Genomic DNA, 96,250 nt, shown 5'->3' with positions numbered 1-96,250 from the left:
ACAGCCCGCCCGGATTCGACCCGACCGCCGCCGCCGACGCCTTCGGCGCCGACGACGACGTGGACGCGGGTTTCGTGGAGACCGAGCAGTACTGACCGACCAGTACTGATCGGGAGCCACACCTCCGGGACCCTTCGGGGTCCCGGATCTCCGACGGGCGATCGCCCGCTCGGACACTGACTTCGGTACCTGATACGGCCGGGGCAGACACCAAGGAGAAAGACCATGCCGAAGCCTGCCAAGGGTGCCCGTCTGGGCGGCAGTGCCGCGCACGAGAAGCTGCTCCTCGCGAACCTCGCGAAGTCGCTCTTCGAGCACGGCAAGATCACGACCACCGAGGCGAAGGCCCGCCGTCTGCGGCCGTACGCCGAGCGTCTGGTCACGAAGGCGAAGAAGGGTGACCTTCACAACCGCCGTCAGGTGCTTTCGGTCATCACGGACAAGAGCATCGTGCACACGCTCTTCACCGAGATCGGCCCGCGGTACGAGAACCGTCCGGGTGGCTACACCCGTATCACCAAGATCGGTAACCGTCGTGGCGACAACGCGCCCATGGCTGTCATCGAGCTGGTGGAGGCCCTGACCGTGGCGCAGGCTGCCACCGGTGAGGCCGAGGCGGCGACCAAGCGTGCTGTCAAGGAAGACACCACCAAGAAGGACGCCCCGGTCGAGACCGAGGCTTCCGACGAGGTTGTCGAGGACGCGAAGCCGGCTGACGCCGCCGAGGGCGACAAGTCCGAGTCCAAGGACAAGGACGCCTGAGCTTCGGCTCGCGTGTGAGCGGGTCCGCCCCCTTCGGGGCGGGCCCGCTTTCGCTTTCCATCGGTGGGGTCGAGGGCCAGCCCTTGAGAGGATCTGTTTGTGAGTGATGACGTAGCGGCCGGGTTCGTGCGGGTGCGGCTGGATCTGAGTTATGACGGGCGCGAGTTCTCCGGGTGGGCCAAGCAGGCCAGTGGGCGCAGGACCGTGCAGGGGGAGATCGAGGACGCCCTGCGGACGGTGACGCGGTCGGGGGACGTCACCCATGAGCTGACCGTGGCCGGGCGGACCGACGCCGGGGTGCACGCGCGGGGGCAGGTGGCGCATGTCGACCTGCCCGGGGCGTTGTGGGACGAGCACCGGGAGAAGCTGCTGAAGCGGCTGGCGGGGCGGCTGCCGAAGGACGTGCGGGTGTGGTCGCTGGTGGAGGCGCCCAGCGGGTTCAACGCCCGTTTCTCGGCGGTCTGGCGGCGGTACGCGTACCGGGTGACCGACAACCCCGGCGGCGTCGACCCGCTGCTGCGGGGCCACGTCCTGTGGCACGACTGGCCGCTCGACGTCGACGCCATGAACGAGGCCGCCCAACTCCTCGTCGGGGAGCACGACTTCGCCGCCTACTGCAAGAAGCGGGAGGGGGCCACGACCATTCGTACGCTCCAGCGGCTGAGCCTGGTGCGCGGGGACGACGGGGTCATCACCGCGACCGTGCGCGCCGACGCCTTCTGCCACAACATGGTGCGGTCGCTGATCGGGGCGCTGCTGTTCGTGGGGGACGGGCACCGGGGCGTCGAGTGGCCCGGGAAGGTGCTGGGTGCCGGCGTACGGGACTCGGCGGTCCATGTCGTACGGCCGCACGGGCTGACGCTCGAGGAAGTCGGTTACCCCGCCGACGAGTTGCTGGCCGCGCGGAGCAGGGAGGCGCGGAACAAGCGGACGTTGCCGACGGCGGGGTGCTGCTGAGCGTCCAGGGGACCGCTGGGGGCCTCCGCGCGCGCCCGGCGGAGGTTCTGGTTACTCGTTGGCCGCGGTCGAGGCCTGGGACTCGCCGCGGCGGCGGATCTGGCGGAAGGCGAACTCGGCGAGGTCGTCTCCGGCCGTGAAGACCGCGGTGTCCTTCGTGGTCACGTCCTTGCCGCTGGTGTAACCGGCGAGGGTGAAGTAGGCGTAGCGGCCGTAGGAGTTGGTGGTCGAGCGGCAGACCGCCGAGTTGCAGAAGGCCTTGACGCCGTTGCCGGCGAGCGAGGAGATGATGCTCTTGGCGTCCGCCTCGACCTTGGCCTTGGCCGCCTGGGTCTCGGTGTCGAAGACGGCCACACCGACCGTCGCCGCGACGCCGCCCTTGCTGTAGGTGACGCGGAGCAGGCGCTTGCAGGAGTTCTTGGTGAGGACTGTGCCGAGCGTGCCCTTCACGGCCGAGGCGCAGTTCGTCGTGTCGGATTTCGCGCCCTTGAGGTAGACGCGGTCACCCATGGTCAGCGACGAACCGGGGAAGAGGATGTCCGGGCTGATCGGCGCTGTGTCCTTCTTCACGCTGGATATGAAGTCCTCGGGGTCCAGCGGGGGCGGCGCCGAGGTCGGCTCGAAGGACGGCGTCGGCCCGGTGGTGTCGCTCGGGATGTCCGCGGTGGCGGGCAGGTTGCTGGGCGTGTTCGAGGCCTGGTTGCTGCCGTTCGCGGACACGACGGCCACCGCGACGGCGACGCCGACCGCGACCGTGGCGAGCGCTCCGCCGCAGATCAGCAGCAGCCTGCGGCGCCTGTTGCGCGACTCGGAGGCGTCGGCGAGTGCCGCCCAGTCCGGAGTCCGGTCGTCCGTCTGGCTGCCCCACTGAGGCCGCTGGGACCCCGAATTCCAGGGATCCCACGGGGGCTGCCCCTGCCCACCCTGCCCATAGCTCATGCGCCGCATCTTAGACGGGCGTTGGGGGATGTCGTTCCGCTCCGCCGGGCACTTGAGATGTGGGCGTGACCTGAGCGCGTACACACAAAAGTGACAACTCCGGGTGGTTGGTGCGTCACGTCGCCCCGCGATCGGAGGGGGCGTGGATTTCATGCGTTCGTACGAGACGTGGTCGGGGGTGCGATGCCGGCTTCGGGGCGCGTTTTGACCCGTCCGGGGCGGCACGAGTAGTCTTGTGCTTCGTTATGCGTATCGGCTTGGTCGTTCTCACGCGAGAGGCCCTTACGTAGGTTCCCTGGAGCAGTTACCAGAGGGCGGCATACGGGCCAGCGTTTCCCGGCACTGTCGTCCCCAGCTGCACGATCGCTTCAGTGATGCCATGTGTCAGGACCCATCCACTGAAGAAGCGAAGGCTACGAAGTGCGTACGTTCAGCCCCAAGCCCGGCGACATCACTCGCCAGTGGTATGTCATCGATGCCCAGGATGTCGTCCTGGGTCGTCTGGCCACCACTGCCGCGACCATTCTGCGGGGCAAGCACAAGCCGATCTATGCGCCCCACGTCGATGCCGGTGACTTCGTCATCATCATCAACGCCGACAAGGTGCACCTCTCCGGCAACAAGAAGACCCAGAAGATGGCGTACCGCCACTCCGGTTACCCGGGTGGTCTGCGCTCCGTCCGTTACGACGAGCTGCTGGCGAAGAACCCCGAGAAGGCCGTCGAGAAGGCCATCAAGGGCATGATCCCCAAGAACACCCTGGGCCGTCAGTGCCTCTCGAAGCTGAAGGTCTACTCGGGCGACCAGCACCCGCACGCTGCGCAGCAGCCGGTGCCGTTCGAGATCACCCAGGTCGCGCAGTAGTTCCGGCCACCCCCTAAGACGAAAAAGAATCTGAGGACAATCGTGGCCGAGACCACCGCTGAGCAGCCGGTCGAAGAGACCGAGACCGAGCTCGTCGAGAACGCCGAGAACGTCGAGAGCTACACCACCGAGTCCGAGGTGCCGCCCGTCGAGGGCGAGTACACCTCGGAGTCGCTCGCGGGCCGCTTCGGCGACCCGCAGCCGGCCGCGGGCCTGGGCCGTCGCAAGAACGCCATCGCCCGTGTCCGGATCGTCCCGGGCTCCGGCAAGTGGAAGATCAACGGTCGCACCCTTGAGGACTACTTCCCCAACAAGGTGCACCAGCAGGAAGTCAACGAGCCCTTCAAGGTGCTCGAGCTCGACAACCGCTACGACGTTGTCGCCCGCATCACGGGTGGCGGCGTCTCCGGTCAGGCCGGTGCGCTCCGTCTCGGTGTCGCCCGCGCGCTGAACGAGGCCGACGTCGACAACAACCGCGGCGCCCTCAAGAAGGCCGGCTTCCTCAAGCGCGACGACCGTGCGGTCGAGCGCAAGAAGGCCGGTCTCAAGAAGGCCCGTAAGGCCCCGCAGTACAGCAAGCGTTAATCTTCGCTGCCTGCTCGTACGCGTAGCACGTGTGGTCAGTGGAACACGTGTAGTTACGCGTAGTACGTCCGAACGCCCCGGCGGCACGCCACAGTGCCGTCGGGGCGTTCGTTTATCACAGCCTTGGGCGTATAACGGCACAAGATGCTCAAAGGCTCGTGTGATCGGCTCATGTGATCGGATGACTTCCGAATTCTGAAGTTTCCTCAGGAGGACAAGTGGGACGACTCTTCGGCACGGACGGCGTGCGCGGTGTCGCCAACGCGGATCTGACGGCCGAGCTCGCGCTCGGTCTCTCGGTCGCGGCGGCACACGTACTGGCCGAGGCGGGCACGTTCGCGGGCCACCGGGCAGTCGCGGTGGTCGGGCGTGATCCGCGCGCGTCCGGGGAGTTCCTGGAGGCCGCGGTGGTCGCCGGTCTGGCCAGCGCGGGCGTGGACGTCCTGCGCGTCGGTGTGCTGCCCACCCCCGCGGTGGCGTACCTCACCGGCGCGCTGGGTGCCGACCTCGGCGTGATGCTCTCCGCCAGCCACAACGCCATGCCCGACAACGGCATCAAGTTCTTCGCCCGCGGCGGCCACAAGCTCGCCGACGAGCTGGAGGACCGGATCGAGGGCGTCTACGAGGAGCACCGCACCGGCGCTCCCTGGGACCGGCCGACCGGCTCGGGCGTGGGCCGCGTGCGCTCGTACGACCAGGGCTTCGACCAGTACGTCGCCCACCTCGTCGCCGTGCTCCCGAACCGCATCGACGGTCTGAAGGTCGTCCTCGACGAGGCGCACGGTGCCGCCGCCCGGGTGTCGCCCGAGGCCTTCGCGCGGGCCGGCGCGGAGATCATCACGATCGGTGCCGAGCCGGACGGGCTCAACATCAACGACGGCTGCGGCTCCACCCACATGGAGAAGCTCCAGGCGGCCGTCCTCGAACACGGTGCCGACCTCGGCATCGCGCACGACGGCGACGCCGACCGCTGCCTCGCCGTGGACCACACGGGTGCCGAGGTGGACGGCGACCAGATCCTGGCTGTACTCGCGCTGGCGATGCGGGAGCGTTCCGCACTGCGCTCCGACACCGTTGTCGCGACTGTCATGTCCAATCTGGGGTTCAAGCTGGCCATGGAGCGCGAGGGACTGTCCTTCGTACAGACGGCGGTCGGTGACCGTTACGTGCTGGAGGAGATGAAGAAGCACGGCTACGCGCTCGGCGGCGAGCAGTCCGGGCACGTCATCATCCTCGACCACGCCACCACCGGTGACGGCACGCTGACCGGGCTGCTCCTCGCGGCCCGGGTCGCCCAGTCCGGCCGTACGCTGCGGGACCTCGCGTCCGTCATGGAGCGGCTGCCGCAGGTGCTCATCAACGTGCCGGACGTCGACAGGTCGCGGGTGGGGACCTCTGCCGAGCTGGCCACCGCGGTCGCCGACGCCGAGCGTGAACTCGGCTCCACCGGGCGGGTGTTGCTCCGTCCCTCCGGCACCGAGCCGCTCGTACGGGTGATGGTCGAGGCCGCCGACATCGACCATGCCCGGTCGGTGGCCGGGCGGCTCGCGGACGCGGTGAAGTCCGCGCTCGGCTAAGTCGCGGAGGGCTCAGGCCACTTCGGGAGTACGCGCGCGCTGCCTCGCCCAGAACCACTTCTGGGCGAGCAGCGTGAGTGTGCCCGCCACGATGATGCCGCCGAGGTTGGCGAGGAGTTGCAGGCTGGAGCCCCATGTCTGGGAGTAGTCCGTGTAGCTGAACGCCACGGCGGCGTTGGCGGCCGCAGGGACCGTCGTCACCGAGATGGCGACGCCGATCAGCGCGCCGGACTTGGCCGAGGTGAGGGAGAGAGTCCCGGCGATACCGGCCAGGAACGCCACCACGAACGACATCCAGTCGGGCTTCCAGATGAAGGCCGTGTTCGGCCGGGCGCCCTCCACCATCGTCCGCTTGAAAAGTCCGACGAGGTCGAGCAGCCAACTGAAGCCCGCCGTCAGGACTATAGCGATCGCGAAACCGGCGAGCAGCGCCCACAGCGACCGCCACACCAGCTGCGGGGCCCGCCGCACCAGCGCGGTGGAGATTCCGGCGAGCGGTCCGAACTCCGGGCCTACGGCCATCGCGCCGACGATCAGGATCGCGTTGTCGAGCATCACACCGCAGGCCGCGAGCATCGTCGCGACGGCCAGGAGACCCACGTAGGTGACGGTGAGCGTCGACTCCTCGTTCGTCGCGTCCGCCAGTTGCTCCCACAGGACCGCGTCCACCCCCTCGCCCGGGGCCTCGTCCTCCGCCTCGTCGGCGCGCTCGGAGAGCGACAGGTCGATGTTCTCGACGGCGATCGAACCGGTTTTCTCGAGGTCCAACTCGCGCAGGGCGCCGATGAGTTCGTCACCCGCCTCGCGGGCCACGTCGACCATCACCACGTCTCCGGCCGGATCGCGGGCGGCACCCGGCATGACCACGAGGTGCGCGGTGCCGACCGTGTTGTCGATGAGCCGCAGGGCGTCGTCGGTCTTGTCGGCGGGGATGATCAGGCGGAGGTGCAGCATGGCAGGCAGGGTAGCCGTACGCGGTCACAGCTTGCGCAGGCTCAGCTTCCGCACCTTGTGGTCGGGGCCCTTGCGTACGACGAGGGTCGCGCGGCCCCGGGTCGGGGCGACGTTCTCCAGGAGGTTGACCTTGTTGATGGTGCGCCAGGTGGTGCGGGCGTAGTCGAGGGCCTCCTCCTCGGAGACCTGGGTGTACTTGCGGAAGTACGAGGACGGGTTCTGGAAGGCGGTGGCGCGCAGCTTGCGGAAGCGGTTGAGGTACCAGGCCTCGATGTCCTCGGCGCGGGCGTCGACGTACACGCTGAAGTCGAAGTAGTCGGCGAGGCCGACCCGGGTGCGGCCGTCCTTGCCGGGGAGGGCGGGCTGAAGGACGTTCAGCCCCTCGACGATCAGGATGTCGGGGCGGCGGACCGTGAGCTTCTGGCCGGGGACGATGTCGTAGATGAGGTGCGAGTAGACGGGCGCCGTCACCTCGTCCTTGCCCGCCTTGATGTCGGCGACGAACCGGGTGAGCGCGCGACGGTCGTACGACTCGGGGAAGCCCTTCCTCGACATCAGGCCGCGGGCCTCCAACTCCTGCGTGGGGAGCAGGAATCCGTCCGTGGTGACCAGTTCGACGTGCGGGTGCTCGGGCCAGCGGGAGAGCAGGGCCTGAAGGAGGCGGGCGACCGTGGACTTGCCCACCGCCACCGAGCCGGCGACACCTATCACGAACGGCGTGCCGGACTGTGAGCCCTGCTCGCCCAGAAAGGTGTTCAGGGCGCCACGCAGGCCGTCCGTCGCCCCGATGTAGAGGTTCAGGAGCCGGCTCAGCGGGAGGTAGATGTCCCGCACCTCGTCCAGGTCGATGACGTCGCCGAGGCCGCGCAGCTTCTCCACCTCATCGGCGTTCAGCGGGAGCGGCGTCTTCTCGCGCAGCGCGCTCCACTCGGCACGGGTGAGGTCGAGGTAGGGAGTCGCCTCCGGCCTGGGCCGGTGGGCGCTCCGGGGGGTCGAGGAGACCGGAGAGATCACAGTCCATTGTTACGGGAGTGTGGACGGGACGGTACGTGGGGTCCGTCACGCGGGTTACCCGACGGGGCGGGCAGAGGCAGACGGCAATTTCCGATTTCGGGCATGAAGTGTCGGGTTTGGGCAGGTTTTGCCGCTTAGGCTGCGGGTCATGTGCGGAATCGTGGGATACGTGGGCTCGCAGTCGGCGCTCGATGTGGTGATGGCCGGGCTGAAGCGGCTGGAGTACCGGGGGTACGACTCGGCGGGGGTCGCCGTGCTGGCGGACGGCGGGCTGGTCTCGGCGAAGCGGGCCGGGAAGCTCGTCAACCTGGAGAAGGAACTGGTGGAGCGGCCGCTGCCGGCCGGGCCGACGGGGATCGGGCACACACGCTGGGCCACGCACGGCGGGCCCACGGACGCCAACGCCCATCCGCATCTCGACAACGCGGGACGCGTCGCCGTCGTGCACAACGGGATCATCGAGAACTTCGCCGCGCTGCGGGCCGAGCTGGCCGGGCGCGGGCACGACCTGGTCTCCGAGACCGACACCGAGGTCGTCGCGCATCTGCTGGCCGAGGAGTACGCGTCCTGCGCCGACCTCGCGGAGTCGATGCGGCTGGTGTGCCGGCGGCTGGAGGGCGCGTTCACGCTGGTCGCGGTGCACGCCGACGAGCCGGACGTGGTCGTCGGGGCGCGCCGGAACTCGCCCCTCGTGGTGGGCGTCGGTGAGGGCGAGGCATTCCTCGCCTCGGACGTCGCCGCGTTCATCGCTCACACGCGCTCCGCGATCGAGCTGGGCCAGGACCAGGTGGTCGAACTGACCCTGGACGGCGTGACGGTCACCGGCTTCGACGGCCGGCCCGCCGACGTGCGCTCCTTCCACGTCGACTGGGACGCCTCTGCCGCCGAGAAGGGCGGCTACGACTACTTCATGCTCAAGGAGATCGCCGAGCAGCCCAAGGCGGTCGCCGACACGCTCCTCGGCCGCATCGACGCGGCCGGCTCACTGACCCTGGACGAGGTACGGATCTCCGCCGCCGAACTCCGCGAGGTCGACAAGGTCGTCATCATCGCCTGCGGTACGGCCTTCCACGCCGGGATGATCGCCAAGTACGCCATCGAGCACTGGACGCGGATCCCGTGCGAGGTGGAGCTCGCGAGCGAGTTCCGCTACCGGGACCCCATCCTGGACGTGCGGTCCCTGGTGATCGCGATCTCCCAGTCCGGCGAGACCATGGACACGCTGATGGCCCTGCGGCACGCCCGCGAGCAGGGCTCCAAGGTGCTGGCCATCTGCAACACCAACGGCTCCACGATTCCGCGTGAGTCCGACGCGGTGCTCTACACGCACGCCGGCCCGGAGGTCGCCGTCGCCTCCACGAAGGCCTTCCTCACCCAGCTCGTCGCCTGCTACCTGGTGGCCCTCTACATCGGCCAGGTGCGCGGCACCAAGTGGGGCGACGAGATCCAGGACGTGATCCGGGACCTGTCGCACATCTCGGCCTCCGTGGACCGGGTCCTGGAGACCATGGAGCCGGTACGGGAGCTTGCGCGCTCGCTCGCCGACAAGGACACCGTGCTGTTCCTCGGCCGGCACGTGGGCTATCCGGTCGCCCTCGAAGGCGCCCTGAAGCTCAAGGAGTTGGCCTACATGCACGCCGAGGGCTTCGCGGCGGGCGAGCTCAAGCACGGGCCCATCGCCCTCATCGAGGAGGACCTCCCCGTCGTCGTGGTCGTGCCGTCGCCCCGGGGCCGCTCCGTCCTCCACGACAAGATCGTGTCCAACATCCAGGAGATCCGCGCGCGGGGTGCCCGGACCATCGTGATCGCCGAGGAGGGCGACGAGGCGGTGGTCCCCTACGCCGACCATCTGATCCGGATCCCGGTGACCCCGACGCTGCTCCAGCCACTGGTGGCGACGGTCCCCTTGCAGGTCTTCGCCTGCGAGCTGGCGACCGCCCGCGGGAACGAGGTCGATCAGCCGCGGAACCTGGCGAAGTCGGTGACGGTGGAGTAGCCCTTCACCCCGTCGAGGAAGCCGGCGAAGGCTCCGGCCGGGAAGGTGAGGGTGCCTCCGGCCGGGGCCTTTGTGTCGCGGACGGCTGTGTGGGTGGGGGAGTTCGCGATCTCCACGCAGTCGTTGCCGTCATCGCCGTCGGAGTAGGACGACTTGCGCCAGTTGAGGGGGGTGGTCACCGGGTGCCTCACAGTTCCTTGGCCAGCCTGTGGATGAAGTCATGCGATCGGTGGGGGTCGAGTGCGACTTCCTCAATCTTACGGAAGCGCGTTCGAAAGACGCCGAGCATGGCTTCGGAATCGATGAAGGCCGAACCGTGGGGTACGTCGCGCACCACGGTGTCGAGTTTGGGGACACGGCCACCGACGTACGTCATGGTGCTTCCGGCCCTGGCGAAGCCTTCCAGGGCGAACGGGAGGACGCGGACAGTGATGTCATGGGCCTCCGAGAGGTCAAGGAGCCGCGAAAGTTGGGCCCTTGCGGCGGCACGGTCGCTGACCATGATGCGTAGCGCCGCCTCGTGGATCACGAGTTCGTACGGGATGTGGCTGGGACCTTCGATGATCACCCGGCGCGCCATACGGTGGCGGACGCGCAACTCCCGCTCTTCTGCGGGGAGTTCGGGGACCCGGTTGGAGAAAATCGCGCGGGCGTAGTCCTCGGTCTGAAGTGGCCCCGGCACGAACAGGACGGCCACGTCGCGCCGGAATCGGGCGTGGTGATCCAGCTCCGACAGGTCCAGGAACGATGTGGGCAACTGCCCCCGGTACTCCTCCCACCAACCGCGTGTCCGATCGGTGGCCACCGCGACGAGGGCGTCGATGAACTCCTCGTCCGTGCAGGCGTAATGGGATGCGAGGCGGCGGAGTCGCTTCTCGCTCACGCCCGCGAGGCCCGACTCGATGTGGGTGATCTGGGCCGGGCTCACCCCGAGCAGTGCCGCCGCCTGGCGGGCGTTGAGGTCTGCGGCCTCGCGGAGTCTGCGCAGCTCAGTCGCCAGACGCATCTGACGTGCCGTCGGTTCACGCCTCAAAGCTCTCGACTGCTCCTCGGTTCAACGCGCCCTCGGGCGCGACTCGTTCGGTGTCAGATTACGCGATCGGCTTGCCGCATCTCTATATTTAGATCTACCGTCGGTGACGCGACGCACACTCTGCGGAACGCCGGGGCCCCGGAAGCGCACCACTCCGTCCTGCCATGACGGGCGTGGCCATGCCACCGCCCGTCACCCGCAGGCCTCCGAAAACCCTCCACCGAACCGGAGTTCACGCATGCCCGAAAACGAGACCGCGCCCTGGGAGTACTACCTCTACGTCCCCAACGACCTCCGCGCCGTCACCGTCAGTCGCCGTACCCTCCGTCTGATCCTCACCATGCACGGCCTGATCCGCCTCGCCGACGTGGGCGAACTCCTCGCGACCGAGCTGGTCTCCAACGCCGTACGCCATACGAAGGGTCCCGCCGCCCTGCGGGTGTCGTGGTCCGCGGGCGTGCTGCGGATCGGGGCGTGGGACGCCGACCCCCGGCCACCGGAGCCGCCACGGCCGTTCGACGAGGGCATGGACCTGGAGGAGGGCCGCGGGCTCGCGCTGGTGCGGGCCTGCGCCGACCAGTGGAGCTGGCAGCCGCTGGCCAGGGACGGCAGACGGGGCAAGTACGTGTGGTGCGAGCTCGCCGCCGCTCAGGGCGGGAGCGGGCCGCCGTAGGGTCTCCGCATGAGCATCATCGGGGTCGGTATCGACGTGGCTGAGATCGATCGGTTCCGGGCTTCGCTGGAGCGGACGCCCGGACTGGCGGAACGGCTCTTTCTGGAGAGTGAGTTGCTGTTGCCCAGCGGTGAGCGGCGGGGTGCCGCATCGCTCGCGGCCCGCTTCGCGGCGAAGGAGGCCCTGGCGAAAGCGCTGGGCGCTCCGGCGGGCCTGCACTGGACCGACGCCGAGGTCTACGTCGAGGACAGTGGGCAGCCGCGGCTACGGGTGACGGGCACCGTCGCGGCCCGCGCGGCCGAGCTGGGCGTACGGTCCTGGCACCTGTCGCTGAGCCATGACGCGGGGGTGGCCTCGGCGGTGGTGGTGGCGGAGGGCTAGGGGGTGCCTCCGGGCTGGGGCTGTGGTTCGGGGCGCCGTACGGGAGACTCGACCGTATGCGTACTGCGTACAGCGTCGAGACGGTCCGGGCAGCCGAGCGGGAGCTGATGGCGCGGCTCCCGGAGGGTGCACTCATGCAGCGGGCGGTGGCCGGACTGGCCGTCGCCTGCGCTCAGTTGCTGGGGCGGGTGTACGGCAGCCGCATCGTGCTGCTGGTGGGAAGCGGGGACAACGGCGGGGACGCGCTGTATGCCGGGGCCCGCCTCGCGCGGCGCGGCGCCGGTGTCACCGCCGTCCTGCTCAGCCCCGAACGCACGCACCCGGGCGGACTCGCGGCCCTGCGCAGGGCGGGCGGCCGTACGATCGCCCCGGACGCCGCCGAGGACGTCGTCCGCCGGGCCGATCTCGTCGTCGACGGCATCGTCGGTATCGGTGGCACGGGCGGGCTGCGGCCGGCCGCGGTACAGCTCGCCGCGCTCGTCGCGCACTCCCGGGCCGCCGTCGTCGCCGTCGACCTGCCCAGCGGTATCGAGGCGGACACCGGAGAGGTGCGCGGCACGGCCGTCCGGGCCGACCTGACGGTGACCTTCGGGACGCACAAGCCAGGACTGCTGATCGATCCCGCGCGGGAGTACGCCGGGTCGGTGCGCCTCGTCGACATCGGGCTCGAACTGCCCGCGGAGCCCGACCTGGAGGCACTTCAGCACGCCGACGTGGCGGACCTGCTGCCGGTGCCGGGTGCGGAGAGCGACAAGTACCGGCGCGGTGTCGTCGGCATCGCGGCGGGATCCGCGCGCTATCCCGGGGCCGCCGTACTCGCCGTGGCCGGCGCGCTGCGGGGCGGCGCGGGAGCCGTACGGTACGTCGGGCCCGCGGCGGACGCGGTGCTCGCCCGGTTCCCCGAGACGCTCGTGACCGACAAGGGACCGGCGCAGGCCGGGCGGGTGCAGGCGTGGGTCGTGGGGCCGGGGGCCGGGGACGACGCGTCGGCGGTGGGCGAGGTGCTCGGATCGGACGTGCCCGTGCTGCTGGACGCCGACGGGCTGCGGCTCGCCGACGTCGGCGCCGTGCGGAACCGTACGGCGCCGACGCTGATGACCCCGCACGCCGGGGAGGCCGCCGCGCTGCTCGGGGTGAAGCGGGAGGAGGTCGAGAGGGCCCGGCTGGCCTCGGCGCGGGAGCTGGCGCGGCGGTACGGGGCGACGGTGCTGCTCAAGGGGTCGACGACGCTGGTCGCCGGCTCCGGGGGCGGGGCGGTGCGGGTGAATCCGACCGGGACCGGGTGGCTGGCCACCGCGGGGAGCGGGGACGTGCTGTCCGGGCTGGCGGGGTCCTTGCTCGCGGCCGGGTTGTCCGCGCTCGACGCGGGGAGTGTCGGGGCCTATCTGCATGGGCTCGCGGGGCGGTTCGCGGCGGACGGGGCGCCTGCGGGGGCGCACGATGTGGCTGCGGCCATTCCGGATGCGTGGCGGGACGTACGGGGGTGAGGTGAGGGGTTTTTCGCCCCCTCCGCCCCTTCCCGTCCCGTTTCCGGGGGCTGCGCCCCCAGGCCCCCCTTCGCCCGAAGGGCTCGTCCTCAAACGCCGGACGGGCTAAAGCACCGCGCGGCTCGATCGTGGCTCTCCCTCCACTGCGTAGAGCTGATCTCATGATCAGCAGACGAATGATGTGCCGGGGCGTCGCGGTGCTGCTCGCCGCGGTGAGTGTGCTGCCTGTCGGGGCGGCGTACGGGGAGCCCGCTCCGCCCGCTTCGGGGCCCGAGGCGGAGCTCGTGCCGGGGGTGCCGCCGGGGCCGTATCAGCCGTGGCAGATCGACACGCCGGACCAGGCGCTGGCGCCGAAGGTGTACACGCCGCCCGCCTCGGAGGACGCGGTCGAGCCGCGGGACGCGAGGGCGGGGACGTACGACCTCGTCGAGTACGTGCCGCTCGGGGACGCCGCCGCGAAGGTGGCGTGCAGCAAGCGGACCGGGCCCTACCAGCGGCAGGTCGAGCGGTGGCTGAGACTGAGGGTGGACGGGAAGCAGGCCGGCGCCGACTGTCTGGCCATCCGTACCTTCCAGACCAAGCACAGGATCAAGCCCAGCATCGGCTTCGCCGGGACCGTCACCTGGGCCCAGATGCGGCTGCTGTCGGCGCGGAAGAACCCGAACGCGGCCAAGAAGTGTCCCGTCCGGTCGTACCGCGTCGCCTGTGTGGATCTCGGCCGCCAGCTCACCTGGGTGCAGAAGGGCAAGAAGGTCGTCTACGGGCCGGTGCCGATGCGCAGCGGGCGGGCCGGCTACGGGACGCGGACCGGGTGGAAGAAGATCTACTGGAAGCACAAGAACCACTGGTCGACGCTCTACAACACCTCCATGCCGTACAGCCAGTTCTTCGACGGCGGGCAGGCCTTCCACGCCGTCTACGGCAGCATCCACACCGAGGTCGGCTCGTGGGGCTGCGTGAATCTGCTGCTCGCCGACGCCCGGAAGCTGTGGGGTGTGCTCAAGAAGGGCGACCGGGTCTACGTATGGGGCCGCAGGACCGGCGGCTGACAGGCACCGGTGCCCGGGTGCTGTCCGACCCCTCTGAGACACTGGGGGCGCTATGAACGAGACAGCTCCCCTGCGCGCCCGCGCCGAGATCGACCTGGCCGCCCTCCGTGCCAACGTGCGGGCCCTGCGCGCCCACGCGCCGTCCGCGGCCGTGATGGCCGTGGTCAAGTCCGACGCGTACGGCCACGGGGCGGTGCCGTGTGCCCGCGCGGCACGCGAGGCGGGCGCCGGCTGGCTCGGCACGGCCACCCCCGAGGAGGCGCTCGCCCTGCGCGAGGCCGGACTGCCGGGCCGGATCCTGTGCTGGCTCTGGACCCCCGGCGGCCCCTGGGCCCAGGCCATCGAGGCCGACATCGACGTGTCGGTCAGCGGCATGTGGGCCCTGCGTGAGGTCGTCGAAGCGGCGCGGGAGGTCGGCGGCCCCGCCCGCGTGCAGCTCAAGGCCGACACCGGCCTCGGGCGCAACGGCTGCCAGCCCGCCGACTGGCCCGAACTCGTCGCCGAGGCCCTGCGCGCCGAGGCCGAAGGACTGATCACCGTCACCGGCCTCTGGTCGCACCTCGCCTGCGCCGACGAACCGGGTCACCCCTCCATCGAGGCCCAACTCACCCTGTTCCGCGAGCTGGTGGCGTACGCCGAGGAGCGGGGCGTCCGCCCCGAGGTGCGGCACATCGCCAACTCGCCCGCCACGCTGACCCTTCCCGAGAGCCACTTCGACCTCGTCCGCACGGGGATCGCGGTCTACGGCATCTCGCCCAGCCCCGAGATCGGCACCCCGGCCGACTTCGGGCTGCGCCCGGTGATGACGCTGAGCGCGTCGATCGCGCTGGTGAAACACGTGGAAGGGGGGCACGGCGTCAGCTACGGGCATCACTACGTCACCCCCGGCGCCACCACCCTCGGCCTGGTGCCCGTGGGCTACGCGGACGGCATCCCTCGGCACGCCTCGGGCACCGGACCCGTGCTGGTCGGCGGCAAGCTGCGGACGGTCGCCGGACGGATCGCGATGGACCAGTTCGTCGTCGACCTCGGCGGGGACGAACCGGCGGTGGGCGAGGAGGCGGTGCTGTTCGGACCCGGCGACCGGGGCGAGCCGACCGCCGAGGACTGGGCACGCGCCGCGGGAACCATCGCGTACGAAATCGTCACCCGGATCGGAACCCGCGTACCCCGGGTCTACGTGAAGGTGAATAACGAACAGAGCGGGTAACAGCGAAGGGGTGTACAGCGAATCCGCGTGCGACGTGTGCGCGCCAGGACCTCGAACAGTGCGAATAACCGGCGAAGAGGAGCGGGAAGTGAGCGAGAGCAGCGCGGAGGCCGTCGCGGGTGCGGCCTCGGCGGTCGCCGCCTCCGCCGGGAACTGGCGCAAGGCAACCGGTATCGCGGGCGTCGCCATAGGCGTGGTCGCGGCGGGTGCCGCCGCCGGAGTGGCCATAGAGCGGCTCACGGTCGGCCGCGGTATGCGGCAGCGGGCCCGGCTCGCCCTCGACTCGGCGGGACCGTACGGCGCGCTGCGCGGCGCTCCCGGCAAGGCGTACGCGGACGACGGCACGGAGCTGTACTACGAGGTCGACGACGTCGAGACCGAGGTCCCGCTCAACGGCCGCCGCCGGCGACTCTTCGGCCGCAAGGCCCCGGCCCCCGTCACCGTCGTCTTCAGCCACGGCTACTGCCTCAACCAGGACTCCTGGCACTTCCAGCGGGCCGCGCTGCGCGGTGTGGTGCGGATGGTGCACTGGGACCAGCGCAGCCACGGGCGCTCCGGCCGGGGCGTCGCCCAGGTCGAGGAGCACAAGCCGGTCACCATCGACCAGCTCGGCCAGGACCTGAAGGCCGTCATCGACGCCGCCGTGCCCGAGGGGCCGATCGTGCTTGTCGGGCACTCCATGGGCGGCATGACGGTGATGGCGCTGGCCGACCAGTACCCCGAGCTCATCCGCGACCGGGTCGTCGCCGCCGCGCTCGTCGGTACGTCGTCGGGGCGGCTCGGGGAGGTCAACTTCGGGCTGCCCGTCGCGGGAGTCAACGCGGTGCGTTGGGTGCTGCCGGGCGTGCTGAGAGCGCTCGGGCAGCAGGCAGCCCTGGTGGAGCGGGGGCGGCGGGCCACCGCCGATCTGTTCGCCGGGATCATCAAGCGGTACTCGTTCGCCAGCCGGGACATCGACCCGGCCGTCGAGCGGTTCGCCGAGCGGATGATCGAGGGCACCCCGATCGACGTGGTCGCCGAGTTCTACCCGGCGTTCACCGAGCACGACAAGACCGCGGCGCTCGTGCACTTCGCGGCCATGCCGGTGCTCGTCCTGGCCGGAGTCAAGGACCTGGTAACCCCGAGCGAGCACAGCGAGGCGATCGCGGACCTGCTTCCGGACGCCGAGCTGGTGCTCGTCCCGGACGCCGGACACCTCGTGATGCTGGAGCACCCCGAGGTCGTCATAGACCGTCTCGCCGACCTCCTGATGCGCGTGGGCGCCGTCCCGGCAGGGGCTACGGTTGGTGGCTATGGAACGACCAGCAGCACCGCACAGCCCGGCTGAGCCCACCGCGGGAGGCACCGGCGTCCAGATCACCGTCAAATCCCCGGAGCAGATGCGGGAGTTGGGTCTCCGCCTGGCCGGGCTGCTGCGCGCGGGCGACCTGGTGATGCTGAACGGCGAGCTCGGCGCGGGCAAGACCACCCTGACCCGCGGCCTCGGAGAAGGGCTCGGCGTGCGCGGCGCGGTCACCTCGCCGACCTTCGTCATCGCCCGCGTGCACCCCTCCCTCGGCGAGGGTCCGCCGCTCGTCCACGTGGACGCGTACCGCCTCGGCGGCGGGCTCGACGAGATGGAGGACCTCGATCTCGACGTCTCGCTGTCCGACTCGGTGATCGTCGTGGAGTGGGGCGAGGGCAAGGTCGAGGAGCTGACCGACGATCGGCTGCACGTCGTGATCCACCGGGCCGTCGGCGACACCACGGACGAGGTACGGCACGTCACGCTGACCGGGCTCGGCGGGCGCTGGGCGAGCGCCGATCTGAGCGCGCTCTCGGCCTGAGCGTCCGCGTTCCGAGCCTGAACACGGGCGCCGCGCCGGACTCTTCGTACACGCGCCGGATTCTTCGTACATTCGAATAACGTTCCGACAAGACGTCGGCAAGATGTTGCGTTTCGCGTCCCGGGCGTGGTCACATGGACATCAGTCCTTGGTTAGGTCTACCTAACCACGGTGGCCCCCGAAGCTCCAGGAGGCGTCCATGCCGGCTTCAGAGCGATCCGCCGCAGAGCGTGCTGTGCCGGTGCGGCGGTCACCGGCGGTCGCCGGAGTCTCCATGCGGGAGCTGCTGGCGGCTTGCGCCGCGGCCGAGGCGGTTTCGCTGCCGCCTCGGGCGCCGTTGCCGCCCGCGCCTGTCGCGGACGCGGTGCCTCACAAGGCGGCGTAGGCGCTCCGCCGGCCCCGACGGGGCGCTGCTGGCGGAGACTTACTTGAGTACGACGATCTTCACGCCGACCGTTGCGAAGTTCCACAGGGCGGTGCCGTCCTCGCGGGACTCCCGGATGCCGCCGAGCTTCTTGGAGGCGTCGGGGGCGGTTGTCGTGCCGTCGACGGCGGCGCTGAAGCCGATCGCGACGCCGTCGACCGACGTGAAGCGGACGACGTGCTCGATCTGCACCCCGTCGGAGCCGGTGACCGCGTTGGCGCGGGTCGTGACGGCGTACGTGCCGACGGTCGGGTCAACCGTCCCGGGAGTGACCTCGAAGGTGCGCCGCACCTTGTTGTTCGCGGCGACCAGCCACACGCGGTCGGTCCCGGTCGCGTAGACGACGCGCTCACCGGTGCCGGAGGAGGCGGGCAGCGCCGCCGGGTCCGCCGACTTCCCGGGGGTCTTCGAGGCGGAGGCCTTGGGTGTCGCACTCGCGTTCGCTCTGCCCAGGTTGTCCGGCACGTTCGCGGACGCCTGGAAGGCGAGGAAGCCGACTGCGGCGACCGCCGCCACGGTGAGCCCGGCCACGATTCCCGAGCTGCTCCTAGCCACCTTGCACGCCTGCCTCTCGAACCACGTTCTTACCCTGTACGTCGCTTGTGGTGACGGTAGCAGGAGGGGTGCGGCAGACCGGGGCGGCAGTACGTCCGCCCCGGGCGCCGTACGCTGTTTGCGTGCTCTTGCTCGCTCTGGATACCGCCACCCCCGCCGTGACCGTCGCCCTGCACGACGGCACGTCCGTCATCGCCTCGTCGAGCCAGGTGGACGCGCGCCGGCACGGGGAGCTGCTGCTGCCGGCCGTCGACCGGGTGCTCGCCGAGGCGGATCTGCGCCTCGACGCCGTCACCGGCATCGTTGTCGGAGCCGGTCCCGGCCCCTACACCGGGCTGCGCGTCGGCCTCATGACCGCCGACACCTTCGGCCTCGCCCTCGGCGTGCCGGTGTACGGCCTGTGCACCCTCGACGGGCTCGCCTACGCGGCCGACATCGAGGGCCCCTTCGTCGTGGCGACCGACGCACGCCGCAAGGAGGTCTACTGGGCGCGCTACGCCGATCCGCGTACCCGCGTGTCGGAGCCCGCCGTGGACCGGCCCGCGGACCTCGACCTCGGTGGTCTGCCCGCCGTGGGAGCGGGCGCGCTGCTCTACCCCGACAGCTTTCCGGACGCCCGCGCGCCCGAGCACGTCTCGGCCGCCTCGCTCGCCTCGCTGGCGGCGGAGCGGCTCGCGGCGGGGGAGGAGCTGCCCGCCCCCCGGCCGCTCTACCTGCGCCGCCCGGACGCCCAGGTCCCCAAGAACTACAAGGTGGTCACCCCCAAGTGACCGCCGTGCTGCGCGAGATGCGCTGGTGGGACATCGATCCCGTACTGGGTCTTGAGAGGGACCTCTTCCCCGAGGACGCCTGGTCCCGGGGGATGTTCTGGTCGGAGCTCGCCCATGCGCGCGGGCCCGAGGCGACCCGGCGGTATGTCGTGGCCGAGGAGGACGGGCGGCTCGACGGGTACGCGGGACTCGCGGCCTCCGGCGACCTCGGCGACGTACAGACGATCGCCGTGCGCCGCGAGCAGTGGGGCACCGGGCTCGGCGCACGGCTGCTGACCGAACTGCTGCGGGCCGCGACCGCCTTCGAGTGCGCCGAGGTGCTGCTCGAGTGCCGGGTGGACAACATCCGCGCGCAGAAGCTGTACGAACGCTTCGGCTTCGAGGCCATCGGGTTCCGCCGCGGCTACTACCAACCGGGGAACGTCGACGCGCTCGTGATGCGCCTCCACGACCCCTCCACCTCAGTAAACGGCGTACAAGGAACCGAGAACAATGGCTGACGAACCGCTCGTCCTCGGCATCGAGACCTCCTGCGACGAGACCGGTGTCGGCATCGTGCGCGGCACCACGCTGCTGGCGGACGCCATCGCGTCGAGCGTCGACGAGCACGCGCGCTTCGGCGGGGTCGTGCCCGAGGTCGCCTCGCGAGCCCACCTCGAAGCGATGGTGCCGACCATCCAGCGCGCCCTGAAGGAGGCCGGAGTCGCCGCCTCGGACCTGGACGGGATCGCCGTGACCGCGGGCCCCGGGCTCGCCGGCGCGCTGCTCGTCGGGGTCTCCGCGGCGAAGGCGTACGCGTACGCGCTGGGCAAGCCGCTCTACGGCGTGAACCATCTCGCCTCGCACATCTGCGTCGACCAGCTGGAGCACGGGCCGCTGCCCGAGCCGACCATGGCGCTGCTCGTCTCCGGCGGCCACTCCTCGCTGCTGCTCTCGGCCGACATCACCTCCGACGTACGGCCGATGGGCGCGACCATCGACGACGCCGCGGGCGAGGCCTTCGACAAGATCGCGCGGGTGCTGAACCTCGGCTTCCCCGGCGGCCCCGTCATCGACCGGTACGCGAAGGAGGGCGACCCGAAGGCGATCGCCTTCCCTCGCGGGCTCACCGGGCCGCGCGACGCGGCGTACGACTTCTCCTTCTCCGGTCTGAAGACCGCCGTGGCCCGCTGGATCGAGGCCAAGCGGGCGGCCGGCGAGGAGGTGCCGGTGCGCGATGTGGCCGCGTCCTTCCAGGAGGCGGTCGTCGACGTGCTGACGCGCAAGGCCGTACGCGTCTGCAAGGACCAGGGCGTCGACCACCTCATGATCGGCGGCGGGGTGGCCGCCAACTCCCGGCTGCGGGTGCTCGCCCAGGAGCGCTGCGAGGCCGCCGGGATCCGGCTGCGGGTGCCGCGGCCGAAGCTGTGCACGGACAACGGGGCGATGGTGGCCGCGCTGGGCGCCGAGATGGTGGCGCGGAACCGGACCGCCTCCGACTGGGACCTGTCGGCGGACTCGTCGCTGCCGGTGACCGACACCCATGTGCCCGGGCGGGGGCACGCCGCCGCTTCGCACGACCATGTGCACGAGGTCTCGAAGGAGAACCTGTACTCGTGAGCGTGGTGCTGATGTGGGAGGCGCGGGCCGTCTCCGGGCGGGGCGGGGAACTGCTCGACTGGGTGCGGGAGCAGGAGCTGGGGGCGGAGCCGCTGCGCCGAGAGGTCTTCCGGGCGCCCCAGGACCGTGTGCTCGTGCTCACGTGGTGGGACGCGCCGTACGATGCCGAACTTCCCGAACTGCCTGAGCCTGACGGTGAGTTGGTCACGCGGGCGGTCCATCGGTGGCGGTTCGAGCCGGTGCCCTGACGGCGGTCCGGTCACCTCCGATTCCGGCTGGGCCTCACGTCGACCTCGCTTTTCCGGAAGACTCCTGCAAGGTTTCATGATTGTCGACGGAGGTGGGCGTGTGGCCCGGGAGAGCATCAAGAACAAGGTGACGATCACCGAGATCGCCCGGCAGGCCGGGGTCTCGGTGCCCACCGTGTCGCGGGTCGTCAACGGCCGTTCCGACGTGTCGCCGGAGACCCGGGCCCGCATCGAGGAGCTGCTGCGCCACCACGGATACCAGCGCAGGCCGTCCGCGCCGGGCGACCGGGCCGCCCTGGTCGACCTGGTCTTCAACGACCTCGACAGCCCCTGGGCCGTGGAGATCATCCGCGGGGTCGAGGAGGTCGCGCACGCCTCCGGGGTGGGCACGGTGGTGTCGGCCATCCACGGAGCGTCGGGCTCGGCCCGGCAGTGGATGACCAACCTGCGCGCCCGGGCCTCGGACGGCGTGATCCTGGTGACCTCCGTGCTGGAACCCCGGATGCACGAGGAGCTGCGGCGCCTCGGGGTGCCGCTCGTGGTCGTCGATCCGGCGGGGTCGCCGTTCCAGGACGTGCCGACCGTCGGTGCCACCAACTGGGCGGGCGGCATGGCGGCCACCGAGCATCTGCTCGGGCTCGGGCACCGCAGGATCGGCTTCGTCGCCGGGCCGGTGCGGCTGCTCTGCTCACGGGCCCGGCTCGACGGGTACCGGGCGGCACTTGAGGGGGCGGGGGTCGCGGTCGACGACGCCCTGGTCGTGCAGGGAGACTTCTACCACCAGTCCGGGTTCGAGGGGTGTGACCGGCTGCTCGATCTGGCGGAGCCGCCGACCGCGCTGTTCGCGGCGAGTGACCAGATGGCGCTCGGGGCGATCGAGGCGTTGCGGCGGCGGGGGCTTCGGGTGCCCGAGGACATGAGCGTGGTCGGGTTCGACGATCTGCCCGAGGTGCGGTGGTCTGCGCCGCCGCTGACGACCGTGCGGCAGCCGCTTGCCGACATGGGCAAGCTGGCCACTCGTACGGTGCTGCGGCTTGCGGCGGGGGAGGAGCCGGCGTCTCCTCGCGTGGAGCTCGCCACGGAGCTGGTGGTTCGGGCGAGTACGGCGCCGTTGCGTTGAGGGTGGGGTCCAGTGCGGCGCCGTTGCGTTGAGGGTGGGGTCCAGTACGGCGCCGCGGGGCTGAGGGATCGGTCCAGTGCGGCGCCGCTGGGCTGAGGTATCGGGGTTTCGCCCCCTCCGCCCCTTCCCTTCCCGTTTCTGGGGCTGCGCCCCCAGGCCCCCCTGTCGCGCTTCGCGCTCGTCCTCAAACGCCGGACGGGCTGAAAGGGTCCCGCCCGCCGATATTTGTCAGGGGCGTTGACTTACCTGTCGTACGCCCGTAACTTCCCGCGCACTCGACCGATAATTCTCGGCAGACTTCCGGAAGGTGCGCGATGCGAGCGTTGAGCAACACCTACCCCTCTCTCAATCGCCGGAGGTTCCTCGCGGCCTCCGCGGCGACCGGGCTGGGGGCGGCCGCCCTGAGCGCGTGCGGTTCCTCCGACGAGGGGAGTGGTTCGGGCAAGACCACCGTCGAGTGGTGGAACATCACGACGACCCAGCCCGCGAAGAAGCTGTGGGCCCAGCGGGCCAAGGAGTTCGAGGCCGCGAACCCCGACGTGCGGATCAAGATCGTCACGCTGGAGAACGAGGCGTACAAGTCGAAGATGACCGCGCTGACCACCTCGGGGAAACTGCCGGACATCTACCACACCTGGGGCGGCGGGGTCCTGAAGCAGCAGATCGACGCCGGTCTGGTCGAGGACCTGACGGACAAGGTGTCCTCCTGGACGAAGGACTTCGTGCCCGCCGCGCAGGCGGCCTACCAGTTCGAGGACAGGGCGTACGCGGTGCCCTTCGACATCGGCATGGTCGGCTTCTGGTACAACAAGGCGCTCTTCAAGAAGGCGAAGATCGCCTCGCCACCCACCACCTGGTCCGGCTATCTGGACGCCGTCCAGGCGCTCAAGGAAGCCGGGGTCACGCCGATCGCCCTGGCGGGCAAGGAGAAGTGGCCCGGCATGTACTTCTGGGCGTACCTCTCCATGCGGGTCGGCGGGCTCGAAGCGATGCAACAGGCCGCCACCGACGCCGACTTCACCGGTGACGGGTTCGTCACCGCGGGGCAGCACCTCAAGGACCTCGTCGCCCTTGAGCCGTTCCAGAAGGGGTTCCTCGGGGCGGCCTACTCCACGCCGAACGGCGAGGCGGCCACGATGGGCAACGGCAAGGCCGGCATGGAGCTGATGGGCCAGTGGGCGCCGGTCGTCCAGAACGACTCGGGCAAGGGCATCGGCGAGGACCTCGGCTTCTTCTCCTTCCCCGCCGTCGAGGGCGGAAAGGGCGCGCTCACCGAGGTGTTCGGCGGGGGCGGCGGGCACGCGGTGCGCAAGGGGGCGCCCGACGCGGCGGTGGAGTTCCTGAAGTTCTTCGCCGAGAAGGAGTTCGCGGAGAAGCTCGTCAAGGAGACCGGGCTGATACCGGTGTCCAAGGCCGCGCGCGGCGCGCTCACCGACCCCAACCTCACCGCCGTGTCGGACGCGTTGAGCACCGCCACCGGCTTCCAGCTCTACCTCGACCAGGCGTACGCCCCCGCCGTCGGCCAGGAGATCAACGACAGCGTCGCCGCGCTCATCGCGGGCTCCAAGTCCCCTGAACAGGTGACGCGTTCGGTCACCCAGGTCGCCAAGAGCGAGGGCTAGCCGCCGCCGATGACGCACTCGACGACACCGACGTACGTGCCCGAAGTCGGCAAGGAGCCCGGCCGGCCCGTGCCGCCGTCAGCGCCCGGTGTGAAAACCCGAGGGCCCGCCGCACGCCGACTGCGCGACTGGCTCGGGGCGTTCGTGTTCACGGTCCCGGCGCTCGTGCTGTTCGGGCTCCTGGTGCTGGTGCCGATGGGCTACGCGTTCTACATCAGCTTCTTCGACTGGGGCGGCTTCGGGCCGCTCTCGGACTTCGAGGGCCTCGGCAACTACACGCGGCTCCTCAAGGACCCGGTGTTCCTCGGGGACCTGTCGCGCGGCGGGCTGCTGATCGGGCTCTCGATCGTCCTCCAACTGCCGTTCGCGCTCGCCATGGCCGTGCTGCTCAACCAGAAGCTGCGCGGCCGGGCGGTGTACCGGATGCTGTTCTTCGCGCCGTACATCCTGTCCGAGGTCATCACCGGCGTGCTGTTCGGCATGATCTTCGCGCCGGGAGACGGGCTCGCCGACAAGGTCCTCGACGCGGTGGGGCTGAGCACGCTGGGCGGCGACTGGTTCGCCGGTCAGGACACGGTGCTGCCCACGCTCTTCCTCGTCATGACGTGGAAGTACTTCGGCTTCCACATGATGCTGTACCTGGCGGGGCTCCAGGGCATCCCGGCCGAACTGCACGAGGCGGCGCGCATCGACGGCGCCGGCACCTGGCAGCGGTTCCGCCACATCACGCTGCCGCTGCTGGCGCCGACCATCCGGATCAGCGCGTTCCTGTCCGTCATCTTCTCCGTCCAGCTCTTCGACCTGGTCTGGGTGATCACCAGCGGCGGTCCCGACCACGCCTCGGAGACGATGGCGATCTCCATGGTCCAGTACGGCTTCAAGCGCTACCAGATGGGCTACGCGAGCGCGATCAGCGTCGCGATGTTCCTGATCAGCCTCGTCTTCGCCCTCGCCTACCAGCGCTTCGTGCTGCGCCGTGACACCGAAGGAGCCATCACCACCATGCGAGCGAACCGATGAGCGCCGGGCACACCGGGGTACCGAAGGACGCGGTGCCGGGCGCGCGGACGGGCGCACCGAAGGACGCGGTGCCGGGCGCGCGGACGGGCCTGCCGAAGGGTGTGGCGCGGCGCCGGATGCTGCGCAAGGCGCCCCTGTACGTGATCCTCTGGCTGGTCGGGGTCTTCATGGTGACCCCGCTGCTGTACGCCCTCATCTCCGGCTTCAAGTCCACCGACCAGCTCTCCAGCAACCCTTTCGGGCTTCCCGACCCCTGGGTGACCTCGAACTACACGTCGCTGCTCGGCTCGGGCGCGTTCTGGCGGTCCGTCGGCAGCAGCACGCTGATAGCGGTGGGCGCGACCGTGCTCACGGTGGCCACGGCGGCGCTCGCCGCCTTCGCGCTCGCCCGGTTCGCCTTCCGTGGACGGGAGTTGATGTTCACCCTTTTCACGATGGGGCTGATGTTCCCGTTCGCGGTGGCGATCCTGCCGCTGTTCATCCTGCTGCGCACCTTCGGGCTGCTCGACAACCCGTGGGGCGTGATCCTTCCCGAGGCGGCCTTCGGCCTGCCGTTGACGATCGTCATCCTGCGCGGCTTCTTCCGGGAGATCCCCGGGGAGCTGGAGGAGGCGGCGACCATCGACGGCTGCTCACGCTTCGGCTTCTTCTGGCGCATCCTGCTGCCGCTGGCCCGGCCCGCCCTTGGCACGGTCTCCGTCCTCGCCATCGTGGGCAGCTGGAACCAGTTCCTGCTGCCCCTGCTGGTGTTCAGCGAGCCCACCTGGTGGACGATCCCGGTCGGCATCCAGCAGTTCCAGGGCCAGTACGCCTCCGACGTGGCCCGCATCTTCGCGTACCTGGTGCTCGCCATGGCGCCCGCCCTGGCCTTCTACGCGGTCGCCGAAAGGCAGTTGATCGGCGGCATCACGCTCGGCGCGACCAAGGGCTGACGCCCACTCACCGTATGGATGTGAGGAGTTACATGACCGACCCCTGGCAGGACCCCGCCCTCTCCGCAGGCGTCCGCGCCGCCGATCTGCTCTCCCGGATGACCCTCCGGGAGAAGACCGCCCAGCTCTACGGGATCTGGCCCGGCTCGGACCAGACGCCGGGCGGCGACATGGCGCCGCTCCAGCACGCGCTGTCCGGCGACGTCGATCTGACGGAGCTTCTCCCCGACGGCCTCGGGCAGTTGACGCGCCCCTTCGGCACCACACCCGTCGAGCCGGCCGAGGGTGCCGCCCGCCTCGCCGCCCTCCAGGAACGCGTCCGCTCGGCGAACCGCTTCCGGCTGCCCGCCCTCGCCCACGAGGAGTGCCTCACCGGCTTCACCGCCTGGCAGGCGACGATCTTCCCCACACCACTGGCCTGGGGCGCGAGCTTCGATCCGGCCCTGGTCAAGGAGATGGCGGCGGCGATCGGCGCCTCGATGCGGTCGGTCGGCGTGCACCAGGGCCTCGCACCCGTCCTCGACGTCGTACGAGATCCCCGCTGGGGCCGCACGGAGGAGTCGATCGGCGAGGACCCCTACCTGGTGGCGACCGTCGGCACCGCCTACGTCCAGGGGCTGGAGTCGGCCGGGATCATCGCCACGCTCAAGCACTTCGCCGGTTACTCGGCCTCACGCGGCGCACGCAACCACGCGCCGGCGTCGATCGGCCCGCGTGAACTGGCGGACGTCATCCTGCCGCCGTTCGAGATGGCGCTGCGGGAGGGCGGCGCGCGGTCGGTGATGGCGGCGTACAACGACGTCGACGGGCTGCCCGCGCACGCGCACGTGGAGCTGCTCACCCAACTCCTGCGGGAGAAGTGGAAGTTCGGGGGGACGGTCGTCTCCGACTACTTCGGTGTCTCCTTCCTGGAGTCGGCGCACGGGCTCACCGACTCGCCGGCCGGTGCGGCGGCGCTCACGCTCGCGGCGGGCGTGGACGTGGAGCTGCCCTCGGTGCGGTGCTTCGGGGCCGGGCCGCTGAATGAGGAGTTGGTGGACCGGGCGGCGCTGCGGGTGCTCACGCAGAAGTGCGAGCTGGGGCTGCTGGACCCGGACTGGGCGCCGCCGCCCCCGGCCGAGGCTCCGGCCGATCTCGACCCGCCCCATATGCGGCTGCTGGCCAGGCGGTTGGCGGAGGAGTCGGTCGTCCTGCTTTCCAACGCCGGTGTGCTGCCGCTCGGTTCGGGGACCCGGCGGGTCGCGGTCCTCGGCCCGCTCGCCGACGACGCGGCGGCCATGCTCGGCTGCTACACCTTCCCCCGCCATGTCCTCCTCGACCACCCCGAGCTGCCGATGGGCGTCGCCGTGCCGACGCTGCTCGAAGCGTTGCGGGCGGAGCTGCCCGACGCGGAGTTCACGGACGACCCGGCGGCGGCCGAGGTGTGTGTGGTCGCGGTCGGGGACCGCTCGGGGCTGTTCGGCCGGGGCACCTCGGGCGAGGGCTGCGATGTGGCAGACCTCGAACTGCCCGCCGGACAGGGTGAGTTGGTGGAGGCGGCACTCGCCTCCGGGACGCCGGTCGTGCTCGTGGTGCTCTCCGGGCGGCCCTACGCGCTCGGACGCTGGGCGGACCGCTGCGCGGCGATCGTGCAGGCGTTCTTCGCGGGCCAGGAAGGCGGCCCCGCGGTCGCCGGGGTCCTGTCGGGCCGGGTGAACCCCTCGGGCCGACTGCCGGTGAGCGTGCCGCGCGACCCCGCCGGGCAGCCGTGGACGTACCTCGCCCCGCCGCTCGGCCTGCGCGGCGAGGCGAGCAGCCTCGATCCGACACCGCTGTTCCCGTTCGGACACGGGCTCTCCTACACCACGTACGCCTGGCAGGGCCCCTCGGCCGACACCGACACGCTCCCCACGGACGGCGAGACGACGCTGCGCCTGACGGTCCGCAACACGGGGGAGCGGGCCGGGACGGAGATCGTGCAGCTCTACCTCCACGACCCCGTCGGCAAGGTGGCGCGGCCGGTGGCCCGACTGGTGGGCTACGCGCGGGTGCCGCTGGAGGCGGGGGCGTCGGCGGAGGTCCACTTCACGTTCCCGGCGGACCTCGCCGCGTACACCGGACCGGACGGCGACCGGATCGTCGAACCGGGCGAGCTGGAGTTGTGGTTGGGCGCGTCCAGTGACGGAGAGGGCGTACGGCACTCGGTGCTCGTGACGCTGACCGGGCCTGAGCGGGTGGTGGGGCGGGAGCGGCGGATGCGGTGCGAGGTGCGGGTGAAGTGAGCTGTGGCGAGCCCGGGAAGCGAGCTCGGCGGTGCACGGGTCGAATGTTTCGCGCCAGCCGCCGTTTTCCCGGGGAGGAGTGTGGCGTCAAAGGGGGTTAGACGGGTGAGCGGGCGGGGCTACGATCGCCGCCATGAACTCTGCCAATCCGGCGCAGCCTCTGGGGACCGGGACGGCACGGCGGTCGACCCAGACCGCCACGCTCGCCGAGATCGCCCGGGAGGCCGGCGTATCGGCTCCGACTGTTTCGAAGGTGCTCAACGGGCGGGCCGACGTGGCCCCGGCGACCCGTACCCGCGTGGAGGGGCTGCTGCGCGATTACGGCTACCGGCGCCGCCGGGCCGAGGCCACCCGGTCGCCCCTCATCGACCTGGTCTTCCACGAGCTGGAGAGCGCCTGGGCGATGGAGGTCATCCGGGGCGTCGAGAACGTCGCGCGGGACGAGGGGCTGAGCGTCGTGCTCTCCGAGAGCGCGGGCCGGCTGACCCCCGGCCGCACCTGGGCCGACCAGGTCGCCGCCCGCCGCCCGCACGGCGTGATCCTCGTCCTGTCCGGGCTCGACGCCTCCGGTCAGGCGCTGCTGACCAGCCGGGCCATCCCGTTCGTGGTGCTCGACCCGGCCGGTGACCCCGGCGACGACGTGCCCTCCATCGGCGCCACCAACTGGCAGGGCGGGCTCGCCGCGACCCGCCACCTCGTCGAGCTGGGCCACACCCGCATCGGCGCGATCAGCGGCCCCTCGCGCATGATGTGCAGCCGCGCCCGCGTCGACGGTTACCGTGCCGCCCTGGAGACGGCCGGGCTGCCGGTCGACCCGGAGCTGATCCGGCCCGGGAACTTCCACCACGAGTCCGGCTACCGCGCGGGCCTTGAACTGCTCAGGTCGCCCGACAGACCCACCGCCGTCTTCGCGGGCAACGACCTCCAGGCCCTCGGTCTGTACGAGGCCGCCCGTGAGCTGGGGCTGCGCGTTCCGGAGGACCTGAGCGTGGTGGGCTTCGACGATCTGCCGGTGGCGCGCTGGGTCGGGCCGCCGCTGACGACCGTACGGCAGCCGCTGACAGAGATGGCCGAGGCGGCGGCGCGGCTGGTACTGGAACTGGGGCGGCGCGCACAGCCCGCCGCGGCCACCCGGATGGAGCTGGCCACGAGCCTGGTGGTGCGCAGCAGCACGGGGGCGCCGCCGGCGTAGCCGTGTTTCGGCCTTGGCGGGACGGGGCGCAGTTCCTGTATTGACGAGTGGTGCGGCCCGCTCCACACTCTCCGAAGCCAATCGGTTGCACGACCGAAACTTTCGGAGGCACCCGCAATGAGATCTCTGAGATCAGGCTTGTCCCCGGCGTCACTGCTGACCGGCGCCGCCACCCTCGTCACCCTCGGCGCCCTGCTGGTGGCCGCCCCCGCCGCCCAGGCGGCCGACACCCCGCTGCGCGACCTGGCCGCCGCCAAGGGCAAGGCCATCGGCACCGCCGTCACCGGGTCCAAGCTCACCGGCACGTACGGCGACATCGCCGGCGCCCAGTTCAACTGGCTGACCCCCGGCAACGCCATGAAGTGGGAGACCGTCGAGCCGAGCCGCGGAACCTACAACTGGGCCGAGGCCGACCAGATCGTCGCGTTCGCGCAGGCCCACAACCAGCAGGTCCGCGGCCACACACTCGTCTGGCACAGCCAGAACCCGGGCTGGCTGGCGAACGGCACCTGGACCCCCGCCGAGCTGAGCACGCTGCTCCAGGACCACATCAGCACCGAAGTCACGCGCTACAAAGGCAGGTTGGCCGCCTGGGACGTGGTGAACGAGCCCTTCAACGAGGACGGCACCTACCGTTCGACGCTCTGGTACAACGGGCTCGGTGCCGACTACATCGCCCAGGCGCTGACCTGGGCGCGGGCGGCCGACCCGAGCGCCAAGCTCTACATCAACGACTACAACGTCGAGGGCGTCAACGCCAAGAGCACCGCCCTCTACAACCTGGTCAAGTCGCTGAAGGAGCGCGGCGTCCCGATCGACGGCGTCGGCCTCCAGGCCCACCTCATCCTCGGCCAGGTCCCGGCCACGTTCCAGCAGAACATCCAGCGGTTCGCCGACCTCGGGGTGGACGTCGCTATCACGGAGCTCGACATACGCATGCAACTTCCCTCCACCGAAGCGAAGTTGACGCAGCAGGCCGCCGACTACAAGGCCGTGCTCGACGCTTGTGTCGCGGTCGCCCGGTGCACCGGGGTCACCGTCTGGGGCTTCACGGACTCCGACTCCTGGATCCCGGACGTCTTCACGGGCTACGGGGCGGCAACCCCGTACGACGAGAACTACGTGCCGAAACCGGCGTACTACGCGATCGCGACGGCACTGGGCGGCACGACCACCCCGCCGACGGGCGCGTGCTCGGCGACGTACAGCGTCGCCAGTCAGTGGAACACCGGCTTCACCGGACAGGTGAGGATCGCCTGCTCGGGGGCGGCTCTGTCCGCGTGGCGGGTGAGCTGGAGCTTCGGCGCGGGCCAGCAGATCACGCAGGCCTGGAACGCGACCTGCGCGCAGACGGGCGCGGCGGTGAGCTGCGTCAACGCGTCCTACAACGGAACGGTACCGAACGGCGGTTCCGTGACGTTCGGGTTCAACGCGGCATGGAGCGGGAGCAATCCGGTACCCGTCGTGACAGTGGGCTGAGCGTTCCGGGGTCGGCTCTTAGCCATGGCTGAGAAGTCTGAGATTTTCCGAAGGAATGGGCAGAAGGGGTTCCTGCTCGTAATAATTCGGACTTATGTTCCTTCGTGTGACGGCTGAAAACGAGCACGGGGACCACAACGAGGGCGTCGAGAGTCACGGAGGGCGACGGCGGGGCCTGCTGAAAGCCGTCGGCATCGTGTTCGCCGGCGCCCTCGTACTCTCCGCCGCGGGGGCGGGCTGGGCCTACTGGCACCTGAACCAGAACATCAGGACCGTCGACATCAACAGCGCCCTCGGCGACGACCGCCCGCCGAAGACCGTGTCGACCCCGTCGGCGGCGGCCTCCGCCTCCGCGAGCCCGCTCCCCAGTGGCGCGCTCAACATCCTGGTGCTCGGCTCCGACTCCCGCAGCGGTGACGCGAACGCGGCGCTGGGCGGGGGTAGCAGCACGGGAGCCCGCTCGGACACGGCGATGGTCGTCCACATAGACGAGGGCCGTACGGCGGCGACGGTGGTCAGCATCCCGCGCGACACCCTGGTCACCCGCCCGTCGTGCCCCACCTCCTCCGGCGGGACGACCTCGGTGGCCTACAACTCGATGTTCAACAGCGCCTATTCGGTGGGCGGTCCGGTCTGCGCCGTGAAGACGGTCGAGTCGATCACCGACGTCCGCATGGACCACTTCATCGAGATCGACTTCTCCGGTTTCGCGAAGCTGGTCGACGCGCTCGGCGGGGTCACGGTCACGACGGACGAGGACATCGACGACGAGGACAGCCACCTGGTCCTGAAGGCGGGCGAACACCACCTCGACGGCACCCAGGCGCTGGCCCTCGCCCGCACCCGGCACGGCATCGGCGACGGCAGCGACCTGGGTCGCATCGGCCTCCAGCAGACCCTGGTGAAGGCCCTGTTGGAGCAGATGTCCACCACCAGCCTGCTCACCGACCCCGCCAAGCTCTACCAGGTCGCCGACGCGGTCACCGGCAGCCTCACGACCGACACCGGCCTCAACTCGCTGACCGAGCTGATGCGGCTGGGGCAGAGCCTGAAGTCGCTGCCCTCGGACGCGCTCAAGACCGTCACGATGCCGGTCCTGCCGGCGGCCTCGGACCCGAACCGGGTGGTGGCGGACGAGCCGGAGGCGAGCGAACTGTGGGCGTCGCTCAGGTGACCTGCCGTAACCTTGAATGACCAGTGATGCACACAGTGTGGTGTGCGCAGGTGGGGGGTGGGGTTGTGGCCGAGCAGTCGCCGACCGCGTGGAAGTACTGCGGGAACCAGTTCAAGATGTGGCGCCAGGAGGCGGGCGTCAGCCGCGAGCGGGTGGGCGACGAGACCAACTACTCGCCGGACACGATCACCGCGTTCGAGCGCGGGGTGCGCAGGCCGACGGCCCGGTTGCTCGCCGTGGGCGACGAACTGTTCGGCGCGCGGGGGAAGTTGAAGGCGGCGGCGCAGTATCTGGAGCCGGAGCGGTTTCCGCCGCGCACCCAGGACTTCATGGACTGCGAGGCCGACGCTATCGCCTTGCAGTCGTACGAGACGTTGCTGATCCCTGGCCTGTTGCAGACCGAGGCGTACGTGCGTGCACTGCTCGGCGCCCACTACCCGCCGCTGGACGACGAGACGATCGAGAGCAGGGTGGCTGCCAGGCTGGAGCGGCAGCAGTTGCTGGTCCGCAAGCCGACGGCGTACTACGGCTTCGTCTTCGAGGAGATCGCGCTACGGCGTCCCGTGGGCGGAGCGGCGGCGATGCGGGAGCAGTGCGGACGCCTGGTGGAACTGGGGCGGTTGCGCAACGTCTCCGTCCAGGTGCTGCCGACCGGTTAGGGCGCGCATGCCGGACTCAACGGCCCCATGGTGCTGATCGAGACGCACGAGCGCGAGCATTACGCCTACGAGGAAGGGCAGGCGGTCAGTGTGCTGCACTCCCGTTCGGAGGAACTGAGCAATCTGGCCCAGCGCTTTGGCATGATCCGGACGCAGGCCCTCAGTACGGAGGAGTCGGCACGGTTCATCGGAAAGGTGGCTGACGAGTGGTGAAGACCGAACTCGCCTGGTTCAAGTCGAGTTACAGCGGCACGGAAGGCGGCAACTGTGTCGAGGTCGCCCGCACCCCCCGTACCGTCCACATCCGGGACTCGAAGCTCAACCCTGTTGGTGACGGGCCCGAGTTGACGGTCCCCGCCTCCGCGTGGGCGGAGTTCATCACGCACGTCGGGACCTGAGCCGGGGCTTGAGCTTCGGGGGTCGGGATTCGAGACCCTTTTGCAAGGAATGGGTGGGTGGCTCAACCCACCCACCCTCCCTTGTCGGCGGCCGAAGTACCGCCCGGGCCAGGGGAGATGACTTTTCGTGACCAGGTCGCGCCGGAGCGTGGCGAACGTGTAGCGTGCGCCGGGAAAGCATCGACCCCCGTGGGTGTTAGCAGCACCACGCGGGGGTCTGACCACTAGATCGAATGAGGCTCGACCCCATGGCTGTCGCCCAGCTTAGTGCTGCCCTGCGCCCCTCCGCTCACCCTGCCGCCAATCCCGGGTACGGGAAGAGGTCCGCCCCCGACCAGGAGCCGCGCACCGGCCGGGACTTCGCACATCTGCCCGCCCGCGAGTCGTCGATCGCCACGTACCTCGACCGGCTCGACGACGAGGCCGACATGTCCATCAAGACGCTGGCCCGGCATCTCGACTACGGTCAGTGCGCCATCGGCACCGCCCTCAACAACCTCTCCGTGGCGGGGCATCTGCGCCGCGTACGACGTCCGGTCACCGTCGACGGCTGCCCCCGCTGGGTCTGGCACACCTTCTTCTCGCGCACCGCTCGCGACGACGCCTGGTGGGACGCCCTCCTCGCCGGGGCCGTACCGGTCACCGAGCGGCGCTCACCGGAAGCGGCGCGATCGGCGGCGTACGGCGTGCTGGCCGGGCTCGGGCGGATCGACGCGCGGCTCACGCTCTCGGCGGGGGAGTGCGGGGCGCTGGAGGAGCAAGCCGCCGAGTGGCTCGCCCGGGGCGCGGGCGAGGCGCAGCTCATGGCAGCGCTGACGGCAGGGCTCCCGGAGCGGGTGGCACACGCCCACGGCTTCGTGCGCGCCCGGCTGCTGGCCAAGCTGCCGCCCGCACCGCCGACGCCGTCGCCCTACGAGGTGGTCTGCACGGCCTGCGGCGAGCCGAGCGACAGCACGGCGCTGCGGGGAGGCCTGTGCGGGGGCTGCTGGGGTGACCGGCCGGGTCTCGCGGCCGACCGGGTGCACGCCCATGCGGGGCAGCTGCGCGCGGCCCTGCGCACAGGGACACGTACGGAGAAAGGAAGAGACGCATGACGACCTTGCAGCACGGGCCGCCCCTGACCGGGGCAGGATGGAGGGGAGGAGGCGACGCCATGACCCCCATGACATCCGACCGGCCCCAGATGCTCGTCGAGGAATTCGAGGAGCTCGCCCGTCACGCGCCCGAGTCGGCGCGGCTGGAGTTCCTGCACGGAAAGATCGGGGTCAAGCCCATGCCGGACGGCAATCACGGATCGATCGTCGCCTGGCTCCTCAAGCGGTGTATGCAGCACCGCCCTGAGCTGTTCCTTTTCCCGGAGCAGGGGCTCCAGGTCGAGTCCTACCGCAAGGGCCGGGCCAGACCGGACGGATCTCTGGCACCCGAGGAGTACTTCGTCGGGAAGGGCGAGTGGGCCGAACCGGACGGTGTCCTGATGGTCGTAGAGGTCACGTCCCACGACCGGGACGCCGACGCCCGTGACCGGACCGAGAAGCCCGACGCCTACGCGGCGGCGGGCATCCCGGTCTATCTCCTCGTCGACCGGGACACGGACAGCGTGACCGTGCACGCGGACCCCGAAGGCGGCGCCTACCGCTCTCTCACCACCCGGGCGTTCGGATCGGTGATCGAGTTGCCGGATCCGGTCGGCATCACGCTGGAGACGGAGAAGCTCAAGGACTTCGCCGACTGAACCGCCCGTCGCGCCCGAGACCTGCGGAAACGAACCCCGCGGAGGAAATTCCGAAGAAGTCCGGGGACAGTGTCGAGACAGGCGTCTCCCGTTCGACGCATGGGTGAGAGGCAGGGACAGTCCCCGCCCCGCTGCTGAAGGAGTCACCATGCCGCGCTACCTGTCTATGGTCCGGATCGACGAGAACAACGCCCCCGCCGAGGGCCCCAGTGACGAGCTGATGCAGCGGATGGGCGAGCTGATCGAGGAGATGACCAAGGCGGGCGTGATGCTGGACACCGCCGGCCTCGCACCCACCGCCCAGGGCACCCGGGTCCGCTGGGAGAAGGGCGAACTGACCGTCACCGACGGCCCGTTCACCGAGTCCAAGGAGGTCGTCGGCGGCTACGCGATCATCCAGGCCAAGGACAAGGCCGAGGCGGTCGAGTGGACCAAGCGGTTCCTGAAGATCCACGAGGAGCACTGGACGGTCACGTCCGAGGTGCGGGAGATCGTGGGCGGCTGAGCCGTTCCTTGGCCTGAGGCCATCCCTGGTGTCTGATGGGGGGCTGTGGACCAGCAGCCCTCCGTCACCGCCCCCGCGCCGTCGCCCCCGCCCGGCACCGACGCCGACGCCCTCGTGACCGTGGAGACGATCTTCCGCATCGAGTCCCCGCGCGTCATCGCCGGCGTCACCCGCGTCGTCCGCGACGTCGGCATCGCGGAGGAACTCGCTCAGGACGCCCTGGTCGCGGCCCTTGAGCAGTGGCCGCGCGACGGGGTGCCGGACAACCCGGGCGCCTGGCTGATGGCCACCGCCAAGCACCGCGCGATCGATCTCGTACGCCGCCGGGAACGCTACGCGCGCAAGCTGGCGGAGATCGGCCGTGACCTGGAGACGACCACCCCCTTCGAGGAACCCGCCGACCCGGAGGACATCGACGACGACCTGCTGCGGCTGGTCTTCACCACCTGTCACCCGGTCCTCTCCGCCGAGGCCCGCATCGCCCTCACCCTGCGGTTGCTCGGCGGCCTGACCACCGTCGAGATCGCCCGCGCCTTCCTCGCCCCGGAGGCGACGATCGCCCAGCGCATCGTGCGCGCCAAACGGAAACTCGCGACGAGCGGAGTGGCCTTCGAGGTCCCCTACGGGCCGGAGCGCGAGGCCCGTCTCGGATCGGTACTGGAGGTCATCTACCTGATCTACAACGAGGGTTACGCGGCCACCGCGGGCGAGGACTGGCTGCGCCCCTCCCTGTGCGAGGACGCCCTGCGACTCGCCCGCGTGCTCGCCGAGTTGATGCCCAAGGAACCCGAAGTGCACGGGCTGGTCTCGCTGTTGGAGCTCCAGACGTCACGGACGGCCGCCCGCTCCGGCCCGTCGGGCGAGCCGGTCCTGCTGAAGGACCAGAACCGCCGCCGCTGGAACCGCATGCTGATCCGCCGCGGCTTCGCCGCCCTGGGACGCGCGAACGCCGTCACCAGCACGGGCCCCGGCCCGTACGCCCTCCAGGCCGCCATCGCCGCGTGCCACGCGCAGGCGTACGCGTACGAGGACACGGACTGGGGCCAGATCGCCACCCTGTACGGCCTCCTGGCCGCCCGCTCCCCGTCCCCCGTCGTCGAACTGAACCGCGCGGTCGCCGTCTCGATGGCCGACGGCCCGGCGCCCGCCCTGGAAATCGTCGACACCCTCGTCGCCGAACCCGCCCTGCGCGACTACCACTTGCTCCCGAGCGTCCGCGGCGACCTGCTCGCCCGCCTCGGACGCACGGCCGAGGCGCGGGCGGAGTTCGAACGGGCGATCGCCCTGACGCGCAACGAGCAGGAGAGGGAGCTGCTGCGGGCGCGGGTGCGTGAACTGGACCCGCCGAAGTCCTGAGACGCCGAGGTCAGAACGTCAGCGGGTGCCCCAGCAGCATCGTCGGCGCCCCCGCGACCCGGGTCAGGAACACCGTCGCCGAGTTCGGGCCCTGCGACTTGGGCAGGACCTTCCGCCGCAACTCCTCCGGCTCCACGGCGGACCCCCGCTTCTTCACCGTCAGCACGCCGACCTCCCGCTCGCGCAGCAGCGCCTTCAACTTCTTCACACCGAAGGGGAGTTGGTCGGTGATCTCGTACCCGGAGGCGTACGGCGTGGGACGCGCCTCGTCCGCCGTGATGTAGGCGATCGTCTCGTCGACCAGCCCGCCGTCCAGCTCCTGGGCCACCTCCGCGACCAGATGGGCGCGGATGACGGCGCCGTCGGGCTCGTACAGATACCGCCCGACGGACCGTACCGCCGGATCAGGCAGCCCGCGCCCCCGTACCTCGCGCGGTCCCGGCAGCAGCGTGGCCCGCACAAGACCCGGCTCGGTGCCGAACCACAGCACCGCCTCCTTCACGTCGCCGCTGTCCGAGATCCACTCCGCCTCCGCCTCGGCGGGAACCGCCTCGTGCGGGATGCCGGGAGCGATCTTCAGCGCGGCGAGCGGAGCCTTCGAGGCGGTGCCGACCGCCCAGGAGAGCGGTGGTGAATAGGCCTCGGGGTCGAAAATGCGCCCCCTGCCGCCCCGGCGCCCCGGATCCACGAACACGGCCTCGTACGCGGACACGTCCACCTCCGTGACATCCGCCTCGCGCACCTCGATCAGGTCCGCGAGGCCGAGCGCGTCGGCGTTCGCGCGCGCCACCGCGACCGTCAGCGGGTCCCGGTCGACGGCGAGGACCCGGATCCCGGCGCGGGCCAGCGCGATCGCGTCGCCGCCTATGCCGGAGCAGAGGTCGGCGACCGAGCGGACACCGAGGGCCCGCAGCCGCTCCGCGCGGTGCGTCGCGACCGTCGTACGGGTCGACTGCTCGACCCCGTTGGGCGTGAAGAACATCCGCTCCGCGTCGTCGGCCCCGAACTTCGCCGCCGCCCGCTGCCGCAGCCGCGCCTGTCCGAGGGCCGCCGAGACCAGCCCGGCCGGGTGCTCGCGGCGCAGCCGGGTGGCGACGGCCAGCTCCCGCGCCGGATCGGTGCCGCGCACCTCGTCGAGCAGGGCCCGGCCCTCCGGGGTGAGAAGGGTGGCGAAGGAGGCGAGGGGGGACGGCGGATCGAGGTCGTTCACCGGGCCATTGTGGGCCAGTCGGTGGACGGCGCGCGTCCGGCCGAGGTGTCGTGCCCCCGCACCGGCCGTGGCCTGCGAGGATCCGGCGCCATGCGATCAGTACGACAAAACTATAAAAACAGTACGAAATTGACGGTTGCCCGTACCGGCATCGCCGCGCTCGCCCTCGCCGCCCTCGTGTCCGGCTGCGCCGCGGGCGCCGACTCCACCCCCGCGAAACCGGCGCCCGCTCCCGTACTCGACGCCGCCGCCAAGCTCCGGGTCGCACAGGCTGCCCGAGCCGCCGCCGCCAAGCGCTGGGGTCTGGCCAGTACACCGCTGGCGGCACCGTCCGCCCCGGCCAGGAAGCCGGTCATCGAGTTCCGCGACGGCTTCGAGGTCGAGGACGGGGAGGGACTGCCGCCGGTCTTCACCACCATCCCGACCAAGGACAAGGTCGTCTTCCTCACCATCGACGACGGCGCCGAGAAGGACCCGGCCTTCCTGCGGATGATGAGCGACCTGAAGATCCCGTACACCGCCTTCCTCAGCGACTACCTGGTCAAGGAGGACTACGGGTACTTCCGGAAGATGCGCGACCGCGGCGTCGTACTCAACAACCACACCCTCCACCACCCTTACCTGCCCGGACTCTCCTACGCGCGGCAGAAGCACGAGATCTGCGGCATGCAGGACGTGATCGAGAAGCAGTTCGGCAAGCGCCCGACGCTCTTCAGGCCGCCGTTCGGCAACTACAACGAGGACACCCTGCGTGCCGCCAAGTCCTGCGGCGTCAAGGCCGTCCCGCTGTGGAACGAGGAGATCTTCGTCGACCACTGGGAGTACCGCGAGTGGGACCGCGACCTGCACCCCGGCGACATCGTTCTCAGCCACTTCCGGGGCAAGGAGGACTGGAAGGGCTCGATGGCCGACATGGTCCGCCGCTTCATGAAGATGGTGACCGACAAGGGGTACGCGGTGGCCCGCCTGGAGGACTACCTGTGAGGTCACGGCCGTACGGGCTCGCCGCCGGACTGCTCGCCTGCGTGCTGCTGTCCGGCTGCGCCCAGTCCGTCGACCCGATCGAACGGCTGGGCATGAAGGCCGCGCACGAGGTGAGCAAGGCGCGGTCGCACGGGCCGACCCTCGGGACGTACCGCCACTGGGGGCTGTCCGCGCCGCTCGCCGCCGCGCCGAAACCGTCCGCCCGGGCCACCGCACGCACCGCGGGGCCGGGCCTCGCGCCGGTCGTGGACCGCGTGCCCACCCGCGACAAGGTCGTCTTCCTGACGTACGACGACGGCGCCGAGCGGGACCCGGGGTTCGTCGACATGGTCCGTGAACTGCGGCTGCCGGTAAGCATGTTCCTCACCGACAGCGTGGTCGGGCCGGGGTACGGGCACTTCGCCCGGCTGCGGGCGGTCGGCGCGACCGTGCAGAACCACACCCTGGACCACTCCGCCCTGCGCGGCCTGCCGTACGCCGGCCAGCGCGCCGAGATCTGCGGCCAGCAGGACAAGCTCAGACAGCGCTTCGGCATCCGCCCCCGTTTCCTGCGGCCCCCCTACGGCACGTACGACGCCACCACCCTGCGCGCCGCCGCCGACTGCGGGATCGCGGCCGTCGTACGGGGGCGGGACGCCGGGGAGGGCCCGCTGCGGCCGGGCGACATCCTGACGGGTTTCGACGACCCGAACCTCACGGAGGCGACCATCGGGCTGCTGCGCCGGATCCAGGCGGAGGGGTTCACGCCGGCGCGGCTCGAGGACTATCTCTAGCCGCGATTCCACGGGGTTCGGGGGCCGGGAACCCCCTGGTTCAAGCGTCCCGATTTCACCGGCATCCGGCGCCGCGTTGGCACTCCGCTTGACCGAGTGCTAATCGCGGTCATAGTCTCAGGTCTGGCACTCGCCACTGGAGAGTGCCAATGACGACAGGTAGATCCGGCTTCCCGCGACGACGGATTCACCTGGTCGCCACCTCAGACAGTTAACCCCGTGAGATCTCCGAAGGGGGAGGTCGGATCGTGACGACCACCAGCTCCAAGGTTGCCATCAAGCCGCTCGAGGACCGCATTGTGGTCCAGCCGCTCGAAGCCGAGCAGACCACGGCCTCTGGCCTGGTCATCCCGGACACCGCGAAGGAGAAGCCCCAGGAGGGCGTCGTCCTTGCCGTGGGTCCGGGCCGTTTCGAGGACGGTAACCGTCTTCCGCTCGACGTCGCTGTCGGCGACATCGTGCTGTACAGCAAGTACGGCGGCACCGAGGTGAAGTACAACGGCGAGGAATACCTCGTCCTCTCGGCTCGCGACGTGCTCGCGATCATCGAGAAGTAATTCACCCCGGTTCCCAACCGGTTTTGCAGTGAACTGCGCCCCTGGCCCCCCGCGACCGCAAGTAGCCGGGCGTCGGGGGCGCCGTTCGTTCTCCCAGATTTTCCAGAGTTTCGAGAGGGCTGAATCGCTCCCATGGCGAAGATCCTGAAGTTCGACGAGGACGCCCGTCGCGCCCTCGAGCGCGGCGTCAACAAGCTTGCCGACACGGTCAAGGTGACGATCGGCCCCAAGGGCCGCAACGTTGTCATCGACAAGAAGTTCGGCGCTCCCACCATCACCAACGACGGCGTCACCATCGCCCGCGAGGTCGAGCTCGACGACCCGTACGAGAACCTCGGTGCCCAGCTGGTGAAGGAGGTGGCGACCAAGACCAACGACATCGCGGGTGACGGTACGACCACCGCCACCGTGCTCGCCCAGGCGCTCGTCCGCGAGGGTCTGAAGAACGTCGCCGCGGGTGCTTCCCCGGCGCTGCTCAAGAAGGGCATCGACGCCGCGGTCAAGGCCGTGTCCGAGGAACTCCTCGCGACCGCCCGCCCGATCGACGAGAAGTCCGACATCGCCGCCGTCGCCGGTCTGTCCGCCCAGGACAGCCAGGTCGGCGAGCTCATCGCCGAGGCGATGGACAAGGTCGGCAAGGACGGTGTCATCACCGTCGAGGAGTCCAACACCTTCGGCCTCGAGCTGGACTTCACCGAGGGCATGGCCTTCGACAAGGGCTACCTGTCGCCGTACTTCGTGACGGACCAGGAGCGCATGGAGGCCGTCCTCGAGGACCCGTACATCCTGATCCACCAGGGCAAGATCTCCTCGATCCAGGACCTGCTGCCGCTCCTTGAGAAGGTCATCCAGGCCAACGCCTCGAGGCCGCTGCTGATCATCGCCGAGGACGTCGAGGGCGAGGCCCTGTCGACCCTGGTCGTGAACAAGATCCGCGGCACCTTCAACGCCGTCGCGGTGAAGGCCCCGGGCTTCGGCGACCGCCGCAAGGCGATGCTGGGCGACCTCGCCACCCTCACCGGCGCTCAGGTCATCGCCGAGGAGGTCGGCCTCAAGATCGACCAGGTCGGTCTCGACGTGCTGGGCACCGCCCGCCGTGTCACGGTCACCAAGGACGACACCACGGTCGTCGACGGTGGCGGCGACCACGAGGCCGTCGTCGGCCGCGTCAACCAGATCAAGGCCGAGATCGAGAACACCGACTCCGACTGGGACCGCGAGAAGCTCCAGGAGCGCCTCGCGAAGCTGGCCGGCGGCGTCTGCGTGATCAAGGTCGGTGCCGCCACCGAGGTGGAGCTCAAGGAGAAGAAGCACCGTCTGGAGGACGCCATCTCCGCGACCCGCGCCGCGGTCGAGGAAGGCATCGTCTCCGGTGGTGGCTCCGCGCTCGTCCACGCCGTCAAGGTCCTCGAGGGCAACCTCGGCAAGACCGGCGACGAGGCCACGGGTGTCGCGGTCGTCCGCAAGGCCGCCGTCGAGCCGCTGCGCTGGATCGCCGAGAACGCCGGCCTGGAGGGTTACGTCATCACCTCCAAGGTCGCCGAGCTCGACAAGGGCCAGGGCTTCAACGCCGCCACCGGCGAGTACGGCGACCTGGTCAAGGCCGGCGTCATCGACCCGGTGAAGGTCACCCGCTCCGCCCTGGAGAACGCGGCCTCCATCGCCTCCCTGCTCCTCACGACCGAGACCCTGGTCGTCGAGAAGCCGGCCGAGGACGAGGCCGACGCCGGTCACGGCGGCCACGGCCACTCGCACTGAGGCACCAGCTTCCGCGGAAGCCCCCGTTCCCACCGGGAACGGGGGCTTCTCCCGTGCCGTGCCCTGTCCGGCGGGGCGCCACCGGCGCCACCGGCCCTACTGAGGCCCGTACTTCCGCCCCGTCTTCGACGTGACCCCGCCCAGCAGCGCCCGCGGTGTCACCTTCACCAGGCCCATCAGCGCCTTGTAACGCGGGTCGGGAATCGACAGGGTCCTGCCGCGGGCCAGGTCACCGAGCGCGGCGGCGACCAGCTTGTCGGCGTCCAGCCACATCCAGTTGGGGATGTTGTCCGTGCCCATGCCGGCCCGCTCGTGGAACTCGGTGCGCACGAATCCGGGGCACAGCGCCATCAGCCGTACACCGCTGCCGGCCAGATCCCGCGCCGCGCCCTGCGTGAACTGCACGACCCACGACTTGGACGCCCCGTACGTCCCGCGCGGCACGAACGCGGCCACCGACGCGACGTTGACGACCCCGCCGCGGCCGCGCTCCCGCATGGCCTCGGCCGCCGCCGAGGTCAGCCGGAGCACCGCCTCGCAGTGCACCTTGATCATCTTCAGCTCGTCGGCCATCGACACGTCGAGGTAGCGGCCCTTGTTGGCGAAGCCGGCGTTGTTGATCAGCAGGTCGACCGGGTGCTTGCGGTCGCCGAGCCGCCTGGCCACCGACTCGATGCCGTCGTCCGTCGCCAGATCCGCCGTCAGCACCTCGGCCTCGATGCCGTGCCGGTCGTGCAGCTCGGTCGCCTGCTCACCGAGCCGCTTGGTGTCGCGCGCCACCAGCACCAGGTTGTGCCCGTCAGCCGCCAGCCGCCGCGCGAAGGCGGCGCCGATACCAGCGGTCGATCCCGTAATCAGAGCCGTTGTCATGGCGCAACATTAGTGACCCGACCTGTCCCCCCGGCCGCGGGCCGCCCAACGCCCGTACCCACTCCACGAGTTCCGCGCGTCGCGGTTCGCGATACGCGCATCCCCTGCTACCGGCTGTGACGCGAGCAAGGTCCGCCCGTGCCACGGACCGTGCGCCGGGTCGCCCGAACGCTGTACGTCCAGCCTCGCCGTCACGTCCGCCCGTGGGCCGTGGCCATGTACTTCTCCGCCGTCGCCCGCAGCTCCGGATGCAGCGCCCCGCCCGCCTCCAGCAGCCGCGGCAGCAGTTCACGCGCGGTCGTGACCGCCCGGAACTGGAGGGCTACCGTGATGTCGTGGTCCGGCCTGTGCGTGATCTCGATCGGATCGCCGGAGCGGATCTCGCCCGGCTCTATCACCCGCAGATACGCGCCCGGCGCCGCCTTCTCGGTGAAGCGCCGCACCCAGCCCTTCTCGCCGAGGTGTCCCTGGAAGGTCCGGCAGGGGATGCGTCCGGAGGTGACCTCGAGGAGCACCTCGGGACCGACCCGCCAGCGCTCGCCGATCCGGGCCCCGGACACGTCGAGGCCCAGCGTCGTGAGGTTCTCGCCGAAGGAGCCGTGGGCCAGCGTCCGGCCCAGCTCGCGTTCCCAGTCGTCGAGATCCTCTCGCGCGACCGCGTACACGGCCTGGTCGTCGCCGCCGTGGTGCCGCAGGTGGCATATCGCGTCCCCGGCGAGCCCGCTCCCGGCGACCCCCTTGGGCCCGGGCGCCGCGACCCGCACCGGCCCGCGCACCGGCTGCTTGTCGATGCCGGTCAGGCCCTCGGGGTGATCCGTGTAGTCGACGGTCCGCACACGGCCCACGTTCAGCGACAGAAGCTTCATGCGAGCACGCTAAGGGATTACGGGCCAAAGTCGCGACTCAATATTCGCCTCGATCCCCAAGGCACCCTTATGCTCAGGAGGTGATCGAGGCCCGTCATCTCCGCGTCCTGCGTGCCGTCGCCGCCACCGGCTCCTTCTCGGCGGCGGGGCGTGAGCTGGGCTGCACCCAGCCCGCCGTCAGCCAGCAGATGAAGGCGCTCGAAGCGTCCGTGGGCACCCCGCTGCTGATCCGCACGGGACGCGAGATGCGCCTGACGCAGGCGGGTGAGGCACTGGTCCGCCATGCGGCCGGCATCATCGCGGGGCTGACGGCCGCCGAGGAGGAGGTCGCCGCCATCGCGGGCCTGCGCGCGGGCCGCGTCCGGCTCGTCTCCTTTCCCAGCGGCAGTTCCACACTCGTCCCCGCGGCCCTTGCCGCCCTGCGCGCCGCGCATCCCGGCACCCGGGTCTCCCTGGAGGAGGCCGAACCGCCGCGCTCGGTCGAGATGCTCCGCGAGGGCGACTGCGACATCGCACTCGCGTTCCGCTACGAGGGGGCGGCGGGCGCCGAGGAGTGGGACGACCTGGTCGTACGTCCCCTGCTGCTCGACCGGCTGGTCGGGCTCGTCCCCGAGAACCACCGTCTCGCCCGGTCCGGGTCGGTCTCGATCGGCGAACTCGCCGGGGACCCGTGGATCGCGGGCTGCCCGCGCTGCCGCCGACAACTGGTCGAGGTCTGCCGCGGCGCGGGCTTCGAGCCCCGTATCGACTTCGCCACCGACGACTACCCGGCCGTGGTGGGCCTGGTGGCCGCCGGTCTCGGGGTCGCGGTTCTTCCGGAGCTCGCGATCGAGTCCGTACGGCCCAAGGGGGCGCGCACGGTGACGGTGGAGCCCCCGGTGCGGCGGGAGATCGTCGCGCTCACGCTGCCGGATCTTGCCCAGGTGCCCGCGGTGTCGGCGACCCTGGACCGGCTGGCGCGGGCCGCGCGGCGGTAGTCCCGCGCCGGGGGCGGAAGGCGCGTGAGCGCGGAAGCGGGCACACGTGTGCGCTTGCCCAGCTTCGGGAGAAACGTTCCTTCAGTTGTTCGAGGGAGGACTGCTTCCGGTGGCCGATGCCGAGACCAGTCGGTTGCGTGCCCGTCCCATGAGCTCTTCGCGCTCGTCCTCGGTCAGTCCGCCCCAGACGCCGTACGGCTCGCGCACCGCCAGTGCGTGCGCCGCGCACTCCGCGCGTACCGGGCAGCGCATGCAGACCTCTTTGGCCGAGTTCTCGCGAGCGCTCCGTGCCGCACCGCGCTCGCCCTCCGGGTGGAAGAAGAGCGAGCTGTCGACCCCACGGCAGGCCGCGAGGAGCTGCCAGTCCCAGAGGTCCGCGTTCGGACCGGGAAGGCGGGAGAAATCTGCCATTGCGTGTCCCCTTGTTGCCGTTCTGGGCTGCTATGTGCCCAAGACCGTACATCTACGATCTAAGGAGATGAAAATATGACTCATTGCGAATCTAGCCATAGACACCAGCAAAATGGAAGAAATCGGGCTGAATGGGGCATGGGTTGTGATGAAAGGTTGTGAGTCCGCCGCGCATGTCTGCAACGTGTCCGCACCCTCACGTACAGTGCCGAAGACGATCGGCTGCCCCGTAACTCTTTCGAGTGACCATCGTTGAGAGTGCTGAGGCGGTTGAAGGAACAAGCGCTCGGGCAGACGGCAGTTTCCGTCGGCGAGTGTCGACCGCACAGGTGACGATTCGTAACAGCCTGGAGGCACAAGGTGACGCGCATCAGCTGCGGAGGACGGCCATGACATCCGTCCTTGTCTGCGACGACTCCCCGCTTGCCCGAGAGGCGCTCCGCCGTGCGGTGGCGACAGTGCCCGGCGTCGAGCGCGTGACGACGGCGGCCAACGGCGAGGAAGTACTCCGCCGCTGGGGTGCCGACCGTTCGGACCTGATTCTGATGGACGTACGCATGCCCGGTCTGGGCGGCGTCGAGACTGTTCGGCGGCTGTTGTCCGCCGACCCCGGTGCGCGCATCATCATGCTCACCGTCGCCGAGGACCTGGACGGCGTGGCGCTCGCCGTCGCCGCCGGTGCCCGCGGCTATCTGCACAAGGACGCCTCGCGTGCCGAACTGCGCGCGACCGTCACCCAGGCGCTCGCCGACCCCACCTGGCGGCTCGCCCCGCGCAGACTTCGGTCGGCCGAGATGGGCGCCGCGCCCACGCTCACCGCGCGGGAGATCCAGGTCCTCGAGGGTATGAGCCACGGCCGCTCCAACGCGGAGATCGGCCGTGAGCTGTTCCTCTCCGAGGACACCGTGAAGACGCACGCCAGGCGGCTTTTCAAGAAGCTCGGCGCCTCGGACCGCGCGCACGCCGTGGCGCTCGGTTTCCGGTGGGGCCTGGTTCGCTGAGTGAGCCGCCGTGGGGGTACGACGGCAGTAGCCCCTGCCCGCCGTGCGGCGGGCGGGGCCGGTCCCTCGGAGAGATCCTCTTCGATGCCTGATCCCCGTTTCCCGGCGGATGCCGCATGCTTGAGGTGTGGAGTTCCTCGGGGACGATTCGGTCGAGCGGAAGGGGAGGGCGCAGGAGATGAGTTCCGGCGCACCTGCTCATAACGCTTCGGTGCACAACTACGGGCACGGTGCCACGGATCGAACGACGCCGAGGCACCATGGACCGATGCGCGACGACGGGACGACGGTGATCGGTGCGCTCGTCCATCGCGCTGTCGACGGCGACGAGCAGGCCACACACGACCTGCTCGCCCATGTCCACCCCCTCGCGCTGCGCTACTGCCGCACCCGTCTGTCCCGGCTTCCGGGGGACGCGCGGCACTTCGTGGAGGACCTGGCGCAGGAGGTCTGCGTAGCGGTACTTCTCGCGCTGCCGCGCTACAAGGACACCGGGCGTCCCTTCGAGGCGTTCGTCTTCGCCATCGCCGGTCACAAGGTCGCCGACCTCCAGCGCGCCGCGATGCGCCATCCCGGCTCCACCGCGGTCCCCTCGGACGAGATGCCCGAGCGCCCCGACGACTCCCTCGGCCCCGAAGAGCGCGCCCTGCTCAGCAGCGACGCCGAATGGGCCAAGAAACTCCTGGCCAACCTCCCCGAGAACCAGCGCGAGCTGCTCCTGCTGAGGATCGCCGTCGGCCTCACGGCCGAGGAGACGGGACAGATGTTGGGAATGTCACCGGGGGCGGTGCGGGTGGCTCAGCACAGGGCGTTGAGCCGGTTGCGGGCGTTGGCGGAGCAGTAGTCGGCCCCCATTGGGGGTCGGGTTCTCCGGGTGCTTTCGCCGCGTCGGCGGTTGTCCTCCGCGGGGATGGTGATCGTCCTGCGCCGTGTGGGGATCAGTGGTCGTCCTCCGCCGCGTCGGCGGGGAGCCGGGCGGCGGACACCCGCCCGTGCCGAAGGGAACCGACCCGTGGCCGACGGGCCGGAGCCACGGAGGCCGGGCTCGGCCCAGGACCGGGCTTCAGGCGCCGCCGCTGAACGGCGACGCCACCGGACCCGTACGAAAGTGCGAAGCCCCGGGCCGATCCAGGCCATGGAATGAGAGACCCCTGCTTCCCGTTAGCATGGACATCCGCACCGATCAAGGCCATTTGGGGAAGGTGTCATGACTGCGAACGTCGACGGAGTGCCCGCTAAATTCGCGACACTCGGGCTGACCTACGACGACGTGCTGTTGCTGCCGGGTGCATCGGAAGTGCTGCCCAACGCGGTCGACACCTCGTCCCGGATCTCCCGCAACGTACGTGTGAACATCCCGCTGCTCTCGGCGGCGATGGACAAGGTGACCGAGTCGCGCATGGCGATCGCCATGGCACGGCAGGGCGGCGTCGGCGTACTGCACCGCAACCTCTCCATCGAGGACCAGGTCAACCAGGTCGACCTCGTGAAGCGCTCCGAGTCCGGCATGGTCACCGACCCGATCACGGTGCACCCGGACGCCACGCTCGGCGAGGCCGACGCGCTGTGCGCCAAGTTCCGCATCAGCGGTGTCCCCGTCACCGACGGCAACGGCAAGCTGCTCGGCATCGTCACCAACCGCGACATGGCCTTCGAGACCGACCGCTCGCGCCAGGTGCGCGAGGTCATGACGCCGATGCCCCTGGTCACCGGCAAGGTCGGCATCTCCGGCACCGACGCCATGCAGCTGCTGCGCCGCCACAAGATCGAGAAGCTTCCGCTGGTCGACGACGCGGGCATCCTCAAGGGCCTCATCACGGTCAAGGACTTCGTGAAGGCCGAGAAGTACCCGAACGCCGCCAAGGACGCCGAGGGCCGCCTGCTGGTCGGCGCCGCCGTCGGCGCCAGCCCCGAGGCGCTGGAGCGGGCCCAGGCGCTCGCCGAGGCCGGGGTGGACTTCCTGATCGTCGACACCTCGCACGGACACAACAGCAACGCCCTCAACTGGATGGCGAAGATCAAGTCGAGCGTCGGCGTCGACGTGATCGGCGGCAACGTCGCCACCCGTGACGGCGCCCAGGCCCTGATCGACGCCGGTGTCGACGGCGTCAAGGTGGGCGTGGGCCCCGGCTCGATCTGTACCACCCGGGTGGTCGCCGGCATCGGCGTCCCCCAAGTCACCGCCATCTACGAAGCCGCCCTCGCGGCGCGTGCCGCGGGTGTCCCGGTGATCGGCGACGGCGGCCTCCAGTACTCCGGCGACATCGGCAAGGCCCTCGCGGCCGGCGCCGACACCGTGATGCTCGGAAGCCTGCTCGCCGGCTGCGAGGAGTCGCCCGGCGAGCTGCTCTTCATCAACGGCAAGCAGTTCAAGTCGTACCGCGGCATGGGCTCCCTGGGCGCCATGCAGTCCCGGGGTCAGGGCCGGTCGTACTCGAAGGACCGCTACTTCCAGGCCGAGGTGTCCTCCGACGACAAGCTCGTCCCCGAGGGCATCGAGGGCCAGGTGCCCTACCGCGGCCCGCTGGGCAACGTACTGCACCAGCTCGTCGGCGGCCTGCGCCAGACGATGGGCTATGTGGGCGCCGCCAGCATCGACGAGATGGAGTCCAAGGGCCGTTTCGTCCGCATCACCTCGGCGGGCCTCAAGGAGAGCCACCCGCACGACATCCAGATGACGGTCGAGGCACCGAACTACAGCCGTATCCAGTAGGTCGTCAGCAGCAGCCGTAACCAGTAGCCGTACGGCTTGAGGGCGGTCCCGGAGGCTCCGGGGCCGCCCTCGTCGTGGGCGTCGGCGATACTGGGAGACGCAGAAGCGAAGAGGGAAAGGCCACACACGTGACTGAGATCGAGATCGGGCGCGGCAAGCGCGGCCGCCGGGCGTACGCCTTCGACGACATCGCCGTCGTCCCGAGCCGCCGTACCCGGGACCCGAAGGAGGTCTCGATCGCCTGGCAGATCGACGCCTACCGCTTCGAGCTGCCCTTCCTGGCCGCCCCGATGGACTCGGTCGTCTCCCCGGCCACCGCGATCCGCATCGGCGAGCTCGGCGGCCTGGGCGTGCTCAACCTCGAAGGGCTGTGGACGCGGTACGAGGACCCGCAGCCGTTGCTCGACGAGATCGCGGAGATGGAGTCGGACACCGCGACCCGCCGCCTCCAGGAGATCTACGCGGCTCCCATCAAGGAGGAGCTGATCGGGCAGCGCATCAAGGAGGTGCGCGACTCCGGTGTCGTCACCGCCGCGGCCCTGTCCCCGCAGCGCACGGCCCAGTTCTCCAAGGCCGTCGTGGACGCGGGTGTGGACATCTTCGTCATCCGCGGTACGACGGTGTCGGCGGAGCACGTCTCCGGTGCCTCCGAGCCGCTGAACCTGAAGCAGTTCATCTACGAGCTCGACGTCCCGGTGATCGTCGGCGGCTGTGCCACGTACACCGCGGCCCTGCACCTGATGCGCACGGGCGCGGCCGGTGTCCTCGTCGGCTTCGGCGGCGGCGCCGCCCACACCACGCGCAACGTCCTGGGCATCCAGGTCCCGATGGCCACCGCGGTCGCCGATGTCGCGGCCGCCCGCCGTGACTACATGGACGAGTCCGGCGGGCGCTATGTGCACGTCATCGCCGACGGTGGTGTCGGCTGGTCCGGCGACCTTCCCAAGGCGATCGCCTGCGGCGCCGACGCCGTGATGATGGGCTCGCCGCTGGCCCGCGCCACCGACGCGCCCGGCAAGGGCCACCACTGGGGCATGGAGGCCGTCAACGAGGAGCTGCCGCGCGGCAAGAAGGTGGACCTCGGCACGGTGGGCACCATCGAGGAGATCCTCGCGGGCCCGTCGCACATCCCGGACGGCTCCATGAACATCTTCGGCGCCCTGCGCCGCGCCATGGCCACCACCGGCTACAGCGAGCTGAAGGAGTTCCAGCGCGTCGAGGTGACGGTGGCGGACGCGCAGCACAAGCGGTAGGCAGTAGTACGTGAAGTAGTACGTGAAGGGGGCCGGTCACCTGGTGGTGACGCGGCCCCTTCGCCGTACCTGGAGCTGGTTACGCGCCGGCCTTCTTGGCGCCCGAGAACGCCGCGAAGGCGCCGACACCGAAGAACACGAAGGTCATGAAGTCGGCCGACTCCTTCCAGGCCGCGGTCACCAGGTCGAAGTGGTCGGTGAGCAGCGTGGTCGCGGAGAGGCCGGACTCGTCGGAGCCGATCATCAGGATGCCGATGATCTGGCCCACGTAGACGGCGCCGAGGGCGATGACGGCGCTCACGACCGGCAGTACCGGGTTGCTGCCGCCGATCTTGCCCGCGGCCAGTCCTATGAGGAAGCCGACGCCGACCGCCGCGTAGCCGATCTCGTACTCCGAGGCGCCGATGATGGCGCCGTAGATGCCGGCGGTCACCAGGGCGACGACGACCGCGGCCACGATGCCCAGCGCGACGTTGCCCTGGCGCGGCGCGGCCGGAGCCACGAAGCCGGGCTGTTGGCCGCCCGCGAACGGGTTGCCACCGTCGGCGCCCGCCTGCGGCTGCCCTGCGTAGGGGTTGCCACCGCCTGCCTGCGGCCGGCCCGCGAACGGGTTGCCGCCCGTGGGCTGCTGCCCGGCGTAGGGATTGCCGGGGGCCGGCTGCTGACCGGCGTACGGGTTGCCCTCGGTGGGCTGGGAAGGCGGCGTGGGCTGGCTCATGGAGATCCCCCGGAGTGTCTGACTGGTGGACGCACGGTGTGCGTGGGCCGTCGGCGCACTCGTGTGCGACAACGGCCCCGGACACTAGCAGTCACCACTGACATACGGGAGGGTTAATGTCCGGGGTCAGAGCCGGTGGGCCGCCCCGGTCGGGGTCGCTCCCCTTGTGTCCAGGAGGAGTTGGGCCTTCACGGACAGTCCCTGGAGGTCGTACGTACGGTGCTGCTGGAGCAGGATCGTGAGGTCGGCGTCGGCCGCGGCCTCGTAGAGGGAGTCGGCGCGCGGGACGGGCCGGCCCAGGACGCGCCACGCCGGTACGAGGGGGTCGTGGTAGCTGACGGACGCGCCGAGTTCCATCAGGCGCAGGGCGATCTCGTGGGCGGGGGAGCCCTGTTGGTCGGCGAGGTCCGCCTTGTAGGTGACGCCGAGGAGGAGCACGCGCGCGGCGCGGGCCGATTTGCCGTGCTCGTTGAGGAGCGTGGCGGCGCGCTGGATGACGTACTGGGGCATGTGGTTGTTGACCTGCTGGGCGAGTTCGACCATCCGCAGGGTGCGTCCGGAGGGGCCGGTCAGGTCCTGGGCGATTCCGTGGCCGCCGACTCCGGGGCCCGGCCGGAACGCCTGGAAGCCGAACGGCTTGGTCTCGGCGCAGCGGATGACGTCCCACAGGTCGACGCCCAGGTCGTGGCAGAGCACGGCCATCTCGTTGACCAGGGCGATGTTGACGTGCCGGAAGTTGGTCTCCAGGAGCTGCACGGTCTCCGCTTCGCGTGGTCCACGCGCGCGTACCACCTTGTCGGTGAGGCGTCCGTAGAAGGCGGCGGCCGACTCGGTGCAGGCGGGTGTCAGGCCGCCGATGACCTTGGGGGTGTTGGCGGGGCAGAAGTCGCGGTTGCCGGGGTCGACCCGGCTGGGTGAGTAGGCGAGATGGAAGTCGCGCCCCGCGCGCAGCCCGGAGCCCTCTTCGAGGAGCGGACGGAGGATCTCCTCGGTGGTACCGGGGCGCACGGGCGATTCGAGGATCACCGTGGTGTGCGGGCGCAGCTGTGCCGCCAGGGTGCGGGCGGCCGCCTCCAGCTGGCTCAGGTCCAGTGCGCCGTCCGCGCCGCGCGAGGTCGGGGCGCAGATGACCGCGGTGCGGACGCGTCCGAGTTCCGCGGGGTCGGTGGCCGGCCGGAAGCCCCCCGAGAGCATCCGGCGCAGTTCGGCGGGGCTCAGGGAGCCGCCTTCCGGCCCGGTCTTGTAGCCGAGAGTGGGGATGCCGGCCGCGACGGCGGCCTGGGCCAGGGGCAGGCCGAGATGACCGAGTCCGATGACGGCGAGATCTGCGGGCATGGTGTTGGCCGTCCTTCCCAGTAGCCGAAGCGGGACAGGTGCGCAAGCCCTGTGGACAAGACGGGCGAGCGCAATGTCAGACTAGGAGTAAATATGACCGATTTATGGGATTGCGTGGCTGTGTTTTCCCGGGAGTTCCCGATTGATGTCCACAGGCTGACCGGTGCGTGGTGGCCGAAGGAGGGGAAGAAGGTCAGACTCTGGGCATGGGGGATGTGAGCACGGGCCCGCCCGACGGGTGAGGCCGGCGCGACCAAGAGCGGGAGGCAGCGGTGAGAACAGCGGCACTGGGGCCGGCGGAGCGCGCCGAGTCACTGGCGGAAATGGCCGAGCGTGAACTGGATGTGCTGGTCGTGGGCGCGGGTGTGGTCGGTGCGGGCACCGCGCTGGACTCCGTGACACGTGGCCTGTCCACCGGCCTGGTCGAGGCGCGTGACTGGGCGTCGGGCACGTCGAGCAGGTCCAGCAAGCTGATCCACGGCGGCCTGCGCTATCTGGAGATGCTCGACTTCACTCTCGTGCGCGAGGCGCTGAAGGAGCGCGGACTCCTCCTCGAACGGCTCGCGCCGCACCTCGTGAAACCCGTTCCGTTCCTCTACCCGCTCCAGCACAAGGGCTGGGAGCGGCTGTACGCGGGCTCGGGCGTCGCGCTCTACGACGCCATGTCGATGACGGGCGGCCATGGCCGCGGGCTGCCCACACACCGTCACCTGACCCGCGGCGGCGCCCTGCGCATCGCCCCCGCCCTGAAGAAGGACGCGCTGACCGGCGCCCTTCAGTACTACGACGCGCAGATGGACGACGCCCGCTATGTGACGACCCTGGTGCGCACGGCGGCGGCGTACGGCGCGAAGGTCGCCAATCGCGCGCGCGTGACCGGCTTCCTGCGTGAGGGCGAACGCGTTGTCGGTGCCAGGGTGCAGGATGTCGAAGGGGGCGGGGAGTACGAGGTCCGCGCCCGGCAGGTGGTGAACGCCACGGGCGTGTGGACCGACGACACCCAGGCGCTGGTGGGGGAGCGGGGGCAGTTCCACGTACGCGCGTCCAAGGGCATCCACCTGGTCGTGCCGAAGGACCGGATCAACTCGACGTCGGGGCTGATCCTGCGCACCGAGAAGTCCGTGCTCTTCGTCATCCCGTGGGGCCGCCACTGGATCATCGGCACCACCGACACCGACTGGGACCTCGACAAGGCCCATCCGGCGGCGTCCAGCGCGGACATCGACTATCTGCTGGAGCACGTGAACTCCGTACTCTCGGTGCCGCTCACCCGCGACGACGTCCAGGGTGTGTACGCGGGGCTGCGGCCGCTGCTCGCCGGTGAGTCGGACGCCACCAGCAAGCTGTCGCGCGAGCACACCGTGGCGCATCCGGTGCCGGGGCTCGTGGTCGTGGCGGGCGGCAAGTACACGACGTACCGGGTGATGGCCAAGGACGCGGTGGACGAGGCGGTGCACGGTCTCGACCAGCGCGTCGCCGAGTGCGTCACGGAGGACGTCCCACTGCTCGGCGCCGAGGGGTACCGCGCCATGTGGAACGCGCGAGCGCGGATCGCGGCGCGCACGGGACTCCATGTGGTGCGCGTGGAGCACCTGTTGAACCGGTACGGCGTGCTCGCCGAGGAAGTGCTCGACCTCATCGCCGGCAATCCCTCTCTGGGCGAGCCCCTGCCGGCCGCCGACGACTATCTGCGGGCCGAGATCGTCTACGCCGCCTCGCACGAGGGCGCCCGGCACCTGGACGACGTGCTGACCCGGCGCACCCGCATCTCGATCGAGACCTTCGACCGCGGAACGCGCAGCGCGCGGGAGGCGGCGGAGCTCATGGCGCCGGTGCTCGGCTGGGACAAGGACCAGATCGAACGGGAAGTGGAGCACTACGAGAAGCGGGTCGAGGCCGAGCGGGAGTCGCAGCGGCAGCCGGACGACCTGACGGCGGACGCGGCGCGGCTGGGGGCGCCGGACATCGTGCCGCTGTAGTTCGGCCGCTGTGGCTGGGCCGCTGTAGCTCGGGTGCTGTAGCCCGGTGGTTGTGGGGCCCTGCTGTGACTCGCCCGCCGTGGTCCGTCTCGGGTCGCGGGATCACTCGAACGAGTGTCGTGAGCTGGGATCTTTGTGCGGAACGCGGCCGTTCTACTCGGTGCGGGGGCAGAACTCGGCGGCGAGCAGGGCCGGTTCGAGGTCAGGGTCTGCGATCCCGTCCGTGTTCACCCGGAAGGTGAGGACACGGCGACCGTCGACGGTGGCCGCGGTGCGCACGTAGCTGCCGGATATGCGGCCGTTGTGCCCCCACACCGTGGTGCCGCACGGCAGCTTCACGGGGTAGAGACCCATGCCGTACGAGCCGTGTGCGGTGCGGGTGTCGAGCATCTCCCGCAGGTGGCCGGGCGGGAGCAGCTCGCCGGCGAGGAGGGCCGCGTAGAAGCGGTCCAGGTCGGTGAGCGTGGTCACCAGCTCGCCCGCCGCGCCGGCCACGCGGGGGTCGAGCTCGGTGACGTCGGAGCCGTCGGTGGCGTAGGCGCGGCCGTGCGGTGCGGGGAGAGCGGTGCGGGCGCCCGGGAAGGAGGTGCCGGTCAGGCGGAGAGGGGTGAGGATGCGGCGCTCGGCCTCGGTGGCGTACGAGTTGCCGGTGACCTGTTCGATGATCATGCCGAGCAGGACGTAGTTGGTGTTCGAGTAGGCGTACTGGCCGGGGACGGCGGCCGGGGGGTGGGTGAGCGCGATGTGTACGGCCTGAAGCGGAGTGACGGGGACGGTGCCCGAGGTGTCGGCGGTGAAGTCGTACAGACCGCTGGTGTGGGTGAGCAGGGCGCGCAGGGTCAGGCCGGCGCCGTCGTTGCCCGCGCCGCTCACCAGGCCCGGAAGGTGCGCGTCCACGGTGTCCGACAGGGACAGCCGGTGTTCGGCGGCCAGTTGCAGCACCACGGTCGCGATGAACGTCTTGGTGACGCTGCCCGCACGGAAGTGGTCGGAGCGGCCGATCCCGTGACCGGCGTCGGCGAAGCGTGAGCCGGAGTCGTCCTGGGCCAGCAGGGCAGCCGCGGGAGCCTTTCCACGGGCGACGAGGAGAGCGAGGGCGGCATCCGTGGCCCGCGCGGCGGGGTTTGACCCGCCCGGTGCTGGGGACGCAAAGGCTCTGGAGTCGGTCGTGGACGCGGATACGAGGGTGTGCGCGTCGGTTGGGGCCAAGGCTGACAAGCCGGTCGGGACCAGGCCGAGGAGCGCCAGGGAGGCGGGTATGGCCAGGAGTGTCCGAGGTGTCCGGCGGGGCGGCATCGGCGGTCCTTCCTTGTTGAGGGCCATGATGCGCGACGGCGTGGCACGGGACGCCGGGCGGTCCCTCCTTTAGGGGCCCCACGGCGTTGGCCACTTGTCGGGTGAGGGACAATGAAGGCTCTGTCAGGGCGGGTTGTTTGAGGGGACGCATGTCGGAGGCGGAGCGGGCGGGAGCATCCCGTCAAAAGAGCGAGCGTCTCCTCGCCGGGCGATACCGGTTGGGGGATGTTCTCGGCCGCGGTGGCATGGGCACGGTGTGGCGGGCCGAGGACGAGACCCTGGGCCGCACGGTCGCCGTCAAGGAGCTGCGGTTCCCGTCGAGCATCGACGAGGACGAGAAGCGGCGACTGATCACGCGCACGCTGCGTGAGGCCAAGGCGATCGCGCGGATCCGGAACAACAGCGCGGTGACGGTCTTCGACGTGGTCGACGAGGACAACCGGCCGTGGATCGTGATGGAGCTCGTCGAGGGCAAGTCGCTCGCCGAGGTCATCCGCGAGGACGGTGTGCTCACGCCGAAGCGGGCCGCCGAAGTCGGTCTCGCGATACTCGACGTGCTGCGTTCGGCGCACCGGGAGGGCATCCTTCACCGGGACGTGAAGCCGTCGAACGTGCTGATCGCCGACGACGGCCGGGTCGTGCTGACCGACTTCGGGATCGCGCAGGTCGAGGGCGATCCGTCCGTCACATCCACGGGCATGCTGGTCGGCGCGCCGTCGTACATCTCGCCGGAGCGGGCGCGCGGTCACAAGCCCGGGCCTGCCGCCGACCTGTGGTCGCTGGGCGGTCTGCTGTACGCGTCGGTGGAGGGTGTGCCGCCGTACGACAAGGGTTCCGCGATCGCGACGCTCACCGCGGTGATGACCGAGCCGGTGGAGCAGCCGAAGAACGCGGGCCCGCTGGAGAACGTGATCTACGGCCTGCTCGCCAAGGACCCCGAGCAGCGGCTCGACGTCGCGGGCGCGCGGGCGATGCTCACCAAGGTGCTGCACGCGCCCGAGGCCAAGGCGGTTGTGCCGGAGCAGTTGGACGCCACGAAGGTGGTGGCGATGCCGCCGTTGCCGGACGAGGGTCCGGGCAAGGGGAGTTCGGGGTCGGGTGACTCGGGCGATGCCGAGGCCGAGTCGGGCGATGCCGGGACCAAGCGGACCGAGGAACCCGGGGAGCGGTTGCGCGGGGCTATGCGTTCCGTGCGGAAGGCGGCCTCCGTGGCCGGGGCGGCCACGGCCGCGGCCGGCGCGGCGGCGGCGGCGCGGGCCAAGTCCGGGGGCGAAGGGGCGGCCGCGGGTTCGGGTACGGGTTCGGCTTCCGGTAAGGCTTCGTCGACGGGTTCGGGTTCGGACGGGGCTACGCGTGTGTCGCCCGCCGCGAGCGCGGCTGGTTCCCCGTCCGCTTCTCCGGATGTGTCGGGCAAGGGCGGTGCGGTTGTCGGTGCCGGTGCCGCTGCTGTCACTTCTGTCTCTCCGTCTGTGTCGGCTGATACGTCTGGCGGGTCTGATTCCGGGTCTGATTCTGGATCTGCCGGAAAGGCTTCCGGGTGGCCTGTGGCTCCGGAGCGGCCACCGCGGCCGGTGCCTCGGGCGCCGTTGACGGATGTGGTGCCGCGACGGACCTTGGTGATCATCGCGGTGGTCGTCGCGCTGGCGGTGATCGCGACCGTGCTGGCCCTGACCCTCGGGGGTGACGACAGCTCGGACGACTCCAAGAGCGGTGACAGCAAGTCCACGTCCGGCGGGGCGACCGCCGGAAATGGCGGCGAGAAGAGCAGCGACACCCGCACGGACAGCGGCGACGAGGCGGACGACTCCGCCACCGGTTCGTCCGGCGAGGCGGGCAGTTCGCCCAGTAACAGTTCCAGCGCCGAGGCCGGTGCGTCGAGCGGATCGGACAGCGACGACAAGGAGTCGGACTCCGACTCCGCGGGCGGAACGACGTACAACGGCACTCAGGGCTTCTCGATAGTGCTTCCGGACGGATGGAAGTACGCGTCCACGGACGCCGCGGGTGTCCGGGCCACCGGCCCCAACGGGCAGAAACTGCTGATCGCCTGGACCACCACGCCCAAGGACGACCCGGTGGCGGACTGGGAGAACCAGGAGCGGGGTATGACCCGCTCGAAGTACCAGCGGGTGCGAATAGAGTCGGTGGACTACCGCGGCTGGAACACGGCCGACTGGGAGTTCACCTATGAGGACGGCGGCACGAAGTACCGCTCGATAGACCGCGGGTTCGTCGTCAGCCCGCAACAGGGGTACGCGTTGATGTATACGGCGAAGGCGGCCGACTGGGACAGCGAGTTGCGCAAGGACACGTGGAAGAGACTGACCGAGACGTTCCAGCCGAAGTCGTGACGTACCGCTCGCCGAGGTGACGTTCCGCCATACGTGAGCACCCTGAGATATCGCATCCCTACTTTGCGAGTTGCCTCCGGCACGTATCGTGAGTGGTTGCGGACCGTACGAAGCCGTAACGGGGCGCAAGGCGAACGGAATTGACCAACCGGGCGGCTGGGGGAGGCACTGTGGAGGAGTACGCGGGACGAGTTCTCGCCGACCGCTACCGCTTGCCGCTGCCGCCGTCCGACGAGTACGAACTCGCCGAGAGCCGGGCGTGGGACACCTACAGCGGGCAGGAAGTCCTGGTCCGGCAGGTGCCGTTGCCGGAGGTCGTCGAGGCCGAGGTGCTCGACGCGGACGGGTTGCCCGAGGGGTTCGTGGCGCGGGACGGCGGGGTGCGCCGGGCGTCCGCGCGCACCACGCGCCGGCCCACCGAACCGGCCGTGCGGCGGGCGATCGAGGCCGCGCAGGCCGCCGCCCAGATCCCTGACCATCCCCGGCTTGACCAGGTCTTCGACGTGTTCGCCGAAGGCGGGTCACTGTGGGTGGTCAGCGAGTTGGTGGCGGCGAGGCCGCTGGCCGCGTTGCTCGCCGACAAGCCGCTCAGCCCGTATCGCGCGGCTGAGGTGGCCGCCGATGTCCTCACCGCGCTCCGGGTGCTGCACGCGCACGGCTGGGTGCACCGGAACATCACCGTGCGCACGGTGCTCGTCTGCGACGACGGCCGCGTGATGCTGACCGGCCTGGCGGCCGGGGCCGCGGAAGAGGCACTGTGCGGGTACGACCCGGTGCCGGTGCCCGACTCCGAGGGTGATGCGGGAGCCGGTGGGCCTGGTGGACCGGGCGTGGTCGGCCCCGGTGGCGCCGGGGCTGGGCGTTCGGGCGCTGCCGATGGGCCGTCCGCGGCGCCGGGTGCCGGGGCCGGTGGTGTGGTCGGCGTCGCGACGGGCGGCGATGCCGACGCCGCGCGGCGGGCCGCGATCGAGGCTCGGGCGAAGCGTGGGGGGCCCCTCGTGGAGGGGGCGCCCGGTGGTCGCGAGAACACGGGTCCGCGTGCGCTTGAAGCGCGCGGAGCCGGAGGATCTGACGCAGCGCCGAGCGCTCCGGGCCCGGGCGGCGACATTCGTGCGGCGCGGGCCGGGGCCATCGCCGCGTACCGTGCCGGAGCGCGCGCCGCTGCCCGGGTGCACGAGGGGCAACGGGGCGGCCCGGCCGCGCTGCCCGCGCCCCGGCCCGCACCGCAGGGCGATGCGTCGACGACTCAGGACCAGGGCCATGCTGAGGGCCAGGCACAGCTCAACGCCCAGACTCAAACTCCGATTCAGTCTCTGGGCCAGGCGCAGATCCAGGCCCAGACTCAAGTCCAGCCTCAGGCTCTTGGGCCGGGCGTGACGCCGATCCCCGGGCATGAGGTCGCCGGGTACGGCGGGTATCCGCAGACTTCGGGGCACGGCGGGCCGGCTCAGGGCCAGACTCAGGCCCAGGGCCAGCCCCAGGCCGCCTACGGGGCCGGTCCTGGGCAGGTCCCGGCTCAAGGGCTCGGCCACGGGCAGGGTTCGGCTCAGGGGTTCGGTCCTGCGCAGGGTGCGGGTCACGGGGTCGGCTACGGGCAGGTTCCGGCTCAGGGGCTCGGCCAGGGTCCGGCGCAGGGGCTAGGTCCTGTGCAAGGTCCGGGTTCAGGGGTTGGCCACGGGCCGGGTTCGGCGCAGGGGCTCGGCCACGGTCAAGATCCGGCGCAAGGGCCGGGCCACGGACAGGTTCCGGCTCAGGGGCTCGGCCAGGGTCCGGTGCAGGGGCTAGGTCCTGCTCAAGGTCCGGGTTCAGGGGTTGCCCACGGGCAGGGCTCGGCTGCGGGGCTTGGTCCTGCGCAAGGGCCGGGTCAGGGGCCTGGTCCCGCGCAAGGACCGGCTCAAGGGCTTGGGCCCGCGCAGGTTGCCGGGCATCGTCAGGCTCAGGTTTCGGCTCCGTATCAGGTGCCCGGTCACGGGGTGGAGAACCGTTCAAACCCCGCGCCCCCCGGCCAGATCGCCGACCCCTACGGTGTGGGCCGTACGAATGCCTGGCACGGCGCCCAGCCGCGCGCCGGGGCCCAGCCGGCGCCCGGAACGGGAACCGGCGTCGGCGGTGGCAGCGCCGGTGAAGGGCGCGCCGCGCTCCCGGGTGCCGCATCTCCGGGTGCCGCACTCCCCGGTGTCGCGAACCGCGGGACCGCTCCGTGGAGTGGGACTCCAGCGGGCACGTACGCGGGGGGCGGCACGTCCGTCGGTGCGCTCCCGGCCGGCGGCGGCGTCGGCAGCGCGCCCCCGGCGAGCGGTGACCCCATGCCGGTCCCCGGTGAGCACCCCACGGCCGCCATACCCGTCGGCAACACCCAGACCCAGGGCACCCGTTGGGACCAGATCGCGGCCGGTGCGCCCCCACGCCGGGGACCCGCCACCGCGCTCGCCGCGGAACGCGCCCGGCAGGCCCGGATGGCCGTGGTCGGTCCGGTGACCGAGCGCTGGGCGCCCGAGCAGGCCGGACCGGTGCACGAGAACTGGCAGTTGGCGGCGCCGATCGGGCCCGCGACCGACCTGTGGGCGCTGGGCGCGCTGCTCTTCCGCGCCGTTCAGGGGCACGCGCCCTACCCGGAGGAGAACACCGCCGAGCTGGTGCAGCTCGTATGCGCGGAGCCGCCCGCGTTCGCGGAGGAGTGCGGCCCACTCAGGCCCGTCGTGGAGTCGCTGCTGCGCCAGGACCCCACCGAACGGCTCGACTTCGAGGAACTGCGCGGCTGGCTGCGGTCCTTGGTGCGGTCGGCGCCGGAGGCCGAGGCAGGCGCCCATGTCGTCGCCGCACCCCCGGTCAACCCCAGTCGACTGCCGATCGTACGGCGCCGGGGCGAGCTCGTCCGCAGGCGCCGCGCCGGGCTGCCGGCGACCAGCCCGCACGCCCGCCACAAGCGGGCCAGACAGAACAAGCAGGTCAAGCCCCGAAGGCTCGGGCGGAACCTGGTCCTGCTGGTGCTGCTCCTGCTGGCCGCGGGAATCACGTACGCCATGGTGTTCATGCCGAAGGCGAAGCCGGAGAGCGGCACGGACGGCGAGCGGACCGGTTCCGCCGGAGATGTCAGCCCCGCTCCCGACCCCGGCGCGGGCGGGAGCGCGAGCAGCGAGCCCCGCCCCGATCAGACCTCTCCGGGCGGAGACAAGAGCCCCTCGGCATCGGCGAGTTCGACATCCCCAGGGGCCAACGACCCCGAAGTCGCCCAGGGTTTCACGCTGCGGGATGACGCCGAGGGCTTCCAGGTGGCCGTGGCCAACGGCTGGGACCGCGCGGCGAAGAACGGCAGCGGTCAAGTGGTCTACTCCCACGCGGACTTCGAGCTCATCCTCGTACCGGGCCGGGACAGCACGAGCACGTACGGCAGTGATCCGATGACGTACCAGCGGGAGAGGGAGGCCGAGTTGCAGCCGTTCCGCGACTCGACCTGGGCCACGTCCAGCGGGATGCGGCGGATCGACGTGGGCGGACGGGTCATGGCCGAGGGGCAGTTCACCTGGACCGACGGGGAGGGGCACGAGCTCTATGTGCGCAATCTCGCGATCATCATCGACGGGCGATACCACGTGGTGCAGCTCCGCGGCCCGGAGGCCGAACGGGACGAGGTGACGCGGCTGTATGAGCAGGCATCCGGGACTTACCAGGTCACGGGGTGACACTGTCACCCTCGTGCGAAAGGGATAACCGTCACAGTGCGGTTTCCGTACGGCCGAGCCGGTTCCCTGTGCGGGGGGCCGCTCTTTAGTCTGGCCCTGTCAAGACCATTGCGGGGAAACGTGAATCAGATGCAGGGCCTGCTCCTCGCGGGCCGCTACCGGCTTGTCGAATCCATCGGCAGCGGTGGGATGGGCCGGGTATGGCGTGCGCACGACGAGGTGCTGCACCGCGCGGTGGCGATCAAGGAGTTGACCGCCGCGCTCTATGTGGCCGAGAGCGAGCTGGCCACACTGCTCGCGCGGACGCATGCCGAGGCGCGGGCGGCCGCGCGGATCAACCACTCGGCGGTCGTCACCGTCCATGACGTCCTGGAGTACGACTACCGGCCGTGGATCGTCATGGAGTTGGTCGACGGCAAGTCGCTCGCCGACGAGATCAGGGACCGGGGACGCGTCGACCCGGCCGAGGCGGCGCGGATCGGGCTGTGGGTGCTGCGCGGACTGCGCGCCGCGCATACCGCCGGTGTGCTGCACCGCGATGTGAAGCCCGGGAACGTCCTCATCTCCAACGACCGGCGCGTACTGCTCACCGACTTCGGGATCGCGCAGGTCGAGGGTGCTACGACCATCACGCGCACCGGCGAGATCGTCGGCTCGGTCGACTATCTGGCCCCCGAGCGGGTGCGGGGCCACGAACCCGGTCCGGCCTCCGACCTGTGGGCGCTGGGCGCGACGCTCTACACGGCGGTGGAGGGCAAGTCGCCGTTCCGCCGCACGACGCCGCTGACCACCATGCAGGCCGTCGTGCGGGAGGAGCCCGAGCCGTCCCGGTACGCCGGTGCGCTCGGGCCCGTCCTCACCGCCCTGCTGCGCAAGGATCCCGCCCTGCGGCCCGACGCGACGGAGGCCGAGCAGATGCTCGCCGAGGCCGCGGAGGGGCGACGGCCGAGTGCCGCACAGGCGTATGTGCCGACTCAGCATGTGCCCGGCGAGACGGATCATTCCTCGCGAAATGACTTTGGCGACCTCGGGGACTTCGGGGACCTCGGTAGCAGTGGGGGCAGTGGGGGCGCCGGGGTTCATGGTGGCGATGGGGGCCACGGTGGCGGCGGGGCCCAGGGTGGTGGCGGGGCCGCGGGTACCGGTGGGGTGTCCCCAGGCGTCTTTCCACCCCATGTTCCGGCAGCCCACGCCTCGGGAGGTCACGCTGTTCCAGTGGCCCACGCGCCGGCGGGCCACGTTTCGGGTGCGCACGACTCGGCCGCCTACGCTTCGGGATCCCAGGGCACGGGTGGTCCCCAGTACGTGGTCCATCCGCCGCCCGTGCCCGTTCCGGCGACCCCCGGGAAGCGGCGCCGGGGCCGCACCATCGCCCTCGTCGTCGTACTGGCCGCGCTGGTCGGCGGCGGCGGTGCCGTGGCTCTGAGGTACGCAGACGGCTGGGGTACGGGCTCGGGCGCCGTCACCAGTTCCGAGGAGCCGGACGACAAGGGGCAGTCGGACGCTCCCACCAGCCCGCAGCCGAGTGCCAGTGCGAGCAGCCAGCAGTCGGCCGGTGCCGTGCCCGACAACTGGGTGCGTGTCGAGGACGCCGAGGGCTTCAGCCTCGCCCTCCCCAAGGACTGGAAGCGGCAGGCCAACGGCAGCCAGATCGACTACACGCCCGATGACGGCGATCACTTCGTACGCATAGCCGTGGACGACTCACCGGACTTCGACAACCCGTACATGCACCAGCTCGACCTGGAGCAGCAGTTGACGAAGCTGGTCGACTACCACCGGGTGAGTCTGGAGGCCAACAGCTTCCGCGACTGCGACGGCGCGCTGTGGGACTTCACCTGGACCGCGCTGGCGCAGCAGACGGAGTTCCCGGGGCCGCGCCGCGCCATCGAGCAGACGTATCTCGCGCGTGACGGCATCGAGTACACGATCTACATGTCCGCGCCGGCGGCGGACTGGGACACCGCGCGCGAGCAGTTCGACGCGATCCTGAGGAGCTGGCGCCCCAAAGCCGGCTAGCGGCGCGGCGCAGGTACCCGCGGTGCAGGTACCCGCGGTGCCGGACTTCGGCTCCGGACTTCGGCTTCGGGGTAGCACGGCCGGATAACAGCCCCGGCAGGTCGCTGTCCCGGAGCGCCGGGCTCCGTTGCGGCATGATGGGACGCATGGGGACCGAGGGGGACAACGCCCGGGTGATCGCCGGCCGGTACCGGCTGGAGGCCAGGATCGGGCGGGGCGGCATGGGCATCGTGTGGCGCGCGAACGACCAACTGCTCGGCCGCCAGGTCGCGGTCAAGGAGATCGCCCTCGACACCACACTCTCCGCCGAGGAGGCGCGCCAGCAGCGCGACCGCACCCTGCACGAGGCCCGCGCCGTCGCGCAGTTGCGGCACCCGCACATCATCGTCGTGCACGACGTGGTCGAGGACGACGAACGTCCGTACATCGTCATGGAGTTGATCGAGGGCGGGTCGCTCGCCGAGCGGATCTCCGAGCACGGTCCCGTCGACGCGCGCGAGGCCGCCCGTATCGGCATCGGCCTCCTCGGCGCGCTGCGCCGCGCGCACGACGCCGGTGTCCTGCACCGGGACCTCAAGCCCGCGAACGTGCTGATCGCCGACGACGGCCGGGTCGTCCTCACCGACTTCGGTATCGCCCAGGTCGCGGGCGCGACGACGCTCACCGAGACCGGGGCGTTCGTTGGTTCGCCGGAGTACACCGCGCCCGAGCGGATGGCCGGGATGAGTACGGGTCCGGAGTCCGACCTGTGGTCGCTCGGCGTGCTGCTGTGCACCGTCCTGAGCGGCGAATCGCCTTTCCGCCGCGACTCGTTGAGCGGCATCCTGCACGCGGTCGTGGTCGGTGAGATCCGGCCGCCGGCCCAGGCCGCGCCGCTGCTTCCCGTCGTGCGGGGGCTGTTGGAGCGCGATCCCGAGCGTCGGCTCGACGCGGCGCAGGCCGAGCGGATGCTGAGCGCTTTCCTCGACACGGGCCGTACGCCGCGGCTCGCGGGCGGGTACACGCCCACGCAGCGGGACGTACCGGTGTCGAGGCCCGCGTCTGCCCCGCCGGCTTCGCCTCCCGCGCCGCCGCGCTCCACGCGGAGCATCCTCGTCGCCGCGGCGCTGGTCGCGGCGATGGCCGGGGCGGGGGTCTCGGCGGCGGCGCTGCTGATGAACGAGGGCAGGGGCGGGGGCGGCGGCACACCGGCTCCGTCGAGTACGTCGAGCGTGTCGAACACGGCGAGTTCGGCGGGCACGGGCAGTTCGGCGAGTACGGGCAGCCCGGCAGGTACGTCGAAGACCGGGGCGCCAGGGACGTCCGCGAGCGCGTCGGCATCCGACTCGCCCGCGAGCCCCGTCGTCCGCAAGGTGCCCGCGGGGTACCGCATCGCACCGGATCCGAACGGGTTCTCGCTCGGCGTGCCCGACGACTTCACCCGGGAGCCCCAGGGGGAGCGGGTCTTCTACATGTCGCCGGGGCAGACCTTCCGTCTCGGCATCAAAGTGGCCAAACCCGAACCGGGCGGCCCGCTCGCGGTGATGAGCCGTGCGGACGCCAAGGGGCCTGCCACGAACCCGGGTTACCGCGATGCCGTCGTCGCTCCCGCCGCGCACGGCGGAAGGCCCGCCGCTTTCTGGGAGTTCAGCTGGAACGGCTTCACCGGGACGGAGGGCGTGCGGCACACGTACGACCTGTGCTGGGAGGAGGGCGGCCGGATGTACGACGTATGGGTGTCGGCGCCGGTCGGCAGGGCGACGGAGGCGAAGGAGTACCTCGACATGGCGGTGGACACGTTCGTCGTGTCGTAGGCGTCGTAGGCGTCGTAGGCGTCGTAGGCGTCGTAAAGGGGAGATAAAGGGTGTCTCGCGTCACGGGTCTGTGACTGGAAAGCGACGGGGCTGGATGCCGAAGCGCTTGTCGCGATATGGATGGACTCATGAGCGATAACGGGGGAGTCCCATACGGGGCCGATGAGCCAACGAGTTTCGGTCTGCAACCGCCGCGTCCGGGTGTGCCGTACCCGGGCAACCCGTACGCCACGCCGACCCGGATCGTCCCGGAGCAGCAGGCGCGGGAGGTGGAGCAGACCCGGCAGGTCGAGCAGGCGCGGCAAGGGCATCACGCGGAGCGGGCGCACCACGCCGAGGCGGGGCACCAGGCTGAGGCGGGGCGCCAGGCTGAGCAGCCGAAGCCGGAACCGGGTGTGGGGCGTCTCATCGCGGGTCGTTACCGCCTCCTCGCCAAGCTCGGTCACGGCGGCATGGGCACCGTCTGGCGGGCCAAGGACGAGACGGTGGACCGTGAGGTCGCCGTCAAGGAGCCCCGGGTTCCGGACCATCTTCCCGAGCGCGAACGTGCCAACGCGTACGAGCGGATGCGCCGGGAGGCACGCGCGGCGGCGCGGCTTGACCATCCGTCGGTGGTGAGCGTCCATGATGTCGCGGTTGTGGACGGACAGCCCTGGATCGTCATGGAGCTGGTGCGGGGGCGTTCGCTCGGCGACGCTCTTCAGGAGGGCACGCTCGGTGTCCGCGAGGCGGCGCGGGTCGGCCTCGAGGTTCTCGGCGCACTGGAGGCCGCCCATGCGGCGGGCATCCTGCACCGGGACGTGAAGCCGGACAACGTCCTGCTCGGCCGCCACGACCGGGTCGTCCTCACCGACTTCGGCATCGCCCAGATCGAGGGCGAGACCAACCTGACGGACACCGGCGGTTTCGTCGGATCGCCCGAATACATCGCTCCGGAGCGGGTGTTGGGGCAGCGCCCGGGCCCGGCGAGTGATCTCTGGTCCCTCGGTGTCGTGCTGTACGCGGCCACGGAGGGCGTCTCGCCCTTCCGTCGCAGCAACACCCCGGCGACGCTTCAGTCCGTCCTCAACTCCACTCCCGCGGCGCCCGCTTCGGCAGGTGGCCCGCTCGCCGAGGCGATCAACGGCCTGCTCGACAAGGAGCCCTCGCGCCGCCCGGACGCGGCCCGGGTCCGCCATCTCCTGGAGGAGGCCGTGCGGCCGCCCGCTCCGGCGCCGACCCAGGTCGTACGGATCGCCGGACCGGCGGAAGGCAAGGGGATCCGGGTCGGCCGCAAGACCCTGGTCGGCCTCGGCGCGGTGATCGTCGCCGCCGCGGTGGCCGCGTACCTGGTGGTCGCGGATCCCTTCGCGGGGTCCTTCCCGGACGGCTGGAAGAAGCGTGAACAGAAGGCGCTGGGAGCGACGTTGGCGGTGCCGGCGGACTACCAGGTGGGCAGGCCGGACGCCGACGACACGGACAAGAACTGGGTCACGTACTCCGACTTCAGCGGCAGCATCTGGATCGGGCTGAACCTCGCCAAGAAGTCCGAGGACACCAGCGGTCAGATCAGCGGGCGGGTCGCCGCCGAAATGTACGACGACGACACCGACTTCAAGGAGAGCGGCGCGTACGAGCTCAGCATGCCCGAGGGTCCGGCGACGACGCCGAAGGAGACCACCTACCGGGGCGAGCAGTCTGCCGAGAACACGGTGGTCTACAAGACCACCGACAGCCAGAACCCCCGCCCCCGCGAAGTGAAGATCTTCTACTACAGGACGCATGGGGGCGACATGTACAAGCTCACGATCAGCTATCCCGGCAAGGGTGACTTCACGGAACGCGGCCGGGAGGTCGCGAGGGCGGCGATCGCGAACCTGGACATCCACAAGCTGTGAGGGGCCCGGGGGAGCCCGAGCCGGCCAGGGATCCAACGGAGCCTGGCCGGCCGGGACTTCGACGGGGGCAGAGGCGCCGGGACTTCAGCTGAGCTTGGCGGCCTGGGCCTTCACGAGCTCGGCCGGGATCTCGTAGTCGGTGGTGCCCGCCCCCGGCTCGCCGGAGAATGCGGCCAGGCTTATCGAGTAGTACGTGGCGACGGTGCTGCCATGCCGTACGACCTCGCCCTTCACGACGGCCTCGGTGCCCTCGGCGTCGACGGTCACCGCGAACGCGACCGACTCGTCGCCGCTTCCCGAGGTCTTCCCGGCGGCGACCTTCGTGAACTTCTGGGTGTCGCCGCCCGCCGTAGCCGTGAACCCGCCGGCGCAGCCCTCGACCGCGTCGGAGACGGAGGCAAGGGTCTCCTGGGCGCCCTCACCCTCGTACGAGGAGAGCGAGACGATCGTCATGGTGCTGCCGAGGGCGTCGGTGAGCGCGTCCGAGGCGTCCTGGAGCTCCTCTTCCGTGAGGTCTTCCAGGCTCTTCGTGGAGGACGCGCTGGGCTCGACCTCCGAGGGGGTGGGCAGAACCTGGCGGTTGACGTACGCGGTCGAGTCGCCGGGCGCGAAACCGGTGAGGACGTACGAGATCGGCGCGCACTTCTCGTCGACGACCTTGATCTCCTCCTTTGAGGAGGCGAACGCGTCGGACTCCGTGGCCGAGGTGACGTCGTAACCGTCCACGTCACCCGTGGCGAGGATCAGCTTCTCCAACTCCACGCCGCTCAGCGTCTTCGCCGCAGCCGTCGTCTCCTTCGCGTCCGCGGTCTTGTCACCGTCCGCGGAGTCCGACCCGCCGTCGGAGCAGCCGGTGGCCAGGGCGAGCGAAAGCACGGACACGGCCGCTGCGACGCCGGTACGGGGCAGCGCGAATCTCTTCATTCGAGGGTGTTCCTTAAATGTGTAACGGATGTGTTTGAAGTGACGCTAGGGGCGAAAGCCGAACTCTGTGGCCTGAGTCAAGGAATCGTCAAGTGACCAATGCCGCCCTGCCGTCCAGCGGCGGCACGGCCGTATAGGCTCGCGGCTTCCGTCGGGCGATCGTCGGACGATGTCCGCTCTTAATCCGTCTGTGATCGTCACGCCCACAACGCCCTGATCAGCGCATTCGTTGCCAGCGATCACTGGCGTCATGTGAGCGCTCGGTGAAAGCGCGTTACTCACGGGTACCCAAAGGGCTCGGGCAGGCATACTCTGCCGCTCATGACGGACTCGCAGGCCGCGGAGCAGGCCATGAACACCACCGGCACCGACGAAGCGGCCGGGACGGGTACGGCAGGCGCTGCCACCAAGGTCGCCACCAAGGTCGGCACCAACCCCCTCGCCCCCGCCCCCGCGGGCGCCCGCACCGCCGCCGATGTCGTCACGCCGGAGCTGATTGCGCAGCTCACGAAGGGTGTCGTCGGATCCGGCCGGACCGCGAATCACACCCCGTTCACGGGTGAGAAGCTGGCCGATCTGCCCGAGTCCACCCCCGAGGACGTGGCGACCGCCTTCGAGCGGGCCCGCGTCGCGCAGGTCGCGTGGGGCGCCACCCCCGTACGGCAGCGCGCCGCCGTGCTGCTCCGCTTCCATGATCTCGTGCTCGCCCGCCAGGCCGAGGTCCTCGACCTGATCCAGCTGGAGACGGGCAAGGCCCGGCTGCACGCGCACGAGGAAGTCCAGGCCGTGGTCGTGGCCGCGCGGCACTACGGACGCAAGGCCCCCTCCTACCTCCGGCCCAGGGGACACACCGGCGCCGTCCCGACCCTCACCAAAGTCACCGAACTGCGCCACCCGCGCGGAGTCGTCGGCCAGATCGCGCCCTGGAACTACCCCCTGGAGCTGTCCGTCGGCGACGCGCTCCCCGCCTTCGTCGCGGGCAACGCCGTCGTCATGAAGCCCGACACCGAGACCTGCCTCACCGCCCTCTGGGCGCGCGACCTGCTCGTCGAGGCCGGGCTGCCCGCCGAGGTGTTCCAGGTCGTCATCGGCGACGGACCGGTCGTCGGGCCCGAGATCGTCAGGCACGCCGACTACGTCTCCTTCACCGGCTCCACCCGGACCGGGCGCGAGGTCGCACAGGGCGCCGCCGCCCGTCTCATCGGCGTCTCGCTCGAACTCGGCGGCAAGAACGCCATGGTGGTACTGGAAGACGCGGACATCGACAAGGCCGCCGCCGGCGCCGTGCGCGCCTGCTTCTCCTCCGCCGGTCAACTCTGCATCTCCATCGAGCGGTTGTACGTCCATGAGGCCATCGCCGACGCGTTCGCGCAGCGGTTCACGGCACGCACCAAGGCGATGCGGCTCGGCACGTCCCTCGCGTACGGCGCCGACATGGGCTCGCTGGTCGGCGAGCGCCAGCTCGAAACCGTGACCCGGCATGTGGACGAGGCCGTCGCCAAGGGGGCGAAGGTGCTGGCCGGCGGTGTCGCCCGCCCCGACATCGGGCCCTACTTCTACGAGCCCACCGTCCTCGACGGCGTCGAGGCGCCCATGGCCGTCTGCGCCGAGGAGACCTTCGGACCCGTCGTCTCCCTCTACCGCTTCAAGACCGAGGACGAGGTCGTCGAACTCGCCAACTCCACGTCGTACGGCCTCAATTCGTCCGTCTGGACCAAGGACGGACGGCGTGGTCGCGCGGTCGCGGCCCGGCTGCGCACCGGAACCGTCAACGTCAACGAGGGGTACGCGCCCGCGTACGGCAGCGTCCAGTCGCCCATGGGCGGCATGAAGGACTCCGGCCTCGGCCGCCGCCACGGCTCCGAGGGCATCCTCAAGTACACCGAGGCGCAGACCGTCGCCCACCAGCGGCTGCTGCCGATGGCGCCGTCACTGGGCATGGACGACGAGAAGTACGCGGCGTTCATGAGCCGGAGCCTCAGGGTCATGAAGGCGCTGCGCCTACGGTAGGCGCCGCCCCCAACTACCGGTTCTCAAAGGTTCTCAACGAGGAGAGCGGCACGTGTCACAGGAGAACTCTGCCCAGAATCCTGCTCACCAGCAGGAAGAGTCCGCGCAGGACAACGTCGACGAGTCCGCGTACGACTACGACGTCATCGTCGTCGGCTCCGGCTTCGGCGGGTCGGTCACGGCGCTGCGGCTCACCGAGAAGGGCTACCGCGTAGGCGTGTTGGAGGCGGGCCGCCGTTTCACCCGGGACTCGCTGCCCAAGAACTCCTGGGACCTCAAGAACTACCTGTGGGCACCCAGGCTCGGCATGTACGGCATCCAGCGCATCCATCTCCTGGGCAACGTCATGGTGTTGGCCGGGGCCGGCGTCGGCGGCGGCTCCCTGAACTACGCCAACACCCTCTACGTACCGCCGAAGCCGTTCTTCGAGGACCCGCAGTGGGCGGACATCACCGATTGGGAAGGGGAGTTGCAGCCGTACTACGACCAGGCCCGGCGGATGCTCGGCGTGCGGCTCAACCCGACCATGACCCCGTCCGACGTGCATCTCAAGGCGGCGGCCCAGCGGATGGGCGTCGGCGACACCTTCCACATGGCGCCGGTCGGCGTCTTCTTCGGTGACGGGCAGGACGCGGAGGGGACGGCGAAGGCCAAGCCCGGCGGCGTGGTGGACGACCCCTACTTCGGGGGTGCCGGACCCGCCCGCAAGGCCTGCGTCGAGTGCGGCGAGTGCATGACCGGGTGCCGGCACGGCGCGAAGAACACCCTCAACGAGAACTATCTCCACCTCGCCGAGAAGGCGGGTGCCGTCGTCCACCCCATGACGACGGTCGTGTCCGTCACCGACGACTCGCAGGGCGGGTACGCCGTCAACACCCTGCCCACGGACGAGAGGCGCCAGGGCGACGGGCGGACCTACAGGGCCCGCCGGGTCGTGGTCGCCGCCGGTACCTACGGCACGCAGACCCTGCTGCACCGCATGAAGTCGGGCGGCCAACTGCCGTACATCTCCGCCAGGCTGGGCGAGCTGACCCGCACCAACTCCGAGGCGCTGGTGGGCGCGCAGACGATCGACCGCCGGTACCGCAAGGCGCACGGCACGCCCAAGGCGGACTTCACCCAGGGCGTCGCGATCACCTCCTCGATCCACCCCGACGAGAACACCCACATCGAGCCCGTCCGCTACGGCAAGGGCTCGAACGCGATGGGCGGCATGTCCATCCTCCAAGTCCCCTACGCCGAGGGCTCCTCACTGTTCCTGAAGTGGCTGGCCAACGCCGCGAAGCACCCCGTCCTCGTGCTCCGCTCACTCTCCAACCGCCGCTGGTCCGAGCGGACCATCATCGGGCTGGTGATGCAGTCGGTGGACAACTCCCTGACCACGCACCTGAAGCCGAAGGGCGCGGGCAAGGGTCTGCTGACGGCCCGTCAGGGGCACGGCGCTCCCAACCCCCGCCAGATCAGGGCGGCTTCGGAGGGCGCGTCCGCGATCGCCGCCGAGATCAACGGATTCGCCGGCAGCAACGTGGGCGAGCTGATGGGTACACCGCTCACCGCGCACTTCCTGGGCGGCTGCCCGATCGGCGACTCCCCGGCCTCGGGGGTCATCGACCCGTACCACCGGCTGTACGGCCACCCCGGCATCTCCGTCGTCGACGGCGCCGCGGTCTCCGCGAACCTCGGCGTCAACCCGTCCCTCACCATCACCGCCCAGGCCGAGCGCGCGATGTCGTACTGGCCCAACAAGGGCGAGGCCGACCCGCGTCCGGCGCAGGGAGCGGCCTACGAGCGTCTCAAGGCGGTCGCGCCGCTGAGTCCCGCGGTCCCGGCGGACGCGTTCGGTGCGCTGCGGCTGCCGTTCCTGGGGATACCGACGGTGCCGCCGAAGCCGTAACCCCTGCCGGTGACAGAAAGAAGGACCTGCACCCCCCTCCGAGCGCAGGTCCTTCGTTCCGCTGTGGCTCGTGGGCCGAGCCGCCGCGTTACGCGGTCGCGTCACCCGACCTGCGGCGACGGACGACGTACACCGCGCCCGCGCCGGCCACGACGGCGGCGCCGCCGGTGAGGCCGAGCAGCGGCAGCGCGGACGGGGAACCGGTCTCGGCGAGCGAGCCGGAGGCGTCCACCGTCCTGGCGTCGCTGATCTCCTTCGCACCGCCGGTCTGCGGCCTGGCGTCCGACGGGTCGCCCGCGTCGGAGCCGGCGGCCAGGATGTCGAAGAAGTAGATCCAGCCGTTCGGGTCGTCGGCGACCCAGCAGCCCTCGTCGTCCGAGTACTGCGCGAAGCCGCCGGTCACCCCTATGGAGTCCGGGACCTCGCCGCTGACGCTCAGGCGCAGTTCGTACGAGGTCGACCGGCCGGCGCCGAGCGAGAACGGGGTGAAGGTGCCGCCCTCGCCCGCGGCGCCCGCGACCTCCCGCCAGGTGCCGGAGTCCTTGTCGAGGACCTGCACGCTGATCTCTCCGGAGTAGTCCTCCGCGTCCCAGCCGATAGCCGCGACGCCGATCAGCGGGGCGATCTTCGTGATGGTGTCGTCGCCGTGGTTGGAGACGTCGAACGAGAACTCCGTCCAGCCGCTGCCCGCGACGATCGTGTCGGGCAGCCCCGACAGACCGCTGGTCAGGTCGTCGCTGATCTCGGTGAGGTCGTTGCCGTCCTCGTCGACGCAGAGGTCGGGCTCGTCGCCCTCCGGCGGGGTGCTCTGTGTGGGCGTCGGCGTGCCGGCCGGGCTGCTGTCGCCGGCCGCCGGGGTGCTGCTCCGGTCCCCGGCCGGGGTGCTCCGGTCGTCCGCGGGGGTGCTCTGGTCCGCGGCGGGAGTCGTGTCCTCGGCCGCGGGGGTGCTGCCGTCCGCGACGGGCGTCGTGTCCTCAGCCGCCGGAGTGGTGTCCTCGGTCGCCGGGCTGCTCTCCGTCGTGGCCGGCGGAGTGGTGTCCGCGAACGCGACGGGCGCCGACAGCAGCGCCAGTGGGGAGAGTGCCGCCGTTGCGGCCGCAACGGCCATGGCACGACGAAGCTTCATGAGGACCTCGGAAAATCTGGCGCACCACGCGAACGCGGTGCTCAAGCGGGGTGACCGGCACGCCGGGGCGTGAACGCGGCCGTTGTTTCAGCAGGTGTGACACGAGAAACCCGCGAATGGTTGTGCCCGCCTTCACGAAATCTTTATGTGGCCTGAATCACAACGCTGAGCGTCGAGAGGGCATGCGAAGGGCCCCGCGGGACGGAATCCGCGGGGCCCTTCGGCGTCAGCACCGACGTCAGGGCAGCGCCGGTGCCGGGGAGCGGCGCCGGAGGGGGGGGTGCGCCGCTGGTCTCTGGTCCGCCAGGCGGCGCCCCGGCGCACTGGAGGCGCGCACGTGGTGTCGACCATTGGCGGTACTGAAGGAATTCTGTTGCCCGGTGGGGGACTTGGGCTGTTCTCGCATCGTGCGGGAGACGCGACGGCCTCCGCAACCGTCACGACATCCCTGAACAGATTCCGCCGGTCGGCCCCGGGCGTCCCCGGAGCCGGCCGTTCTCTTGGGTGACCGGGCTGCTGTCCCCTGCCGTCCGGTCACAACCCTGGAGCGAGGTCCCACGACGCACGGCACGATCCGTACGTCTCATCGCCCCAGCCGAGCCACGCGTGGTTCTTCGGGCCCGCCCCTGGCTGAGACGGACACCGGGACCAACGAAGGCCGCGCGGAGACGGTCACGCGCCGTACGGGTGAGAGGGCATGGGCACGTGCGTACGGCGTCGTACGTCACTCAGACACGCCCCCGGCACAGCTCCAGCAACGTCATCGCCAGCGACGTGCCCGGCTTGCCCAGGGCCTCCCGGTAGTGGCCGAGGATCTCCATCTCGCGGGAGAGATTCACCCGGCGGCCTCCGGAGGAGAGACGGGCCTCCTGGATCACCGCCGAGACGGCCATCCGTTCCTGGACGAGACCGATGATCCGGTCGTCCAGGGCGTCGATGCGCTCGCGGGCGCCGGTGATCGTGCCCGCGGCCTCGTCCGTGCGGGCACCGGTCCTGTCGAGTGTGTCGGCCGCGTCGGCCATGGTGGGGCTCCTCTGTGATGACGGGATGCCCCGGAGCGACTGGGTCCGGAAACGGCAGGCGCCCCGGGCCTTGTCGGCCCGGGGCGCCTGGTAAGTCGCTTGTCAGTTGCTCAAGCAGCACGACCATGGCAGCCGGTGGGCCGGTTGCCATAGGTAAAGACGAAGTTCGTCGGGTGCGTGAGCATGGCAGCAGTATGCAGGGGCGGCCTGTCCTGGCCAAGACGGTTCGGATGGTGAGACGGGGGAGCGCGTCCCCGTCTCCTCGGCCGGGGCGGGTTCCCCGGCCGAGGGGCGAGGAAACCGCCCCAGCAACCCCCCACCCGCACCCCCGGTAGACTCAGCCACACACACCCTTTGCTCACCGCCGGAAGGCAAACCGTGCCAGAAGTGTCCCCCGCCGCCCCCGACACCGTCCTGGTCGTCGACTTCGGTGCGCAGTACGCCCAGCTCATCGCCCGCCGCGTCCGCGAGGCCCGGGTCTACAGCGAGATCGTGCCGAGCACCATGCCCGTGGAGGAGATGCTCGCCAAGAAGCCGGCGGCGATCATCCTCTCCGGCGGCCCGTCGTCGGTGTACGCGGAGAACGCGCCCCGCCTCGACCGCGCGCTGTTCGAGGCGGGCGTCCCCGTCTTCGGCATGTGCTACGGCTTCCAGCTGATGGCGACGGCACTCGGCGGCACGGTCGACAACACCGGCGCCCGCGAGTACGGCCGTACGCCGCTGCACGTCTCGCTGTCCGGCTCCACCCTCTTCGAGGGCACCCCGGACGAGCAGTCGGTGTGGATGTCGCACGGCGACGCCTGCTCCGCCGCCCCCGAGGGCTTCACCGTGACCGCCTCCACCGAGGTCGTCCCGGTCGCGGCCTTCGAGAACGACGAGAAGAAGCTGTACGGGGTCCAGTACCACCCCGAGGTCATGCACACCACGCACGGTCAGCAGGTACTCGAACACTTCCTGTACCGGGGCGCGGGCCTCACCCCGTCCTGGACCACGGGCAACGTCATCGACGAGCAGGTCGCCCTCATCCGCGAGCAGGTCGGCGGCAAGCGCGCCATCTGCGGGCTGTCGGGCGGCGTGGACTCCGCCGTCGCCGCCGCCCTCGTCGCCAAGGCCATCGGCTCCCAGCTGACCTGCGTGTACGTCGACCACGGCCTGATGCGCAAGGGCGAGAGCGAGCAGGTCGAGAAGGACTTCGTGGCCGCGACCGGCGTACAGCTGAAGGTCGTGGACGCGGAGGAGCGCTTCCTCGCCGCGCTCGCCGGGGTGTCCGACCCCGAGGAGAAGCGGAAGATCATCGGACGCGAGTTCATCCGCGTCTTCGAGCGGGCGCAGGCCGAGATCGTCGCCGAGGCCGCGGCCGGCGAGGACGTCGCCTTCCTCGTGCAGGGCACGCTCTACCCGGACGTGGTCGAGTCCGGTGGCGGTACGGGCACGGCCAACATCAAGTCCCACCACAACGTCGGCGGCCTCCCCGAGGACCTCGAGTTCGAGCTCGTCGAGCCGCTGCGCAAGCTGTTCAAGGACGAGGTCCGGATGGTCGGCCAGCAGCTCGGCCTGCCGGACGAGATCGTCCAGCGCCAGCCCTTCCCGGGCCCCGGCCTCGGCATCCGCATCGTGGGCGAGGTGACCAAGGAGCGGCTCGACCTGCTGCGCGAGGCCGACGCCATCGCCCGCGAGGAGCTCACGGCCGCCGGCCTCGACCGTGACATCTGGCAGTGCCCGGTCGTGCTGCTCGCGGACGTCCGGTCCGTCGGAGTCCAGGGCGACGGCCGCACGTACGGCCACCCGATCGTGCTGCGCCCCGTCTCCTCCGAGGACGCCATGACCGCCGACTGGTCGCGGCTGCCGTACGACGTCCTCGCGAAGATCTCCACCCGCATCACGAACGAGGTCGCGGACGTCAACCGCGTGGTCCTCGACGTGACCTCGAAGCCGCCGGGCACCATCGAGTGGGAGTAGCCCCACGGGCCTTGAAGGTCACGTCCGCCTGAGAGCGCGCACCGGCTCTCCGGGCTTCCAGATCTCGACGACCAGATACGTGTCGTCCTCGACGTGGGTCCGTACGACCTCCGTCAGCTCGGTGCGGAAGAGGTGGAACGGCTGCGGCGGTTCCACCTCTTCCACGTACGCGGCCTTCGCCGCCGAGTCACCGGCCTCGTACGCCCGCCCGCTGATCCGGACATCGCCGCCCGCCATGGTGGTTCCGGGTCCCGGGTTCGCCTGGAGCGCGAAGCGCGGGTCGCGGCGCAGGTCGAGCGCCTTGAGCGAGTCCGGCATCATGCCGAGCCACAATTCGCCGTGCAGGAAACGGACTTCGAGTCCGGAGGTGCGCGGGGAACCGTCCCTGCGGAGGGTCGCCAGGGTGTGGTGCGTGAAGGCCGTGAAACGTTCCTCGACGGTGGCCGCCAGGTCCGGTTCCGCGGCGCCGAATGCCGCCCAGTTCGTCGTGGAGCCGGTCGCGCCGGTCGCGCCCGTCGTGTTCGCCTTGTTCGTGCGAGTCATGCGTCGAGTCTCGCGCGGATACCAGACATCTTCTGTCCGGTATCCGGGTGCTCTCGGCGACCGAAGGCCCCCGGCTCGTAACGGTTACGCACTCTCTTCACGGAACGGCCCTGTTCTCCTGGGCTGACCGAGGGTAACTTCCGCTCCGTACCGGACCCGCCCCTGCTGGAGGACAAATGCACGGGCCCACCCCGCCCCCACCCCTGCCTCTGCCCACCGACCGGCTGCGGTTCGCCATGCCGCCGATGCACGAGTCGATGGACGACGAGCGACGGCACCGCAAGGAGCGGCTGGCCGGGGCGCTGCGGATCTTCGGAAGGCTCGGATTCGAGGACGGGGTCTCCGGCCACATCACCGCGCGCGACCCGGAGTACAGCAACTGCTTCTGGGTGAACCCGTTCGGGATGCCGTTCAAGCACGTCACCGTCAGCGACCTCGTCATGGCCAACCAGGACGGGCAGGTCATCGACGGCAACTACCACGTGAACCAGGCGGCCTTCACCGTGCACGCCCAGGTGCACGCCGCCCGCCCCGACGTCGTCGCCGTCGCCCACTGCCACTCCGTGCACGGACGCGCCCTGTCCGCCCTCGGCGACCTGCTCGACCCGATCACCCAGGAAAGCTGCGCCTTCTACGAGGACCACGCGCTGTACGACACCTACACCGGCGTCGCCGTGGACGCCGAGGAGGGCCGCCGGATCGCCTCCGCGCTCGGCACCGGCAAGGCGCTCGTGCTGCGCAACCACGGGCTGCTGACCGTCGGGGACTCGGTGGACGCGGCGGCCTGGTGGTTCGTGTCCATGGAACGGTCGAGCCAGGTGCAGCTCACCGCGCGCGCCGCCGGCCGGCCCATCCTCATCGACCACAAACAGGCGGTCGCCACCCGGGAGCAGCTCGGCGGCGATCTGGTGGCGTGGTTCAACTACCAGCCGTTGTGGCAGGACATCAGCCGGAGTGAGCCCGATCTGTTGTCCTAGAAAATCCCCGGGTGGACGTGTGTGTGGACGTGTGCGTGGACGTGTGCGTGGGCGATCGGGTGGGAGATCGTCGGGGATCCCTCGGCGGTCAGAAGCCGCGGAGTACGGCCGCCTTCGTCGTCGCGAACTCCTCGTCCGTGAGCACGCCGTCCCGGTGCAGCTCGCCCAACTCCCGCAGGCGGCGCAGGAGTACGTCGTGATGGTCGGCCCGCGGCGGTACGGCGGACGTGGCCTGGGCGCGGTTCACGTACTCGCCCGTCCGAGTGGACGGGTGCGGCAGACGTGCCGTCACGGCGGTGGCGACGAGCGCCGTGAGGAGGTCCCGGCGCGTGCTGCCCCACAGATCGAGGGCGTACGGGTCCTTCTCGGGCGGCAGCTTGGAGAAGACCGCCTCGCCGGTCACGAAGCGCAGAAAGCCGTCCTCGTAACCGGAGTTGGGCAGCCACTCGACCTGTACGAGATCACTCACCGCGATGATCCGCGGCCCCGTCGCCCGTTTGACCCGGTCCGAGGTGTCCGCCCAGTCGATCCGCACCCGCGCGCCGTCGAACGACACCGTGCCGTCGCTGGAGCGGACCGAGACGGGAACCGGCGGGCCCGCGAGCAGATAGGCCTTCGTCGGCTCCTGGGGAACCTGGTCGAGGAGCAGCGCGCGGCGGATCTCCTCGGCGACGTACTCCGCCACCCCGGACTGGTCGACGTCCACCGTCAGCCGGTAGGGATCGGCCGGGCCGGGCAGCCTGCCACCGGTCGCCTGGAGGAGCGGGTCGGCGCCCTCGCGCAGACTCAGCCGCAGCCGGCCCCGCTTGCGTTCGGGTTCGTGGACGACGCCGGACACCGCCTCCAGCGGGACGGCGATCTCCCCGTACGTCTGCCGGAAGAGCGGCACGGAGCGGTGCGGTCCCGGTGTGATCCTGACCGTGCTGCCGTCGAAGGCCCAGGTCCCGTCGCGCTGGATGATCTCGGCCATACGTGAATTCTCGCAGCCGGGTCAACACGGGCGCCGCGGCTTCACCCGCGCTGACCAGACCTGCCGAATGCGGGCCGTGTTCCGTACGGCACAATTCGCTGTCATCGCGACGTAGTAGTAAGGCAGTTGTACGGCAGTCAGGCGTACGGATGGTCTGGCCGCACGGGAGTTCTTGGCGCGGGGAAGGCGGCAGCGGACGTGGCGGTGCAGGAGGCGAGACACGGCTCGGAGCGTGGTGCGGGGGGTGGCGTGGGGCGCGGTGACGGGCTCGGCGCCGGGCCGGGCTTCGGGCAGGGCGTCCACGGGGGCGGGTGCACCTGCGGGGACTGTCCGCACGGGGCGCGCGAGGGGCATCGGCGCGCTGTCGCCGCGTTCCTCGCCAAGCGCGACGAGTTGGCGTCCGGGCACGGGCTGCCCGTCGCCGTCGCCCACTCGGCGTCCGCGTCCCGGCAGTGGGTCTCGGACGAGCTGACCCAGTCCGCGGACGTCGTCGCCGAGCGCGGACGCGTCGACGGTGAGGCGTGGCTGGGGCGGCTGTGGGGGCGTACGGCCTTCGTGGTGTGGGGAGTTGTCGTCGCGCTGCTCCTCGTGCAGGCGCTCACCGCGATCGGGGCGGGGTGGTCGGCCGCGCGGACGGCCGGGCTGCTTGCGGCGGTTGTGGTGGGCGGGGTGCTGACCGGGGCGGGGTATCTCCACCGGGCGCGGGGTGGCGCCCTCGCTCCCGTCATCGGCGAGGACAATCGTCTCTCCACCTCGCGTGTGGTGGCCGCGGCTTGGGTTCTCCTCGTCGTGTACGCCGTCCTCGTGCTGGTCGGACAGTTGGCCGCCGCCTCCGCGCACGGGACGCGCGACGAGTTGATCGCCGGGCTCGAACTCGCCCGGGGTGCCGGTGTGGTGACCGTCGTCGCCGTGGTGTGCGGGATCGGTGTGCTCGTGCGGCGGGTGGTCGGGGTGCGGGTGCTCGGGCAGCGGCTGCAGAAGGTGCGGGCGGATCGGCCGCGGGCGGCGGATCTTCTCACCGACGACTCCGGACGGGGGTCCTTCGCGGACATCCAGTACGTGGTGATCGGGGCGGTGGCTCTGGCGTTCGCCGCGGTGCGGCTGGCGCGGCGGCCCTCGCAGTTGCCGGATCTGCCGTGGGGGCTGGCGTTGTTGGTGCTGGTGTCCGCGGCGACCTATGTCGCCGGGAAGTACGCCGAGGGTGGGCGGCCGGTGATCCTCTCCGTGGTCCGCTCCCGTGAGGCGGGCGACCTCGACGCGCCGATCCGTACCGGGGACGACATCGAGATCCGGGGGGCCGGGTTCGTGCCGCCCGGCGCGGGGACCGCGGACCGGCTGTCGCGGATGGTGGTGCGGATCGGGCCGGTGCATGTCCATGTGCCGCTGGTTCCCGTGGCCGGGGGGTTCAGCAATCCCACGGATGCGGTGCTGATCGTGCCTGTGCCGGTGGATGTGGAGCCGGGGCGGGTGGAGGTGCAGGTGGTTACCGCCGCGGGGGTGGAGACGAACCGGTGCGTGATTGATGTGACGGACTGAGAGTTGCTGGGAGCCCGGCGGGCTGGCTGACGCCGGTGGGTGGGTCGGGGCCGGGGGCCGGTACATCCGCCCGTCGCCGCCGGATCAGACGCCGGGCAAGAGGGGACGGGTCCGGTGACGCGAACGTACGCGACGGGCATGTGATGTACCGGCCCCCGGCCCCTCCCGCCGGTGGGCATCGACCGGGCCGCGACTCCCGCACGCTTGCACTCCGGGCCAGGGCATCTCAGCCCGTCCGGCGTTTGAGGACGAGCCCTTCGGGCGTTCGGGGGTCTGGGGGCGGAGCCCTCAGGTATGGGTTGGGTAGGGGCGGAGGGGGCGAAAAGAGGTGGGGCCGGTATTCGTGCCGGGGGAGGTATGAAGGGTCTCGCCGCTGGAGGGGCGGAAAACGGGTGGCGGGGAGTTGAGCCGGAGAGCGCTCTCGTGCGTATGGTCTGTTGAGGGGTCAACGGAACGGGTGAGAGGCGGCTGAGAGCGATGACTCACGGTATTCGGACGGACACCCCTAGCCCCTATCTCGATGGGGAGCGGGACTGGCGGGACACCGCCACCCGGTACGCCCTGCTTCCCCTGCGGGTGTTCCTCGGCGTCACTTTCATCTACGCCGGGCTGGACAAACTCACCGACAGCGCGTTCATGTCGGACTCCGGCGCGGGCTCGATCGGCGACATGATGCGCACGATCCGGGACTCCTCCGCGATCCCGGCCCTCGTGGACCTGTCGCTGAAGAACCCGGTCGGCTTCGGATACGCCATCGCCTTCGGTGAACTCGCCGTCGGCATCGGCACCCTGATCGGCCTGCTGGCCCGCCTCGCCGCGTTCGGCGGCGCCCTCATCTCGCTCAGCCTGTGGCTGACCGTGAGCTGGGCCTCCGACCCGTACTACTACGGCAACGACCTGATCTACCTGATGGCCTGGCTGCCCCTGGTGCTGGCGGGCGCCTCGGTCTTCTCGCTGGACGCGGCGATGAGAGGGAGGCGCAGGCAACGGGCGGGCGGCTATCGCTAGACGCCGGCCCGCCTATCCCGCCTCGCTTCGCGCCGTGACCGGGTCCCGGCGCGCCCTGCGGCGTCTCCGTACGGTGTGGGTCAGTAGGGCCACGGTGCCCGCGAGGCAGAGGCCGACGACGACCAGGGGGATCACCGCGAACCACGGTGTCTCCCACAGGCCGCCCGCGTCCCCGGCGTAGATGACGCCCGCGAGGGTGAGGAAGAGGCCAGCGACCAGCTTTCCCGGCTGGAACTCATGACGTTGCACGGGTTACCTCCGCCTGGCCCACGCCGACCTGGAGGTCGAGGTCGATGGTGCCGCCGGTCCTGTCGGTGGTCGTGGGTGAGAGTGTCACGCTCTGGTGCCTGCCCGGCTGCACGTCCAGGTCCTTCTGGTCGTCACCCGGCAACTGGATGTCGCCGACGCCCACATCGATGGTCAGAGTAACCGTCACGTCCCTCGGGACGATCACCTTGAGCTGGCCCGCGCCCACCTCCGCGTTCGTCGACACCGTCCGGCCCTCGGCGAGGTCGAGACGGCTCAGGTCCAGGGTGCCCACGCCCGTGCCGAGGTCGTACGAGTCCTGTACGTCGGCCACCGCGGCCGGCGCCCAGTCGGTGCGTACCCAGTGGGTGGTGATGTCCTTCGGCAGTGCGGCGGAGGCGGCGAGCAGGCCCGCCGTGATCACCGCGAGGAAGATCGCCCCCGCGCCCGTACGCCCCAGGAACGCGCTGACCGTGATGCCCAGGCCGAACACGATCAGCGCGCCGGCCAGGCCGGTCTGCAGGCTGGTGCCGAGTGTGTGCTCCTCCCAGGTCAGGCTGGTGCCGAGGCCGCCCGCCATGAGTGCGAACAGGAACACCCAGCCGCCGATCCAGCGGGGGCCGGACGGCTTCGGCTGCCGTGCCAGGCGTATGTCCGGGCGGCTTGTACCCCGGGCGATGTTGAGCGCGGCCGCCACGTCCCGGTCCCGGGCCTCGATTGGTCCCCACAGATAGCCGGTGCCGCCCACATGGGAGCCGTCCTTGATGATCGGGTCGCGCCACCAGGAGGGGTAGGAGGCGGGGACGGGCGGTGCCTGGGCCTCCGGCGGGGCGTCGGCGACGGCCTGGGCGGCGAGCGGGTCGGGGTCGGGGGTGCCGCGCTGCTGGGACCAGAACCCCGCGCCCGCCAGCAGCAGGGCGAGGACCACGGCGAAGGTCAGCACCCCGCCGTTGTTGAGCATCGAGAGGAACACTCCGCAGCCCACCAGGGCGAAGAGCACCGCTGTCAGCGCCTGGCCGTCCACGCGGCCGGTCAGGAGCTTGCGTACCTCGTTCTCCTCGTCCTCGTCGGACGGCACGAACAGCCAGGCGAAGCCGTAGAAGATGAGGCCGATGCCGCCGGTCGCGGCGAGCACCGCGAGCACGATCCGGAAGATCACCGGGTCCATGTCGCACTGCCGTCCCAGCCCGGCGCACACCCCGCCCAGCATCTTGTGGCGCCGGTCGCGACGGAACCTGCGGGGGGTGTCGAGTACGGTCGCCCCGGCCGCGAGCGGGCCGCTCTCGGCTGTGACCCGGCCCTCGTGCGCGCGCGGCTCCTCACCCGTGGGCGGTGGCACGGTGTCCCGCGGCCCGGGGCCCGGTGGCGGGGCGCCCGGGCCGCGGGCCGGGTCCGGCTCCGCCGCCGCGTGCTGGTGGTCTGTCATGTGTCCATGGTGACGGGCGGGGAGGCGTGGCGGCAGTCGGGATGACCCTGGCCGAACCCTGATTTCGGCCCTGAGGTGGTGGGGGGAAGTGTTCGAGCTGGGATTTCGTGCGGGATGGGGAGCGGGATTCCGAAGATCGGCCGCCGGTTTGTCGGAGATCAGCCGTCGGCTTCCCAGGGGCCGGCCGCCGGTCTGACGAAGATCAGGGGAGTCTCGGGGGTCGACCCTGATGCCCGGGGCCGCCGGGCGTGTGAACATCGATGGCATGCCGGAAGCCGCAGCCATCCCCCTGGACGTCCCGCGGCCCCCGCGCAAGCTCTACCGCAGCAGCGACGGACGCTGGCTCGGGGGCGTGGCGCGCGGGCTCGCCGGGCACCTCGGGCTGCCGGTGATCTGGGTGCGGCTCGTGTTCGTGGGGCTGTTCATGGCGGACGGGCTGGGGGCGCTGCTGTATGCCGCGTTCTGGTTCTTCGTACCACTCGGTGTGGGAGGGGTGGGAGGCGTCGGCGCGGCCGGTTCGGGGCGTACGCCCGGCATTTCCACCGAGACCGCGCCAGACGGCCGCAGACGGCTCGTGGCCCGCAAGCCGGACAAGGGGCAGATCGTCGCGCTGCTCCTCATGGTCGTCGTGGCCCTGGTCTTCGTCGGCAATGTGAACCTCGGCGGTGGAGCGAAGGCGTATCTCTGGCCGACCGTGCTCGTCGGCGCGGGCGTCGCCCTGGTCTGGCGCCAGGCGGACAACGCGCGGCGGGCACGCTGGGTGGAGGTCGGCCGCCGTCGGCGCACGCTCACGCTGCTGCGTTCCGCGGCGGGCGTCCTGCTCGTCACCGCCGGTGTGTCCGGGATATTCGTCCTCCAGGGCTCGGCCGCCCACCTCGGCTCCGTCCTCCAGGCGGCACTCGCCGTCCTGGTGGGCATAGCGCTGCTGGCCGGCCCCTACCTCGTACGCATGACACAGGACCTCTCCGAGGAGCGCCTGATGCGTATCCGCGCCCAGGAGCGGGCCGAAGTCGCCGCCCACGTCCATGACTCGGTGCTGCACACCCTGACCCTGATCCAGCGCAACGCGGACAACGGCAACGAGGTGCGACGCCTGGCCCGCGCCCAGGAGCGCGACCTCCGCACCTGGCTCTACAAACCGGAGGGCACGGGGAAGTCCGCGGAAGACGCTGCCGAGGAACCCGACACCCTCGCCGAGGCGGTCCGGCGCAACGCCGCGGAGGTCGAGGACAAGCACGGCGTCCCCATCGAGGTCGTGGTCGTGGGCGACTGCCCGCTCGACGACGGCATCTCGGCGCAGATGCAGGCCGCGCGGGAAGCGATGGTGAACGCGGCCAAGTACGGTGGCGAAGGCGGCGCGGTACAGGTCTTCGCCGAAGTCGAGGGCACGACGGTGTTCGTGTCCGTCCGCGACCGCGGCCCCGGCTTCGACTTCGACGCGATACCCGCCGACCGCATGGGCGTCAGAGAATCGATCATCGGCCGCATGGAGCGCAACGGCGGTACGGCGCGGCTGCGCGCGGTGCCGGACGGCGGCACGGAGGTCGAGCTGGAGATGGAGAGGGCGGAGAGGACGTCATGAGCGACGTAAGCGACGTGAGCGGCGCGGGCGACGACGCCAACGGGGCGACGACCGGCCCGACCGGGCAGGACGGTTCGGCCGGTGCCGGTGCCGGTGCCGGTGCCGGTGCCGGTGAGGGCCAGGCTTCTGTTTTCCCGGATGCCGCGGGCGGGCGCCGGGCGCGGGTCGTGCTGGTCGACGACCACCGCATGTTCCGTACGGGAGTTCAGGCCGAGATCGGGCAGACCGAGCGGACCGGCGTCGAGGTGGTCGGCGAGGCGGCGGACGTCGACCAGGCGGTCACGGTCATCACGGCCACGCGGCCCGAGGTCGTGCTGCTCGACGTCCACCTGCCGGGTGGCGGTGGTGTCGAAGTGCTGCGCCGTTGCGCCCCGTTGATGGTTGACGCCGAGCAGCCGGTCCGCTTCCTCGCGCTGTCCGTGTCCGACGCCGCCGAGGACGTCATCGGGGTGATCCGCGGCGGCGCACGGGGCTACGTCACCAAGACGATCACCGGTACGGATCTCGTGGACTCCATCTTCCGCGTCCAGGACGGCGACGCGGTCTTCTCGCCGCGCCTGGCGGGGTTCGTCCTCGACGCGTTCGCCTCGACCGACGCCCCGCCCGTCGACGAGGACCTCGACCGTCTCACCCAGCGCGAGCGCGAGGTCCTCCGCCTCATCGCCCGCGGCTACGCGTACAAGGAGATCGCCAAGCAGCTCTTCATCTCCGTCAAGACGGTCGAGTCCCATGTCTCCGCCGTGCTGCGGAAGTTGCAGCTCTCCAACCGGCACGAGCTGACCCGGTGGGCCACCGCGCGACGTCTCGTGTGAGCCGATGACGGTTCGCGGGGGTCGGGCGCCGTCCGGTGCGCGGCGGCCCTCACGCCACCCGAGTACCCCCCGCGAACGGCATCTGGTCGACCGGCGCCAGCCGTACCGGCGCGCTCGGGTTGGGGGCGTGGATCATCTGGCCGTTGCCCACGTAGATGCCCACGTGGCTGATGCCCGAGTAGAAGAACACCAGGTCGCCGGGTTGGAGTTCGGAGCGTGAGACGCGTCGGCCCGCGTTGATCTGGGCGTAGGTCGTACGGGGGAGCGCGATGCCCGCGGCGCGGTAGGCGGCCTGGGAGAGGCCGGAGCAGTCGAAGGCGTCGGGCCCCGTGGCTCCCCAGACGTAGGGGGCGCCGAGCTTGCCGTAGGCGTAGGAAACGGCCGCCGCGGCACGGGTGTTGGGGGCGGCGGCGGAGCCGGGCGCGGCGGTGGATCCGGCAGCCGTGGCGGAGCCCGCCGGGGCCGCCGATGCGGTCAGGTCGCGTGCCGAGGAGCGCGAGGCGCGGTCGCCCGGAGCGCCGGTCTCCCCGAACCGCGCGCGCTCCTCGTCGCTGAGCCGGCTCAACAGCTGCCGCGCCGAGTCGAGTTTCCCGTTGATCGTCTTCTTGTGCCGCTTCAGCTCCTCCTGCCGCGACTTGAGTGAGTCCAGCTCGACGTGCGCGGCCCCGCGCAACTGCTCGATCTCCCGCAACTGGTGGCGTACCCGCCGCACGGCCGCCGCCTGCCTGCTGCCCGCCCGCTCGGCGAACGCGGCCCCTTGCAGGTACTGGTCGGGGTCGTCGGAGAGCGCGAGTTGCAGCGCCGGGTCGAGGCCGCCGCTGCGGTACTGCGAGGCGGCGATCGAACCCAGCGCGTCGCGTGCCGAGTTGAGCCGTTCCTCCTTGCGTGCCGCCTCGTCCTGGAGTGTGCCCACCCGCTTGGCAGCCTTGTCGGCCCTCTCCTTGGCGCCGTTGTACTTCTCGGTGGCGGCCTCCGCCTCCTCGTACAACTTGTCGACCTTGGCCTTCACCTGTGCCGTCGACAGCTGCGGTTCGGCGTGTCCCGTCCCGTCGAAGACGGTGGCCGTCGCCGCGCCCGCGAGGGCGATCGTGGCGGCTGTGCGGACCTTGCCTGTGCCGAGTGAGCGCTGTCTGGGCTTCCGGTGCGCTGCCACGAGGGCCCACATCCTTCCGTACGGCCGCCTGGGCAGGAGCCCGGGCGGTCAGGCGGTTACGCGTCCGGCGACGGCCCGCACAGGGGGAGCGGGCCGCCGCCGGACCTTCTCGGCGGTGGTGTCCGGTTGCCGCCCCTGGCCAGGGCGGCGGTGGAGAGCCGGGCACCTGAGGGAGGACGCTAAACCTGAGCGTCATGGCTCGGTAACGCCATGTGTGCAATTGGCCTCACTGGATCGGTTAATGACCGCAAATGTCCATAATCCCGGTCCGGTGTCGCTGACTTCACATTGTGTGATGACCGATGCGGCGAATCCTGGGCACCCAGGTGTACGCCGGTGCTATGGGTTACTTGAGGTGGGCCGGTGACCAGAGGGACCGGAGTGCGGGAATAGGCTCCGGCCTCATGGACGTACTCATCCATCTCTTCGTCGGACTGCACATCATCGGCATCGCCTCGCTCCTCGGCGGCTTCCTCACCCAGCTCAAGGCGATGGGCCGGGGCACGGCCCGTTTCGTCCCCGTGATGCTGCACGGCGCGCTGACCATGCTGGTCACGGGTGTCGTCCTGGTCGGCCTCAACCAGGCGGACGATCAGCCGGTCGACAACATCAAGATCGGCGTGAAGCTGGCGCTGCTGATCGTGATCCTGGGGCTCGTCTACGTGAAGCGTGACGACGAGAAGGTGGAGAAGGGGCTCTTCGGGCTCGTCGGGCTGCTGACGACGGCGAACATCTTCATCGCGGTGCTGTGGACCTGACGGCCCCGGCCGCCACCACCAGCCAGACGGCCACCGCGATCCACAGCAGTACCTCTCCCAGCCCCTTGAGCCACGAGACGCCGAGGGCGGCCGAGACCGACAGGGTCGCCGCCGCCGTCATCCCCAGCGGGAACACGGTCGCCCAGCGCCGCACGTCGTAGCGAGGGCGCGGCCGGGCCAGCTCCGCGGCGGCCAGGACGCAGCACCAGGCGAGGTCGAGGACGAGCAGCGCGGTGGTGGCGGCGCGCAGGACGCCGTTGTCGTCGCCGTTCCACAGGAACGCGTCGGCGTTGTGCGCCGCGACGAGTTTGGCCCCGGCCAGCGCCGAGATGGCGAGCGCGCCGCCCGCGACCCAGTGGTCCCCGGCGCCCGTGACCACCTCCCTGATGTCGAAGTGCGTGAACGACACCCCGTAGAGCACGATTCCGAGCCAGAACAGCACCAGTGCGGCATGCGCGAGCCAGTCCGCGCCCACGGCCGCGGCGAGCGTGGCACCCAGCACCGACAGCCCCTGGGTGGCCACGCACACGAGGAACACCCCGCCCGGCATACGGCGGCTCCAGTGCCGTACGACGAGGAAGAGCAGCACCGGCCACAGCACGGCCGACAGCGCCAGCAGGGCCTCGGCGAGCTCCTGCCACCCCAGCAGCGACAGCCGCGTGCCGAGGACGGTGGTCGCCGCGACGGCGGTGAGCCCGGGCGGTGTGCCCGCCTCCGTCGCCCAGCGCGTGCGCTCCCGCACCAGCCTTACGGCGAAGTCCGCGGCGAGCGCGAGCCAGGCGACGGACGCCAGGACCAGTGCGACCCGGGACAGCGTCTCGTAGCCGGTCAGATGCAGGCCGACCGAGATGATGCCGGTCGCCATGACGGCGGCACCGGCGGCCGGCGGACGCTCGGCCCACCAGGCGCGGAGCTGGGAGATGGCTGGCATGGCCCGATGCTAAGGATCTTCGGACGGGTTGCCCGCGGGCCACGCGCGCGTGGGGCACGAAAACGCGGGGCACGCGCGCGTGGAGTACGAAGACGTGCTCCACGCGCGCGTGCCCCGCGGAAGGTGTCGCGAGGGCGGTGCGCTGTTATGCGGGCCGTACGACGCTGTAGATGGCCGACTCACCGTCGTAGAAGATCGACTCCTCGCGGACGTACGCACCCGGCTTCGGGGCGTGGATCATCATGCCGTTGCCGATGTAGAGGCCGACGTGGCTGATGTCGCCGTAGAAGAAGACCAGGTCACCGGGCTGTGCGTCGGAGACGGAGACGGTCGTGCCGGCGTTCACCTGCTCGTAGGTGACACGCGGGAGGGTGACACCGGCGGCCTTCCAGGCGGCCTGGGTGAGGCCCGAGCAGTCGTACGAACCGGGGCCGGTCGCACCCCAGACGTACGGCTTGCCGACCTGGGCGCGGGCGAAGGCGATGGCCTTGGCCGCCTTCGTCGCGTACGAGGCGTCGCCCGCGGGCGCCGAGCCCGAGGTGCCCGTCGTCGCGCTCGACGACGACTCCTGGGCCGCCTTCGCCGCGGCTTCGGCGGCCGCCTGCTGCTGCGCCAGCTCAGCCGCCTTGCGCTCGGCCTCCTTGCGCTGCTCCTCCTCCTTCGCCGCGAGCCGCGCCTTCTCCTCGGCGGTCAGCCGCGAGAGCAGCTCGCGCGCCTTGGCGAGCTTCTGCTGGACGTCGGTCTTGGACGCCTTGAGGGCGTCCTGCGACGTGGACAGCGTCTCCAGGCCCTGGGTGGCCTCCGCGCGCTTCTCGGTGGCGGCGGCCTGATCCGTGACGTAGTCGTCGACGGTCGCCTTCTGGCGGGTGGTCAGACGGTCCATCAGCTGGGTCTGGTCGAAGTAGTCCTGCGGGTTGTCGGCCAGCAGGAGGGAGGCGGTGTCGGGAGCGGCGGCCCCGGTGCGGTACTGCGCCGCGGCGTACGAACCCAGCTCCTCACGCGCGGTGTTGAGCTTCTCCGTGCGCTGGGCGACGTCGTCGAGAAGGGTGTCGACCTTCTTGCGCTGCTTGGAGGTCTTCTCCTTGACCGCGTTGTACTTGTCGGTGGCCGACTCCGCCTGCCGGTAGAGGTCGTCGACCTTCTTCTCGACCTCTTCGAGGCTGGGCTTCGGCTCGGCCGACGGCGCGGCGGCCGCCGTCTGGGAGAGCAGGGCGACGGAGGTGAGGGCCGCTGTGGCGAGAGCGGGGGCCGTACCCGCCACGCGCGAACCCGAGAACCATTTGCGTTGCGACGCCAAGGGAGGCGACTCCTTCCATCATCCGCCTACCGGGTTAGCTGTCGGGTTCGGGCGGGTGGTTCGGAAGGGTTGCCCTACGGTCCTGCCCGACAAGGCAGTTGGACCGATTCACCCCAAGTTCGGTGGGTCCCCGATTCCGGGCGCCGCGAAGGCGTGCCGAACTCAGCGGAGGCCGCCACGGCCCGGCGACGTTCGCCGGTGGGGGTCGGGCGGCCTGATCAGAACGCTAACCAACTCGTGTGGCTCCTGTGAAGGTTGATGTTCGAAATGCCCGATACGTTTTCGTGACCTTAGTCATGTGGTTCGGTTTTCGTGGTCAATCCGGAGGGGTATCAGGGGAGTTGTCCTGCGGGTGCTGCCGTGCGCCCGTACGCCGGAAGGTTTGGGGGCTCGCTGGTACGCCTCGGAGGCGTCCCGGCGCGCCTCGATCTGTCCGGTTGCTGACCGTGACGGTGCGGTTCTGGAGGGTATGGAGGTGTCGGACGGCCGGTTCCGGAAGCTCCTTGGCATCGAAGCGGCATCGAGGCGGGAAGATCGTCGGCCGCCGAGAAGCCGGTATGGCGCTATTACCGCCGCGGACTTCTCGGGGTGGCGGCGGGCTGTCAGTGGGGCCGCCTAGACTCGGAGAGCGATGAGCAGCCTCTTTGATGACAGCTTCCTGGCGGACCTCAAGCCCTCCGGGGCCCACGAGGAAGAGCCCTCGCCGCCGCCCGAGGACGGGACGGCCGAGCAGCTTCCGGACGACCTGTTCGGCGGCCGCTTCGACGTGCCGCCGAGCCGCGACGCGTATTACCGCGACGGTGCCCCGCGCCCCGCCGTGGACCCGGCCGCGCTCCTGGACGGGCTGAACGAGAACCAGCGGTCGGCCGTGACGCACTCCGGCGCCCCGCTGCTCATCGTGGCCGGCGCGGGCTCCGGCAAGACCCGCGTGCTCACGCACCGGATCGCGTACCTGCTGGGCGAGCGCCAGGTCCACCCCGGCCAGATCCTCGCGATCACCTTCACGAACAAGGCCGCGGGCGAGATGAAGGAGCGCGTCGAGCAGCTCGTCGGCCCGCGCGCCAACGCGATGTGGGTGATGACCTTCCACAGCGCGTGCGTACGGATTCTGCGCCGTGAGAGCAAGAGGCTCGGCTTCACGTCCTCGTTCTCGATCTACGACGCCGCCGACAGCAAGCGGCTGATGGCGCTGGTCTGCCGTGACCTGGACCTCGACCCGAAGCGCTTCCCGCCGAAGTCCTTCAGCGCCAAGATCTCGAACCTGAAGAACGAGCTGATCGACGAGGAGGACTTCGCCGCCCAGGCCGCCGACGGTTTCGAGAAGACCCTCGCCCAGGCCTACGCGATGTACCAGTCGCGGCTGCGCGAGGCCAACGCGCTCGACTTCGACGACCTGATCATGACCACGGTCAACCTGCTCCGCGCCTTCCCGGACGTCGCCGAGCACTACCGCCGCCGCTTCCGGCACGTTCTCGTCGACGAGTACCAGGACACCAACCACGCGCAGTACGCCCTCGTGCGCGAACTCGTCGGCACCTCCGAGCACCCGGTGGACATCCCGCCCAGCGAGCACGACCTGCCGCCCGCCGAGCTGTGCGTGGTGGGCGACGCCGACCAGTCGATCTACGCCTTCCGCGGCGCGACGATCCGCAACATCCTCCAGTTCGAGGAGGACTACCCGAACGCGACGACGATCCTCCTGGAGCAGAACTACCGCTCCACCCAGACGATCCTCAGCGCCGCCAACGCGGTCATCGAGCGCAACGAATCCCGCCGCCCCAAGAACCTGTGGACGAACGCGGGCGCGGGTTCCAGCATCACCGGCTACGTCGCCGACACCGAGCACGACGAGGCCCAGTTCGTCGCCGACGAGATAGACCGTCTCACCGACGCGGGCGACGCCAAGGCGGGCGACGTCGCGGTCTTCTACCGTACGAACGCGCAGTCCCGTGTCTTCGAAGAGGTCTTCATCCGCGTCGGCCTGCCCTACAAGGTCGTCGGCGGCGTCCGCTTCTACGAGCGCAAGGAGGTCCGGGACGTCCTCGCGTACCTGCGGGTGCTGTCCAACCCGGAGGACTCCGTTCCCATGCGCCGGATTCTCAACGTCCCCAAGCGCGGCATCGGCGACCGCGCCGAGGCGATGATCGACGCGCTCTCGCAGCGCGAGAAGATCAGCTTCCCGCAGGCCCTGCGACGGGTGGACGAGGCCTACGGCATGGCGGCCCGCTCCACGAACGCCGTCAAGCGGTTCAACACGCTGATGGAGGACCTGCGGACGATCGTGGAGTCGGGCGCGGGCCCGGCCACCGTCCTGGAGGCGGTACTCGAACGCACCGGCTATCTCGCGGAGTTGCAGGCGTCCACCGACCCGCAGGACGAGACCCGGATCGAGAACCTCCAGGAACTCGCCGCCGTGGCCCTGGAGTTCGAGCAGGAGACCGGCGAGGGTGAGACGCCGGCCGGGCTCGCCGCCTTCCTGGAGCGGGTCGCGCTCGTCGCCGACTCCGACCAGATCCCCGACGAGGAGGACGGCAACGGCGTCATCACCCTCATGACCCTGCACACCGCCAAGGGCCTTGAGTTCCCTGTGGTGTTCCTGACCGGCATGGAGGACGGCGTCTTCCCGCACATGCGCGCGCTGGGACAGGTCAAGGAGCTGGAGGAGGAGCGGCGCCTCGCGTACGTCGGCATCACGCGCGCGCGTGAACGGCTGTACCTGACACGGTCGTCCATGCGCAGTGCGTGGGGGCAGCCCTCGTACAACCCGCCGTCCCGCTTCCTGGAGGAGATCCCGGACGCGCACCTGGAGTGGAAGCGCACGGGCTCGATGGGTCCCGCCTCCTCGACCCCCGTCTCGGGCGTGGCGGCTTCGCTGTCGTCGTCACTCTCGTCCTCCCGCTCGCGGTCCGCGGCCTCGGGCGCCTCCGGGTTCGCGACGCGGCGCGGCATCGCGGAGAAGCCGGTGGTGTCGCTGGCCGTCGGCGACCGGGTCACGCACGACCAGTTCGGCCTGGGCACGGTCGTCGATGTGAAGGGAACGGGCGCGAACGCCGAGGCGACGGTCGACTTCGGGGAGCCGAAGCCGAAGCGATTGCTGCTGCGGTATGCGCCGGTGGAGAAGCTGTAGGTGCGCGGTGCGCGGGAGATAGGCAGGAGGTACGCAGGCGGGGCCCGGCGGTGACGTTTTTGCGTGCCGGGTCCGGGTGGGCCTGGTGGTTGCGTGCGGCGGTCGGGGCCGGGCGGGATCCGGTGGTGACGATCTGCGCGCAGGGGTCGGACGCGGATGCTGTGGTGATCGGGGCCGGGCGGGGATCCGGTGGTTACGTCGGGTCCAGGTCGTGGCTGCGCAGCCACGCCAGCGGGTCGATCGCCGAGCCGCCTGCCGGGCGGACCTCGAAGTGCAGGTGTGGGCCGGTGGAGTTCCCGGAGTTCCCGGAGTTCGCGATCGCGTCGCCGGCCTTCACAGTCGTGCCGGACGCGACCTGATAGCTGGAGAGGTGGCAGTACCACGTCTCCGTGCCGTCCATCGCGGTCACGATCATCATGTTGCCGTACGCGCTGTTCCACTGCGTCCGGACGGTCCCGTCGGTCGCGGCCATCACCGTCGTGCCGTACGACACCGGGAAGTCGATGCCCGTGTGGATGGACATCCAGTTGACGCCGGCCTGGCCGAAGTAGGCGCTCAGCCCCCTCTGCGCCACCGGCAGCGCGAACTTCGGGCGCAAACGCTCCTTGGTCGCGGCCGCCTCCGCCGCCTTCTTCCGCTGGGCCTCTTGCTGGGCCTTGAGGTCGATACGTTCCTGCGTGCGGCTGGCCCGGTCGGCGAAGTCGTCGGCGCCCGCGGAGAGACTCGCCAGCTGGGTGTCCAGTTTGTTGTTCGCGGCGGACGGCTGCACCGCGACCGCGTCCGGCGCGCTGGCCGTCGTGTTCTTGGTCTCGTCCCCGCCGACACTGACCACCGAGGCGGCGGCGATCCCCGTGACGCCCATCACGCAGACCGAGGGAACGGCCACGGTCAGCAGCGCGGAACGCTTCGCCGGGCTGCGGCGACGGGAGCGGCCGGCGGACCTCGACGCGGAGCGCGGGACCGGCGTCACTTCCTCCATGCCCTCGAGCAGCAGCGGTGCCTCGTGCTCGTCGTCCGAGTCCTGCCTGTCGGCCGGGGTCTCGAACTCGTCCTCCGCGGCGGCCGGTTGCTCGTACGAGCTCTGCTCGAAGGTCGCGGTCGCCTGCTGGTCGAGAGGTTCAGGAGCGGGCTGCTGCCGCTCGTATCCCTCGGGGCCGGCCTGATGCTGATGCTCATAGGACTCGGGACCAGCCTGATGCTGAGGCTCGTGGGCCTCGGGCTGCGGCTGTTCGTGTTCGTACGCGTCCTGGCCGCCGCCGGTGTTCCACTGTGTGGCGTCGTACGCGCCCGTGTCCTGGGTGGGCGCGCTCCACTGCTGGGTCTGGTCGGCCTGCTGCTCGGGGTGGAGCCAGGCGTTCGCGTCCCACTGGCCCGTGGCGTCCGGGTTCGGATGCTGCGCGGGCAGGTCGCTGAGCTGTTGGTAACCGGCGGCCCACGCGGTCGTTTCGTAACTGCCGGTGTCGTAGGCCGCTTGGTGCTGCGCCGCGTACGGGTCGTAGTTCAGCGTCTGGTGGCCACCCGTGTCCGGGGCCTGGTGGCCGCCGGTGTTCCACTGCGTGGCGTCGTACGATCCCGAGCCGTTGCCCGACATGTCGCCGAAGAGGGGGTCGGTCGCGAAGCTCGTCGTCTCGAAAGCCGAGGCGTCGAAGGCCGGTGTTTCGAAGTTTCCGGTCGCATACGGGGTGTTGGCACCCGTTTCAAAACCGGTGGCGGGGTAACCGTCAAACGTGGTGAAGTCGCCGTACTGGGCTTCTTGCCCACCGTGGGACGCGTAGTGCGTCGAGGCGGCATCGGAGGCCGGGGCCGGGGCAGTTGCTACCCCCGACGGAGGACGGTCGTTCACCAACTTCTCTTTCGCCTCGACAACAGGGGCTGGCAGAGCAGTGCGGCGACTGTACCCGGCAGTATGAGCGCGCGACAATCTTCGGCAGGTTTCCTCTTCGCAGGAAACGGGCATTCGGCCGTGTTTCGGGGGACTGCGGGCACGGCTTTGGCCTGGCGTTCGATCCGTGTTCGAGCACGGGTGGCTGTCCGGTCGCTGTTTCCGCGCTTCCGGCACGTTGTGCTGAGTCGCCGTCAACGCGCTTCCGGGTGCTTCCGGCGCGCTGTACGGGGTGACTCTCACGCCACCGTCAGGCCGCCCTCGGTGGGAGTGGCGGCATGCGCTCCCGGATCGCCGGTGTCGAGCGCCTGCCGTATACCGGTCGCGACGGCGGGATGCACGGGCAGGGCGAGGTGTCCGATGCCGCTCACCCGTACGTTCTGCGCGATCAGGTCCGGGTGGTCGACGCAGGCCGTCTCCAGCGGGTCCATCAACTGGTCGAGGTCGCTCCAGAAGCTCACGAAACGTGTCCGGCAGCCCGGGGTGGGCCTGCTCAGCTCCTCGATAAGCCCCGATTCCGGGCGCATCTGACGGACGATCGGGTGCGCGTTCATCAACGGGACCACGCGGGTGCCCGAGTGCGGGGTGCCGAGCGTGACGAGGGTGCGTACGCGCAGGTCGCCGCCGAGGCACTGGGCGTAGTAGCGCGCGATCAGTCCGCCGAGGCTGTGCCCGACGATGTCCACGCGGTCCTGGCCCGTGCGCTCGCAGATCTCCTCTATGTGCCGGCCGAGCAACTCCGCGGCGGTGCGGATGTCGCAGGTCAGCGGTGAGTAGTTGAGCGACTCGATGTGCTGTGTTCCGTGCTGGGCGAGGTTGCGGCGCAGCAGGACGAAGACCGAGCGGTTGTCTATGAACCCGTGCAGGAGGACGACCGGGGGCCTGGCCTCCGTGGGGAGCCGGGTGGCGTCCGGCGTGGGGGGTGTTGGGGTGGTGCGGCGCTCCTGGGCCATGCCCGACGGGTAGAGGAGGAGGTGCCCGGCGAGGATCGCGATCTCCAGGGCGGTCGCCTTCAGGAGGACCATCGAGAGTCCTGCCACTCTGCTCGGAAGCAGGCGCCGGCAGAGAGGAAGCAAGGGCGACGATGTCCCGGTGACCTTCATGGCCGACCTCCTGTCGGCACGCGGAGGGCGGCTCTGTCCCCCGTGTGCACTCGTGGAGCGTCGCGTATGCGGGTGGTGGCTCGGTCGACGTCGGCTCGAACCCGGCTCAATGCCGGCTAAATGCCGGGTCGAGGCCGGTTTCGCTCCGGGCCGGGGTCGGCTCGGCGGTTTACGGGTGTGTCTCCCCGCTGTCGTGCCATCGCCGATGTGCCCGCCACCGCGCTGTCCCGCGCCGTGGTGCGGCCACCTGATAGCGGCTCTCCTTGCGCAGGCTCCGGCCGTGGTCCATGCGCCGCGGGTTCGTGCGGTGTGGGTTCGTGCGGTGTGGGTTCGTGCGGTGTGTGTGCCGCGGGAATCCGGAGCGGTGCGCGGTGAACTTGTCCCACCGTGTGATTTCCCCCTCGGTATCCACCGCGAAACTGCCGGTTGCGGGATGCTGGGGATAACGTTCGTTCACTTCGGCGGGTCGGCGGGTCGGCGGGTCGGTTGGTGGTGCGGGCGGGCGGCCGCGCCGCGGATGCGTGCATGGTGCGGCGGAGTGTGCGATATCTGTCGGTGTGTGTTGTGTCCGTGCGGTTTGGTGTCGTTGGTTCGTAGTCCGTTCATGGAGGCAGTGATGGGTGTGGCAGCCGGTCCGATCCGCGTGGTCGTGGCCAAGCCGGGGCTCGACGGCCACGATCGTGGGGCCAAGGTGATCGCGCGGGCGCTGCGGGATGCGGGTATGGAGGTCATCTATACCGGGCTCCATCAGACGCCCGAGCAGATCGTCGACACCGCGATCCAGGAGGATGCCGACGCGATCGGGCTCTCGATTCTGTCCGGTGCGCACAACACGCTGTTCGCGGCGGTTATCGCGCTTCTCAAGGAGCGCGAGGTGGAGGACATCAAGGTGTTCGGCGGCGGGATCATTCCCGAGGCGGATATCGCTCCGTTGAAGGAGAAGGGGGTCGCGGAGATCTTTACGCCGGGGGCGACCACCGGGGCGATCGTGGACTGGGTGCGGGCGAATGTTCGTCAGCCGGCGGGGGCGTAGTTCGTTTCTGCGTCGGGTGGCTGACGGTGGCGGCTGGCTGCCGCCGGTGTCCGGGTTGTGGGTGGGTCGGGGCCGGGGGCCGGTACATCCGCCCGTCGCCGCCCCCGAAACCCAACGGCGCCGCAAGGGGGCGACCCCGGAACCGGGGCGAAGC

Annotated in this window: 82 protein-coding genes, 1 pseudogene and 1 riboswitch; of the genes and pseudogenes, 57 read left to right on the top strand and 26 right to left on the bottom strand. The window is 70.6% G+C overall.

Annotated features, from left to right (window positions below):
• Positions 1-225 precede the first annotated feature (225 nt).
• Together rplQ and truA are read left to right on the top strand one after the other, a co-directional pair.
• The gene (gene rplQ / locus ACIBLC_RS27610) at positions 226-762 is read left to right on the top strand and encodes a 50S ribosomal protein L17 (RefSeq protein WP_399213910.1); all 537 of its coding nucleotides are present in this window, start codon (positions 226-228) and stop codon (positions 760-762) included.
• Between the two features lie 99 nt (positions 763-861).
• Positions 862-1,719: a tRNA pseudouridine(38-40) synthase TruA gene (truA, locus tag ACIBLC_RS27605; RefSeq protein ID WP_399213909.1), complete on the top strand. Its 858-nt coding sequence runs from the start codon at positions 862-864 to the stop codon at positions 1,717-1,719.
• A gap of 51 nt (positions 1,720-1,770) precedes the next feature.
• Here truA and ACIBLC_RS27600 read toward each other — a convergent pair whose 3' ends face one another.
• Positions 1,771-2,658, bottom strand: coding sequence for a hypothetical protein (locus ACIBLC_RS27600; protein WP_399213908.1), 888 nt, complete (start codon positions 2,656-2,658; stop codon positions 1,771-1,773).
• A gap of 420 nt (positions 2,659-3,078) precedes the next feature.
• On the opposite strand from ACIBLC_RS27600, the gene rplM reads away from it, so the two are divergent.
• The 3 genes from rplM (at position 3,079) to glmM (ending at position 5,684) form a co-directional block, all read left to right on the top strand.
• Entirely contained in the window at positions 3,079-3,522 is a 444-nt protein-coding gene (gene rplM / locus ACIBLC_RS27595) for a 50S ribosomal protein L13 (protein ID WP_365436862.1), read from the top strand.
• A 42-nt stretch (positions 3,523-3,564) separates the two neighbouring features.
• Positions 3,565-4,107 carry a 30S ribosomal protein S9 gene (rpsI, locus tag ACIBLC_RS27590; RefSeq protein WP_399213906.1) on the top strand — a complete coding sequence of 181 codons (543 nt, stop codon included), beginning with the start codon at positions 3,565-3,567 and terminating at the stop codon, positions 4,105-4,107.
• A gap of 218 nt (positions 4,108-4,325) precedes the next feature.
• Positions 4,326-5,684, top strand: a complete 1,359-nt coding sequence (gene glmM, locus ACIBLC_RS27585) for a phosphoglucosamine mutase (RefSeq protein ID WP_399213905.1) — start codon at positions 4,326-4,328, stop codon at positions 5,682-5,684.
• A 12-nt stretch (positions 5,685-5,696) separates the two neighbouring features.
• On the opposite strand, the gene ACIBLC_RS27580 is transcribed toward glmM, so the two are convergent.
• Both ACIBLC_RS27580 and coaA read right to left on the bottom strand, forming a co-directional pair.
• A complete protein-coding gene (locus ACIBLC_RS27580; protein WP_399213904.1) occupies positions 5,697-6,638 on the bottom strand; it encodes a DUF389 domain-containing protein in 942 nt (313 codons plus the stop codon).
• A gap of 24 nt (positions 6,639-6,662) precedes the next feature.
• Positions 6,663-7,652, bottom strand: a complete 990-nt coding sequence (gene coaA / locus ACIBLC_RS27575; protein WP_399213903.1) for a type I pantothenate kinase — start codon at positions 7,650-7,652, stop codon at positions 6,663-6,665.
• A gap of 148 nt (positions 7,653-7,800) precedes the next feature.
• Between coaA and glmS the strand changes: the two genes are divergently transcribed.
• On the top strand, positions 7,801-9,648 hold the full coding sequence (gene glmS, locus ACIBLC_RS27570) for a glutamine--fructose-6-phosphate transaminase (isomerizing) (RefSeq protein ID WP_399213902.1): 1,848 nt from the start codon (positions 7,801-7,803) through the stop codon (positions 9,646-9,648).
• On the opposite strand, the gene ACIBLC_RS27565 is transcribed toward glmS, so the two are convergent.
• Together ACIBLC_RS27565 and ACIBLC_RS27560 are read right to left on the bottom strand one after the other, a co-directional pair.
• On the bottom strand, positions 9,609-9,827 hold the full coding sequence (locus ACIBLC_RS27565) for a DUF397 domain-containing protein (RefSeq protein WP_399213901.1): 219 nt from the start codon (positions 9,825-9,827) through the stop codon (positions 9,609-9,611). The genes glmS and ACIBLC_RS27565 overlap by 40 nt on opposite strands.
• Positions 9,828-9,835: 8 nt before the next feature.
• Positions 9,836-10,654: a helix-turn-helix domain-containing protein gene (locus ACIBLC_RS27560; RefSeq protein ID WP_399213900.1), complete on the bottom strand. Its 819-nt coding sequence runs from the start codon at positions 10,652-10,654 to the stop codon at positions 9,836-9,838.
• Between the two features lie 265 nt (positions 10,655-10,919).
• Between ACIBLC_RS27560 and ACIBLC_RS27555 the strand changes: the two genes are divergently transcribed.
• The 7 genes from ACIBLC_RS27555 (at position 10,920) to tsaE (ending at position 17,307) form a co-directional block, all read left to right on the top strand.
• On the top strand, positions 10,920-11,354 hold the full coding sequence (locus ACIBLC_RS27555) for an ATP-binding protein (RefSeq protein WP_399213899.1): 435 nt from the start codon (positions 10,920-10,922) through the stop codon (positions 11,352-11,354).
• A gap of 9 nt (positions 11,355-11,363) precedes the next feature.
• Entirely contained in the window at positions 11,364-11,735 is a 372-nt protein-coding gene (locus tag ACIBLC_RS27550) for a holo-ACP synthase (protein WP_399213898.1), read from the top strand.
• 56 nt (positions 11,736-11,791) lie between these two features.
• Complete coding sequence (locus tag ACIBLC_RS27545) at positions 11,792-13,222, top strand: NAD(P)H-hydrate dehydratase (protein ID WP_399213897.1); 1,431 nt, start codon at positions 11,792-11,794, stop codon at positions 13,220-13,222.
• A 161-nt stretch (positions 13,223-13,383) separates the two neighbouring features.
• Positions 13,384-14,271 carry a L,D-transpeptidase gene (locus tag ACIBLC_RS27540; protein WP_399213896.1) on the top strand — a complete coding sequence of 296 codons (888 nt, stop codon included), beginning with the start codon at positions 13,384-13,386 and terminating at the stop codon, positions 14,269-14,271.
• A gap of 52 nt (positions 14,272-14,323) precedes the next feature.
• The gene (gene alr, locus ACIBLC_RS27535; protein ID WP_399213895.1) at positions 14,324-15,481 is read left to right on the top strand and encodes an alanine racemase; all 1,158 of its coding nucleotides are present in this window, start codon (positions 14,324-14,326) and stop codon (positions 15,479-15,481) included.
• An 88-nt stretch (positions 15,482-15,569) separates the two neighbouring features.
• Positions 15,570-16,808, top strand: coding sequence for an alpha/beta fold hydrolase (locus tag ACIBLC_RS27530; RefSeq protein WP_399213894.1), 1,239 nt, complete (start codon positions 15,570-15,572; stop codon positions 16,806-16,808).
• Positions 16,774-17,307, top strand: a complete 534-nt coding sequence (gene tsaE, locus ACIBLC_RS27525) for a tRNA (adenosine(37)-N6)-threonylcarbamoyltransferase complex ATPase subunit type 1 TsaE (RefSeq protein WP_399213893.1) — start codon at positions 16,774-16,776, stop codon at positions 17,305-17,307. The genes ACIBLC_RS27530 and tsaE overlap by 35 nt, the downstream gene beginning before the upstream one ends.
• A gap of 424 nt (positions 17,308-17,731) precedes the next feature.
• On the opposite strand, the gene ACIBLC_RS27520 is transcribed toward tsaE, so the two are convergent.
• Positions 17,732-18,286 (bottom strand): hypothetical protein, encoded by a 555-nt coding sequence (locus tag ACIBLC_RS27520; RefSeq protein WP_399213892.1) that lies wholly within the window; start codon positions 18,284-18,286, stop codon positions 17,732-17,734.
• A 122-nt stretch (positions 18,287-18,408) separates the two neighbouring features.
• On the opposite strand from ACIBLC_RS27520, the gene tsaB reads away from it, so the two are divergent.
• The 18 genes and pseudogenes from tsaB (at position 18,409) to ACIBLC_RS27430 (ending at position 36,353) form a co-directional block, all read left to right on the top strand.
• Complete coding sequence (tsaB, locus tag ACIBLC_RS27515; protein ID WP_399213891.1) at positions 18,409-19,056, top strand: tRNA (adenosine(37)-N6)-threonylcarbamoyltransferase complex dimerization subunit type 1 TsaB; 648 nt, start codon at positions 18,409-18,411, stop codon at positions 19,054-19,056.
• Positions 19,057-19,073: 17 nt separating this feature from the next.
• Positions 19,074-19,556, top strand: a complete 483-nt coding sequence (gene rimI / locus ACIBLC_RS27510; protein WP_399213925.1) for a ribosomal protein S18-alanine N-acetyltransferase — start codon at positions 19,074-19,076, stop codon at positions 19,554-19,556.
• Entirely contained in the window at positions 19,549-20,655 is a 1,107-nt protein-coding gene (gene tsaD / locus ACIBLC_RS27505; protein WP_399213890.1) for a tRNA (adenosine(37)-N6)-threonylcarbamoyltransferase complex transferase subunit TsaD, read from the top strand. Before rimI ends, tsaD begins: the two co-directional genes overlap by 8 nt.
• The gene (locus ACIBLC_RS27500; protein ID WP_399213889.1) at positions 20,652-20,903 is read left to right on the top strand and encodes a hypothetical protein; all 252 of its coding nucleotides are present in this window, start codon (positions 20,652-20,654) and stop codon (positions 20,901-20,903) included. Before tsaD ends, ACIBLC_RS27500 begins: the two co-directional genes overlap by 4 nt.
• Before the next feature lie 76 nt (positions 20,904-20,979).
• Positions 20,980-22,023 (top strand): LacI family DNA-binding transcriptional regulator, encoded by a 1,044-nt coding sequence (locus tag ACIBLC_RS27495; RefSeq protein WP_399213888.1) that lies wholly within the window; start codon positions 20,980-20,982, stop codon positions 22,021-22,023.
• A gap of 314 nt (positions 22,024-22,337) precedes the next feature.
• Complete coding sequence (locus ACIBLC_RS27490) at positions 22,338-23,645, top strand: extracellular solute-binding protein (protein ID WP_399213887.1); 1,308 nt, start codon at positions 22,338-22,340, stop codon at positions 23,643-23,645.
• Between the two features lie 9 nt (positions 23,646-23,654).
• Positions 23,655-24,665, top strand: coding sequence for a carbohydrate ABC transporter permease (locus ACIBLC_RS27485; protein ID WP_399213886.1), 1,011 nt, complete (start codon positions 23,655-23,657; stop codon positions 24,663-24,665).
• A 116-nt stretch (positions 24,666-24,781) separates the two neighbouring features.
• Positions 24,782-25,597, top strand: a complete 816-nt coding sequence (locus tag ACIBLC_RS27480; RefSeq protein WP_399213924.1) for a carbohydrate ABC transporter permease — start codon at positions 24,782-24,784, stop codon at positions 25,595-25,597.
• A gap of 32 nt (positions 25,598-25,629) precedes the next feature.
• The gene (locus tag ACIBLC_RS27475) at positions 25,630-27,858 is read left to right on the top strand and encodes a glycoside hydrolase family 3 N-terminal domain-containing protein (protein ID WP_399213884.1); all 2,229 of its coding nucleotides are present in this window, start codon (positions 25,630-25,632) and stop codon (positions 27,856-27,858) included.
• Between the two features lie 133 nt (positions 27,859-27,991).
• Positions 27,992-29,050: a LacI family DNA-binding transcriptional regulator gene (locus ACIBLC_RS27470; protein ID WP_399213882.1), complete on the top strand. Its 1,059-nt coding sequence runs from the start codon at positions 27,992-27,994 to the stop codon at positions 29,048-29,050.
• Positions 29,051-29,167: 117 nt separating this feature from the next.
• Positions 29,168-30,529, top strand: a complete 1,362-nt coding sequence (locus tag ACIBLC_RS27465; RefSeq protein WP_399213881.1) for an endo-1,4-beta-xylanase — start codon at positions 29,168-29,170, stop codon at positions 30,527-30,529.
• Positions 30,530-30,623: 94 nt separating this feature from the next.
• Positions 30,624-31,703 (top strand): LCP family protein, encoded by a 1,080-nt coding sequence (locus tag ACIBLC_RS27460; protein ID WP_399213880.1) that lies wholly within the window; start codon positions 30,624-30,626, stop codon positions 31,701-31,703.
• A gap of 26 nt (positions 31,704-31,729) precedes the next feature.
• Positions 31,730-32,575 (top strand): annotated as a pseudogene (locus ACIBLC_RS27455) (helix-turn-helix domain-containing protein).
• A complete protein-coding gene (locus ACIBLC_RS27450) occupies positions 32,569-32,760 on the top strand; it encodes a DUF397 domain-containing protein (protein WP_399213879.1) in 192 nt (63 codons plus the stop codon). Before ACIBLC_RS27455 ends, ACIBLC_RS27450 begins: the two are co-directional and overlap by 7 nt.
• 248 nt (positions 32,761-33,008) lie before the next feature.
• Positions 33,009-33,854 (top strand): hypothetical protein, encoded by an 846-nt coding sequence (locus tag ACIBLC_RS27445; protein ID WP_399213877.1) that lies wholly within the window; start codon positions 33,009-33,011, stop codon positions 33,852-33,854.
• A 59-nt stretch (positions 33,855-33,913) separates the two neighbouring features.
• Positions 33,914-34,492 (top strand): Uma2 family endonuclease, encoded by a 579-nt coding sequence (locus ACIBLC_RS27440; protein WP_399213876.1) that lies wholly within the window; start codon positions 33,914-33,916, stop codon positions 34,490-34,492.
• 148 nt (positions 34,493-34,640) lie between these two features.
• Positions 34,641-34,997 carry a YciI family protein gene (locus ACIBLC_RS27435; RefSeq protein ID WP_399213875.1) on the top strand — a complete coding sequence of 119 codons (357 nt, stop codon included), beginning with the start codon at positions 34,641-34,643 and terminating at the stop codon, positions 34,995-34,997.
• A 45-nt stretch (positions 34,998-35,042) separates the two neighbouring features.
• Positions 35,043-36,353, top strand: coding sequence for an RNA polymerase sigma factor (locus tag ACIBLC_RS27430; protein ID WP_399213874.1), 1,311 nt, complete (start codon positions 35,043-35,045; stop codon positions 36,351-36,353).
• Positions 36,354-36,363: 10 nt separating this feature from the next.
• On the opposite strand, the gene ACIBLC_RS27425 is transcribed toward ACIBLC_RS27430, so the two are convergent.
• Positions 36,364-37,563 (bottom strand): SAM-dependent methyltransferase, encoded by a 1,200-nt coding sequence (locus ACIBLC_RS27425; protein WP_399213873.1) that lies wholly within the window; start codon positions 37,561-37,563, stop codon positions 36,364-36,366.
• A gap of 90 nt (positions 37,564-37,653) precedes the next feature.
• Here ACIBLC_RS27425 and ACIBLC_RS27420 point away from each other — a divergent pair, with 90 nt between their 5' ends.
• The 4 genes from ACIBLC_RS27420 to groL all read left to right on the top strand — a co-directional run bounded on the left by ACIBLC_RS27420 (position 37,654) and on the right by groL (position 41,635).
• Complete coding sequence (locus ACIBLC_RS27420; protein ID WP_399213872.1) at positions 37,654-38,547, top strand: polysaccharide deacetylase family protein; 894 nt, start codon at positions 37,654-37,656, stop codon at positions 38,545-38,547.
• A complete protein-coding gene (locus tag ACIBLC_RS27415; RefSeq protein ID WP_399213871.1) occupies positions 38,544-39,320 on the top strand; it encodes a polysaccharide deacetylase family protein in 777 nt (258 codons plus the stop codon). Before ACIBLC_RS27420 ends, ACIBLC_RS27415 begins: the two co-directional genes overlap by 4 nt.
• Before the next feature lie 248 nt (positions 39,321-39,568).
• Positions 39,569-39,877: a co-chaperone GroES gene (gene groES / locus ACIBLC_RS27410; protein ID WP_266455850.1), complete on the top strand. Its 309-nt coding sequence runs from the start codon at positions 39,569-39,571 to the stop codon at positions 39,875-39,877.
• 132 nt (positions 39,878-40,009) lie between these two features.
• Entirely contained in the window at positions 40,010-41,635 is a 1,626-nt protein-coding gene (groL, locus tag ACIBLC_RS27405; RefSeq protein WP_399213870.1) for a chaperonin GroEL, read from the top strand.
• Positions 41,636-41,731: 96 nt separating this feature from the next.
• Here groL and ACIBLC_RS27400 read toward each other — a convergent pair whose 3' ends face one another.
• On the bottom strand, positions 41,732-42,505 hold the full coding sequence (locus ACIBLC_RS27400; protein WP_399213869.1) for an SDR family NAD(P)-dependent oxidoreductase: 774 nt from the start codon (positions 42,503-42,505) through the stop codon (positions 41,732-41,734).
• Positions 42,506-42,696: 191 nt separating this feature from the next.
• A complete protein-coding gene (locus ACIBLC_RS27395; protein ID WP_399213868.1) occupies positions 42,697-43,371 on the bottom strand; it encodes an MOSC domain-containing protein in 675 nt (224 codons plus the stop codon).
• Between the two features lie 80 nt (positions 43,372-43,451).
• Between ACIBLC_RS27395 and ACIBLC_RS27390 the strand changes: the two genes are divergently transcribed.
• The gene (locus tag ACIBLC_RS27390; RefSeq protein ID WP_399213867.1) at positions 43,452-44,348 is read left to right on the top strand and encodes a LysR family transcriptional regulator; all 897 of its coding nucleotides are present in this window, start codon (positions 43,452-43,454) and stop codon (positions 44,346-44,348) included.
• An 81-nt stretch (positions 44,349-44,429) separates the two neighbouring features.
• On the opposite strand, the gene ACIBLC_RS27385 is transcribed toward ACIBLC_RS27390, so the two are convergent.
• A complete protein-coding gene (locus ACIBLC_RS27385) occupies positions 44,430-44,759 on the bottom strand; it encodes a WhiB family transcriptional regulator (protein ID WP_365436969.1) in 330 nt (109 codons plus the stop codon).
• A gap of 389 nt (positions 44,760-45,148) precedes the next feature.
• Between ACIBLC_RS27385 and ACIBLC_RS27380 the strand changes: the two genes are divergently transcribed.
• The 3 genes from ACIBLC_RS27380 (at position 45,149) to guaB (ending at position 48,473) form a co-directional block, all read left to right on the top strand.
• Positions 45,149-45,760: a response regulator transcription factor gene (locus ACIBLC_RS27380; protein WP_003948568.1), complete on the top strand. Its 612-nt coding sequence runs from the start codon at positions 45,149-45,151 to the stop codon at positions 45,758-45,760.
• Positions 45,761-46,028: 268 nt separating this feature from the next.
• Complete coding sequence (locus ACIBLC_RS27375) at positions 46,029-46,604, top strand: sigma-70 family RNA polymerase sigma factor (protein WP_399213865.1); 576 nt, start codon at positions 46,029-46,031, stop codon at positions 46,602-46,604.
• 363 nt (positions 46,605-46,967) lie between these two features.
• On the top strand, positions 46,968-48,473 hold the full coding sequence (gene guaB, locus ACIBLC_RS27370; protein ID WP_399213863.1) for an IMP dehydrogenase: 1,506 nt from the start codon (positions 46,968-46,970) through the stop codon (positions 48,471-48,473).
• On the opposite strand, the gene ACIBLC_RS27365 is transcribed toward guaB, so the two are convergent.
• Positions 48,455-48,601: a hypothetical protein gene (locus ACIBLC_RS27365; RefSeq protein ID WP_399213862.1), complete on the bottom strand. Its 147-nt coding sequence runs from the start codon at positions 48,599-48,601 to the stop codon at positions 48,455-48,457. The genes guaB and ACIBLC_RS27365 overlap by 19 nt on opposite strands.
• Between ACIBLC_RS27365 and ACIBLC_RS27360 the strand changes: the two genes are divergently transcribed.
• Complete coding sequence (locus tag ACIBLC_RS27360) at positions 48,602-49,726, top strand: GuaB3 family IMP dehydrogenase-related protein (RefSeq protein ID WP_399213861.1); 1,125 nt, start codon at positions 48,602-48,604, stop codon at positions 49,724-49,726.
• Between the two features lie 79 nt (positions 49,727-49,805).
• Here ACIBLC_RS27360 and ACIBLC_RS27355 read toward each other — a convergent pair whose 3' ends face one another.
• Both ACIBLC_RS27355 and ACIBLC_RS27350 read right to left on the bottom strand, forming a co-directional pair.
• Complete coding sequence (locus tag ACIBLC_RS27355; protein WP_399213860.1) at positions 49,806-50,444, bottom strand: hypothetical protein; 639 nt, start codon at positions 50,442-50,444, stop codon at positions 49,806-49,808.
• A gap of 126 nt (positions 50,445-50,570) precedes the next feature.
• A complete protein-coding gene (locus ACIBLC_RS27350; protein WP_399213859.1) occupies positions 50,571-51,779 on the bottom strand; it encodes a nucleotide sugar dehydrogenase in 1,209 nt (402 codons plus the stop codon).
• A gap of 272 nt (positions 51,780-52,051) precedes the next feature.
• On the opposite strand from ACIBLC_RS27350, the gene ACIBLC_RS27345 reads away from it, so the two are divergent.
• Complete coding sequence (locus ACIBLC_RS27345; protein ID WP_399213858.1) at positions 52,052-53,758, top strand: glycerol-3-phosphate dehydrogenase/oxidase; 1,707 nt, start codon at positions 52,052-52,054, stop codon at positions 53,756-53,758.
• A gap of 153 nt (positions 53,759-53,911) precedes the next feature.
• On the opposite strand, the gene ACIBLC_RS27340 is transcribed toward ACIBLC_RS27345, so the two are convergent.
• Positions 53,912-55,054 carry a serine hydrolase domain-containing protein gene (locus tag ACIBLC_RS27340; RefSeq protein ID WP_399213923.1) on the bottom strand — a complete coding sequence of 381 codons (1,143 nt, stop codon included), beginning with the start codon at positions 55,052-55,054 and terminating at the stop codon, positions 53,912-53,914.
• Positions 55,055-55,203: 149 nt separating this feature from the next.
• Here ACIBLC_RS27340 and ACIBLC_RS27335 point away from each other — a divergent pair, with 149 nt between their 5' ends.
• The 5 genes from ACIBLC_RS27335 to ACIBLC_RS27315 all read left to right on the top strand — a co-directional run bounded on the left by ACIBLC_RS27335 (position 55,204) and on the right by ACIBLC_RS27315 (position 66,777).
• The gene (locus tag ACIBLC_RS27335) at positions 55,204-57,405 is read left to right on the top strand and encodes a protein kinase (RefSeq protein WP_399213857.1); all 2,202 of its coding nucleotides are present in this window, start codon (positions 55,204-55,206) and stop codon (positions 57,403-57,405) included.
• 170 nt (positions 57,406-57,575) lie between these two features.
• Positions 57,576-61,088 carry a protein kinase gene (locus tag ACIBLC_RS27330; RefSeq protein ID WP_399213856.1) on the top strand — a complete coding sequence of 1,171 codons (3,513 nt, stop codon included), beginning with the start codon at positions 57,576-57,578 and terminating at the stop codon, positions 61,086-61,088.
• Between the two features lie 129 nt (positions 61,089-61,217).
• On the top strand, positions 61,218-63,107 hold the full coding sequence (locus ACIBLC_RS27325) for a serine/threonine-protein kinase (protein ID WP_399213922.1): 1,890 nt from the start codon (positions 61,218-61,220) through the stop codon (positions 63,105-63,107).
• Between the two features lie 146 nt (positions 63,108-63,253).
• The gene (locus ACIBLC_RS27320) at positions 63,254-64,900 is read left to right on the top strand and encodes a serine/threonine-protein kinase (RefSeq protein WP_399213855.1); all 1,647 of its coding nucleotides are present in this window, start codon (positions 63,254-63,256) and stop codon (positions 64,898-64,900) included.
• 128 nt (positions 64,901-65,028) lie between these two features.
• Positions 65,029-66,777 (top strand): serine/threonine-protein kinase, encoded by a 1,749-nt coding sequence (locus ACIBLC_RS27315; protein ID WP_399213853.1) that lies wholly within the window; start codon positions 65,029-65,031, stop codon positions 66,775-66,777.
• Positions 66,778-66,861: 84 nt separating this feature from the next.
• Here ACIBLC_RS27315 and ACIBLC_RS27310 read toward each other — a convergent pair whose 3' ends face one another.
• On the bottom strand, positions 66,862-67,701 hold the full coding sequence (locus ACIBLC_RS27310; RefSeq protein WP_399213851.1) for a hypothetical protein: 840 nt from the start codon (positions 67,699-67,701) through the stop codon (positions 66,862-66,864).
• A gap of 321 nt (positions 67,702-68,022) precedes the next feature.
• On the opposite strand from ACIBLC_RS27310, the gene ACIBLC_RS27305 reads away from it, so the two are divergent.
• Together ACIBLC_RS27305 and ACIBLC_RS27300 are read left to right on the top strand one after the other, a co-directional pair.
• Positions 68,023-69,711: a succinic semialdehyde dehydrogenase gene (locus ACIBLC_RS27305; RefSeq protein ID WP_399213850.1), complete on the top strand. Its 1,689-nt coding sequence runs from the start codon at positions 68,023-68,025 to the stop codon at positions 69,709-69,711.
• A gap of 52 nt (positions 69,712-69,763) precedes the next feature.
• Positions 69,764-71,605, top strand: a complete 1,842-nt coding sequence (locus ACIBLC_RS27300; RefSeq protein ID WP_399213848.1) for a GMC oxidoreductase — start codon at positions 69,764-69,766, stop codon at positions 71,603-71,605.
• An 88-nt stretch (positions 71,606-71,693) separates the two neighbouring features.
• Here the strand turns inward: ACIBLC_RS27300 and ACIBLC_RS27295 are convergent, their stop codons facing one another.
• On the bottom strand, positions 71,694-72,731 hold the full coding sequence (locus ACIBLC_RS27295) for a hypothetical protein (protein WP_399213847.1): 1,038 nt from the start codon (positions 72,729-72,731) through the stop codon (positions 71,694-71,696).
• Between the two features lie 728 nt (positions 72,732-73,459).
• Positions 73,460-73,753: a chorismate mutase gene (locus ACIBLC_RS27290; protein WP_399213845.1), complete on the bottom strand. Its 294-nt coding sequence runs from the start codon at positions 73,751-73,753 to the stop codon at positions 73,460-73,462.
• A gap of 378 nt (positions 73,754-74,131) precedes the next feature.
• Between ACIBLC_RS27290 and guaA the strand changes: the two genes are divergently transcribed.
• On the top strand, positions 74,132-75,712 hold the full coding sequence (gene guaA / locus ACIBLC_RS27285; protein WP_399213844.1) for a glutamine-hydrolyzing GMP synthase: 1,581 nt from the start codon (positions 74,132-74,134) through the stop codon (positions 75,710-75,712).
• Positions 75,713-75,730: 18 nt separating this feature from the next.
• On the opposite strand, the gene ACIBLC_RS27280 is transcribed toward guaA, so the two are convergent.
• Positions 75,731-76,255, bottom strand: coding sequence for a pyridoxamine 5'-phosphate oxidase family protein (locus ACIBLC_RS27280; RefSeq protein ID WP_399213843.1), 525 nt, complete (start codon positions 76,253-76,255; stop codon positions 75,731-75,733).
• Positions 76,256-76,431: 176 nt separating this feature from the next.
• Between ACIBLC_RS27280 and ACIBLC_RS27275 the strand changes: the two genes are divergently transcribed.
• Positions 76,432-77,232: a class II aldolase/adducin family protein gene (locus ACIBLC_RS27275; RefSeq protein WP_399213842.1), complete on the top strand. Its 801-nt coding sequence runs from the start codon at positions 76,432-76,434 to the stop codon at positions 77,230-77,232.
• Positions 77,233-77,320: 88 nt separating this feature from the next.
• On the opposite strand, the gene ACIBLC_RS27270 is transcribed toward ACIBLC_RS27275, so the two are convergent.
• Positions 77,321-78,202 carry a DUF4429 domain-containing protein gene (locus tag ACIBLC_RS27270; RefSeq protein WP_399213841.1) on the bottom strand — a complete coding sequence of 294 codons (882 nt, stop codon included), beginning with the start codon at positions 78,200-78,202 and terminating at the stop codon, positions 77,321-77,323.
• A gap of 249 nt (positions 78,203-78,451) precedes the next feature.
• Here ACIBLC_RS27270 and ACIBLC_RS27265 point away from each other — a divergent pair, with 249 nt between their 5' ends.
• Positions 78,452-79,738: a hypothetical protein gene (locus ACIBLC_RS27265; protein ID WP_399213840.1), complete on the top strand. Its 1,287-nt coding sequence runs from the start codon at positions 78,452-78,454 to the stop codon at positions 79,736-79,738.
• Positions 79,739-80,215: 477 nt separating this feature from the next.
• Positions 80,216-80,746: a DoxX family protein gene (locus ACIBLC_RS27260; protein ID WP_399213839.1), complete on the top strand. Its 531-nt coding sequence runs from the start codon at positions 80,216-80,218 to the stop codon at positions 80,744-80,746.
• A gap of 12 nt (positions 80,747-80,758) precedes the next feature.
• Here the strand turns inward: ACIBLC_RS27260 and ACIBLC_RS27255 are convergent, their stop codons facing one another.
• Both ACIBLC_RS27255 and ACIBLC_RS27250 read right to left on the bottom strand, forming a co-directional pair.
• Entirely contained in the window at positions 80,759-80,995 is a 237-nt protein-coding gene (locus ACIBLC_RS27255; protein WP_399213838.1) for a hypothetical protein, read from the bottom strand.
• Positions 80,982-82,418, bottom strand: a complete 1,437-nt coding sequence (locus ACIBLC_RS27250) for a PspC domain-containing protein (protein ID WP_399213837.1) — start codon at positions 82,416-82,418, stop codon at positions 80,982-80,984. The genes ACIBLC_RS27255 and ACIBLC_RS27250 overlap by 14 nt, the downstream gene beginning before the upstream one ends.
• 229 nt (positions 82,419-82,647) lie before the next feature.
• On the opposite strand from ACIBLC_RS27250, the gene ACIBLC_RS27245 reads away from it, so the two are divergent.
• Positions 82,648-84,000, top strand: a complete 1,353-nt coding sequence (locus ACIBLC_RS27245; RefSeq protein WP_399213836.1) for a PspC domain-containing protein — start codon at positions 82,648-82,650, stop codon at positions 83,998-84,000.
• Positions 83,997-84,812 (top strand): LuxR C-terminal-related transcriptional regulator, encoded by an 816-nt coding sequence (locus tag ACIBLC_RS27240; RefSeq protein WP_399213835.1) that lies wholly within the window; start codon positions 83,997-83,999, stop codon positions 84,810-84,812. Before ACIBLC_RS27245 ends, ACIBLC_RS27240 begins: the two co-directional genes overlap by 4 nt.
• Positions 84,813-84,861: 49 nt before the next feature.
• Here ACIBLC_RS27240 and ACIBLC_RS27235 read toward each other — a convergent pair whose 3' ends face one another.
• Positions 84,862-85,965: an NlpC/P60 family protein gene (locus ACIBLC_RS27235; protein ID WP_399213834.1), complete on the bottom strand. Its 1,104-nt coding sequence runs from the start codon at positions 85,963-85,965 to the stop codon at positions 84,862-84,864.
• 404 nt (positions 85,966-86,369) lie between these two features.
• Here ACIBLC_RS27235 and ACIBLC_RS27230 point away from each other — a divergent pair, with 404 nt between their 5' ends.
• Entirely contained in the window at positions 86,370-86,723 is a 354-nt protein-coding gene (locus ACIBLC_RS27230) for a hypothetical protein (protein WP_399213833.1), read from the top strand.
• Here ACIBLC_RS27230 and ACIBLC_RS27225 read toward each other — a convergent pair.
• Both ACIBLC_RS27225 and ACIBLC_RS27220 read right to left on the bottom strand, forming a co-directional pair.
• A complete protein-coding gene (locus ACIBLC_RS27225) occupies positions 86,701-87,654 on the bottom strand; it encodes a tellurite resistance/C4-dicarboxylate transporter family protein (RefSeq protein WP_399213832.1) in 954 nt (317 codons plus the stop codon). The two genes, ACIBLC_RS27230 and ACIBLC_RS27225, sit on opposite strands and share 23 nt — an antisense overlap.
• Positions 87,655-87,799: 145 nt before the next feature.
• Entirely contained in the window at positions 87,800-88,951 is a 1,152-nt protein-coding gene (locus ACIBLC_RS27220) for an NlpC/P60 family protein (protein ID WP_399213831.1), read from the bottom strand.
• 7 nt (positions 88,952-88,958) lie between these two features.
• A riboswitch (cyclic di-AMP (ydaO/yuaA leader) is annotated at positions 88,959-89,129 on the bottom strand.
• A gap of 453 nt (positions 89,130-89,582) precedes the next feature.
• Here ACIBLC_RS27220 and pcrA point away from each other — a divergent pair.
• Complete coding sequence (pcrA, locus tag ACIBLC_RS27215) at positions 89,583-92,078, top strand: DNA helicase PcrA (protein ID WP_399213830.1); 2,496 nt, start codon at positions 89,583-89,585, stop codon at positions 92,076-92,078.
• 193 nt (positions 92,079-92,271) lie between these two features.
• Here pcrA and ACIBLC_RS27210 read toward each other — a convergent pair whose 3' ends face one another.
• Both ACIBLC_RS27210 and ACIBLC_RS27205 read right to left on the bottom strand, forming a co-directional pair.
• Positions 92,272-93,921 (bottom strand): peptidoglycan DD-metalloendopeptidase family protein, encoded by a 1,650-nt coding sequence (locus tag ACIBLC_RS27210; protein WP_399213829.1) that lies wholly within the window; start codon positions 93,919-93,921, stop codon positions 92,272-92,274.
• Positions 93,922-94,199: 278 nt separating this feature from the next.
• Positions 94,200-95,063 (bottom strand): esterase/lipase family protein, encoded by an 864-nt coding sequence (locus ACIBLC_RS27205; protein ID WP_399213828.1) that lies wholly within the window; start codon positions 95,061-95,063, stop codon positions 94,200-94,202.
• Positions 95,064-95,679: 616 nt separating this feature from the next.
• On the opposite strand from ACIBLC_RS27205, the gene ACIBLC_RS27200 reads away from it, so the two are divergent.
• A complete protein-coding gene (locus tag ACIBLC_RS27200) occupies positions 95,680-96,096 on the top strand; it encodes a cobalamin B12-binding domain-containing protein (protein ID WP_399213827.1) in 417 nt (138 codons plus the stop codon).
• Positions 96,097-96,250: the final 154 nt, after the last annotated feature.

This window comes from Streptomyces sp. NPDC050535, assembly GCF_044457665.1.
Lineage (GTDB): Bacteria > Actinomycetota > Actinomycetes > Streptomycetales > Streptomycetaceae > Streptomyces.
This window is presented reverse-complemented; position numbering and strand designations above follow the sequence as displayed.

Excerpts from the sequence above, each read along its gene's own strand:
- rplQ (WP_399213910.1), top strand. The coding sequence starts at position 226 with ATGCCGAAGCCTGCCAAGGGTGCCCGTCTGGGCGGCAGTGCCGCGCAC.
- ACIBLC_RS27600 (WP_399213908.1), bottom strand. The coding sequence starts at position 2,658 with ATGAGCTATGGGCAGGGTGGGCAGGGGCAGCCCCCGTGGGATCCCTGG.
- ACIBLC_RS27580 (WP_399213904.1), bottom strand. The coding sequence starts at position 6,638 with ATGCTGCACCTCCGCCTGATCATCCCCGCCGACAAGACCGACGACGCC.
- glmS (WP_399213902.1), top strand. The coding sequence starts at position 7,801 with ATGTGCGGAATCGTGGGATACGTGGGCTCGCAGTCGGCGCTCGATGTG.
- ACIBLC_RS27560 (WP_399213900.1), bottom strand. The coding sequence starts at position 10,654 with ATGCGTCTGGCGACTGAGCTGCGCAGACTCCGCGAGGCCGCAGACCTC.
- ACIBLC_RS27555 (WP_399213899.1), top strand. The coding sequence starts at position 10,920 with ATGCCCGAAAACGAGACCGCGCCCTGGGAGTACTACCTCTACGTCCCC.
- ACIBLC_RS27550 (WP_399213898.1), top strand. The coding sequence starts at position 11,364 with ATGAGCATCATCGGGGTCGGTATCGACGTGGCTGAGATCGATCGGTTC.
- ACIBLC_RS27545 (WP_399213897.1), top strand. The coding sequence starts at position 11,792 with ATGCGTACTGCGTACAGCGTCGAGACGGTCCGGGCAGCCGAGCGGGAG.
- ACIBLC_RS27540 (WP_399213896.1), top strand. The coding sequence starts at position 13,384 with ATGATCAGCAGACGAATGATGTGCCGGGGCGTCGCGGTGCTGCTCGCC.
- alr (WP_399213895.1), top strand. The coding sequence starts at position 14,324 with ATGAACGAGACAGCTCCCCTGCGCGCCCGCGCCGAGATCGACCTGGCC.
- tsaE (WP_399213893.1), top strand. The coding sequence starts at position 16,774 with ATGGAACGACCAGCAGCACCGCACAGCCCGGCTGAGCCCACCGCGGGA.
- rimI (WP_399213925.1), top strand. The coding sequence starts at position 19,074 with ATGCGCTGGTGGGACATCGATCCCGTACTGGGTCTTGAGAGGGACCTC.
- tsaD (WP_399213890.1), top strand. The coding sequence starts at position 19,549 with ATGGCTGACGAACCGCTCGTCCTCGGCATCGAGACCTCCTGCGACGAG.
- ACIBLC_RS27495 (WP_399213888.1), top strand. The coding sequence starts at position 20,980 with ATGATTGTCGACGGAGGTGGGCGTGTGGCCCGGGAGAGCATCAAGAAC.
- ACIBLC_RS27490 (WP_399213887.1), top strand. The coding sequence starts at position 22,338 with ATGCGAGCGTTGAGCAACACCTACCCCTCTCTCAATCGCCGGAGGTTC.
- ACIBLC_RS27485 (WP_399213886.1), top strand. The coding sequence starts at position 23,655 with ATGACGCACTCGACGACACCGACGTACGTGCCCGAAGTCGGCAAGGAG.
- ACIBLC_RS27480 (WP_399213924.1), top strand. The coding sequence starts at position 24,782 with ATGCTGCGCAAGGCGCCCCTGTACGTGATCCTCTGGCTGGTCGGGGTC.
- ACIBLC_RS27475 (WP_399213884.1), top strand. The coding sequence starts at position 25,630 with ATGACCGACCCCTGGCAGGACCCCGCCCTCTCCGCAGGCGTCCGCGCC.
- ACIBLC_RS27470 (WP_399213882.1), top strand. The coding sequence starts at position 27,992 with ATGAACTCTGCCAATCCGGCGCAGCCTCTGGGGACCGGGACGGCACGG.
- ACIBLC_RS27465 (WP_399213881.1), top strand. The coding sequence starts at position 29,168 with ATGAGATCTCTGAGATCAGGCTTGTCCCCGGCGTCACTGCTGACCGGC.
- ACIBLC_RS27460 (WP_399213880.1), top strand. The coding sequence starts at position 30,624 with ATGTTCCTTCGTGTGACGGCTGAAAACGAGCACGGGGACCACAACGAG.
- ACIBLC_RS27445 (WP_399213877.1), top strand. The coding sequence starts at position 33,009 with ATGGCTGTCGCCCAGCTTAGTGCTGCCCTGCGCCCCTCCGCTCACCCT.
- ACIBLC_RS27440 (WP_399213876.1), top strand. The coding sequence starts at position 33,914 with ATGACCCCCATGACATCCGACCGGCCCCAGATGCTCGTCGAGGAATTC.
- ACIBLC_RS27435 (WP_399213875.1), top strand. The coding sequence starts at position 34,641 with ATGCCGCGCTACCTGTCTATGGTCCGGATCGACGAGAACAACGCCCCC.
- ACIBLC_RS27420 (WP_399213872.1), top strand. The coding sequence starts at position 37,654 with ATGCGATCAGTACGACAAAACTATAAAAACAGTACGAAATTGACGGTT.
- groL (WP_399213870.1), top strand. The coding sequence starts at position 40,010 with ATGGCGAAGATCCTGAAGTTCGACGAGGACGCCCGTCGCGCCCTCGAG.
- ACIBLC_RS27400 (WP_399213869.1), bottom strand. The coding sequence starts at position 42,505 with ATGACAACGGCTCTGATTACGGGATCGACCGCTGGTATCGGCGCCGCC.
- ACIBLC_RS27395 (WP_399213868.1), bottom strand. The coding sequence starts at position 43,371 with ATGAAGCTTCTGTCGCTGAACGTGGGCCGTGTGCGGACCGTCGACTAC.
- ACIBLC_RS27385 (WP_365436969.1), bottom strand. The coding sequence starts at position 44,759 with ATGGCAGATTTCTCCCGCCTTCCCGGTCCGAACGCGGACCTCTGGGAC.
- ACIBLC_RS27380 (WP_003948568.1), top strand. The coding sequence starts at position 45,149 with ATGACATCCGTCCTTGTCTGCGACGACTCCCCGCTTGCCCGAGAGGCG.
- ACIBLC_RS27375 (WP_399213865.1), top strand. The coding sequence starts at position 46,029 with ATGCGCGACGACGGGACGACGGTGATCGGTGCGCTCGTCCATCGCGCT.
- guaB (WP_399213863.1), top strand. The coding sequence starts at position 46,968 with ATGACTGCGAACGTCGACGGAGTGCCCGCTAAATTCGCGACACTCGGG.
- ACIBLC_RS27355 (WP_399213860.1), bottom strand. The coding sequence starts at position 50,444 with ATGAGCCAGCCCACGCCGCCTTCCCAGCCCACCGAGGGCAACCCGTAC.
- ACIBLC_RS27350 (WP_399213859.1), bottom strand. The coding sequence starts at position 51,779 with ATGCCCGCAGATCTCGCCGTCATCGGACTCGGTCATCTCGGCCTGCCC.
- ACIBLC_RS27340 (WP_399213923.1), bottom strand. The coding sequence starts at position 55,054 with ATGCCGCCCCGCCGGACACCTCGGACACTCCTGGCCATACCCGCCTCC.
- ACIBLC_RS27335 (WP_399213857.1), top strand. The coding sequence starts at position 55,204 with ATGTCGGAGGCGGAGCGGGCGGGAGCATCCCGTCAAAAGAGCGAGCGT.
- ACIBLC_RS27325 (WP_399213922.1), top strand. The coding sequence starts at position 61,218 with ATGCAGGGCCTGCTCCTCGCGGGCCGCTACCGGCTTGTCGAATCCATC.
- ACIBLC_RS27320 (WP_399213855.1), top strand. The coding sequence starts at position 63,254 with ATGGGGACCGAGGGGGACAACGCCCGGGTGATCGCCGGCCGGTACCGG.
- ACIBLC_RS27315 (WP_399213853.1), top strand. The coding sequence starts at position 65,029 with ATGAGCGATAACGGGGGAGTCCCATACGGGGCCGATGAGCCAACGAGT.
- ACIBLC_RS27310 (WP_399213851.1), bottom strand. The coding sequence starts at position 67,701 with ATGAAGAGATTCGCGCTGCCCCGTACCGGCGTCGCAGCGGCCGTGTCC.
- ACIBLC_RS27305 (WP_399213850.1), top strand. The coding sequence starts at position 68,023 with ATGACGGACTCGCAGGCCGCGGAGCAGGCCATGAACACCACCGGCACC.
- ACIBLC_RS27295 (WP_399213847.1), bottom strand. The coding sequence starts at position 72,731 with ATGAAGCTTCGTCGTGCCATGGCCGTTGCGGCCGCAACGGCGGCACTC.
- ACIBLC_RS27290 (WP_399213845.1), bottom strand. The coding sequence starts at position 73,753 with ATGGCCGACGCGGCCGACACACTCGACAGGACCGGTGCCCGCACGGAC.
- ACIBLC_RS27280 (WP_399213843.1), bottom strand. The coding sequence starts at position 76,255 with ATGACTCGCACGAACAAGGCGAACACGACGGGCGCGACCGGCGCGACC.
- ACIBLC_RS27275 (WP_399213842.1), top strand. The coding sequence starts at position 76,432 with ATGCACGGGCCCACCCCGCCCCCACCCCTGCCTCTGCCCACCGACCGG.
- ACIBLC_RS27270 (WP_399213841.1), bottom strand. The coding sequence starts at position 78,202 with ATGGCCGAGATCATCCAGCGCGACGGGACCTGGGCCTTCGACGGCAGC.
- ACIBLC_RS27260 (WP_399213839.1), top strand. The coding sequence starts at position 80,216 with ATGACTCACGGTATTCGGACGGACACCCCTAGCCCCTATCTCGATGGG.
- ACIBLC_RS27250 (WP_399213837.1), bottom strand. The coding sequence starts at position 82,418 with ATGACAGACCACCAGCACGCGGCGGCGGAGCCGGACCCGGCCCGCGGC.
- ACIBLC_RS27245 (WP_399213836.1), top strand. The coding sequence starts at position 82,648 with ATGCCCGGGGCCGCCGGGCGTGTGAACATCGATGGCATGCCGGAAGCC.
- ACIBLC_RS27240 (WP_399213835.1), top strand. The coding sequence starts at position 83,997 with ATGAGCGACGTAAGCGACGTGAGCGGCGCGGGCGACGACGCCAACGGG.
- ACIBLC_RS27230 (WP_399213833.1), top strand. The coding sequence starts at position 86,370 with ATGGACGTACTCATCCATCTCTTCGTCGGACTGCACATCATCGGCATC.
- ACIBLC_RS27225 (WP_399213832.1), bottom strand. The coding sequence starts at position 87,654 with ATGCCAGCCATCTCCCAGCTCCGCGCCTGGTGGGCCGAGCGTCCGCCG.
- pcrA (WP_399213830.1), top strand. The coding sequence starts at position 89,583 with ATGAGCAGCCTCTTTGATGACAGCTTCCTGGCGGACCTCAAGCCCTCC.
- ACIBLC_RS27205 (WP_399213828.1), bottom strand. The coding sequence starts at position 95,063 with ATGAAGGTCACCGGGACATCGTCGCCCTTGCTTCCTCTCTGCCGGCGC.
- ACIBLC_RS27200 (WP_399213827.1), top strand. The coding sequence starts at position 95,680 with ATGGGTGTGGCAGCCGGTCCGATCCGCGTGGTCGTGGCCAAGCCGGGG.